The sequence below is a fragment of the Acinetobacter lwoffii genome (assembly GCF_015602705.1).
Lineage (GTDB): Bacteria > Pseudomonadota > Gammaproteobacteria > Pseudomonadales > Moraxellaceae > Acinetobacter > Acinetobacter lwoffii_E.
The window spans coordinates 2,475,314-2,590,656 of record NZ_CP059081.1 but is presented as its reverse complement, the minus strand read 5'-3'; the positions used below and the strand labels follow the sequence as shown (position 1 = coordinate 2,590,656).

The window sequence follows — 115,343 nt, the reverse complement described above, 5'->3', positions numbered from 1 at the left end:
CATGATAATCCCGACCACGGCCAGTACATGTAAAGGCTGTTCCAGCAAAATGCGCGGATCAAACAGCATGCCGACGGAAACAAAGAATAAAATCGAGAAAATTTCACGCAGTGGCAAGGTTTCTTCTTCGGCACGATGACTAAAATCGGACTCTTTCACCACCATTCCGGCAAAGAAAGCACCCAGTGCCATCGACACGCCAAAGACTTTATAGGCACCAAAGGCAATCGAAACAGCAGCAGCCACCACGGTTAAGGTAAACAGCTCACGTGAACCAAGACGTGCCACGACCTGTATGATCATCGGAATCAATCGTTTACCGATAATCAGCATGAAGGCAATAAAGCCTGCGACTTTGAGCAGAGTAATACCTAAGGTGAGCCAGATATTCTCATCGCTTGCGCCTTCCAGCGCCTGCCCCCCTAAAAGCACCGCAGTGGCAGGTAACAGTACCAGCGCCAAGACCATAACCAGATCTTCGACCAGTAACCAGCCAACAGCAATCCGGCCATTGATCGAATCGAGCAGGCCACGATCACCGAGTGCTTTGAGTAGAACCACAGTACTGGCACAAGACAGGCTTAGGCCGAAGACCAGTGCTGAGCCAAAGCTCCAGCCCCACAGCATCGAAACTCCAACCCCGAGCAAGGTGGCAACTGCAATCTGTAAAATCGCACCAGGCAGGGCAATCCGGCGTACCTGCATCAGATCGTTCAGGGAAAAATGCATTCCGACGCCAAACATCAGGAACATGACGCCTAATTCTGCCAACTGGTTGGCCAGATGAATATCACCGACCACACCGGGCGTGTGGGGACTAATCAGAATGCCGGCAATGAGATAGCCGATCAAAGGGGGGAGACGTAGCCGTGCAGCGAGATAGCCAAAGACCAAAGCTAAGCCAAAACCAACAGCCAGTAATATAATGAGCTCTACGTCATGTGGCACTAAATACTCCTTTAGCTAGGTTTGCTGGGAAATAAGCACAAAAAGTGCCAAAACATGCAGAAAGTTTATCAAGCCGGATAAAAAAAGTGCAAAAAAAAACGACCCGCGAAGGTCGTTTTTTTAAAGAAACTAAAATTATTTGATTTTAGCTTCTTTGAAGATTACGTGTTGACGGATTTTTGGATCAAATTTTTTGATTTCCATTTTTTCCGGCATAGTACGTTTGTTCTTAGTCGTGGTATAGAAATAACCTGTACCAGCTGAAGAAACTAAGCGAATTTTATCACGCATGGTTCAGACTCCTTAGATCTTTTGACCTTGAGCACGTAGGTCAGCAACAACCTTTTCAATGCCCAATTTGTCGATAATACGCATACCTTTAGTGGTTAAACGAAGACGTACAAAACGTTTTTCGCTTTCTAACCAGAAACGGTGGTGGTGCAGGTTCGGCTCGAACCGGCGCTTAGTTTTGTTGTTGGCGTGTGAGACGTTGTTACCAACGACTGGACGCTTGCCGGTAACTTGGCAAACCTTAGACATGGTGTAACTCCATTGATTTAGCCAACAGCAAATCTGTATGGCCAGTCAAAAATAAACGGATTGAAATCATTCAAGGGGCGTTTTATATCAAAAATGCGCTTAAAAGACAAGCGATTTTCGTCAAAACGCGGCACGAACTATATCGATAGCTCATGCCTTGATCATTTAGCGGAGAAGTGTCTTCGAAATCAGCTTGTGAATCGGTTTATTGAACGGTGGCAGAATGTATTTCAAGCTGTACAGCTTTGGATTCGACATTACTGAGCGTTCATGCGACAAACTGAAGAAGCCTTCTGGGCCATGGTATTTACCCATACCTGATGCACCGACACCCCCAAATGGTAGATCGTCCTGCGCAACATGGGTCAGTACCGTATTTTGCCCGAAATGCCCTGAATGGGTACGCTGTGCGACATAATCGGCACGCGCCTGATCAAAGTCGAAGTAGTATAAAGCAAGTGGACGTGGACGGCTATTAATAAAGTCGATGACATCGTCAATTTGATCATATTCCATGATCGGTAACAGTGGGCCAAAGATTTCATGCTGCATGATCTGCATCATCGGGGTGACATTGGTCACGATGGTCGGTGCAATCTTGCGCAGATCAGCCGAGTTTTCACTACGCGGATTAATTTCAATGACTTGCGCACCCTGTTCACGCGCATCATCCAGATAGCCTTGCAGACGGTTATATTGTTTGACATTAATAATCGAGGTGTAATCCTGATTATGGGTGATATCCGGATACATGCTTTCGACACAGGCTTTAAAGTGATCAATGAACTCGGCAGTTTTTCCGAGAGGCAGGAACATATAGTCTGGCGCTACACAGGTCTGACCGGCATTCCAGAGTTTGCCCACCGCAATCCGCTGCGCGACATCACGCAGATCAATCGATGGATGTACCAGTACCGGCGATTTACCGCCCAGTTCCAGAATCACCGGAACCAGATTTTCGGCAGCGGCTGCCATGACGGTTTTACCGACTGCAGTTGAGCCAGTGAAAATCAGTTTATCGAAAGGCAAACGACAGAAAGCATCTGAAATCACACCACCACCATTCACCACAGCGACCAATTCTTTAGGGAAGGCTTCAGCCAGGGCTTTTTCCAGAACTTCACCAAAAGCAGCAGATGCACTAGAAATTTTGATCATGGCATGGTTGCCAGCCGCCAGTGCGCAAATCAGGGGGCCAATCGACAACAACAGCGGATAATTCCACGGTGCGATAATCCCGACCACACCCAAAGGCTGATATTGCACCCAGGCTTTGGCCGGCTGATGAATAATGCCTACATGACGCTTGGAAGGTTTCATCCACCGGGTCAGGTTTTTGCTGTAATATTTGATATGTTCCAGACAGGTGAGCAGTTCACCAATCTTGGTTTCCCCGATTGAGCGGTTACCATAGTCCTGATTAATTGCATCAGCAAATTGATCTTGATACTTAACTAAGATACGCTTAAGTCGAGCTAAACGATCGATACGTTCCTTTGCAGTCGGCAGAGGGTAGTGTAAGTAAGCGTGTTTTTGTTGCGCCAAGACTTCATTCAGATATTGGCTATCAAAAAAATGTGGTGTCATTGATGTTGTTTTTGTGTGACTGTTCATGCCGCACTACCATTATTCAAAAATCGATTAATTAATTTTTAGAGCAAATACTCTAATTAGTCAAGTGACTTTGTGTGTTAGCCTGCTAATGCATGAACTGAATGGTTATTTTAGGATGTCCCAAACCAAAACCTTAAAAACTAAAGAGCGTATCTTGCAGCTCAGTTTGCAGCTGTTTAACGAGCGTGGCGAACGATCGGTAACCACCAATCATATTGCGGCAGAACTCGGTATGAGCCCGGGTAACCTGTATTATCATTTCCGCAATAAAAATGAAATTATTAAAGAATTGATGGAACAGTACCAGCACCAGACGCTAGAAATGCTGGCGCTGCCGGATGACCGCGCGCTGGATGCCAATGACAAGGTGCATTATTTTCAGGTGCTGAGCAGCCAGTTATGGGCTTATCGTTTCCTGCATCGTGATGTCTATCATCTGGTAGAAAATAACGAAGATTTTCGCAAGATGTATCCACGCTTTGCCGGGCAGGTCATGCAGCAGGGCCAGAAAATCTATAAGGGCTTTGTCAATGCAGGCCTGATGGACATGACCGATTCAGAAATTGAAGCACTGATTATTAACCTGTGGATTGTGCTGACCAACTGGACCAACTTCCTGTATATGTCGGGTCATCTGACCGATTCCAATACGCTGGAAGAAAAATGGGTCTGGCAGGCACTGCGTCAAATGGTATTCCTGGAAGGGGCTTATTTACGTGGTGAAAGTCGTCAAACCTATGAAGGTTTATTGAATAGTTTGGGCTCTTCGGAACTTTTTGCCAGCCTGTCGTCCTCTAAAGATTCTGAATCTGAACAAACTATTCAGAATATCCAAGAAACGCGCTAGAATACTCGGCTTATTTTTTAATTTAACTGATTAGTGACTTAAACCAACATGAATATGACGACTGCTAACACCGCACGTTTATTGATTACTTGTGAAGACAAGCCGGGCATCGTGCAGGCTGTTTCGAGCTTCTTGTATCATCAAGGTGCCAACATTACTGCGCTTGACCAATATGCGACAGCAGCGCAGGGCGGACGTTACTTCATGCGCGTTGAATTTGAATTAGATAATCTTCAAAGTCGCAAAGAAAGTATTACCCAGACTTTTGCAGCGAATGTGGCGGAACGCTATGGCATGCAATGGCGTCTGGCTCTGGTCAGTGACGTGAAAAAAGTCGGTATTTTGGTGTCTAAAGTCGATCATGCCTTGCTTGAGCTGTTATGGCGTCATGCGCGTGGTGGTTTGCCTTGTGAAATTACCAAAGTGGTATCGAATCACGAGACTTTACGCGAAGCAGTTGAAAACTTTGGCATTCCATTCGAAGTCGTGCCGGTGACCAAAGACAACAAACCTGAAGCTTATGCAGAAATCGACCAGTTGATGCAAGGCAATGACCTGTTGGTGCTGGCGCGTTATATGCAGATTCTGGATGAAGAATTTGTCAGCAAGTGGGAAATGAAAGTGATCAACATTCACCATTCTTTCCTGCCAGCTTTCGTAGGTGCTAATCCGTACAAGCAGGCCTATGAAAAAGGCGTGAAGCTGATTGGTGCAACTGCGCACTATGTGACTGCTGATCTGGATCAAGGTCCGATCATCGAGCAGGATGTGGAGCGCGTGAACCATGACTTTACCGTTGAGCAGTTACGTGAACTGGGTCAGGATGTGGAACGTAATGTATTGGCCCGCGCGGTGAAATGGCATTTGGAAGACCGTATTATTGTCGATGGCAACAAGACTGTCGTGTTCCAATAAGACTTGCATTGAATTTTAAAAAGGCATACTTTTAGTGTGCCTTTTTTGTTTTGATGCAAAAAAAGTCAGTTAAAGGTAGGATTAGCGGTTGCAAATGAAAACACTTCTCATTTATTATTGGCATACTTTAATTGTGCTAACCGATGAGCTTGATAGTTTGTTCCACATCATCTCCTCAAGGTAATAGATTTAATGAGTCAAGTTGCTGCGCCCCAAATGCCTACACCGCCGAATCAGATGAAAAAGAAAGTCATCTCTATCGTGGCGGCTGTACTGGTTGGGCATGTGGGTGTGTTATATGCGATCAGCCAGATGAAAGCACCTGAGCTGACACCCATTGATAAGCAACCCTTAAAAGTGCGCTTTGTAAAACTCCAGGAAGCGCCAAAACCTTTACCGCCAAAGCCGAAGGCCGAGCCACAAAAAGAGCCGCCTAAGCCAAAAGAAGTCAAAATTCTCGATAAACCACTGCCACCACCACCGAAAAAAGTAGAAAAAATCGAGCAGGTGAAAAAGGTTGAAGCGCCAAAAGTGGTTAAAGCACCGCCAGTTGAAGCAAAACCAACCCCAAGTCCGGTTGTACCGACAGTGGTCACTGAAACTAAAGTGAAATCGGCACCCGCTCCAGTCGCGCCACCTGCGCCTGTGGCACCGCCAGCACCTGCTGCGCCGCCATCCCCGAAAAGTGTATTGATTGGTGGGGGCGTGTCCTGGCAGCGTTCACCAAAAGTCTCACTCTCTGCAGGTGAATTAAAATCAGCCTGTTCACTGGTAGTAGACGTTTCAGCGAATGAGCAGGGTAAAGTGGTTTCTGCAACTGCACGAAATTCAAGTTGTAGCCCGGCAGTAACGCGCAAAGTAGAAGCCGCGGTACGTCGTGCACAACTCACCAAATATGTTGAAAATGGTGTGGCTTATCCAACACGCGTGGAACAGCCTTTCGATTTTCAGGTTAAATAACGGCTCACCCATTAGGAGTTCGAATATGAACTTTTCAGTTTATTGGCAACACGCTGATGCAGTCAGTAAAACGCTGTATTTCGTGTTATTGGCAATGTCGATTGCGACATGGACCATTTTTGTGCTGCGTTTGATGGGCACTCGCCAACTGAAACAGATTGCCTATGCGCAGTTATCTAAAGCATTAGAACAACTGAAAACCAAACTGGCTCCTTTGGGCTTTGAACAGCGTAAGGCAGTGGCAGAACAGGCGCTGTTACGCCAGATTTCAGCAGAAAAAGCCAATGCCGAAAAAGGTGTATCAGTTCTGGGTACCATCGCATCGATCTCTCCATTTGTCGGTTTGTTCGGTACGGTATGGGGCATCTTCCATGCGCTGGTTGCTGTTGGTAAAAGTGGTCAGGCTGGTCTGGCACAAGTGGCAACCCCAGTCGGTGAAGCCTTGATTATGACCGGCTTAGGTCTGGCAGTCGCAATTCCCGCGGTACTGGCTTATAACATCTGTGTCCGTGCTAATCGTGGCTTGGCACACGAGTTACAGGATCAGGCACACGGTCTGTTAATTGATACCATGCTGCAACAGGAATCTGCTGCAAAAAAGTCTGATGAGAAAGTAACACAACAGAGTCTCGTGGGAGGTCAAGCTTAATGGCTTTTCAACTGGGTGAAGACAACGATGTAGGCATGAATGAGATGAACCTCATTCCCCTCATCGACATTATGTTGGTATTGATGATCATCTTTCTGGTGACAGCGACCGTTGCGAACCCATCAATTCCATTAACCTTGCCACAAACCACTGCGGAGATTATCGATCTGCCGCCTGAAAATGTCACGATCAGCATCAATGCCGAAGGTGACATTGCCTGGAATGGCGATGTACTGACGCTGGAACAGCTTGAAACCCGTTTTAATGAAGCGGGCCAAGCTGAACGTCAGCCGACCATTGTGTTGAAAGCGGATAAAGAATCACGTTATGACTCGGTGGCGCAAGTCATGTCGCGTGCGAGTGGAGCCGGACTCAGCGATATTGCTTTTGCAACCGATAACTAAGATTCTGAGAGTAAAAAGCGACTGCAATCAGTCGCTTTTTTTTATACCCATTTTTCATGAATCTTAATGGGTTTTTAATAGGGTCGTAAATTTGCTGCGTAATTTATTCAATTTTGGCGGAATGGCAAAATTGCAATAGCCCTGGGTCGGGTTCTTGGCAAAGAAGTTTTGATGATAGTCTTCCGCCGGATAGAAAGTCGGCGCAGGGCTCAGTTCAGTCACCACATTGATGCCATCGGCTTTCAGAGCATCGATCGCCTGCTGCGCCTGTTGCTGCTGTTCATCATTCAGATAATAAATCACAGAACGATACTGGGTACCTACGTCATTACCCTGACGGTTTAGCGTGGTTGGATCATGGGTCCCAAAAAATACATCGAGCAACTGGGTATAATTAATCTGGTTTTCATCGAAATCGATCAGAATGACTTCAGCATGGCCGGTAGTACCTCCGCAGACATCATCGTAGTTTGGCTCAGTTGTGTGCCCACCTGCGTAACCGCTGACGACTTGCTGAACTCCCTGAATCTGTAAAAATACGGCTTCAGTACACCAAAAGCATCCCCCACCGAAAAGTGCCTGTTGCATGGTTGATTCCTCATTCAATTAAATAACTCAATCGGGCTGATGGTTAAATTCCAGCTCATCAGTATGAAAGATAAAAAAGCCTGTCCATACAGGCTTTTTGTAGGGAAGTATTAACGTGGCTGAACAGCACTTTCCAGCTGGATCAAGAGATTCCCATGGCGATCCAGTAATTTTAAGGTTTTACCAAATACCTGATAATGCGTCACTTTGGCTAAAGCTTCATTAAATTTCTGATCAAGCTGATCGTTGTTCATACAGGCCATACGGGTAGTGGCCATTTGGTTCAGGGTCAGCGTGTCTTTCGCTGCTGTGTAACTGCCCATAATCCGGTTACAGCTATCTGAACCTGAAACGCGCTGGGTACTGGCATCAAATTGCAGACTCGGAACATTGCGTGCGGTTGGCGCAGTCTTGATTTCAGTATTACCAATCTGGGTCGCAATCCAAGTACGATTTTGCAAAAGTTGTAAATGATTCGCGGTTTGTGTCGTGGCTGTATTGGGCACAGTTTCGCAGCCCATGACCGTTAGAACCGAGCCTAAAATCGCGATTGCAGTTAATTTTTTTAGCATGAGAGATACTCTGATCATTGACTAGCTATTTGTATATAAACAAAAAAATGATCAAGGTTCCAGTTGATTTTGTATCTTTATTGAAGTGGATTTGCTACACAGTTATCGCATGTCGGGTTTTGGTAGGCCCTGCCGGATCAGGCGTGAATAGTCCTGACTGGAGAGATTAGCGGTGCGTTCTACCCGTGGATTGACATGTGCCCGTTGATACCAAGTGTGCATATCCCAAGACTGTTCCAGTACTTTAAGATCATAGAGATAATTCGGTAAATAGCCGGAGGCCAGCAACCGGTAATCTGAGGGTAGCTGTTGTTGCGATATCGCCTGAACCATATCAAAGACTAGTGTGGTGCAATTACTGGTCAGGGTATTGTACCATTTTGGCTTTTGGGCCAGCTCATCGGCCTGACGCAGATATTCCTTGAATAGCGCTTTAGCCTGAGCTTGCGGCATTTTGACTGGGAAAAAATAGACCTGTTCACCACGGACATTGCTACGGGTATAGACAATATCCTTTTCATCCGATGCGACCAGACTCAGTTCATATTTTCGGAAAAAGCCACCAATCGCTGAAAACTCTTCATTCTTTTCCTTGCGGATTTCAATCGAGAAGGTGAGTGGCTTTTGATTGGCAAAATCGAAGCTGACCAGGGTATGGGCAATTTTAGGCCCCATCCAGTAGGAAGTAATGATGTTCACGCCAGTAATCTGATTCAGGTCAAAACTACGGCTTTCCCAGCGTTCGATATAGCGACCATCGGCCTGCCAGTCAAAGTTGCGGATATTGTACAAAGTGACCTGATCGCCTTGCTGCTCATAATGCAAGAGCTGGGCAACTTCAGGATTCCATTCCCGATCCTGACGCGCTTCCAGACTAAAATATCCAAGCAGACAAAACAAAAAGGCCAGAAGATAAAGAACGCTATCAACTTGGCGGGAGACCAGATGCCGGGTGAAATAAATTCCGAGAACGACCAGCGCAAAGGTCAGCCAGAGTCCAATCAGCATCAAGCTACCGATTTTGCCGATGGGCAGATGAACCCAGAGCAACAGGCTGAACCACAAACTCGACAGAATGACGAATAAAGTAAACAGGCTGCCCAGCAACCACAGACTCCAATGCCTGGAGATATATTCGCGTCCCTGCATCATCACTTTTTCATGAGAAATAGGTTTTATTTTCTGTAGGTTGCGAACTCAAAAGCAATGCCGGTTTTGTCGTCGATATGTTGCTCGGCAGCGACCTTTTCAAATTCTGCCGGAATCGCTGGATAATAGGCATCGCCCTGTACATCCAGTTCAACATGCGTTAGTTCCAGACGGTCTGTGATATCCATGGTCTGTTTAAAGATTTCACCACCACCAATGATGAAAATGGTGTCAGGTTTTTCTGAAGCCTTCACATCTGTCACGGCCTGACTTAGTGCATCCTCAATGCTATAAGCGACTTTGGTACCTGCAAATGCCCAGTCTGGATCACGGGTAATCACCCAGTTCACCCGTTTAGGTAATGTACGTCCCATTGATTCTAGCGTCTTGCGACCCATTACCACCACACCGCCTTGGGTGATTTCCTTGAAGTGCTTCAGATCTGCTGAAATATGCCAAGGCAGATCATTGCCCTTGCCGATACAACGCTGCTGATCCATGGCAACGACGTGTACAACTTCTAAATCTTGAAATGACATGTATTGAATCCTTCTTATCAAGCCCAAAGTCCTTCGTGTAATTTTTTACTGGTACGAAGGAGAGGTTAACAATTTATATTGATTGCCTTCACGCTTTAGGGCCGGAAATATATTTTGAAAGGAGTTGGCGATTCACGTGTGGTAAAAGACCTCTCCCTAGCCCTCTCCTAGGAGGAGAGGGAACTTTATAATAAAGAAAATTAAACAGCGACAGGGGCTTTAATTCCTGGATGAGATTCATAACCGACAATTTCGATATCTTCAAATTTGAAATCGAACAGGTCTTTGATCTCAGGATTTAGTTTTAATTGACAAAGGTCTAGTGGCTCACGGCTAAGCTGCAACTGTGCCTGTTCAAAATGGTTGCTGTACAAATGGGTATCGCCACCAGTCCAGACAAAGTCACCAACCTCCAGATCACAGACTTGCGCGATCATATGCGTTAATAAAGCATAGCTGGCAATATTAAATGGCACACCTAAAAAAACATCGGCACTGCGCTGGTACAACTGACAAGATAATTTGCCATTATGTACAAAGAACTGGAACAGGGTATGGCAAGGTGGTAAGGCGACCTGACCCGCTTCATTTGGGTTCCAGCCAGATACAATCAGACGGCGCGAATTTGGATTGGTTTTAATTTCATTGATCAACCATTTGATCTGGTCAAAACCATCCTGATTATAGCTGTTGTCTGCATTTTTGCTGGCACCAAAATTACGCCATTGGTGGCCGTAAACTGGACCCAGTTCGCCTTCAGGACGGCCAAAACGCGCAGTCTGTTCTGCGGTCGCCCATTCGTCCCAAATCGAGACTTTATTGTCTTTTAAATATTGAACATTGGTATCGCCTTTCAGGAACCACAACAATTCAATCACGATAGAACGGAAATGAACTTTTTTGGTGGTGAGTAAAGGAAAACCTTGGGAAAGATCAAAGCGCATCTGATGACCAAATACCGAACGTGTACCTGTACCGGTACGGTCGCCTTTATCGCCGCCGTTGTCGAGGATATGTTGTAAAAGGTCAAGATATTGGCGCATAGTTCTCTCTATTTGAATCTGTTGAAAATCGCCGTTTTAACAGTAGAATGGATTATTTTATAATCAATTTTCTGTCGAAAGGGACAATTTAAATTGCGCACATCATAGCATTTTTTGATGAGCTTTCATCGCCCAAATTGAGAATAAAAAAGACCTCCTGATGGAGGTCTTCTGATTGCAGCTTAAGCGGTTTTATTGCCCGTATGGACTGTATGAATCAGATCAGACAGATCATAACCTAAGGGCGCTGCATAACTTAAATATTCGCGTTGAGTCGCTTCGTCCAGACTGGTGTCGCGATGTAATCACCATAAATATTCTTTATTCGGCTCGCCCACGAGTGCCGTCTGATAATCCGGATCGATTTTTAAGACCCAATAATCGCCCTTGGTAAACGGGATCCCATGCAAGCCTTCAGGTAAAAATCTGATTTCAAGCTTGGCATGTTCTGCATCGACAATGATCGCCTCAGCAATGGCTTCATCCACCTTGCCATTTTCATTCAAGCTCTATACCGCAGAAATATCGGTGCTGTCTTCAGGTTGGCGCTTCATCGGCAAGTGTGCAATGTCATACCAGGTACTTAAATATTGTTCTAAATTAAAATTTGAAACGGTACTTAAAGTCTGACTCATTTTTCTTCTCTGTTTAGTTCAATATTTAAAGTTTAGTTCAAGGTTTAAAAATGCCGCATCAGTGTAATACAGGCGATAAAGCTCAAAATGATGTAATCATGTGGTGAAATGTTATCTGAAAATGGCCGAGCTACAGATTAAATCCACACGTTTGAGTAGAAAAAGATAAGGACTCATTTTGCGTATTTCAGGCTGAAAAAGCTTTGCAAGGCATTGGAATTGGCTTTGCTTTACATTTTTTTTGCAAAGATGATGGGTTTTGTAACTGTATGAGAAAGAACGGCTTAATTTGAATGCCGGAAAAATAGACAAATTTATTTACATTTTTAATGTGAAAGATAACATTTAAACGACTAGTATTCTCGGCTTGTTAACAATATGAAAGCCTAAATTACAGGCGAGGAGCGGTTGGTAAGGCATGATCTATGATCATCAAGTAAACATGAGCGAAGTATATGCTCCTGTCCAAGCGAATATCATGGTGCGTTCCCAATCGGAGCAAAGACCTAAAAAGTCATCCCAAAAAGCCACTGTCCGTAACGCTTCAGGCGTAAGCAATGGCCATCGTATCAATATCGAGAAATTTACCAGTTATCTGCAAGGCATTACCCGAAATACCAGTACACAGAAATGTGCGCGCAGTATTCGTGTCGGTCTGCAATCTTCTGGTGCGAAAATTGTGAATCATCCGGTCGCAGCGGCAGATTGGGGAAGTACCCTGATGCAGCTGGGTTATAAGAAAATTAATGCTTCTTTTGATCGGCCGAAAAAAGGCGATATCTATATTATTGACCGTACTCAGGGACATAAATATGGACATATCGCGGCTTATTCAGGTAGTGCCTGGGTATCAGATTTTAAACAGCGAGATCATGCGGTTTATCGCAATAAAAACGTGACTTATAGTTACTATCGTCTGGAAACTTACTTCTAAGAAAATACTGCGAAGTGATCAGTCCTCAAAACGCTTCGCACGGCTTTCATAGATTGAAACAATAAATAATCCAATCGCGGCAAAGCACAGACATTGCAGACCCAAAGCAAATTTTGCCCATTGTTCATGTTGCTCGGGTAAATAGCCAAACAGGGTAATTAAGGCAATGATGGGAATCACCCGGCTCAAGGCGCTAAAGCCATTTGCATAGGGATTGGATTTTGAGATTTTCAGGCGGAAATGGTGCAGTAAATGCACGACAATTCCAATGGCTAAACTCACCCCTACAAATACCGGATCTAACTGGGCCACAGTCGATGCTGCATAAATCAAAATACAGGTCGCGATGACAACGATGAGTTTGATTTGACGACTACAGCGTTCCGAATACCAAAATTCAAGCATGGGGTGAACCCGAATCTGATTTGTTCTGATTGAGCAGGGATAGTGGAGAAAACAGGCAAATCGCCAGTGCCATAAATGCAATGCCTTGTGCACCCGGAATCAGGATTTCACCCTGTTGCATATTCATAAAAACTAAAGCAATCAATAAGGCAATTGGAATCCAGGTCAGTAATCTATACAGCAAACCGGTCGGGTTTTTGCTGGCAAAGTGGATTTTGCAGTAACGGCAGATCAGAAAAATGATGCCGGTACCGACAAACATCAAAATCGAATCTAAGGGCAGTGGTTCCATCCAGTACAAGCCTGCAGCTGTCGCTGCAATCACAATAAAGATCAACAGTTTTTTGAGAACAGATACCTGCGGATTAAACCAGAACTCAAGCATAATGATGAAAGAATAGAAGAGATAATCAGCACTTTAGCATATTTTGACTATAAAAAAGCGAGGCTGTTGCCCCGCTAAATTACGCAATTTTTTCAGCTATTTTTGTTTGGACCCCAGTCATATATTTTCTTCTGATAGGCATACCACATCATCCACAAGCCAATCAGGATCATTGGCAGGCTCAGGAATTGTCCTTTGCTCATCCAGCCAATAAATAGCTGGCCATTGTCCGGCTCACGGAAGAATTCAACCACAAAACGTGCCAGGCCATAACCGATCAGGAACAGCGCAGAAACTGCCATACGTGGACGTGGCTTCGAGCTGAACCACCACAGTACAATAAACAGGATTAGGCCTTCACATAGTGCCTGATAGAGTTGAGATGGATGACGAACCAGTTGCAGCGGATCGGTCGGAAAGATCATGCCCCAGGCAAAGTTTGGGTCGGTGACCTGACGGCCATACAGTTCGCCGCCAATAAAGTTACCAATTCGGCCAAACATCAAGCCTGTCGGTACGCAAGGTGCGATAAAATCTAAGGTCTGGAACCAGGTCATCTTATATTTCTTGCACCACCACAACATGGCCAGAATGACCCCGAGGAAACCGCCATGGAAGCTCATACCGCCGGTCCAGATCTGGAACAGCCATAAAGGATCGGCCAGGAACTGGGAAAAACCGTAGAAGAAGACATAACCGACACGGCCACCGATGATCACACCGAGTGCACCGAAGAAGATCAGGTCAGACACCATATCCGGTGTCCAGCCACGTTGTTTGGCGCGAAACGTCGCCAATCCCCAGGCAAATAAAAATGCCAGTAAGTACATCAGTCCATACCAGTGGACTTGTAAGGGCCCGAGCGAAATTGCGACGGGATCAATATTGGGATAGGTGAGCATTCCTGTTCCTTGTGATTCTGTTTTGCACAGATTTTAGCTTAAAGCAAAGAAAAATGTTGTACATTCAATGTGTAAAGATCGAGAGCGTAAATTATGTGTATCGTGGCATTGGCTTGGCGGGTTCTGGATCAGAGCTCATTATGTCTGATTTCAAATCGGGATGAGTTCTATCAGCGTCCTACGCAGGAGCTGCATGAATGGGAGAATAGTCCGATTATTGCCGGGCAGGATTTACAGTCGGGCGGTACCTGGATGGGGATTACGGCTTCCGGTCGCTGGGCGGTGATTACCAATTTTCGTGATGGACAGGACAAAGGGCATTATCCGACTTCACGTGGACATATCATCCAGAACTTTTTAGATTCTGACTTAACACCGATCCGATTTGCCCAAGATCTGGAACAACGCCAGTGTGACTATGCCGGCTTTAATCTTTTTATGGGGGATCAGGATCAGGCGGTGTATATGAGCAATCGCGGTGAAGCACCACAAGTACTGGCGCATGGCGTCTATGTGGTTTCGAATGGCCTGATGAGCGAAGACTGGTACAAGACCCGCCATTTACGTAAACGCTTTACCCAGGAATTTTTACCGATGCTGCAATACCAGGAGATCGCAGAAGCAGATTTGTGTCATGCAGTCTGGGATATTCTGGAAGATGAACGCAAGGTGATTCCGGAGCTGCTGCCAGACACAGGTATCTCCGTGGAAATGGAACAGCTGCTGTCTTCGACTTTTATCCAGAGTCCGGCCTATGGCACCCGCTGCTCAAATTTTTTGAGAATGCAGCAGGGACAATGGCACTGGATCGAGAAGTCACAACAAGGTACAACCGCAGGTCAAACTATTGAGAAAATAATTAGCCTAAAATAATCACCGGATATAAAAAATGCCGACAGATGTCGGCATTTTTGAATAACAGCTTTTTATACGGTCGCTTGTTCCAAAGCTTCACCCGCAATGGCACCGCCATCTTTACGGGTAATGACCACAGTCGCAGAGCGAGGTACTTTGCCTAAACGGCTATAACGCTCGCTTTGGTTGGCTGGCCATGCACCCCCTGGATGCTGAACGTTGACAAAGATCGCTTTGTAGTCCGGGGTAATAGTCACGCCGGTAATTTCACAACCCGATGGACCAGTCAAAAAGCGACGAACACGATCATTACTGAGTTTGGCACCAACAAAGGTTTCCTGTCCTTCTGCCTTGGTACTGGCGGCAATCACTTTAGCACCATCACCCACAGTACCCGGAAGTGCTGCCAGCATCATACAGTTGGTTTCATCGGTGTACTGACCATCATCGGTCTGAATCCACAGAATCCCGCGCGGATCGAACCACATGCCGTCCGGGCTGGAGAAGTCATTTAAATCATCCAGACCTGACAGGTTGATGTTAGAAGCAGCACGTGCTTCTGCACCGAACAGGAAAATATCCCAAGCAAAACTTGTCGCTGTCACTGTATTTTTAGCTTCACTGAAACGAATGATATGACCATTCATATTGCCTGAATTGCTGGCGCTTGAACCTTTAAAGTCGATGTAACTACGTGGGTTGGCAGCATCAGTTTCATATGCACGACCACGGTTGCTGTTGTTGGTTAAGGTTACATACACTTCGCCATTTTCAGGATTCACGGCAACCCATTCTGGACGGTCCATTTTGGTCGCACCTACATGGTCAGCAGCAAGACGGGCATTGATGACGATGTCATCTTGGCCTGCAAACGGATAGATTTCATTGGCAGCAGTTAAACCATTTTTGCCATGAGTCAGTTCTAGCCATTCACCTGTACCGTCATCATTGAATTTAGCGACATATAATGTCCCTTTATCCATGTATTTATCACCAGCAGTATAACCACCATTGACGTCTTTTGGATCCCAGACGGCTTCAGAAACAAATTTATAGATATATTCGCCGGTCGCGTCATCACCCATATAGAAAGCTAATGGCTGACCCGGAATAGGGTTACTACATCGGCAGTCCTCGTGTGCAAAACGACCCAGTGCAGTACGTTTAACTGGACGTGTAGTCGCGTTAAATGGATCAATCTCTACAATGAAGCCACACGTATTCATGACATTACGATAATCTGCTAAAGCATTTGCGCCTTTAACTGAAATATCCCAACGATCATAAAGTCCTTTATCACCGGTTAATTCAGCAACAGGAGTATTCCAGCGGTATTGAGATGAACGGGCATCAGTACCACCACGACCATAACGTGATAATGAAATTTCTTCTTTTGCAATAGCGCGGGTGTCATTGGCTTGACGAGCGAAATAACCACTCCAGTTTTCTTCAGCCGTTAAGTAAGTTCCCCATGGCGTATAACCATTACCACAATTGGCAAAGGTACCGCGAGTTAACGTCCCATCTGGTGAGAAAATAGTTTTGACTAAGTCAGAACCACGCGCTGGCCCATTAATTTCCATCTCGGTTGCTGCAGTGATACGACGGTTAAAATTAGAATTTAAGTTGATTTTAACGTCTTGTGTATTTGCATCTTTGCTGATCTCAATAACAGAAACACCATGCGCATTCACTTCACGGAGTACCTGATCTTCTGGACGTACACCATCGATGGTAATTGTACCTTCTGGTGTATGGAGCTGAGATTGTTGTAGGTATTCGTGGTTTAGAACAAGTAAACCTTGTGTTGATTCTTTGGCAGCATAATTTTTGTTGGTTGGATGCATACCGAAGAAGCTCATACCATCATGGTTATCGCCTGAACGGAACTGGTAAGAAGCACCAGAAGCTAAGGTCGTATCGGTCTTTTCTGGATAAGCAGGGTTGATTGGATCACCTACTGCATACAATACTTTAAGCTCATAACCTTCAGGAACACTGAAGAAGTTTTGGGTATTCTTGCGAACCGGCTCAAAGGCTAATTTATTCGGACGTGCTTTTAGATCACTCCATGCATGTTGATCTGGGCTAGTGGTGTCTGGTGGTGTAGTTGGATTACCGTCAGGAGTACCAGAATCATTATCATCATCTGAACAACCACTGACTGTTGCTGCAAATGCTAATGCCATTGCCCCACTTGTAGTTTTTGCAATAAAGCTGCGGCGACTAGTATATTGATCCAGAATCGTTTGGAAGTGCGTGTTGTTTGAATTGTTACTGTCTTCAACCAGATCCTGGCAAGGTATCATGTCTTCATTTTTCATTTTAAAGTCCCAATTAAAAAATAAGTGCTTGGTGGTGTAGAAGTTTTCAATACCTTAAGCTTGGGATATGACAGTAATCTTAAGAAAATATTTCATTAAAGTTAAATAAATCAGTATTTTATTTAAATTTAAAAAACAAAAAGACAGCCAGAGCTGCCTGAGTAAATCGATATTTTTTTTGTTTTGGCTGGTTATTGTTATTCAGTCTTTAAACGACGTTTCTCAATCAGTTTTCCTGCCAGTAAACCCAGTTCAAACAGCAGCCACATCGGGACAGCCAGCATGATCATTGACAGGGCATCCGGAGGGGTGACAAACATCGCCACAAAGAAGCAACCCACAATAATAAAGCGCCGTTTCTCGATCAGAGTCTGTGTCGAAACTGCGCCAATCAAGATCAGAACCAGGGTAATAATAGGAATTTCAAAGGTAAAACCAAAGACCAGAAACAGTTTTAAACAGAAGCTGAGATAACTGTTGATATCAGTCATCGGCGCCACAGTTTCCGGCGAAACACTGATAAAAAAATGCAGAATCGAGGGCAATGCCACAAAGTAGGCAAAACTGATACCGGTATAAAACAGCACGATACTGCCGATCAAAAGTGGCACGACCAGGCTCTTTTCCTTGGCATACAGCGCAGGCTTAATAAAGGTCCAGAGCTGATACAGGATAAACGGCATCGCGATCATCAGCGCGACAAAGAAGTTCAGCTTAAACGGTGCCATGAACGTTGCAGTGACATCCGTAGCAATCATGGTCGAGCTGGCAGGTAGCTGTGCACGCAAGGGTTCAGACAACCATTGGTAAGTCTGATTGGCAAAGGGTAATAAGCAGAAAAACAGGCCAATCAGGACAGCAACCACTTTAAACAGATGCTTTCTTAAGATGATCAAATGCTGGGTAATCGGCATCTGTTCGAGGTTCAGCGCTGCAGCATCATTGGAGGCTGGTGTGGTCGGCAAGGATGTCATACGGCCACCTTCATTTCTGTATAGCGTTGTTCGGAAATCATGGTTTGAATTGCTGTAGGCTTGGGTAAATACACGGAGGATATAGGCTGTCGCACCGGCTGATAGCTGAGCAAGGGCTGAGCAGACTGAGGTTTTATTTTTAATTGATCAGCTGCAATCGGTTGCTGCAAATCAGCCACTTGTGCCTGCATCTTGGCCTCCAGTTCCTGAATCCGCTGCATTTCAGCCTGCATCTGTTCACGTAGCTCAGACAGGCGCAATTCACGATCAAGATCATTCTGAACATTGCTCACCATACGCTTGATCTTGCCGTACCATGTTCCGACAAAACGGACTGCTTCCGGAAGCTTATCTGGCCCAAGAACCAAAAGCGCAATAATCCCGAAAATCAGCAGCTCGGTCATTCCAATATTGAGCATAGCGAACTCTTAACTTTTAACCGAATGTTCAGGCGTTTTGACCTGGGCATCAATGGTGCGTGGCTCTGCAAGCTTGGCCTGTTCAGCCTCTTCATCCTTTACTGATTTTTTAAAGTCTTTAATCGCACCGCCGACGTCTTTACCCAAATTTTTAAGTTTCGATGTACCGAACAATAAAATCACCACAATTGCGAAAATCAGCACATGCCAAATTGATAATCCTGCCATTATTTTATCCTCTATATTTCATGCACCTATCTCAGCAGGCTTGTATGACAGCGCGGTGACGCTTTGATGACAGTTTGCCGACACGGCAACAGGGGAATGAATCACTCATATAAAAAATTTCATAATTCAATGAAAAGTATGCTGTGTTAGCATACAGCCTGATATGGAAATCTCAGCAGCATTGTCATGGCCTTGATTCTTCCCCTCCTGTCTTTTCTAATTGGTTATTGGGGGGTGCAATTTTTAAAACCGATTCGACCTTTTTTGGCTGCTTTACTGGCACGGATCCTGATTCCGGTACTCATTATCTACAATATGGTATTTTACCAAGAGGGCAGTTTGTGGTTAATTGCCTTTAGCTTTTTCTGTTCCTGTGTGTTCTTTGCCTTATTTTATTTCACCCTGAAAAATAAACTGCGTGCCTTATGCCTGAGCTATTTAAATGGGGCATGGCTGGGAATTCCTTTTGCACTGGCAGTTTTTGGCCCGCAAGCGACCAGTACTGTGGTGGCGCTGTACATCGGTGGTTCTTTGTTTGGCAATGTCTGTGCGGTGATGGCAGTCAGTGAAGCCAGACAAGATAGCAGCTATATTTTAAAAAATGTACTGCTCTCACCACCAGTGGTGGCACTGTCAGTGGCAGCCTTATTGTCATTTTGGGATTTGAGTCAGTGGCAGCAAGTCGCTTGGATAGAGATACTGTATCAGGCCAATAAAGTACTGGTCACTTTTAGCGGCATGTGTGTGCTGGGAATGTGGCTGAGCAATGTGCGGATCAGCCGCTTCGATTTAATGCGCAGTCTGCAACTGATTTTTTATAGAGGGCTGGTTGCGGTTTTGCTGTGTGTTGCCGCTTATTATTATTTACCTATTCCGCAGCAGACGCTGACTTATGCAGTGATGCTGATGTTCTTTTTATTGCCGCCTGCAGCCAATATTGTGGCGCTGGAAACCCATTATCAGGGAACAGGCCATTCCGCCAAATATATTGCTTCGGGAACTTTGGCCAGCGCAATCTTGATTGCCTTATATGGGGTAATCGTGCATGCGTTGATGCCTACACTATAGATTCCCTCTCCTTTTAGGAGATGAGAAACGCTGTTTCGCAAGGGGGGAGGTGTATTTTAAAAATCCCTCACCCCAGCCCTCTCCCAAAGGGAGAGGGAAAAAATATGAAAAACTTACTTCGCCAAACTCGCTTTAAACAACTGCATCGCCTGACCGCGATGACTGATTTTATTCTTTTCTTCCTTGCTCATTTCTGCACTGGAAATTCCTAATTCCGGTAACCAGAACAAGGGGTCATAGCCAAAACCATTTTCACCACGTGCAGCTTCCATAATTTCCCCGTGCCAGATACCCTGAAAGACTTGCGGTAAGGGATCTTCGGCATGTTGAACCAGTGCCAGTACGCAAACAAACATGCCCTCAATCACTTCACCATCTTGGCGTAAGGGTTTGAGATCGGCCAGCAGTTTTTCATTATTGGCGGCATCGTTGCCATGCTCACCGGAATAACGAGCCGAGTAAATGCCGGGAGCGCCGCCAAGAACTGGCACACAAATGCCTGAATCATCTGCAATAGCAGGTTTTCCGGAAATTTTAGAAGCATGGCGAGCCTTAATAATCGCATTTTCTACAAAGCTTAGACCATCTTCGATCGCATCTTCGATATTCAACTTGCCCTGGGCCACGACTTCAACCGGCAGTTGTAGCTCGGCAAACAGTTTTTCAAACTCGGCAATTTTACCTTTGTTATTACTTGCCAATACCAGTGTGCCTTGGGATAACCAGTCAGTTGCAGCCATGTCAAAAACTCATTATTAGATAAAGAATGGGTGTTATTTTAGCAACGGATGAAGAATTTGCGGCAATAAAAAAGCACCCGAAGGTGCTATTTATACCATTCAGCTTATTGTGCCTGAATCCATCTGTCGGCACGATCACGCGCCTGACGGATCTGCTCTTGGGTTAAATTCGCCGCCAAGGCAGTTTTTCTGCCTTCCGACAGCGTAATCACCTTATTGTCGAGCATGCCATCACGGGTAGAAAGTTCATACCACTGGTACGCACCCATGTAGTTTTTCTTTTTCTCTTCCATCATTGCCAGGTTAAAGCTGGCACGGTTATCGCCACGGCTGGCCGCTTTTTCAAAATACTGACGCGCCAGCGCTTCATCTTTTCTGGTACCAATGCCATCGGCCAGCATACGGCCGACATTCAGCTGGGCAACTGCCAGACCTTGATCCGCAGCAGCTTTATACCAGGCAAAGGCCTGACGTTCATCTTTCTGGATGTCTTTACCATACTGGTATTTGGTGGCCAGATAAAACTGTGCACCAGCCTGACCGGCTTTCGCCGCTTTGGTCAGACTATTGATATCCATGATGGAATACTGAGCCGCTTGACTGGCAACAGATGGACTCGGTGCAACATAATCTGCATGGGCTTGCATGCCAAAAAGTCCCGCCAGTAGCGTCGTACTTAATAATAATTTTTTCATAGTGCGCTCACTCGATAAATTGCGACTTCACCAAATAGATTAGGGAGATGCTTGCTCAGCAAACTATCTTCTTGATTCCCGTTCACAGCGAGTCGATTAATAATTTTGATGTTATTTTCCGCACAAAGTGCTTCAAAATCACGAAATGTACATAAGTGGATATTCGGGGTGTTATACCACATATACGGCAAGGCTTCAGAAACCGGCATTCTCCCTTTGATTGCCAAGAAAGACCGGGTCTTCCAGTGCGCAAAGTTCGGGAAGGTAATAATGGCCTGTTTCCCCACACGCACCATATCACGTAATAATACGTCAGGCGCATCTACAGCTTGCAAAGCTTGTGCCATGACCACATTGTCAAAAGACTGGTCAGCAAAGCGGCTTAAGCCGAGGTTTAAGTCCTGCTGGATGATATTTAACCCGCGACTGACCGCAATTGCAATCTTTTCCTGATCAATTTCTAATCCGTATGCACGAATATCGTGCTTTTTACTCATTTGTGCCAGCAGTTCACCATCGCCACAACCGAGGTCAAGTACGCTAGAACCGGGCTTAATCCACTTTTCAGCGAGTTGTTGATCGATACGCATTATATGGTCTCCTTCGGTGTTGCTTTCAGGTGTTCTTCACCCCCGAGAAATGCACGCAAAGATTTTACATAGAGCGGAATCGGGAACAGGAAGGAGTCATGGCCTTGTTCCGCATCAATATCCAGATAGCTGACAGGTTTATGGTTACTAATTAAGGCATCCACGATTTCTTGCGAGCGGGCAGGGGTAAAACGCCAGTCAGTGGTGAATGACACCACCAGGAATTTGCACTGGGTATTGGCCATGGCTTTTTTGAGCGACTGTTCATATTCACGCGACGGATCAAAGTAATCCAGTGCCTTGGTCATGATCAGATAGGTATTGGCATCAAAGTTACGGCTGAACTGCTCACCCTGATAACGTAAATAGCTTTCGACTTGAAATTCGACATCGAAACCATACATAAATTTGCCTGATTTTAAATCACGGCCAAACTTCTGCTTCATGGCTTCTTCGGACAGGTAGGTAATATGACCGACCATACGCGCCAAAATCAGGCCACGTTTTGGATAGCTGTCATTTTCCAGATAACGACCATTATGGAAATCCGGGTCTGACAAAATCGACTGACGTGCCACTTCGTTAAAAGCAATATTCTGTGCAGAAAGCTTTGGAGCGCTGGCAATGATCACGCATTTTCTTAAACGGTTTGGATAATCCACTGACCATTGCAATGCCTGCATGCCACCCAGTGAACCGCCAATGATGGCATCCCAAGTATCAATTCCTAAACGATCAGAGAGCAGGGCTTGGGTTTTGACCCAGTCGCGAACTGTAACTAGTGGAAAATCAGGACCATACGGACGATTATCATTTTCAGGATTGGGTGAGGTTGGGCCGGTAGAGCCGCTACAGCCACCAATATTATTCAGTGAAACCACAAAGAATTTTGACGTATCAATAGCTTTGCCGGGACCAATACATGAATCCCACCAGCCGGCTTTTTTATCATCTTCATGATGATAGCCAGCAGCATGGTGATGACCGGAAAGGGCATGACAAATCAGAATGGCATTGGACTTATCGGCATTGAGTTCGCCATAAGTTTCAACCATCAGTTCAAAACGTGGGAGGATGCGACCGCATTCAAGCTCTAACGGCTCTTCAAATTGGAACTTTTGTGGGACAATAATGCCCACTGAGTCAGCTGGAAAAGACACGGGGAGGATTCGCCTTAAATCTTTAGTATGAATAATAAAAGGATACCATTTGCCGGTATCCTTCTAAAGTCATTTTAGTGCTATGAATTATCGCAAATTCTAATACCGCCGTTTAGACCGCAGCAGCAATCACCTGATCAGTGCTTAAAACACCCTGATCAATCAGACGGTTGGTCGAGGCAATAATTGCTTCGATAGAAGAGGTCACGATGTTGTCATGTACCCCGGCACCAAAGGCAGATTTACCAGTACCTTTCACTTGAAGTTCGATCAAGGCCAAGGCTTTGGCATGAGCACCTGAACTGATGCTGCGCTCTTCATAGTTCACCACGTCAATCGGCAACTGAAGTGCATCCAAAATCGCAGAAATTGGACCATTGCCTTCACCACGAACACGACGTGACTGGCCATCAATTTCAAGATCAAGCTCAATCACCTGATTGCCATTGTCATCCGACAATTTGTAGTTTTTCGCAGAATAGTGAACGTTTTTAGCATCCACATAGGTTTCTTTGAACAACTTCCAGATTTCAGTCGCACTGATTTCAGTGCCTTGCTCATCGGTACGTTTTTGTACGATCTGAGAGAATTCAATCTGTAAACGACGTGGCAAAATCACATTGTAGTTAGATTCTAACAAGTAGGCGATACCACCTTTACCTGACTGAGAGTTGACACGAATTACGGCATCATAGTCACGGCCTAAATCTTTCGGGTCGATTGGCAAGTACGGCATATCCCAGATTTCTTCGTTCTTCTGGAACTCGAAACCTTTTTTGATGGCATCCTGATGCGAACCCGAGAATGCAGTAAACACCAAATCACCGGCATATGGATGACGCGGGTGCACAGGTAAACCGGTACATTCTTCCACAGTCGCAATGATTTCATTGATGTTGGAGAAATCTAAATTCGGTGCCACGCCTTGGGTATACATGTTCAAGGCAATCGCAGCCACGTCGACGTTACCGGTACGTTCGCCATTACCAAATACACAACCTTCGACCCGGTCAGCACCAGCCATAATTGCCAATTCAGAAGCAGCAATGCCACAGCCACGGTCATTATGACAGTGAACTGAAATGATTACGCCGTCACGACGCTGAATGTTACGGTGCATCCATTCGATTTGATCGGCATAGATGTGTGGTCCTGAAACTTCTACGGTTGCAGGCAAGTTCAAAATGACTTTATTGGTCGGTGATGCTTCCCAGATTTCAGTGACGGCATCGCAGACATCTTTTGCAACTTCTAATTCGGTTGCAGTAAAACATTCCGGGCTGTACTGAAATACAAATTCAGTTTCCGGCTGTTTTGCGGCATATTCTTTTACTTTCTGTGCAGCATTAATGGCTAACTGTTTTGCACCTTCTACATCAACATTTAAGACTTTGTTGCGGAATGTCGGCGAGTTGGAATTATAGATATGTACAATGGCACGTTTTGCGCCTTGTAAAGATTCAAAGGTACGTTGAATCAAATGATCACGTGCCTGAACCAATACCTCGATATAAACGTCATCTGGAATATGACCTTCTTCAATCAATTTACGGGTGAAATCGAAGTCAATTTGCGATGCTGAGGGGAAGCCGATTTCAATATGCTTGAAACCGATTTTGACCAGCATCTGGAACATCTTGAATTTCTGCTCCATGTTCATTGGCTCAAAGATCGCTTGGTTACCGTCACGCAGGTCAGTACTCATCCAGATTGGCGCTTTGTTGATTTCATTGTTCGGCCATTGACGGTCTGGTAAGTCCACACGTTGATACATGCGACGGTATTTTTTACTTGGATCAGCCAACATCATGAGAGAGCTCCTTATGCTAACTTGGGTACCGTAATCTTGGTTAAAGCGGTGCGTGGGTCAGCGGCATAGATTTTGTCTATTCATTGGGTTTTAGTGACAGTCTGGTTCAAACCTGAAATATGGTCTAAATATTGATGGTTTAGCTTCGCCAAATGCACTAAATGCCTTACTTATAATGTAAAGTTTAATCCACTTATCCCGAAAAGTTTTTGCTATTTTTATGGATTTTAGTCGTATGGTAATAAAGATTTTCTTATAAAGTTTAAGTGGTGAAAAATATTTTCACTTATTCTAAATATTGTATTTTATATTTTCTCTATTTTGACATAATTCGTTATTTATTACGTTCAATAGTGCCATAACGCAGTATATTTTAATAAAAAATAAATCCAATTATTTTCAAAGATCATTGACGTCAGGGCATGTTTTAAAGTTCAGCCCATTTACGCATTAAATTATGATACAGGTTGGTCAGTTTCATAACTTCTGCATGCTGATCACCCAGCTGCATTCTCAGGTTTTGAATACTCTGATCCAGATTAAACAGCATATGCCGTTCTGCATCATCCCTGATCATGCTTTGTACCCAAAAAAATGAAGCAATTCGACAACCGGCAGTGATTGGCGTGACTTCATGCAAGCTGGTCGATGGATACAAAATCATATCGCCGGCAGGCAATTTTACTTCGTGATAACCGTAAGTGTCTTCGACTACCAGTTCACCACCGACATATTCGTCCGGCTCACTTAAAAAAACCGTACAGGATAAATCCGTTCTGAGACGTTCATTGCTGCCGCGAATACGACGAATCGAATTGTCGACATGAAAGCCGAAAGATTCATTATTTTCATAGCGGTTAAAAAGCGGGGGAATAATATCCAGTGGAATCGCCGCCGATAAAAACAGAGCATGCTGTCCCAGAGATTCTAGAATAATATTGCTGAGATGATGAGTAAGTGGATGATCTTCAGGCAATTGCTGATTCTGTTTCACGGCGGCAGAGAGTGTACCCGCGGTAACCTTGCCGTTGACCCACTCAATCTTATTCATCTCCTCACGGAAATATTGTACCTGTTCTTTGCTCAGTACATTTGGAATATGATGCAGCACTGGAAACCCCTGAATAATCGTATTTTAAAAATAACATAGCCCCCATCAGGAGGCTATGCGGTTGCATTGAATTAATATTTAAAGTTGACTGCCAGCACTGCGCTACGGCCTTCTGCTTCAGTAGCATAGTGAGATGAATAGGCTTTAGTGAAGTAACGTTCATCAGACAGGTTGTTAAGATTTAATTGCAAATCAACGTTTTCATTCACGTTATAACGTGCCATGGCATCATAGCGAACATAGCCCGGTACAAACTTGGTATTAGTAGCATTACCATAGACTTTGTCCATTGCGACGGCACCAGCACCTAGAGTTAAAGCAGGAGTTACTGCATAAGTAGTCCAAAGGGTTGCACTGTTTTTCGCGACGTTTTGAACTTGGTTCCCATTGCTAGGATTTGGCGCATATACAGCAGGTTGACCTGTAGCGGCAGTATTTACAAATCCACCATCAATCATTTCACTGTCTAAATAAGTATAACCCGCAGATATAGCCCATTTATCCGTGATGTTGCCATTTACACCAAGCTCAATACCATCGACACGAGTTTCACCAATATTACTTGTGGTGCCATCATCTCCGGTCGCACGAGTATTGGTTTTTTCCGTGCGGAAAATAGCTGCAGTCAGGTTGAGCTTATCATTCAAGACATCCCATTTAGTTCCTAACTCCATGGTCCGGACTTCTTCAGGTTTAAGATTATTTATTGCAGCAGTAATCCCTTCAGAACCATCGCCACCATCTACGCCGACTGGATTTGCAGATGTTGCATAACTTGCATAGATACTGCCATTTTCAACAGGTTTAAAGGTCAGGCCAGCTTGATAGTTGATAAAGTCTTTATCATTTTCAAGTTTAACAATTGTTCCTGCTGGAGTCGTAGTATTAAAACGACCTGCAAGCATGGTTTGCTCAGTTGAGTAGTCATCCCAACGTACGCCTAAATCTAAAAGCCACTGAGGGGTGAATTCAATACTATCCAGGAAATAAACAGACTTTGATTTGCTTTGAATATTGTACTGGTCGGCACCATTGGTACTTAATGTACCTGTCCATGGCCCACGGTTTGGGTTTTGTACCGAAGTACACCAGCCCGAAGTAATATCACCAGCGTTACAGGCATTGTGTACATTACCTGTAGCGTTAACACCATCGATAATGTATTGGGTACGGTCAGTTTCTTGGTCTGAATATTCGGCACCTAGATTAAAACTATGTTTAAGCATACCGGTATTAAATTTACCGGTTAAAGCAAGTTGGTCGGTAAAAGCATCAGTATCTGCCACACGTGAGTTGGCACGTGCCCAGACATTTCCATTCAGTAAGAAGTTGCCTCTTGAGTCATCCGGGTTAGTCCACAGGTAATCATTTTTAGACGTGTTATACACTGCGGTATTGCTAATGGTTAAGTTGTCCGTCAGATCATGTTCTAATTTAAGCGTTCCTGACTGATTTTCCTGTTTCTGGAAGTCACGATCTTTCCAGCCATAGTATTGACCTTGTTTAATATCAATTGGCTTGCCGTTGCCATTCAATCCTACATTTGCATTTGTGAGCGCAAATGGATTGTTATAAGGAATACCTGAATCAGGTGTGTCATCGGTTTTTAAGTAGTAATAACTTAGAGTCCCACGGGTAGGGGTGTCCAGCCCAAAACTAATACTCGGTGCAATACCGGCACGCTTATATTCAGCACCGTCTTTCTGGCCTGCTTTTTCGTTTTGATGCCCCATGACTGCCACACGTGCCGCAATACCATTACCAAAGTCTTTGTTACCATCCAAAGTTATACGTTGGTAATTGTCTGTGCCGCCAGCGACCGAACCTTCTAGAAAATCGCCTGCTTTAGCGACTTTAGAAATCATGTTAATGCTACCGCCAGTGGTGCCTGCACCGCCCATGGCAGAAGCAGAACCTTTGGTCACTTCAACTTGTTCTACCGCAAACATTTCACGGTTTTGTGAGGTGGCATTACGAACGCCGTCTACATACATCGAACTTTCAGAGTTATAACCGCGAATAAATGGGCGGTCACCGTTCGGGTTGCCACCTTCACCTGCACCCAAGGTAATCCCCGGAACTGTACGTAGTGCATCAGCTAAAGTCGTCACTTGTGTATCTGCAATCAGCTGTTTTGAAATTACTGAAACTGACTTGGGGGTGTCGAGTAAAGGCGCAACAAATTTGCTATTCGCAGATTGATCTACTTTTAAGCTGGGTGCTTGTTCAGCTTTGACTTCTTGATGAATCGTCTCTAACTGGATCACCTGTTCTTCCGCCATCGCAGATGCAGCTACCATTGATAAAGATGAAACAATTGCAGAGGAAACGATTTTTTTACGTGTTTTAATGAAGGTCATGTTAAACCTAATAAATGAATGCTAAAAATGTATGCGAATAATAATGATTCTTGTTTTTATTTTTATCTTTTTATCATGGGAATTCATGATCTTTAAGAAAATATTAAATGAGTTTATAAATGTAATATCATAACAATCAATATATAAACATATGATTTTAATAAATATTGATAAATTAATCTGATTGTTAAATTTTTATTGAGAATAATGATGTCTATAGAGGGGCATAAATTAGGGATTTTTCATAGAGCACTAATTTAGCGATAAGAAAAAACCCTGCCAGGGCAGGGTTTAATTTAATAGTTTAATTAGAATTTAAAAGTAGTGCTGAGTTGAACACGGCGGCCTTCTTGGGTGTTGCTATACTTATTACGATATTTGCTACCGCGCCCAGTTAATGTTGGTAAATAAACATAATCAGTAAAGTCTTTATCAAATACATTATAGAGACCTATACCAAGATCCCAATTATTTGTAATATTAAAGTTAGCACCTAGATGGAATAAACCATAACTTTTATAATCACCTAAAGCATCTTGAATAGTTTTGTCATTCCCACTCAAATTACTTTTACCTAAGTAACGACTCTTCTCAGAACGATATTCTCCACGTGCCCATAAATTCGTATTGTCCGCCACTTGCCAGTTTGCACTTGCATTTACAATGTGCTCAGGTGTGTCATTAAGTTGTAGTCCTTTATCTTCACCTTTGGTGATTTCAGACTGAGTCCATGTATAGTTTGCTGCTAATTTTACAGCATCGCTAACTTGCCACTGAGAACCCAACTCTAAGCCATAAAGTTCAACTTCTTCAGCATTAACATTACGGCTAACCTCCCAACTGTCACCCGGCTGAATTGCCCAAGGTGTACCACGATCACTCAAGTATGAGTTACATTCTGCATTAGAAAGTAAAGGTGCATCACTGGTTGATGCGCCACATCCAAATTCATCTGCTCCACTGACAATTTTGTCATCAATAGTACTGTAGAAGCCTGTTAAATTGGCTTTAAACCCGTTAAGTGCATCAAAGTAGAAACCAAGTTCCAGATTCTGACTAGTTTCAGGTTTTAAATTTGGGTTACCAAAACTTGGGGTAGCACCTTGGCCACTGACATTATAAATGCCATCAACAAGCTGTTCTAAGCGAGGAGCTTTATAGCCTTCAGCATATCCACCTTTAACTGTCCATTGATCATTAGCATTCCATACCAAATATGCACGAGGTGTAAAGAAGTCACCGAACGTACTATGATCGTCGTATCGAGCACCTAATGTAAGAGCTAGAGATGGAGTAAATTGCCATGTGTCTTCAACGAATAAACCTACTTGATCAAAAGAAACATCTTTATTGGTTCTTAGACCATCAGTAATGGTCGCATCCCACCATTGACCACCAAAGACTAAATTATGGTTCTCAAAATGTTGAGTTGAAAATTTAGTATCGAATACAAGATCTTCACTTTCCAGTAACCGTGGCAACGTTTGGGTTGTAAGGTTGTCATTTTCAAGAGGAAGTAGGCGTGCAGGCAAGAGACGTCCTACAGTCTCTGTCTTGTTTTGACTGATACTTGAATCTAACTGACCTAAACTATTTTGCCATTCATGAATCAAAGCTAGCTTTTCACGATTATATTCTTGAGCTTGCCCATAACCACCGGCTGCTCCAAGAGTTCCAAGCTGACCTTTACTATTGTCATACCATTGTTCAGTTTGCTCATATTCAAATGAAATCGCATGATCATCATTTGGAGTATAAGTTAAACGTGTTCCAATAGTTTCTAAATCTGACTTTGTAGGATTATTTCCTTGAGTTAACTCAGCTGCTTCTTCTTCGTTCGTAAGATGAGATTGATCACGTTCAGCTTTGCGTGCACGTAATTGAATGCCTAATTTATCTTGAATAAGTGGGCCGGAAATAAAAGCGTCCACTGAGCGTTGGTTACCAAATTCGGAATAGTTCGGAAGAATAGTACCTTCTAAGGTAACTGCACCAGTCCATTCAGGTGAAACTTTTTTGGTAATAATGTTTACTACACCACCCATAGCATCTGAGCCATATAGTGTAGAAGCAGGACCCTTAATCACTTCGATGCGTTCAATTGCAGAAATTGGTGGAATAAAACTATTATTTGACTCTCCAAAACCATTTGGGGTAATGCTACCCACAGTATTTTGGCGACGTCCGTCAACAAGAACTAAAGTGTATTCGGAATCCATACCACGCATACGAATATTTAAGCCGCCGGTTTTACCTGCTGAAGGAGATATATCAACTCCTTCTACATCAATCAAAGCATCCGCAATAGAATTAACGCGTTTATTTTTTAAATCTTCTGCTGTTAAAACGGTAATAGAAGCAGGTGCATTTTTAAGTTCTTGTTCAAAACCCGCCGCTGAAACCACAATCGTAGACATTTGATGTGTTGTTGTAGGAGTCGCTGTCTCGTTCACAGTCTCTGCAAAAGCAGATGTTGCTGTAACCCCAAGAATTGCCAATGTAAGTGGACGAAGACTAAAACTATGCATGACCAAATTCCCGAACCGAAGAATAAATTAGTATTGTTGCTCAAATAAGAAACTGGATATTAATGATAGTATTTATCATTTGCAATAAAAATATACATTTTCTCCATTTAAATTGGGTTGACTGGGCATCTGGAAAGATGGCAATTCAAATAAAAAAAGGGCTTAAAAACTGGAACTCGCGCGTATTTTTTGTATATCCTTAAATGTTGTCATATAATGTGGCACATTTTTATAAACCTGTTATAACCTAATATATAGAGGAAGCCATGCAAGTAACTTCTGAAGCGGTTTCGGGCGTTGCCCGTCGTTTAAATGTTTCTGTACCGACGAGCCGTATTAATGAGCAATTTGAAGCTCGTTTAAAACGCACTGCTAAAACTGCGAAGATCAACGGCTTCCGTCCAGGTAAAGTACCTGTAAACGTAGTTCGTCGTGAATACGGCGCGGGTATCTACCAAGAAGTAGTAAACGATATTATTCGTGACACAGTTTTCGAAGCGATCCAGCAAGAAAAAATCAATGCTGTGGGCATGCCAAACATCGAAAAAACTGAAATGAAAGACGACGCGCTGGTATATACAGCGACTGTTGAAGTTTATCCAGAAATCGAAGTGAAATTCGACGGCTTGGAAGTTGAGCGTAAAGCAGCTGAAGTAAATGACAAAGACGTTGAGAAGATGATTGAAAATCTTCAAAAACAACGTGCTGCTTGGGCTGAAACAAAAGGCATGGCTAAAAAAGACATGCAAGTAACTTTTGATTTCGAAGGTTCAATCGACGGCGAAAAATTTGAAGGCGGTTCTGCAGAAGACTTCAAACTTGTTCTAGGTTCTGGTCGTATGATCCCTGGCTTCGAAGACGGTATCGTTGGTATGAAGAAAGGCGAAGAGAAAGTTATCGATGTAACTTTCCCTGAAGACTACCAAGCTGAAAACCTTGCTGGTAAACAAGCTCAATTCAAAATCACTGTGAAGCTTGTTGAAAAACAAAAACTTCCAGAAATCGATACTGAATTCCTGAAAATCTTCGGTGTATCTGAAGAAGAAGGCGTTGAGAAGTTAAAAGCTGACGTTCGTAAAAACATGGAACGTGAAGTGAAGAACGGCCTTCGCAATCAGGTTAAAGGCGCGACTTTCGATGCATTAGTTGCTGCAAACGAAGTTGAACTTCCAGCTGCTATGCTTGCTCAAGAAATTGACCGTCAACGTCAACAAATGATCCAGCAGTTCACACAGCAGTTTGGTGCTCAAGGTGCGAAAGCATTTGATTCAAGCATGCTTCCAGACGAATTGTTTAAAGAACAAGCTGAAAAATCTGTAAAACTTGGCGTACTTGTAAGCCGTGTTTTAGCTGATGCGAAAATCGAAGTAGATGCTGCACGTGTTGAAGCGTACATCGAAGACATGGCTTCTTCTTATGAAGATCCAAACGAAGTGATCGAATACTTCAAAAACGATGCGCAACAGCGTGCTCAAATCGAAGCAGTTGTGCTAGAAGATCAAGTTGTTGATTACATTTTGGCTTCTGCTAAAGTAACTGATGCGACTGTAAGCTATGAAGACTTATTGAAAGAGCAGCAAGCTCGTCAACAAGGCTAATTTAGCTTTCGATAAAAAAGGCGCTTAATGCGCCTTTTTTTCATATTGATGCCTGAAAAAAGTATTTCTGTTTTTCACAAAACTAATGCAAAAAATATAATGGATTTGTTGGCGAATTTTTTGCAATTTCAGTGATTATCCCTCATATTGTGATTATGGGTTAGGTCACAAAAAATTTAGGAATAAATAAACGTATGTATGTTCCAGCGATTGAAAACGCTTTAGTGCCAATGGTGGTAGAACAATCCTCTCGTGGTGAGCGTTCTTTTGATATTTATTCACGCCTTTTGCGTGAACGTGTAATTTTTATGACGGGCGAAGTTGAAGACAACATGGCGAACCTGATCGTTGCGCAAATGTTGTTTTTAGAGGCGGAAAATCCAGATAAAGATATTCATCTATATATCAATTCACCAGGCGGTTCGGTAACTGCGGGTATGGCGATTTATGACACCATGCAGTTTATCAAACCTGATGTCGTAACGTACTGCATGGGTCAGGCAGCATCAATGGGTGCGTTCCTGCTGAATGCCGGTACCAAAGGCAAGCGTTATTGCCTTGAAAACGCCCGTGTCATGATTCACCAGCCATTGGGTGGTTTCCGTGGTCAGGCTTCAGATATTGAAATTCATGCACGTGAAATCCTGTTTATTAAAGAACGTTTAAACCGTTTAATGGCTGAACACAGCGGTCAGGATTACGAGAAAGTTGCACGTGATACAGACCGTGACAACTTTATGACTGCTCAGCAAGCGAAAGAATACGGTCTTGTGGACGAAGTTTTAACTAAACGTCCATAAGTTTTAAAGATTGAGATAGTGGAGTAAATATGTCCGAACATCCTCAAGGACAAAAGCATTGTTCATTTTGCGGTAAAACGCAGTCTGAAGTCGGGAAGCTGATTGCAGGCGAGGACGCATACATTTGTAACGAATGTGTGGACGTATGCTTAGATTTGGTTCAAACCAGTCAGCAAGTGGAAACCAATGACTGGGCCAATCGTCCTTTGCCGAAACCGCATGAAATTCGTGCGGCCTTGGATCAATATGTGATTGGTCAGGACGTCGCGAAAAAAACCTTGTCAGTTGCGGTTTATAACCATTACAAGCGCTTGAAAGTGCAAAATAATGGCAAGAAAGCTGATGATTCAGTCGAGCTTTCAAAAAGTAATATTATGTTGGTTGGTCCGACAGGATCGGGCAAAACCTTGCTTGCACAAACGCTGGCACGTCTTCTGGATGTTCCATTTGCCATGGCAGATGCAACGACACTGACCGAAGCCGGTTATGTGGGTGAAGATGTAGAAAATATCGTACAGAAGCTTTTACAAAAAGCAGATTACGATGTCGAAAAAGCGCAAAAGGGGATTATCTATATCGATGAGATCGACAAGATTACCCGCAAGTCTGAAAACCCATCCATCACGCGTGATGTATCGGGTGAAGGCGTTCAGCAAGCATTATTGAAAATGATTGAAGGCACGGTTGCATCAATTCCGCCACAAGGTGGACGTAAGCATCCGCAGCAGGAATTCATTCAGATTGATACCTCGAATATCCTGTTTATTTGTGGCGGTGCATTCTCAGGACTTGAGAAAATTGTACAGCAACGTCAGGAAAAAGGTGGCATCGGCTTTACTGCAGAAGTGCGTAAAAAAGATGAAACCAAGAAGCTGTCTGACTTGTTCCGTCAAGTTGAAGCAACTGACCTGGTAAAATTTGGTTTGATTCCAGAATTTATTGGTCGTTTGCCAGTAATTGCCACTTTGGACGAGTTGGATGAAGAAGCATTGATGCAGATTCTGACTGAGCCGAAGAATGCGTTAACCCGTCAGTATCAACATCTGTTTGATATGGAAGATGTGGATCTGGTTTTTGAAGAATCTGCTCTACGTGCAGTGGCTAAGAAAGCAGTTGAGCGTAATACAGGTGCACGTGGTCTACGTTCGATCCTAGAAAATTCATTGCTGGAAACCATGTATGACTTGCCAAGCCGTAGCGATGTCGGCACTGTCGTCATCAATGAAGCCGTGATTAAAGGTGAAGCAGAGCCGGAATACCGTGCCGAGCGTCAGCCACATGATCAGCAAGAGACTGCGACAAAAATAGATTTAAAGGTCGTGAATAGCAAATCCGCTTAATTGCTATTCGTCCGAAACGTGCGAAAACTCCGTGTTTTCGCACGTTTTTTATTTCCAAAAATAAAGCTCGGTGTTAATCTGATTCACTAGGCGTGGATGCCTAAAACTTATAAAAAACAAATTGCAAAGCACTTGCATACAAAAGAATAAAGACGCAGTGAGGGATAAGCATGCGTGGAGTCGCAATTGTACTCATCAGCAGTTTGGCATTGCTGGGGTGTCATGGTAAGAAAGCCGTCGTTGAGCCTACACAGCCACTCAGCACTTTAAAAAATATCGATCTTGAAAAAAAACCGGGCTTTGTCGAGCAGCATCGTATTGGCATGTTCACCATTGGCGGTTGGGTCAATCAAAAGCATGGAAACCAGTTTCAGACGGTGAAACCACAGCATGATGAAGCCGCTATTGTGTATTTATACCGGCCCGATTCTAGATGGAACCGTCAGGAAATTGTCGCTGCCAGCCTGTTTATCAATCAAGAGCATATTCCAAGTTTACTGCACAACCATTATTACTGGATTGAAGTGCCTGCAGGGACCTATCGTTTGAGTACCAGCCGGCCATTAGGTGCATTGCATTTCCAGAAGCCTAAATATCTGGATTTTACTGTCGAAGCGGGACAGTCTTATTTTATTAAATATGATGAAGAGAATATCAGTACACGCCGGAGTGTTTCCGGACCGCTCATGCTGATGCCGGAAAAAGTTGGCCTGAATGAAATTGCTTTTACTCAGCTAAAATCAGACAGCTTTAACTTCGTGGCACAAGATCAAGAAACTGGCCAGATTCGTAAAAAAGCCCAAAAAATTGAACCGACTGCTTATGATCCATCATTAGATGTACAGCTGAAAGCACCTTTTAAACTTTGGGGTCCACGTACCTGGTAGTTTGGACATTTTTTTGAGCAAACATCATAAAAAAGCACCCATTCAGGGTGCTTTTTTATTGTAGTAAAAATTAGCCCGCAGCAGCGTCAACTACTGGAATCTTGCCAATTTTTGCTTGCCAGATTTTAGGTGCAGTCGCGTGAATAGAAGTACCATTCACATCAACCGCTACAGATACCGGCATATCTTTTACCACAAACTTGTAAATTGCTTCCATACCCAGGTCAGCAAAGGCAACCACTTCAGCTTCGCGAATAGCTTTAGACACGAGGTAAGCAGCACCACCGACAGCCATCAGGTAAGTTGCCTGGTTGTCTTTAATGGCTTCAACGGCAGCAGGACCACGGTCTGCTTTACCGATCATGCCAAACATGCCAGTCGCTTCAAGAACTTGACGTGTGAATTTGTCCATACGCGTTGCAGTTGTAGGACCTGCAGGACCAACTACTTCATCGCCGACTGGATCAACAGGGCCAACGTAGTAGATAAACTTGCCTTTCAGATCAACAGGAAGTTCTTCACCGTTGTTCAGCATGTCGACCATACGTTTGTGTGCAGCATCACGACCTGTATAGATTGTACCGTTAAGAAGAAGTGTATCGCCTGGTTTCCAGCTATTCATTTCTTCTTGGGTAATCGTGTCAAGGTCAACACGTTTAGAAGATGAAGAATCCCAAGTCACAGCAGGGTAGTCTTCAAGTTTAGGTGCTTGAATATGTGCAACACCTGTACCATCTAACTGGAAGTGTGCATGACGAGTCGCAGCACAGTTCGGGATCATACCAACTGGTTTACCTGCAGCATGACATGGATAATCTTTGATTTTAATATCAAGTACAGTGGTTAAACCGCCAAGACCTTGTGCACCAATACCCAAAGCATTTACTTTTTCGAAGATTTCGATACGAAGCTCTTCCATTTTGCTTTGTGGACCACGACGAAGCAATTCGTCCATGTTGATCTCTTCCATCAATGCTTCTTTGGCAAGCATCATGGCTTTTTCAGCAGTACCACCGATCCCGATTCCCAGCATACCTGGTGGACACCAGCCTGCACCCATGGTTGGAACAGTTTTCAGTACCCAATCCACGATTGAATCAGATGGGTTTAACATTGCTAGTTTAGATTTGTTTTCTGAACCGCCACCTTTGGCTGCCACAGTGATATCTACTTTATTACCAGGCACAAGCTTGTGGTAAATCACGGCAGGAGTGTTGTCTTTGGTGTTCTTACGACCAAATGCAGGATCAGCCAGAACTGATGCGCGAAGCACGTTCGAGTTTTCTAAATAACCCTGACGTACGCCTTCATTGATTGCATCATCCAAACTCATGGTTAAATCGAATTTAACGTCCATGCCCACTTCAACAAATACGTTGACGATACCGGTATCTTGACAGATTGGGCGGTGGCCTTCTGCACACATGCGTGAGTTAATTAAGATTTGTGCGATCGCATCTTTAGCAGCTTTGTTCTCTTCACGATCATACGCACGGCTCATCGCTTGGATAAAGTCTTGTGGGTGATAGTAAGAAATGAACTGAAGCGCATCTTTAACCGATGTGATCAAGTCATCTTGCTTGATAATAGTTGTCATACAAATATCTCTTGAGCGGGCTGATAGCTAGCGGGCTAAATTATAAGACAAAAGAATCGGGTTGTGGGCATTTTGGGCGAGCATTGGCCGAAAGTTTATAGTTTAAGCAATCTGAGCAAGCACTTTAGCTATTCAATGGGTCAAATATGATAGCCAGTTGTCATATTCAGTGTCATATTTCAGATAAAAAATATGCATAATTTTGATGATTTTTTCTCAAGTAATTGAATTTTATTGTTTATTTAAAATTTAATAAAAAATCAGATTGTCATATAACTGTCATAAAACTTTTACATAATGCAGCTATTGAAACGGGAGATCCTAACAATGGTTACAGGTATTTTGATGGCAGCTGGTTTTTGTGTATATATCGCTGCAACTTGGATGTACGGTCAGAAAGAAGATCAAGCCTAAGCTTTATCTTCTTTTTTATTTTAAGACATAAAAAATTAACCTATCTTCAAATCTTCAAATCTTCAAATCTTCAAATCTTCAAATCTTCAAATCTTCAAATCTTCAAATCTTCAAATCTTCAAATCTTCAAATCTTCAAATCTTCAAATCTTCAAATCTTCAAATCCAGTTATAAAAATATTTGAAAACTCAAATTTAAAAAGCATCTCTCCTATAGCTTACTCAAGCCATGTTGACCATTTACATTTTTAACCCAGAAAAACTCAAAGCCTGAAAACCCTTACACATGCGGCATTTTTTATTGCTTAGACTGTTTCTCTCAACTTCTAGAAACAGGCAAGTAGAATGAACAATTTTAATGCAAGTGATATTAAAGAACATGCTTCAGTCATTGCTTCATGTGGTACTCAAGTCGGGAAGGTGGACCATTTAGAAGGTCAGGATTCAATTAAATTAACAAGAAGTGATGATGAAAATAATGAGCATCATCTGATTCCCTTGAGTTGGGTAAGTGAAATCAAAGACGATAGCGTCGTGCTCAATAAAACTGCGGAAGAGGTACGTAAAGAGTGGACTACCTTATAAGAAATTAAAGTTAGTGGACTGAAAAGCAGGGCTGCTTCAGCTTAATTTTTTATGTCACAGACTTTATGAATAACCGTTGAAAATGCCAGTTCGAAAGACTGGCATTTTTATTGTTTATTAAAACGAGATAATGATCGCGTGCTGAATTTATTGAAGCTATGAGTGTTTTTTTATAAAAAAACCACCTGATTTTTCAATCAGATGGTTTGGAAAACTTAAATTCAAGAAGTATTAAGCTTCTTGCTGCTCGGCCTGAATCGCGGTTAAGGCAATGGTAAACACGATGTCATCGACCAAGGCACCACGCGACAGGTCATTGACCGGCTTATTCAAGCCTTGCAGCATTGGTCCAACACTGACTACATTGGCAGCGCGTTGAACCGCTTTATAAGTAGTGTTACCGGTGTTCAGATCCGGGAAAATAAATACATTGGCACGTCCAGCCACTTGTGAATCAGGTGCCTTTTGGCGACCTACACTTTCTACAGATGCTGCATCATATTGTAATGGACCATCAATCAGCAGGTCAGGGCGGCGTTCTTTGGCAATCCGTGTGGCTTCAGCGACTTTTTCCACATCTGCGCCGGTACCGGAAGTTCCCGTCGAATAGGAAATCATGGCAATGCGTGGATCTATACCAAAGGCTTTGGCAGAATCGGCGGACTGGATTGCAATTTCGGCCAGCTGTTCTGCATCAGGGTCCGGATTGATCGCACAGTCACCATACACATAGACTTCATCTGGCAACAGCATAAAGAATACGGAAGATACCAGAGAATAATCTGGAGCAGTCTTGATCAGCTGAAAAGCAGGACGTACCGTATTTGCTGTGGTATGTACTGCACCAGAAACCAGGCCATCGACTTGATCCAGTGCCAGCATCATGGTGCCAAGTACTACTGTATCTTGCAGTTGTTCACGGGCCTGTAGTTCGTTGAGCTTGCCTTTACGCAGCTCCACCATCTTGTCGATGTAGTTTTCACGCACCAGATCCGGATCAAGAATTTCCAGATCTTCAGGCAATTCAATACCGCGAGCTTTGGCTACTTCTAGCACAGCTTCAGGCTTGGCCAGCAAAATACACTGTGCAATACCACGCGCCTGACAAATGGCCGCAGCCTGTACGGTACGCGGTTCATCACCCTCTGGCAGTACAATACGTTTTTTCGCAGCAATCGATTTCTGTACCAGTTCATGACGGAAAGCGGAAGGTGACAGACGTGGCTTATAAGAACCATTCAACATTTGATTCAGCCATTCCGGATTGATATGGCTTGAAACAAAACGTGTCACCTGATCTGCACGTTCGGTATCATCCACTGGAATTTCATTGCTGAGATTTGCCAGTTTTTGTGCGGTTTCAAAAGTGCTAAGTGGCGTATGTAAAATCGGTAAACCTTGCTTGATGGCAGCTTGACAGAATTCCAGTACATGATCATTTGGCTGTTGATGTTCAGTCAGCACCAGACCGGCCAAAGGAATCCCATTACTGCTGGCCAGACTACTTGCCAGTAATACGTCAATCCGGTCAGAGGCACTAATAATTAATTCGCCAGCCACAAATTTATGCAATTCATGTTCAATATTGGCTGAAATCAGGCTGCTATGTTGTACACGGCGCTGTTTGGCTTCGCCTTCGTTAATCCAGTAGGCAGAAATATGTGCAGCCAGATCAGACATGCGCGGCACACTTAAGGTTTTACTGAAAGGCACCAAGCCAATCACTGGTAATTTTTCAGAGCCAATATGCGGATGCGTCTGCTGAATGGCGGTGATAAATTCGGCGGTTTCAGCTTTAAGGCGTAAATCCGGATTCAGCGTGACAGGAATCTGCGCAGATTCTTCAGGCAGGCCTTTGGTGCGCATCAACATGATGCCCGCAAGGCGGGTAGAGCTAGCGCCACCAAAATTACGCAGCTGATGTTCAACTTTATCTGCGGTTTGGCTTGGCTGCTGAATATTGGCATTGCTGACGACAATAACTTTGGCATCCAGTGCTTGTGCCAGTGAAGCATTCAAATCATCGGCAAAACTGTCCTGAGTATTTGGCAACAGCCCTTCGACAATAATTAGGTCATGCTGTTTAGCAATTTGACGATGCAGACGCACCGCTTCTTCAAGCAATTCATCCTGTTCATCCAGATTGATCTGCTGCAAGACTTTGCTATAACGGATAGGTTCAACCGTTTCACTTTGAGAAATATGACGATACAAAGCCGTGGTGCGGTCTTCGATTTCATTCAATTCCTGGGCAAAAGGTTTCAGGAAACCAGCTTTTACCCCTTGGCATTCCAGTGCATAAATCAGGCCCAAACATGCAGAAGTTAAGCCTACGCCTTCCCCCGTGGGAACCAATAAAATTGTTTTCATAAATTATGTCAGTCGCAGAATAATAAAAATCAGTGAAAAAGAAGCTAAAGCCTGCTTATGCAGGCATTACCTCAGCTTGAGACTTTTTTGCAGTATTGCGCTCCACTTCAAGTTCAACCACACTTTGAACTTCCCGGGCAATACGGCCTTCTTCATCTGTTGGCACTACCCAGATTTGTGGGCCTGTACCTGAATCAATTCGGCCTTCGGTACCGCGTTTCAGCTCATTATTGGCATTTTTATCCAGACTGAAACCGAAATGAGGCAGGTAAGTCATGGTTTTTTCGCGGATATACGCTGAGTTTTCGCCAATGCCGCCAGTGAAGAACAGACCATCAAGACGTGGCAGACCACAGCTCAACGCTGCCAGAGACTTAGCTAAACGGTAGCAGAATACTTCAATCGCCAGTGTGGCATCTTCATTGCCTTGTTCTGAAGCTTCAATCAGCGTACGCATGTCATTGGACAGATCAGACAAGCCCAAAAGACCACTTTGGCTATTCAGCATCTTGTCAATTTTATAAATGTCCCAACCTAGGTTTTTCGCCAGGAAGCTGTGCAGACTTGGATCAACATCGCCACTGCGTGTGCCCATAACAATGCCTTCAAGCGGGGTTAAGCCCATTGAGGTATCTACACTTTTCCCATTCCACACGGCACAGGTCGAGCTACCATTACCCAGATGCGCGGTTAACCAGCCACCTTGTTTGAAACTGCCTGCCAGTTCAGAACCGCGCTCTGAAACATAGGCATGACTCGTCCCGTGGAAACCATAGCGACGTACACCATGGGCGGTATATAGGAATTTCGGTAGGGCATAACGATAAGCATGCGCTGGCATGGTTTGGTGGAAGGCAGTATCAAATACCGCAACCTGTGGTAATTCCGGGAATAAACGTTTGGTAGCTTCAATACCAATCAGGTGTGCCGGATTGTGTAATGGTGCAAGCGGCGTTGCTTCACGAATTTTTTCAATAATTTCGTCATTGATCAATTCAGCCTTGGTCAGGCTGCCACCATGTACGACACGGTGACCGATCGCATCCGGACGGTAGTTGGCCAGACGTTCCAGACCCACTTCGAGTGCTTTTTTGTGGTCAGCAAATGGAATGTGGATATCGACCGGCTCATTGCCAACCGTCACGCCTTTAATGCGAGCATTCTCTGTGCCTAAGTTCTCAGCTAAACCATGAATACGGAAATTCTGCTCCTCAAGAAGTAATGCAAACTTGATTGAAGAAGAGCCACAATTAATAACTAATACTGATTTAGACACGATTGATTACCCAATTTTTAATTAAAATTCTCGTCCATTTGCTTGACCCAATTGCGGACAATGAAGCAGCAATCCAGATCAATGAATATGTTTTAACATTTGTTTTTTTTCTGTCCTAGATAGACTTTAGCAGATTAGACTTAAGCATTATCGACCGATTTAACAATAATAACTAAAATTTATCAGTTCATAGTTTTCATTTATAAATAAAATGATGCTGAAAATATAATCAATAAAATACTAAATTCTGCTTAAATTTAATTTTAGAACAAATTGGTTTTTAGTTTAGCGTCCGAAAAGGCAAATATTGTTTCTAAATACAATTCTATAAAGAGATTTATCAATAAAATGACCCGAAGGTTCTAATCCATCTATTTCAGTGTCAATTTTTCTGTCCATAAAAAAACCGCATCATAAATGAGGCGGTTTTAAATGAGCGATCTGAATACTTACTGGCGAATCTGACCATCACCAAAGACAATCCATTTCTGCGAAGTCAGGCCTTCAAGACCGACTGGGCCACGAGCATGGATTTTATCGGTCGAAATCCCGATTTCTGCGCCTAAGCCATATTCAAAACCATCTGCAAAACGAGTAGAGGCATTGATCATGACCGAACTTGAATCTACACCCGCCAGAAATTCGCGTGCCAGACTGTAGTTTTCCGTAATAATAGAATCAGTATGATGCGAGCCATATTTGTTAATGTGCTCAATGGCTTCTTCTATACCAGAAACAACTTTGATCGCCAGAATCGGGCCCAGATACTCGGTATACCAGTCTTCTTCGGTTGCTGTAATGACTGCATCTCCAAGAATACGCTGGGTTTCCCGGCAACCACGCAGTTCGACTTTTTTCTCTTGGTATAGCTCTGCGATGCGTGGCAAGAATTCTTCAGCGACTTTTTCATCGACCAGCAGGGTTTCCATGGCATTACATACGCCATAGCGATGGGTTTTGGCATTGAGCGCAATCGGCAAGGCTTTTAACAAGTCTGCTTGAGCTTCCACATAGACATGACAGTTGCCATCTAAATGTTTAATGACCGGCACACGTGCTTCCTCGGTAATCCGTTCGATCAGACTCTTGCCGCCACGAGGCACAATCACATCCACATATTCGGTCATGGTAATCAACTGGCCAACAGCAGCGCGGTCAGTCGTGTTTACCACTTGTACGGCAGCCTCAGGCAAGCCTGCGACTTTCAGGCCATGCTGAATCGCGACAGCAATGGCCTGATTTGATTCCAGAGCTTCTGAGCCACCCCGTAAAATAATGGCATTGCCTGATTTGAGTGCGAGTGATGCAGCTTCCAACGTGACGTTAGGACGTGACTCGTAGATCATGCCGACCACACCCAAAGGCACACGCATCTTGCCCAGTTGAATCCCGGATGGGCGATAAGCCATATCACTAATTTCACCAATCGGATCTTTCAGGCCAATGACATCTTTAAGGCCCTGTAACATACCTTTAAAGCGTGCGGGGTTGAGTTCTAAGCGATCAAGCAGGGCTGAGTCCAGATTGTTGTTATGCGCCTTGGTCATATCTTTCTGGTTGGCAGCCAAAATAGCAGCCTGGCTATTTTCCAAAGCCGTATAAATAGCGGATAACGCATTATTTTTAGTTTGGGTGGACGCGCGAGCCAAAATGCGAGAAGCCTGGCGTGCCTGCTGTCCTACCGTTTGCATGTATTGTTTAATAGACTCTTGCATAGCGGTTTGATCACTTAGAAATTTCATTTCGATATTAACAGCCTGCTGCTGCACAATGAAGCCCATCTATTAAAAATCATCCGTTTTCGCAGACTTCTAAACATTTTGAAATTGTTTTCTGTTTAAAAGTAGATAAGTGGTCACTGAAGCGGTTGCTTGTGAAAAGCAGCTCTGTATAGAATGAAACACGCGGCATTGATGTCATTTATAATTATTAAAGAGCAGGATGCGTGTTCAGGCACACCGGAATGCGCCTGAAATATAAGATCTGTTAAGCATGACTTGCACAATAAAAATAAGGCAAGGACGGAGGAAAAGGAATATGAATTCCATTATCCACATGGACACCCATGTATTGGAACAACATAGCCACGATGGTTTTTTTGATCTTTATGATAAGCACAGTTTTAAGCAGCCGCCACGTACTACCTGGATGGACGGCTGGAAAATCGAATATATGGCGATCGCCCGTCCGGATACCTTACATTTAAGACCCATGGTGATTATTGGGGGAGCTTTCCAGAATTTTAATTCCTACAAATACTGTGTAGAACAGCTTTTTGATGCAGGTCCCATCATTCTGATTGACCTACCGTCCATGGGGGCCAACCAGCAGATTAGTAATGTCGATACGGGGCTGTCTGCCGGAACACTGGAGCTTGAAGACCTTGCTGCGATGCTGGGGCGCTGGCTGGAACAGATGCAGCTGCCGCAAGTGGCAATTCTAGGTATGTCCTTGGGTTCAGTGGTGGCTTCCTATTTGGCAGATCAGCGTCCTGAACTGGTCGATCGGATGATCCTGATGGGTGTGATGCAGAAAACCCGTAAAAGCTGGCGGATGCTGCTGGAAGAGTCTTTGCATCTAATGAAAGAACAGCGTATGGATGAATTTGGTCAGGCCGTCATTTTGTACCTGGTGAATCATGCACGTTTAACAGAAACCCGGATGTCACCGACTGCAAAGCGTTTGTTCTTTAAACAGATGGCGGAATTTACGGCCACCGAACAGGATCGTTATGATATCAATTGCAACCGTTTATTGCGTCTGACCAATGTGCCGATTCCACAGTGCAAAGTGCTGGTGGCATGTGGGCAATATGACAGTTTTACCTTGCCACATGAGAATGCCAATTTTGCCCTGCAATGTCCGAATATGCAGTATGTACAAATTGCAGGCGCCGATCATGTACCGCAGTTACAACGTCGTAAAGAAACCATGCATCTGTTTGCAACCTTCTTACGTGATGAACCGGTCGATCAGTTGCCGGGAATTATTCCGTTTAGCCCTGAGCAGATACAGCAGCTTGAACGTCGCGGTGAAGAGCGGATTCAGGTGCAAGATTCACAGCGTTTCCTCAGTCATCGTCATTCTGATCTCATTTTAAAAGCAGAGATCGTGGACATGAATTTCTTTGGGGTATTGCTGGAGTTAGATGTAGAACAGGCAGTATGCGCAACAGCTTATCCACGTGATCTGGCCTTGCATCTGGAAGATGAAGTTGGGGAATTTCAGATTGAGTGCCTGATCTTTGAACAGGATGATACTCAGCTGCGTGCTTTATTCAAACATGGCAGTTTTGAAGTCGCAGAACGCTTATTACGCTTTGTACAAATGCAAAAAGTACTGTCACAAACTGAAGTATTTGATGCAGCAATTTAAAAAACAGCAGCATTAAAAAACAGCGTACTTAAACGCTGTTTTTTTTCACGGCATGAATCATCCAGACCAGATCACCTAAATGTTCATCCTGTTCATGAGTCGGGTTTGGCTGATGAGGCTCGGCAAAATAACGTTGTGGTTGTTGTACCTCAACCTGGTCAAATCCTGCATCTTGAAAAAAGTGCTGCAGTTCTTGGGGGGATTTAAAATGAAAGGTAAACGCACTGCGAGACATGAATTTAAGTAGACGGCTACTGCTCCAGATAAAGTTCGCCAGTTTATTTTTCACCGGTTCAGGATAAATATCGCTGAGATAGTGAACTGCCGGGAAATACTGCGCATTTTCTGTAATCCCCTGCATCAGAATACCTAACATCTGCTGATCAAAATAATTAATCAGTCCTTCGCTAATGACCACTAAGGGCTGGTTGCAGTCAAACATCTGAAAAATACAGTCCAGTTCTTCACTAAAAATATCGGCAGTCAGGACTTCAGGGGCATACTGATCGATCTGCTGTAAAGCCTGCGTCTTGATCTTGGCCATATCCGGCAGGTCCAGTTCACGATAATTAATCTCGGGGAATTTCTGTCTGAAATTCCAGCTGCGTGGAGATAGTCCGCAGGCAATTTCAAGAACCTGAAGTTGTGGATGTTGCTCAATTAGTTGACACAAATGCTCATCAATCATCTGATGGCGCTGCTTAAGTGTAGTCCGCATGCTACCGCCGACATGGCGTTCCGCCCAGGATTCAAGTGGATGAAGCAGTTTGGCCAGAAACTTGCCTTTGGATGTAGCAAAGGCTGGATGTGAGATTCCCATTTGATACCAGATATAGCCGGTATAGTGCGCCGTAAAAGAAATATGGCGATGTTGCGAAAGTGAGTCTGTCATATTTGTTCTGACCTTATTGTTATTTTTAAGTTGATTGAATAATAGTGTAACCTTTTCATTACTATAATTAAAAAGGAACACCTTGTCGTGTCCCTTTTTCATATTGATTGGATTTAAAAAGTTTTAGCTGGATTGCTGTTTAAATGCCAGTATTTCATCACGGATCTCGCGCCATTCTTCACCCAGATCCAGTTCATCACCAATCTGGATGTTCGGGATGTTGCCGCGCATGCGTTCCAGGCGTTGCTGGTTCGGGAGGGGCAGATCTTCAATTCCTTCCAGTGCGATACATTGTGCCGCACGATCATTACAGACCAGACCCATATCACAACCAGCTTTGAGTGCGGCCTGAATTCGGGCATCGGCACCGCCTGCGACACATGCGGCCTGCATGCTTAAATCATCCGAGAACAAGACGCCGTCAAAGCCCAGCTCCTGACGTAAAACCTTCTGAATCCAGAATTCCGAGAAGCCTGCCGGATTAGGATCAACCTGGCTATAGATGACATGAGCCGGCATTAGCGCATCCAGTTGTGGTTGTAACTGGATAAATGTTTGCATATCTTTTTGCTGAATCTCTGCATAGGAGCGCGTATCAATTGCTGCAGCAACATGCGAGTCTGCTTTAACAGAGCCATGACCGGGGAAATGTTTACCAGTTGAAGCCATACCGGCACGTTTCATACCTTTTAGAAATGCGCTGGCGAGTGGAATAATGTCCTGAATATTTTGGGCAAAGCTACGATCACCGATCACATCACTGATGTCATTCAGGTCCAGTACCGGTGCAAAGCTGAAATCAATTCCGACAGCCAGTACTTCAGTCGCCATCAGCCAGCCGCATTTTTCAGCCAGTTCAAGGGCACGCTGTGGATCGCTCGTATAAAGTTCGCCAAATTTCCCCATGGCAGGCAGCAGGGTAAAGCCTTGTCTTAAACGCTGTACACGACCGCCTTCCTGATCCACTGCAATTAAAATATCAGGACGCACCTGACGCATATGATCGGTCAAAGCACGGACTTGGGCGGGAGATTCGATATTGCGACCAAATAAAATCACTCCACCGACTTGCGGCGCACTTAATAGTTCAATATCTTCTTGAGTGAGGGTTGTGCCTGCGATGTCGAGCATCAATGCGCCAATCATATGCGGAATCCGTTTTAGAGTTTTTCGGAGAAAACAATACCTGAATTCTGCAATGATTTGCTACACTTTGTCAGCACAGAATATGATAAAACTACACGACATAAACATATTAAGTTGTTTAAGATGCTGAATACGTTAAATTCTGGTCGAAAAGCAACACGGTCACATTGGTCTCTAGGCCAAGGAAGTACGAATTATTTATGAAATTTCAAACTATAGCTTGCGCAGTTGCGATTGCGACAGGTGGATTCTTTTTTACCCATGTAGTGAATGATGCGATTGCGGCCAATAGTAATGAAGTGGTCAGTAAAGCAATTCAGCCATCTCAAGAGCAGGCGCTGGTGTCACGTCAGCTGGCAACCCTGGTTGACCGTCAGCACTATTTAAATATGCGTCTGGATGCCCAAACTTCGCAGCGTATTTTTGATTTCTATATTGATAGTCTTGATCCGGAGCACAGTCTGTTTCTGGCTCCAGAAGTTGAAAACTATAAGAAACGCTATGGTGCCAATTTTGGTGCCAATCTGAAAGCCGGCAATTTGTCTGGTCCTTATGAAATGCATGCGCAATATCAACAGCGATTGCACCAGTTCTACACCTACATGTTGAATGAGCTGAAAAAACCGCAGAATCTGAATCAGCCAAATGTTTATATCGAAACGGATCGTGAAAAAGCACCGTTCTTTAAAACTGAAGCTGAACAGCGCGCGCACTGGTCAAAAATGCTGGTGTCTCAGCTGATCAATCTGACCATCAGTAAAGAAGAGGAATTGGCCAAGCAGAAAGCTCTGAAAGCCAATCCGGAATTGGCCAATGGACAAGACCTCACGGGTCCTGAAGATCTGACGCCTGCGCAAACCTTAACCAAGCGTTATACCCGTCAACTGGAACGTCTCAGCCGCGTCAAAAGTGATGATGTGCTCGACAAGACACTGAACGCGATGATGCTGACTTATGATCCCCACAGTAATTACTTCCCGCCTGTGGATGCGATGGAGCTGAATCGTCAGACCACTTTACAGCTGGAAGGCGTCGGCGTATCGATTCGTCCGGAGCGTGGCAATGAAGATTATACCAAGATTGAAACCATCGTTGAAGGTGGTCCGGCCAGCAAATCCGGTCAAGTTAAATCAGGTGATCGTATCATTGGTGTGGCGCAAGACGGCGAACAGATGATTGATGTCATTGGCTGGCCAAGTAATGAAATTGTCGGTCTGATTCGTGGTAAACGTGGCACGAAAGTCACTTTACGCTTACTCGGTGCGGGTGCTGCCATGGGGCAGGCACGTAATGTGACCATTACCCGTGACGTGATTCAGGAAGAAGATGCTGGTGTACGTACACGTGTAGTCGACATTCAACGTGACGGTAAAAAATATCAATATGGTGTGATCGAAATTCCGTCGTTCTATCTGAACTATCGTGCACGCCGTGCCGGTACGGATTATCGCTCGGTATCTGAAGATACCAACAAAGCCTTGAAAGAACTCGCGGCGAAGAATGTTGCTGGGATTATTGTTGATTTGCGGAATAACCCAGGTGGTTCACTGGAAGAAGTGGCACGTATGTTGGGGCAGGTGATCAAGTCTGGTCCAGTGGTACAGATCCGTGATGGCAATGGCAATGTCAGCGTCTTTGAGGATGATGATGGCGGCGCACAAACCTATGCAGGTCCACTGGCAGTGATGGTGAATCTTGCCTCTGCATCGGCCAGTGAAATTTACTCTGCTGCGATTCAGGATTATGAACGCGGGATTGTGATTGGCAGTACTACCACCGGTAAAGGTACAGCACAAGTACAATTGGATAGTCTGGCGCATGGTCAGGCGACATTGACGCAGCGTAAATTCTACCGTGTGACCGGTGGCAGTACCCAGAATAAAGGGGTCGTTCCGGACATTAAACTGGTCGATATTTATAACGAGGAGTTTGGTGAGCGTAAGGCCAAAAATGCCCTGCAGTGGGATACTATTCCAACGGCACCATTTAAACGCGAAGGTGCAGTACAGAAATACGTTCCTGAATTGGCTAAACTTTCTCAGCAACGGGTCACACTGGATTCTCAGTTCAAGTATTTAGAACAGCGTAAAGCCGTGATGAAGAAAGCTGAAGAAGAGAAACGTCAGGTACTGGACTTGCAACAGCGTAAAGCTGAGTTGATTGCCATGGAGCAAAAAACGCTGGACGCAGAAAACACTCGTCGTGCTGCAACAGGTCTGAAACCTTATCCAAACTGGGAAAGTTATCAGGCTTCACTGGATGCCTTGATTGAAACACGTGCCAAGATGAAGGCCAAAGAACGTCCGGCTCTGCCTGAAGAAGAAGCATTTGTGATTGAAGCGGCAAATGTGTTACTGGACTATGCCAAATTACAGGCAAAACCCTAAGTTTTAGCCTCATTGGTCGTTGATAAAAGTAGCCTGTTTCGACAGGCTATTTTTTTATTTTGCAAATCTGCACGAAAGAACAAATAAAATTTTGCTATGAAGTGCCATCTGTCTAAATAAAAAGAAAAAAATTGTGATGGTGATCGAATAAATGAGCTAAAAAAATGAAGCTAAATATTTGCTTAAATTTGAAACACTTCTAATATATAAGTTGTATTTTATTTTTCTGTTGAGTCTTATTTTTGAGGCAATTCTCAACTTCAAAAGAAAGAAATATAAATTCTAAATTTTAGTTAAGACTGATGTTGTTGCAGACCAATTGGCTTGCATAGATGGTCAGTCTTGAGATTTTACTGAGCTCAAATTTGACCGGGTGAAAATGGAAATATCAGTGCAGAGCATAATAAAAATGATCACCGCTGGGGAACATTTTATATGATTGACATTCAGCATGATATTGGTCTGCTCATCGGGTCCGTTCTTTCTGCATTGGTCGCTTGCTATCTCATCGCACGGATTAAAAAATTTGCTTCAGGCGCTTCACAGCCAAACTTTAAAACCTTCAATTTAATGCTAACCGCCATACTATTGGGCCTACTCATCTGGTTGATCCATTTTATCGGGCTGACAGCAGGTTTTGTGCTGAATAAATACGAGCTGGATTGGGGGGCGCTGCTTCTATCTGTTCTGGTGATATGTATTGCCGCTATGTTTACCCTCTGGTTAAGTACCAGAAGTACCTGGTCATTTTTCCGGGCAGTTCTCGTAGCAGGTGTGATCGCACTCGGCATCTTTGGCATGCACTCTATTAGCATGATGTCATTCAATTTTACTGCTGCCCATGTGCAACAGTCACCGGAATTAGTTCAGGCACATGATCAGCTATTTCTGGCCATGATACTGATGAGTGGATTGCTGCTGGTGACGCTGATGTGTATCGTCGTATCCGAACTGCGTGTGGGATTACGCAACCGTCAGCTTGCATGGGCCAATCAACAAATTGAAAATCAGACCATTCAGGACAATCTGACCAAATTACCTAACCGTTTGTATCTGGCTGAATATGCAAATCTGCTGTTTTCAGGTCAGTCCGAACAGCAGCATGAAATTGCTTTTTTATATATCGATCTGGATCGTTTTAAAGCAGTCAATGATGTGTTTGGCCATCTGGTCGGTGATCAGTTGCTGATTCAATTGACCACGCGGATTCATCTGTTATTAGGCCATCATTCCAAGCTGCTCAGAGTTGGTGGGGATGAATTTCTGCTGGTACTGGAAAACACATCTGTCGCCAAAGCTGCAAAAATGTCAGAACAGATTCTTGAACTGATTCAGGAAAGTTTCCTGATTGAAGGCAAGAGTATTCATATCTCGGGCAGTATTGGCATTGCCATGTATCCGGAACACGGCAAGAATTTACAGGATCTGCTGGTCAATGCTGATGCCGCCATGCTGAGTTCCAAGTATTAGGGGCGCAATACCTATTCAGTCTTTAATTATTCTACCGACCAGGATGAAAGCAAGAGCCAGAGTACCCTGATTAATGACCTATATAAAGCCGTGGAAGAGCAGCAGTTTGTGCTGTTTTATCAGCCCAAGTTTCGGACCAAAGACCGTAGCTTGTGTGGGGTAGAGGCATTAATTCGCTGGAACCATCCCCAGTTTGGTTTGCTCGGCCCGAATCTGTTTATCAATGCGGCTGAAAAAACCGGACTGATTATTCAAATGGGCTATTGTGCATTGGAGCTGGCCTGTCAGCAGATTCAAAAATGGCAACAGACACATACTGAATTTTTCCCTATCGCGGTCAATTTGTCTGCAGTACAATTTGAGCATAAGCATTTGTTTAGTACTTTAGAAAAGTTATTTGCACAATATAAAATCAGTCCTCAGCATTTAATGATCGAGATTACTGAATCGACTGCCATGCATCATATTGATGTGAGTATGCGCAGCTTTAAGCGCTTAAGACAAATGGGCATCCGTCTAGCCATTGATGATTTTGGTACAGGGCATTCCAGTTTTCTCTATTTAAAGAATTTCGCCGTAGATGAGTTAAAAATTGACCGGGAATTTATCAAAAATCTGGCAGTCGGCTCCAAAGAGGAAATGATTCTGGAAAGCATTATTCAGCTGGCCATAAAACTGGGCTTGGTGGTGACCGCCGAAGGTGTTGAAACAGAAGCGCAAGCAGAAATTTTAACCCGGCTCGGTTGTGAACAGTTACAAGGCTTTTTGCTGGGCTTGCCGGTAGATGAACAACGACTAGAAAACTTACAATTCCATGAATAGCGCTCTAATTCATTGAGCGTCAGGATAGACAACATGGCTAACGGAACTCCACCCTGAAACTCTGCTACAATATCGCCAATTTTTTTCATATTGATCGAATTTGATCTCGAATGCTGTGCATTGAGCAGTAGGTGTATTTCATGAGCTTTAAGCAAGAACTGGCGGCACAAGTCGCCCAGCGACGTACGTTCGCTATTATTTCCCACCCCGATGCCGGTAAAACCACCATGACAGAAAAATTGCTGTTATGGGGTCAGGCCATTCAGGTGGCCGGGATGGTAAAAAGCCGTAAATCTGACCGGGCCGCAACATCGGACTGGATGGAAATGGAAAAAGAGCGTGGTATCTCGATCACGACTTCGGTGATGCAATTTCCTTTTAAAGACAAGATGATCAATCTTCTGGATACCCCGGGACATGAGGACTTCTCGGAAGATACTTATCGTACTTTGACCGCAGTAGACTCTGCGCTGATGGTGATTGATGGTGCAAAAGGTGTCGAAGACCGTACCATTAAACTGATGGAAGTGTGTCGGATGCGCGATACTCCGATCATCTCATTCGTCAACAAAATGGACCGTGAAATCCGTGAACCGCTTGAGCTTCTGGATGAAATCGAAAACGTTCTGAAAATTAAATGTGTCCCGATCACCTGGCCGCTCGGTACAGGCCGTGATTTTGCAGGTGTATTTAATTTAATCGAAGAAAAATTCTACGTGTATAAAGCTGGTTTCGGTTCAGTGATTACCGAGATCGAAGTGCGTGATGGTTATGACTATCCTGATCTTCGTGAGAAAGTCGGTGAGCTGGCTTGGGCGGCATTTGAAGAATCGCTTGAACTGGTACAAATGGCCAACGAACCTTTAGATCGTGAAGAATTCCTGGCGGGTCGTCAAACGCCTGTTCTGTTCGGTACAGCCTTGGGTAACTTTGGTGTCGACCATGTTCTGGATGCCTTCAGTCAATATGCGCCATCTCCTAAAGCCCATCCGACCCAAGATCGTGTTGTAGAAGCTGATGAAGAAGGCTTCACCGGTTTTGTCTTTAAAATTCAGGCCAATATGGATCCGAAACACCGTGACCGTATTGCCTTCATGCGGATCTGTTCAGGCAAGTATGAAAAAGGCTTGAAGATGAAGCATGTACGTTTGGATAAAGATGTGCGCATCAGCGATGCCTTAACTTTCTTGGCCGGTGATCGTCAGCATCTGGAAGAAGCTTGGCCGGGTGATATTATTGGTCTGCATAACCATGGCACCATCCAGATTGGTGATACATTTACCTCGGGTGAGAAACTTCAGTTCACCGGTATCCCGCACTTTGCGCCGGAAATGTTCCGTCGTGTCCGCTTGAAGGATCCATTAAAATCCAAGCAGTTGCAAAAAGGTCTGAAAGAACTTTCAGAAGAAGGCGCGACCCAGGTATTCATGCCGCAGAATAACAACGACCTGATCGTGGGTGCGGTGGGTGTGCTACAGTTTGAAGTAGTGGCTTACCGTCTGAAAGAAGAATACAAGGTGGATTGTGTTTACGAACCGGTCAGTATCAACACAGTGCGTTGGGTATCTTGTGATGACGAGAAGAAATTCAACGAATTCAAGAAAAAAGCCCATGACCAGTTGTCTGTCGATGGCGGTGGTCATTTAACTTATCTTGCGCCAAGCCGGGTGAATTTACAGCTCATGCAAGAACGTTATCCGGACATCGTGTTCCACAATACGCGTGAACACTAAAATTTCAGGCTTCGCAGCTAAAGTTTAAAAATATCAAACAGCTTCTCCGGAAGCTGTTTTATTTTATGCTACATTTAAGCAATTAATAACTCGATAGATATAGCAAAGAGAATGAAGCTCAGCAAGGAAGTCGTCCTCGGTTCTGTGATTGGTTTAAGTCTTGTCCTGAGTGGCTGTGATCAAAGCGAAAAAGAGCCTGTTAATACTCCGCAAAATGAGAAAATGACCGCAGCTCAGCAGACCGCAGATGTTTTGCCTTATCTGAATATTCAAGAGCAGCCGGCTAAAATTGCCTTGCCATTTTGTGAAAATAAAAACTGTATCAATCTGGATATTCAGACCTTGCATACGGTTGATCCATGGATGAACCAGTGGATTGAAAAGCAGCAGGCCAAAGTGATCCAGGATCAAATCGGTTTGAAACAGGACATGAATTTACAGCAGGCCATCAATGCCTATGTAAAAAAATCGGATGCCTGGCAGGCGCAGATCAATTTGAACAAGGCTTATGAATTATCGCTATATACCCGCATTCCTTACCAGCGCAATCAATATGTATTGATGCAGATCGGGGTCGATACCAAACAGGAAAATGTCAGCGTGCATGAGCGCTATTATTTTTTTGTGGCTGATCGTCGCCAGCAGAAAATGCTGACTCCACTGGATATTATCGATCCTAAGCAACAGTTAGTAATGGATCAGATTATTCAGCAAGCCTATGAGACATGGCTCAAAGAAAATGATCCGCAAGTTCAGCAGAAGGCACCGAAAAAACTGTATTGGGGACAGGCTGACTGGTTCTTTGATCAGGAAGGTATTGGGCTGCATTTTCGCAGTCATGAAATCAGCAAAGATGCCAAACAACTGGATATTTATTTAACAAAACAACAAACACAACAGGTCTTGAAAGCTGATATCTATCAGCATATGTTTTAAAGCTCATGATCCTGCAAACGTACAGGTTCCAAAAAGGTGAATGAATGCCAAAATACAAGAATATCTTTTATTTATCCATCCTGGCATCAGCGATCTTGCTGAGTGCCTGCCAGCCGAAGAGTAATGAGCCGGAAGACTCAAGTGCTTCCGAGGTGCTACAAGCCGAAGCTGAAGCACTTAAACTCAGCGGCGATACCGAAAAGCTCAAGCTGGCGATTCCAGAATGTGAAGACAAAAGCTGTCCAGAAATCTCGATCGAACGTCTGAATAGTAATCAGAGCTTTATTGATGAATGGATCGACCAGCAGATTCTGCAACAGTTGAAAAATATCCTGTCTGTTGATGCAATTGAACCGGCAAAAGTGAGCGCTGCCAGCGAAGCAGACGTTGCCGCCTCTGAACCTAAAGCGGCTTTGGCCACAGTGACCACACCGAAACAGCAGCTTGAACAGCAAACCCAGCCTTATATGCAGACTTTCTTGAATCTGGATAAGGAGCTTAAGGCCCTGAGTGCCAGTCATAGTATTAGCCTGATGATTAAGCCCAAGATTCTGAATTCAGGAGATCCTTTGGCGACCGTGGTTCTGAACAGCAGTTATTATCTGGGGGGAGCACACGGCGCATCTGCACAGACTTATTATAATTTTGATCTAGAGCAGAAGAAACTGGTCAAGCTGGATGACATTATTGCAGCCAAACAGAAAGCTCAACTGGAAGCGCGTGCTTATGACGCGTTTAAAAACTGGGTGGTAGAGTCCAAACTGGCCAAAGATGTGGCGGAATATGAACAGGCCTGGAAGTTTAAACTCACCGATAATTTTTATCTGGCCCAGCAAGGTCTGGTCTTGCAATATGCCGAATATGAAATTGGGCCATATGTAGTTGGCTTGCCACGTTTAATGATTCCTTATGAGCAGCTACAAGGTGTACTGAAACCTGAATATCTGCCTCAAACTGAAAAAGCTGCCTCTGAGGCACAGCCAGCACCTACTGCAAAAACCAAATGACCTTGAAACTGTTTGATACGCATACCCATTTTGATGTTCCCGATTTTGATTCTGATCGGGAACAGTTGGCGTATGCGGCCAAAGCGGTAGGTGTCGAGCATCTGGTTTTAATTGGTTTTTTGCAAAACCGTTTTGCTGATCTGTTACGAACTCATGACTTTATTAATGACCTGGAAAATGCACCGCAAAGTCATTTAGCACCGGGCTTGCATCCATTTTATATTGAACAGCATCAGACTGATCATTTACAGGAGCTGGAGCAACTGCTTAAAAATGAGCACTGTATTGCCATTGGTGAAATCGGTCTGGATACCTTTTTAAAACAGCATAAACAAGCGGAAATTTTTCAAAAGCAAAAAGATTTTTTTGCTGAACAGCTTGAATTGGCACAACAATTCAATAAGCCAGTTTTGCTGCATATCCGTAAATCACATGCGGAGGTTTTGCAGATGTTAAAACAGCAGCAGTTTAAGCAGGGCGGCATTGCACATGCCTTTGGTGGTGGAATTGAGGAAGCCAAGGCTTTTATCAAGCTGGGATTCAAACTGGGTATCACGGGGCAAATCACCAATCCAAATGCCAAAAAACTTCATCAAGTGGTGCAGTATGTCGGACCAGAACATCTGGTGCTGGAAACCGACTGTCCAGATATGACGCCGCTCTGTTGTCAAAGTTCGAGCGAACATCGTACTAGAAATACGCCTGCAAATTTGCCTTATGTGTTGCAAGGACTGGCAAAGAGTCTACATATGCACAAAGAGGAACTGGCTGAACAGCTCTGGCAAAATACTCATCAGGCCCTGCATCTGGCCATTTAAGTTAACGCTCTTAACTCGGTCTTAAATTCCCAGTTCATCATAAGTCGAAAAAAAGGTGCATTATGCAATTTCTAAAATGCTCCAGACTTGGCATCATGCCATATACATTCTTTTAGGTGAGATTCACATGGCACAAGGACTTTTGGCGGGTAAGCGCTTCTTGATCGCGGGCATTGCGAGTAAATTATCGATTGCTTTTGGTATTGCTCAGGCATTGCATCGTGAAGGTGCTGAATTGGCTTTTACTTATCCAAATGAAAAGCTGAAAAAGCGGGTAGATGACTTCGCTGAACAGTTTGGTTCAAAACTGGTTTTTCCTTGTGATGTGGCAGTCGATGCTGAAATTGACCAGGCATTTGCTGAACTGGCTAAACACTGGGATGGTATGGACGGCGTAGTGCATTCTATCGGTTTTGCACCGGCACATACGCTGGATGGTGACTTCACCGAGATCACGGATCGTGAAGGTTTTAATATTGCGCATGACATCAGTGCTTATAGCTTTATTGCGATGGCGCGTGCGGCAAAACCTTTGCTGCAAGTCCGTCAAGGCTGTTTGCTGACGCTGACCTATCAAGGTTCTGAGCGTGTAATGCCAAACTATAACGTGATGGGTATGGCTAAAGCCTCTTTAGAAGCAGGCGTACGTTATTTGGCGTCTAGCTTGGGTCAGGAAGGTATTCGCGTGAATGCGATCTCTGCGGGTCCAATCCGTACTTTGGCAGCTTCAGGTATTAAATCATTCCGTAAAATGCTTGACCTGAATGAGAAAGTTGCTCCATTAAAACGTAATGTGACGATTGAAGATGTCGGTAATGCTGCATTGTTCCTGTGCTCGCCATGGGCTAACGGAATTACCGGTGAAATCCTGTATGTCGATGCCGGTTTCAATACGGTAGGTATGAGCGCTGATTTGATGGCGGATGCGGAATAAGTCCTATAAATCCTCTCTCCCTCAGGGAGAGAGTTAGAGAGAGGGGAATGACTTCTTTCTCTGAGTGAGGAAATGATTAAAATCCCCCTCATTCCCCCTTTGATAAAGGGGGAGGCCACTCAAGGCAATAAAAAAGACCGCACAAGCGGTCTTTTTTAGATTTGAATGACAGCGATTAAGCTTGACCATCCACAGCAGCGGCTTGGGCACGTTGCATATTGGCTTCAAATTCAGCATCGAAGTTGATTGGTGTAAGTAGCAACTGTGGGAAGCTGCCTTTAGTCACCATATCATTCACTGCTTCACGTAGGAACGGGAACAGAATGTTCGGACAGTATGCACCCAGGATATATGGAAGACGCTCTTCTTCAACGCCATCCACCAGGAAAATACCAGCTTGAGTCACATCAACGATAAACGCGGTATCACCTTCGTTGGTCGCTTGAACCACGACTTTCAAAGCTACTTCAAAATGAGTTTCATCAATTTTTTCTGCAGAAGAAGAAAGATTGATGTTTAACTCAGGTTGCCATTGCTTGGTAAAAACTTGCGCCCCAGGAACTTCAAAAGAAATATCTTTGGTGTAAATACGCTCTAATGCCAATTGTGGTTGAGCTTGTTGTTCTTCACTCATTTTTTGATCCTTAATATGAAGTGATAATTTTAGTAAGGTTAAGCCAGCAATTCATCAAGTTTGCCTTCACGCTCTAAAGCATAAAGTTGGTCAAAACCACCGATGAACTGATCATTAATAAAAATTTGTGGCACGGTACGGTGATTGGTACGCTGCATCAATTCAAGACGTACTTCAGGCGCTTCTTGAGACAAGTTAATCTCTTTATATGCCACACCCTTACGTTCCAGTAGCTGTTTTGCACGCACGCAATAAGGACATACTGTCGTCGAGTAAATAGTAACTTCAGCCATGATCAATCTCCTGTTCGTGGATTATTTGCTTTTCACCAAAGGTAAACCTTGAGCTTTCCAGTTGCTGACGCCGCCATCAAGACGGTATGCATCAGCATGACCGACCTGCTGTAATGCAGTACCAGCCACCTGTCCAAGGTTACAAATGAACACCAAAGGGCGATCAGATGCTTTCAGCTCTTCAACATGTTTTGTAATCTGGCTATATGGAATATTACGGCTGCCGCTGATATGACCTTCACGGAAGTCTTTTGCATCACGTAAATCAATCAGCATGGCATTTTTTGCTTTGACTAAAATTCCCAGCGATTGCGGAGAAATTTTGCGACCGTTACGTTGACCTTCGATAATGAAGAACAAAACCACTAATACCGCGAGTGTTCCAAATAAGAAGGGGTGATTCCCCATAAACTCGAACCAACGTTCCACAATTCACCTAATTACAATTTTAAAATTGCCAAGAGTATAGCTCATAAATATGGTGATCAAAATCACCGCTTCAAGGGCCAAGGGTTAAGAAAATTAATTTTTTTGCTGTGCTTCAGTGATTTCGTCGATTAAACGTAAATAGCTGTCCAGTCGGCGCGGTAAAATTTCACCTGCTGCGGCGGCCTGGCGTAAAGCACATTGTTTTTCATGCTTATGGGTACAGTTACGGAACTGACAATGTCCGAGCAGATTTTCAATTTCAGGAAAGCCGCTTTGTACCTTATCTAAAGTCAGATGCCACAGGCCAAATTCACGAATTCCCGGAGAGTCAATCAGGGCGGCACCTTCACCAAAACCGATCAAGCGCGTTGATGTCGTAGTGTGCTGACCAAGTGCCGAGTTTTCCGAAATAATATTGGTTTTCTGTGCGGCATCCGGCACGATCGCATTAATCAGCGTGCTTTTACCCACACCAGATTGACCGACGAAAGCCACCGTTTCATTTTCCAGACGATTAGACAGTGCAGTCAGGTCGCCATCGGATTGGGTCTGCATCACTTCATAACCGAGATCTTGATATTCTTGCAGCAGAGTCAGAATCGGATCGTTTTCTTTTAACAAATCGGCTTTATTCATCACCAGCAATGCAGGAATATCGGCATCGGCACAGGCCACCAGATAACGGTCGATCAGGCCCGGCGCTGGCTCAGGCAATGGTGCAAACACGATCACAATCAGTGAAATGTTGGCCGCTACCGGTTTAACCTTGTGATAGCGGTCGGGGCGTGTCAATAAGGATTTTCGGGGATGAATCGCGGTGATAATTCCTAAACCGGTATTCGGATCGGCTTGCCATTTGACCCGGTCACCCGTGACCAATAAATCCAGATTGGTCCGGGTATGACAGCGCCAGACGCTGTCCAGTTCAATCTCTTTCCAGAAAGGTTCAGGCTCACCATCGGCGACCACAGGTTTTTCAGGGTGAATGTCAGGGCGAGACAAAGCTTGCACTTCAAGTTGGCGGCCATAATGTTGCACCACTAAACCTTCAAGATCACTGGAGGTATCGAGATCTTCTTGACGTGTTTTCTGTTGTTTCTGAATGCGGCGCTGTTGTTGCTCTGTCAGACGACGCTTACGTATTAAGGCCATTCATATCCTAAAAAAACCGGGTAAATCAGATGGCAAAAATAGCATGAAGCAGCCCCCGAATGACACCCAAGATGTAATTAATTTGCTACTATAGTTGTTTTTAAACCCAATAAGATTGCACATTTATGAGCAGCACCGCTGATACCCGCCTGATTTGGATTGACCTTGAAATGACAGGTCTAGACACAGACAATGATCAAATTATTGAAATTGCAACAATTGTAACCGATGACAATTTGAATATTCTGGCAGAAGGTCCTGTGCTCGCGGTGCATCAGCCTGCACGTCTGTTAAATGCCATGGATGAGTGGAACACTCGTCAACATGGTCAATCGGGTCTGATTGAACGGGTGCGTCGCAGTAAACTGACGGCTCAGGATGCAGAACAGCAAACCATTGAATTCCTGAAAAAATGGGTCAATCCAAAGTCATCCCCGATGTGTGGCAACTCGATCTGTCAGGATCGCCGTTTCTTGCACCGCCTGATGCCTGAGCTGGAACAATATTTCCACTACCGTAATCTGGATGTATCTTCAGTGAAAGAGCTGGCAAAACGCTGGCGTCCTGAAATCATGAGTGGTCTCAAGAAAAATGCTTCGCATCTGGCGATGGATGACATTCGTGATTCAATTGCCGAACTGAAATACTATCGTCAATATTTCTTTATCATGAATAAAGACTAAGTTTAGATGGATTGAAAGAGGCGCAAGCCTCTTTTTTTATGAGATTGATGCTTTTTTCTTTTGATATAAACTCTCAATCAGTTCAAATATCACCCAGGATATCAGTACCAAAATCAGATGGGTCTGGGTTTCATGGCGATCTAGGATCACATATCCGAATAGGCCTAAAATCAGCAAACGAATAAAAATACTCAGCGCATAGTTTTTCTGTTTTTGGCTACTGTGAAAATAAAAATGTAGAGTGATCAGGATAAAATTGAGAGCCAAAAGAGCATTGATCAGCACAGTGTTTGACTCCCATATTTAAAGTTTTATGTATGAATTTTATCCAATTATAAATGTTCCTGAATTTATCTTTCTGATTTTGCTGATAGATTTTGTATCAAAATTTTAGAAGCAGTAAAAAAATGCTGACTTTGCTAAAATAAGCCGTGATTTAACAGCTATTGATGACTTATGACTGAACTGCTTCAAGACGATGAATATGAGCGCCGCTTTGCGGGTGTTGCCAAAATTTATGGAGAAGACAGCTTCAGTCATTATGAAAAAAGTCATGTGACGGTGATTGGCATCGGTGGTGTCGGTTCTTGGGCAGTAGAAGCGCTGGCACGTAGCGGTGTGGGCGAGCTGAGTTTGGTCGATATGGATGTGGTGGCGGCATCCAATATTAATCGTCAATTGCCTGCCATGAGCACGACCTTGGGCCATGAAAAAATTGCAGTGATGGCCGAGCGTTGTCATGCCATTAATCCACGGATCAAGATTAATCTGATTGATGACTATCTGACGCCGGAAAATATCAAAGAAATTTTAGCAGGTAATCCTGATTTAATTCTCGACTGTATTGATGATGTGAAGGCCAAATTTGCCTTGATGCTGCATTGTCGCTTTAACAAGATTCCCTTGATTGTGTCAGGCGGAGCAGGCGGTAAACTGGATCCCCTGAAAATTCGTGTCGCAGACTTATCTAAAACCGAACAGGACCCGATGCTGGCCAAATTGCGTGCCCAGTTACGCGGCAAAGGTATTTGTAAAAAACCTAAAGAAAAATTCGGCATTACCTGTGTCTATTCAATCGATAATCCGTTCTCGAGTGCCGATGTCTGTGCCAGTGCCGGCTTGCGCTGTGGTGGTTATGGCTCTGCCGTGGTGGTGACTTCAAGCTTTGCCATGGTCGCTGTGGCAGAAGGCTTGAAGAAGCTGGATAGTAAAAGAGCAAAAGCCTGATTTACAAAATAAAAAGCACAAGATATGTGCTTTTTTTGAGACGGCGTTTAGAATGAAAGGATTCATTTGCAGAACAAAAATAATGTTTTGGAGCAGTTATGTGGTTCTTGCTGGTATTGATTTTGGGGATAGGGGCGTTGGCGATCTGGATGTGGAAACGTCCGGATCCGGTGAAACGTGATCAGGCGAAGGCTGTACAACATGATTTATGGATTGAGCAGATTGATGCTCAACTGAAACATGCAGCACGTTTGAGTTCAGATCCGGAATATCCGAATTATGAACGTGCCTATCAGATTTATCAGGGGCTGGCCCAGCAACAGGAAATCCCACAAGCCTATGTAGGCATGGGTCTGATGCATCTGCAAGGTCTGGGACATGAGCAAAATACTGAAAAAGCCATTAGCTACCTAGACAAAGCCTTTCGCTTGGGCAGTGATGAAGCGGCTTATCATTTGGGGCGGATTCATGAAGGGGAGGCATATCAACAGGCTGACCCGGAAAAAGCTTTGTATTGGTACCGACATGCGGTAGCACGTGGCAATCTGGATGCCCAATATCGTATTACTGAACTTTCTTCTACCGAAGGCCAGCCTCAAAATGAGATGACTGCAGAAAAACAGCGTCTGGCATTATTAATTCAAAATGCCGGGCAGGGTCATGCCAATTCGCAGTATCAGTTGGCTCAGTATTATTTGGCAGATTCAACAACCCAAGATTTAGTGCAAGGAATTCATTATCTGTTTCTGGCGGCACAACAAGATCATTTGGCCGCTAATCAGCAGATCGCCGATGATTATGGGCATGGACAGATTCTCCCCCAAGACCTGATGCAATCGCTGCAATTTATTAAACGCTGTATCAGTCTCGGTGACCAGAAAGGTCTCTATGATTATTATGCCGGTGTGTTACAAGGCCGTATCGATACCGACCAGCGTCAACGCGTGTTCCAGCATTTATTGCAGCAGTCCAAAGAGCATGCCGATGCACAAGCCAAGACTTTAATCGGGCTGGCTTATTTTCATGGCTGGTATGTTGATAAAAATGAAACCATGGCATTTCGTTACTGGTCGGAAGCGGCCAACAGTCAGCATGCGCCTGCATTATGCATGATTGCTGCGCTGTATTTTGAGCAGCACCTGGTGGCCAACGAACCGCAAAAAGCATTTGAGTTATATCAGGCTGCCTATCAGCTTAGTCCTGAAGATGTGTCTGCGCAGATGGGGCTAGCGCTGTGTTATTTAAACGGTATAGGCACAGTTAAAGATACGGATAAAGCCACACAAATGATTCAGAAGGCTGCACAACAGTATTGGCAGATTGAAGCTCGGTCTGAGGCGGATCTGATTTATAGCGTCGGCTGGTTTTATAGTCTGGCTGAATATCCATTGCCGACACGTGATAAAGCTGTCCAGTACCTGAATCAGGCCGTTACCAAAGGTTCGAAAGAGGCAGCCTGGTTCCTGTACCAAGCCCTGTCAGGCATTTATCCTGTCTTTGTGAACAATTTAGAGTTGGCAAATCGCTATCTGCATCAAGCTGCGCAATTGGGTCATGCCCAGGCACAAGCAGAATTGGGCTTGAAGTATCTTGAAGGGCAACAGATTGCGCAGGATATTGCCTTAGGCTTGAGCTATCTGCAAAAAGCAGCCGCTCAGCAGAATGGTGTGGCGCTAAATGCTCTGGGTGAAGCCTATGAGCAAGGTCAAGGTGTTGAGAGTAATATTGAGCAAGCCGTACAGTATTATCAGCAGGCGGCAGCGCAGGTGAATGCAGATGCCTATAGTCATCTTGGGCGTTTATATACCAAAGGCATTGGCGTGGAGCGTGATATTGGGATTGCACGGGACTGGCTGGAAAAGGGCAGTTTGCTCGGACATGAACGATCAATTGAATTATTGAAAAATGTGAATGCGTATTTGCAAATGAAATAAACTGGCTCAAATCATACGAGCTAAAAAAACCGCTGTCTAACAGCGGTTTTTTTATGAATCAAGCTTTGTTAAGGCAATTGTTTAATCGGGCTACCACCCAATGCCTGCATCAAGGTGACATAGGCATTATATTGATTCTGTCGGGTTTGCACCAAAGACAGCCGCGCATTGCGCGTAGTTTCCTGTGCATCCAGCAGGTTCTTTAACGCCACCGCGCCATTACGATAACGTACTTCAGTCAGGCGTTCGGTACGTTCAGCCAGTTCGACATTACGTTGCTGTAATGCAACCTGCTTAGTGAGCTCAGTACGATTCGACAAGGCATTTTCCACATCGGAAAAGGCCTCATACATGGTCTGGCGATATTGCATAATCGCTTTTTCGTATTCCAGCTCATTGACTTGCAGATCACGTTTCATGTCATTCCATTGCAGGAATGGCAAAGTCAGGCCAGCACCTAAAGTTGCAACCGGATTTTTCAGTGCATTGGAGAGGGACGTACTGCTGCCAATACCGGTGGTCAGATTACCGGTCAAACTAATGGATGGATAGTAGCTGGCTTTGTTGGCATCTTTATTGGCCAGTGCCTTACGCAAGCGCAGTTCAGTCGCTCGAAGGTCAGGACGACGTGACAATAAACTTGCCGGTAAGTCGGCCTGAATACTCGGCAATTGAATATTCGGTAAACGACTTGGCTCTTGAATCGCGAGCTGTTGAACCGGCATGTGCAGCAATACCGCGAGTCCGGTACGTGTTTCCACACGTTGTTGTTCAATCTGGCTTAAGGTTGCCTGTTGGCTTTGAATCGCCTGTTCCGCCTGGGTTAAATCCAGACCGGATACTGCGCCGGCACGATATTGCACTCGCACCAGATCATAGGTTTTTTGCGCGGTCGCCAGATTTTGCTGTACCACGCTATAACGTTCATTCAGATAAGCCAGTTGCCAATAGAGTTGCGCTGTGGTGCCGATCAGGCTCTGAGCAGTTGCCTGCAAGTCTTCTTCAGAGGCTAAGGCCTCCCAGCGAGCGGCTTCGGTTTGATTGGCCAGTTTGCCAAACAGATCCAGTTCATAGCTTAAGCCCGGATAACCCAGAGAAATACCGGTCGAAGAATCGCCACCACCATCTAGGCTAAAACGATGGCCCGTTGAAATTCTTGCATCACCGACACGAACGCCTTGCTGGCTTTGAGCCTGTCTGGCTTGAATGCGGGCCTGTTGTAAACTAATGCCAGCCACTGCCAGGTCGGTATTCTGCGCCAATACTTCATTCACCAAATTATTTAATTGCGGATCTTTAAATAAAGTCCACCATTGATCTGCCAGAATATCGGCATGAATCTGCTGACTAAGCACCTTATTGTTTTGAAAGCTGCCCGGCATATTAAGCGCAGGCTGTTCATACGGTGTTTTTACCACTGCGGCACAACCGACCAGCGAGCTTCCCAGCAAAAGGGCACTGGCAAGCTTGGTTAAATTCATTTGCATATCAGGTTCCTTATTCGCGAGAGAGCGCATCGACTGGATTCAGACGAGCAGCGTTACGTGCCGGGATAAAGCCAAACACAATCCCGATCAGGCTTGAGCAGACAAAGGCCGCTACAATCGAAGTGGTTGAATACGCCATCTGGAAAGTACCGCCGGCAAAATGGGTAATTAATTGGCCAATCCCGAGGGAAAGCAGCACACCCAAAATACCACCCAAGATACAGACCAGAACGGCTTCAATCAGGAATTGCTGCAAAATATCACTTTGACGGGCACCCACCGCCATACGCACACCAATTTCCTGAGTACGTTCGGTTACCGATACCAGCATGATATTCATTACGCCAATCCCGCCGACCACCAGTGAAATTACCGCAATTGCTGAAATCAGCAGAGTCATGGTCGCCGTGGTTTGCTGAATGGTTTCACGAATACTGTCGGCATTCTGGGTAAACACATCCTGCGCGCCATGTCGCTGTACCAGCAGATTCAGAATCGCATTTTCAGCCGCCGCACTTGGGTATTCATCCTTAATCCGCACAATGATGCTACGCACATTGGATTGCCCCAGCATACGGCTCATGACGGTGGAATACGGCAGATAGACATTCAGGCTGTCATTATTGCCCATCATGCCTTTTTGCGCGTCAATCACCCCGATAATCCGGCTCGGTACGCTCCCGAGTAAAATCACCTGACCCACCGGATTGGTGCCATCCTTAAAGAAGGTGTTTTTGGTATTGGTGTCAATGACGACATCTTGCGCCTGTTGCATGACGCTACTGCGGTCAAAAGGCTGACCGGACTGGAAAGTCATGCCACGCACGTAGAAGAAATCTTCACTGACGCCGTTGACCGTAGCTGAAGCTTCGATTTCTTTATAACGGCCGGTGACACTGCTATTCACCGATGGGCTGACGCCATCGACATACGGTTGTTCAGCTAGCGCATCGGCATCGGCCGGAATCAGGGTTTTGGACTGTGAAGATCTGGAATTATCCCCAAAGCCTCGACCCTGAAATACGGTAATGGTATTGGTCCCCAGACTGCTGATATTTTCCAGAATCTGCTTTTGTGAGCCATTACCGAGTGCCACCACCGAGACCACCGAAGCAATACCGATAATGATTCCGAGCATGGTGAGGAAAGTCCGCATGCGATGTGCATTCATGGCCAGCAAGGCCATCCGGAAGGCTTCACCCAGACGGTCAACTGCAGAACGCCATGAAGAAATCTTCTTTTGTTCACTGCGGATCAGCGGCTGTTTTTCCAGATGCTCTTCGACTTCAGGAACATTGGGCTGGTCGGAAATGATATTACCGTCTGAAATCTCGATAATCCGGGTCGCATTTTTCGCTACATTATGATCATGCGTGACCAGAATGATGGTATGACCTTTGGCATTCAGTTCACGCAAAATACGCATCACTTCAATACCGCTGTTCTTGTCCAATGCACCTGTCGGTTCATCGGCCAGAATCACGTCACCGCCATTCATTAGCGCACGGGCAATCGAAACCCGTTGCTGCTGACCACCAGAGAGCTGGCTCGGACGGTTCTGGGTTTTTTCACCCAGACCGAGATCAGTCAGAATCTTGACGGCTCGCGCATGCCGTTCAGATGAATCCGCACCGGCATAAATCGCAGGGACTTCGACATTGCCTGCTGCATTTAAATCGCCCAGCAGATGATAACGCTGAAAAATAAAGCCGAAATATTCACGGCGTAATTGCGCCAGTTCATCCGCTTCAAGTTCCCGGGTTTCACGGCCTTTGACCTTGTAGCTACCCGTGGTCGGTTTGTCCAGACAACCCAGAATGTTCATCAGGGTCGATTTACCGGAACCGGACTGACCGACAATCGCCACCAGTTCACCCGGATAAATCTCTAGATTCACCCCTTTTAAAATCTGGACCGTGCTTTCACCCGCAGGGAATTCACGAACCAGATTTTTCACCTCGAGGAGAGGCTGTTGTTGTGAATTCATGCTTACATTCTCATTGGGCCACGGCTATTGCCACCGCGTTTTGCTGCATCATTGGAGGTATCAGAACCATCGGCAATCACCACCTGATCACCACGTTTTAAACCTTTCAGCACTTGCGCAGTCGCGCGGTTATTCAAACCGATTAATACAGGGGTTGGTTTTGCAGTACCATCGGCTTGCAAGACACGAACCATGCCACGCTGTGCTTTACCTTGCTCAATCAGCGCAAGTTCTGCTTCAGACAGGTTTAGACGCGCTGGACGTTCACCGGCAGGGCGGTTGCCTTGAGCCGATTCAGCTTCAGAACGTGATGCCGGGCCGCCTTCACCGCGAGAACCCTCACCACGCGCTTCACCACGATTGGCACGTGGCGGACGGTTTGAACCTTGAATGGCTGCAGCAGGAATGGTCAGTACATTTTTGGCTTCATCCAGCACGATATAAACTTGCGCCGTCATATCAATACGCAATTTTCCATCTTCATTCGGGACATCGAACAATGCGTTGTAATACACCGCAGAACTTGACGATGAGCTTGATGTATTGCTATCGGTATTAATTGAATTGGGTGCAGGCTCAACTTGACGCAGTTTGGCGTAAATCTTTTTCTCGTTATTGCCTAAGGTAGTGAAATAAACCGTTTGACCTTCTTCAACTTTCATGACATCTGCTTCAGAAATTTCAGCTTTAATCGTCATGGTGTCGAGTTTGGCCAGTTTCACAATAGTCGGCGCACTCTGGTTGGCGTTTACAGTCTGACCTTCTTCGGTCACAATCGCCACAATCGTGCCATCCATCGGCGCCACAATCTGGGTGTAACCAAGATCTTCTTTGGCAGTCGCCAGCGTCAAACGCGACTGTTCAATCTGTGCATTGATAGCGGTGATATCCGCTTGCGCCGTTTTATAGTTCGCAAATGCCGATTCCAGCTCTGAGCGAGAAGTGGCATCCTGTGCATACATGGCTTTCTGACGGTTGTATTCAGCTTCAACTTTGGCCAAATTCGCCTGTCTTACTGCAAGTTGTGCCATCTGATTTTTAATGCTGGCTTCAGCGGTTTTTAAATCATTTTCCTGACGAACGGAGTCAATCCGCGCAATCAGCTGACCTTGCTTGACCTGATCGCCCAGTTCTACATACATTTTTCTGACCTGACCCGAAACCTGCGCCCCCACGCTGACCATCTTGGTCGCTTCCAGAATACCAGTCGCCAGTACAGAGCTTTCGATATCGCCTTGGGTGACTTCAGCCGTAATATATTGCGGAGGCTGTTCTTTGGGTTTGAGGAAGTACCACCCCGCAGCGATGAGCGCAATGGCAATCACGGTGGCCATAATCAATTTCGTCGGTTTTATTTTTGGCATGATCAATATCGGTTCAAAATCAGAGAATTGTGAACGATTATAAAAGCGAAATTAGGATAAATCGTGTATTTTTTTAAACTAATAGGAATGATTATTATTTTATTTTTCGAATTTTGACAAAGACTTAGTGAAATAGGGGCTTGCCACAGATACTGGAAATCGCCTGTAGTACCAAATGCTCCGGATTTTCATGTCCGAGTCCTTTAATTGAGGCATCAATTCTTAATAATAACCCCGGCCAGGCCAGAAAAGTCTGTGGGCTGAGACGGCGCAAGGCTTGTTGATATAACCCGACTTTGGTTTTCCAGATCCCGATTTGCAAGGCATTTTGCGGTTGTTCAAACAGCTGCATCAACAGACGCATTTCCTTGCTGAGACTCCATAAAATCAGGCTCATCGGTTCACCTGAAACGACTAGATACTGAAAAATTTTGATCGACTGGGAAAGATTACCTTGTAGCAGGGCATCGCTCAAATCATAGGTGCTATAACGTGACTGATCTTGTAAACATGCATATAAATGATCAACCTGAATGATATCGACTTCAGCAAAGGTATCGCTAACCCGCATCAGGCTGTTCTTTGCTGCAAGCAGGTTGTGCTCATGATGTTGTTCCAGCCATTGCCAGGCATCATTGGCTAAACGAATGCCGAGTTTTTCAGCTTCAATACCCAGAATCTGCTGCCGGTCTTTTGGATAATTGGCCACCAGCGAAACATTCACACCATTGGCATCAATCAGCTGAAAGAAACTGGATTTCAGGCTATTACTATCCTGTTTGGGCATCACCACCAACAGCAGGTTTTGTTCATTATGCTGCAAATAGTTTTTCAGTAACTTGATTGCGCTGGCATCCGGTTTGATATTGCCATGTACTTCAATCGCCAACTGGGTTGAAAACAGCGACAAGCTGTTCAAGGCATTAAAGACGGTTTTCCAGTCGGCGACCGAACTAATGTCATAGCGTTGACGTTCAATGTCCTGCTTTTGCCAGCTGGCCCGAAAGGCATCAATTAAATTCTGTTCCAGCAAAGGCTCTTGACCATGCAAGACCCAAGCACCGCGAGCTTCATCGACACGTTTCAGGGCTTGCAGATAATCAAGTTTCATAAAGAGGTCTTATTGAGCAGGTTGCGCTGAGGTATTTTGTTTGGCTAAGGGTAAGCGGTTCGATGAAATCTGACGCGCGATCTGCTGCGCCACATCATCAATAATGACCTGATTCAGATATTTTTGTTCCTGGTCATCGGTGTTGACCGTTTCAATATCATATTGATACGTACGTGTTGCCACGACAGTGCGTGGTTCAGTGATCGGATTGCCTTGTGCATCTTCAATCCGGAAAGTCACGTTTAAACGTAACAAGGTTTCAACTAGTTTACCGTTCAGTTCCAGACGGCGAGGGGTGTAATCCAGGACACGTAACACATAAGCATTGGGTGCATTACTCAGCTGTACGCCTGCAGCACCGAGGTAAACTGCCAGTTTCTCTTGCAGTTCTTCAGTATTGGGCGGTAAAGACAGGCTCATGACAGAGTAAGCAACAGGGGCGGAGCTCGGATTGGTTCCTTTCAGATGAAAGCCACAGCCGACTAAGCCTGCACTCAGACCACAAGTTAAAACAATTGCTGCTAAATGTTTGCCCAAATGCATGTGTTGCCCTCTATGCTTCCCGAAGGGGAATATTTGAAATCCTGAACTGGATTGTAAAGTCAAAGCCCGTTGGCTGGCAACGGGCTTTGTTTGGGAATTGTGAAATCCTTCAGAAAGTTCCTTCTCCCTCTGGGAGAAGGTTAGGATGAGGGGTTATATATTTACCTCTCCCTAGCCCTCTCCTGAGAGGAGAGGGAACTTAAGGATTTAAACCACCAAATTCACTAATTTATTCGGTACCACAATTTCTTTCTTGGTTGGACCCGTCAAGAATTGCTGAACTTCAGGCAATGCTTTGGCTTGAGCCAAGATGTCATCTTTAGAGGCATCTACAGATACTTCTAACTTGCCACGGAGTTTACCGTTGACTTGAACCACGATGGTTTGCGTATTACGTGTCAGCGCAGACTCATCTACCGCAGGGAACAAAGTTGAATTCAATTCAATCCCAAATTCAGCCAATAAAGTCTGGCTTAAATGCGGTGCAAATGGTGCAAGTAAAGTTAACAGCGTGGTAATTGATTCACGTGCGACAGCAACGTCATTGTCATCTTGGGCTTCAAACTTGTTGTTGGCGTTTAGAAGTTCCATCAATGCAGCAATGGCAGTGTTAAATGCATGACGACGTTCGATGTCATCACCGACTTTTTGGATGGTTTCGTGTGTCTTACGACGTAGGTCTTGCGCAGCCGTAGACAGTGCCGATTTGTCGATGTTTGCAGCAGTATTCGCTTTTTCAAGGAAACCTGTTGCTAAACGCCATACACGTTTCAGGAAGCGGTTTGCACCTTCAACACCGGCATCAGACCATTCCAGTGATTGATCAGGTGGTGCAGCAAACATCATGAATACACGTGCCGTATCTGCGCCGTACTGGTCAATAATCGATTGTGGGTCGATACCGTTATTTTTCGATTTCGACATTTTTTCCTGACCACCAACCACAACTTCCTGGCCATCTTCTTTATATTTTGCAGAAAGCACACGGCCTTTTTCGTCTTTTTCAAGTTCGATATCTGCCGGGTTAAACCAGGTTTTCTTGCCAGATTCAGCTTCACGATAGAAGGTATCTGCAAGCACCATCCCTTGCGTTAACAAGTTAGTGAATGGTTCATTGCCTTGTACCACGCCTTCATCACGCATCAATTTGTGGAAGAAGCGTGCATAAAGCAAATGCAGAATCGCGTGTTCAACACCACCGATGTATTGGTTGACAGGTAACCAAGTTTGACCCGCTTCAGGTTTTACCATGCCATCAGTAAAGTCTGGAGATGCATAACGTGCATAGTACCAAGATGATTCCACGAAGGTATCTAGCGTATCTGTTTCACGACGAGCATCGCCACCACAGCTTGGGCATGACGTTTCGTAGAATTCAGGCATTTTGTTCAACGGGTTACCTGAACCATCTGGAACAACGTCAGTCGGAAGAACCACAGGAAGCTGCTCTTCAGGTACTGGCACTTGACCACATGATGGACAGTTAATCATTGGAATTGGACAACCCCAATAACGCTGACGGGAAACACCCCAGTCACGTAAACGGAATTGAACCTTAGAACTTGCCAGGCCTGTTGGTTCTAATTTGGCAAGGAATGCATCGTATGCACCCTGGAAATCTAGACCGTCAAATTCGCCTGAATTAACCAGTTTACCTTCTTTAGAGCCATACCATTCTTGCCACTCTGTCTCAGAGAACTCAGCATCATCTGCGCCTTTGGCATCAATCACTTGCTTGATGGTCAAACTATATTTATTGGCAAATTCGAAGTCACGTTCATCGTGTGATGGAACTGCCATCACCGCACCTGAACCGTAAGACATCAATACATAGTTGGCGATCCAGACCGGAACTTCTTCACCTGTGACAGGGTGTTTTACAGAAAGACCGGTTGCCATGCCTTTCTTCTCGGCAGTCGCAAGATCCGCTTCTGCCACAGAACCCATACGGCATTCTTCAATGAATGCACCCAATTCTGGGTTTGTTTCAGCCGCTTTCAGCGCCATCGGGTGTTCTGCTGCAACTGCAACATACGTTACGCCCATCAGCGTGTCGGCACGTGTGGTGAAGACTGTTAAACCATCTGCATAAACTTCTGGATTCGCTGAAGGGAAGGTGATTTCCATCCCTTGTGAGCGGCCAATCCAGTTACGTTGCATGGTCAATACTTGTTGTGGCCAACCGTCTTTAAGCGTGTCTAAATCGTCCAGTAACTCTTGCGCATAATCAGTGATGCGGAAGTAGTACATTGGAATATCACGTTTTTCTACCAATGCACCTGAACGCCAGCCACGACCATTTTCAACCTGTTCGTTGGCAAGAACAGTCTGATCGACCGGATCCCAATTCACGGTTGAAAGCTTACGGTAGATCAAGCCTTTTTTATAAAGCTGAACAAATAGCCATTGTTCCCAACGATAGTATTCAGGGGTACAGGTCGCAAATTCACGATCCCAATCTACGGCTAGACCGAGTTTTTTCAACTGGTCACGCATGTAAGCAATATTTTCAAATGTCCATTTTGCCGGTGCAACCTGGTGTGCAATCGCTGCGTTTTCAGCAGGCAGACCGAAAGCATCCCAACCCATCGGTTGCAGGACAGTTTCACCTTTTAAGCGATGGAAACGGCTGATCACGTCACCAATCGTATAGTTACGCACATGACCCATATGTAGCTTGCCACTTGGGTAAGGGAACATCGAGAGAATATAACGACGTGGACCTTCTACTTTGTCGGCAACTTTAAAGGCTTTGCGAGATTCCCAATCCTGTTGGACTTGAGGCTCAATCGCACTGGCTTGATATTCGGAATCAATGTGAGTAGTCATAAACGTATCAGTGAATTACGGTGAAAAAAGTCTGTTGCACAGCATAGCGCAAAATGTACCTAAAAGTGAATTTTGCGCCGGCATTTCCCGAAGAAAAAACACGCTGTTCTATATAGAGGTGTCTTATAAAGCAACTGCACGATTTTTAGATTGCTGCAAGGCTTCGTTGGCTTCACGTTGTTGCTGGTCCTGATTCGCAGGAACTTGAGGGGCTTGTTGCTGTTGTTCTTGAGGTGTGTTCTCGGTTTGAACTTCAGTTTCAGTCGTTCTAGATGATGCTGGTGCTGAATTTTTCCAGCCATAGGTATCCACTGTGGTGGCTTTTTTCGCAGATTTCGGTGGTGGCGTCTTGGTATAATGCGTGACACCTTTCGCATCGACCCATTTATGATACTGGATCGCGGAAGCGCTGGTGCTACAGATGCTCAAAACAACTGCGCAACTCAAACTGAAGGCGGTTAAAAAAGATATTTTCATTGTTCTTGGGCCTCGGCTTGCTAGGCATGGAATACTGCAATTATTGTAGTGATATTTTCAGTAAAAATGATGGATTTTTATCTGCTTTATTCAAAGCTAACTGCTTAAATAAGCTCAATCTAGCATATAAGAAATCAGAGAAAAATCTTCGTATACAAAATTTATTGATAAACAATTTCCTTTCATTTAATAAAAATTCATTCATTTTTTTTATATAAGACATATTAAAAATTTATAAAATTAAACCATTAACTCTATGAATTTTATTGGATTAGATGAATAGACAAGACAGTAAATGCATGGCTATGAGCTGATATTGCTGTTAAAAACAGCAGATCTAGGCACTATAAGTATGGATTGTCTGTTTTTTAAACTTGACTTTAAAGCCTGAAAACACAAGAATGCTGCAATAGTTTTATATGCCTTAGATCGATCACCCTTCGACTAAGTGTCATTTCATGCAGTGGGCGATTTTTCTAGCCGAGAAATTGAACAAAGCTAAGCAAAATATGTTTATCCCAACATGTTTTAGATCCCGTATTGCTCGAACAGCGAAGAGATCAGATTTTTTTCCTATTGCTTTGAAAACTATGAAATTTGTGTGCTATAACAGTGCAGACAGTTAACAAACGAAACACTGCAAATGCCTCCCATTTGTGCAGTGAATAATATTAGGGTGAATCACGTTGGAACTTCTATCTGGTGGTGAAATGCTTGTTCGCGCATTAGCGGACGAAGGCGTTGAACATGTTTTTGGATACCCAGGCGGCGCAGTTCTTCATATTTATGATGCGCTATTTCAACAAGACAGAATCAATCATTATCTCGTACGTCACGAACAGGCTGCTGGTCACATGGCCGATGCTTACTCACGCGTGACAGGCAAGACCGGTGTTGTGCTGGTGACTTCCGGTCCGGGCGCAACCAACACGGTGACCCCAATTGCAACGGCCTATATGGACTCAATCCCGATGGTGATTTTGTCAGGTCAGGTTGCGAGTCATCTGATTGGTGAAGATGCATTTCAGGAAACCGATATGGTCGGTATTTCACGTCCTATCGTGAAACATAGCTTCCAGGTGCGTCATGCCAGCGAAATTCCTGCGATTATCAAGAAAGCCTTCTATATTGCGTCTTCAGGTCGTCCAGGTCCTGTAGTGATTGATATTCCAAAGGATGCGACCAATCCTGCAGAGAAATTTGCTTACGAATACCCAGAAAAAGTGAAGATGCGTTCGTATCAGCCACCGTTCCGTGGTCACTCAGGTCAAATTCGTAAAGCGATTGAAGAACTGATCCATGCTAAACGCCCAGTTATTTACTCAGGTGGTGGTGTGGTTCAAGGCAATGCTTCAGCACAATTGACAGAGCTTGCGCATCTATTGGGTTATCCAGTGACCAATACCTTGATGGGTCTTGGCGCATTCCCGGGTGATGATGAACAGTTCATCGGTATGTTGGGTATGCACGGTACTTATGAAGCTAACATGACCATGCACAATGCAGATGTAATTCTGTGTGTGGGTGCGCGTTTCGATGACCGTGTGACCAACAATCCTGCAAAATTCTGTCCAAATGCTAAAGTCATTCATATAGATATCGACCCAGCGACAATCTCAAAAACCATTATGGCGCACATTCCAATTGTCGGTGCTGTAGAGCCTGTACTGAATGAGATGTTGAACCAGTTGAAACAGCTTAATGTTTCTAAGCCAAATCCTGAAGCGATTGCGGCATGGTGGAAACAGATCAATGAATGGCGCAAGGTTCATGGCGGTCGTTTTGAAGCGGGTGTTGATGGCGTGATGAAGCCACAACAAGTGGTTCAGGCATTGGATAAAGTGACCAATGGCGAAGCGATCATTACTTCTGATGTCGGTCAGCATCAGATGTTTGGTGCGATGTATTACAAATACAAACGTCCACGTCAATGGATCAACTCAGGTGGTCTAGGCACCATGGGTGTAGGCTTGCCGTATGCAATGGCTGCGAAGCTTGCATACCCGGAACAGCAAGTGGTGTGTATCACCGGTGAAGCATCGATTCAGATGTGTATCCAGGAACTGTCGACCTGTAAGCAATATGGCCTGAATGTAAAAATCCTGTGCCTGAATAACCAGTCTTTAGGCATGGTAAAACAATGGCAAGATATGAACTATGAAGGACGTCATTCAAGTTCTTATGTAGATTCATTGCCTGATTTTGCCAAACTGATGGAAGCCTATGGTCATGTCGGTATTCAGATTAATCATGCCGATGAGCTAGAGTCGAAGCTTGCAGAAGCGATGGCGATTAACGACAAGTGCGTATTTATTAACGTTATGGTAGATCGTACCGAGCACGTTTATCCGATGTTGATTGCGGGTCAGTCGATGCAGGATATGTGGTTGGCTAAAGGGGAGCGCACGAAATGAGACATATTATCTCTGTACTCGTAGAAAACGAATCAGGCGCGCTTTCCCGTTTAGTGGGTTTGTTCTCACAGCGTGGCTACAATATCGAAACATTGAATGTTGCTCCGACTGAAGATCCAACGCTTTCACGTTTGACATTGACCACTTATGGTGATGATCACAAGATTGAGCAAATTACCAAACAGCTTAACAAGTTGGTTGAAGTGGTGAAAGTGGTTGACCTGTCTGAAGGTGCACATATTGAGCGTGAATTGATGCTGATTAAAGTTAAAGCATTGGGTTCATCGCGTGACGAAATCAAACGTACGGCGGATATTTTCCGTGGTCAGATTGTTGATGTCACACCGACCACCTATACCATTCAAATTGCGGGTACGACTGAAAAAGTGGATGCATTTATCGATGCACTAGCAGAACACACCATTTTAGAAGTCGTGCGTTCAGGGGTTTCTGGTATCGCACGCGGTGAAAAAGTACTCACCATCTAAATTTTAAAGTATTTCCTCATCCTAATAAGAAGGGGGTATCAGGCAGTGTAAATACAAAGGTCACTGCCTGATTTAAACAGACAAACAAGCATTAAGCGGAGACAGCAATGCAAATTTTTTACGATAAAGACTGCGACTTATCTATCATCCAATCGAAGAAAGTAGCGATCATTGGTTACGGTTCACAAGGTCACGCACATGCGCTTAACCTTAAAGATTCTGGTGTTGACGTAACTGTTGGTCTGCGTGCGAACTCTACTTCTTGGAAAAAAGCTGAGAATTCTGGTCTTAAAGTTGCTGAAGTTGCTGCTGCTGTAGCGCAAGCTGACGTAGTCATGATCTTGACGCCAGACGAATTCCAATCTCAACTTTATCGTGACGAGATTGAGCCAAACATCAAGCAAGGTGCTACTTTAGCGTTTGCTCACGGTTTCTCGATTCTTTACAACCAAGTTGTTCCACGTGCTGACCTTGACGTAATCATGGTTGCGCCTAAAGCACCTGGTCACACAGTACGTTCTGAATACCAGCGTGGTTCAGGTGTTCCTGACTTAATCGCAATTCACCAGGATGCATCTGGTAACGCGCGTAACGTTGCACTTTCTTATGCTTCAGGCGTAGGTGGCGGCCGTACTGGTATTATCGAAACTTCATTCCGTGAAGAAACTGAAACTGACCTATTCGGTGAGCAAGCAGTTCTTTGTGGTGGTGCGGTTGAACTGGTTAAAATGGGCTTCGAAACTCTGGTTGAAGCTGGTTATGCTCCAGAAATGGCGTACTTTGAATGTCTACACGAACTTAAATTGATCGTTGACTTAATGTTCGAAGGCGGTATTGCGGACATGAACTACTCAGTATCGAACAACGCTGAATACGGCGAATATGTAACGGGTACTGAAGTAATTAACGAACAGTCTCGTGAAGCAATGCGTAATGCACTGAAACGTATTCAATCTGGCGAATACGCGAAGATGTTCATTCAAGAAGGTGCGTTGAACTATCCTTCTATGACTGCTCGTCGTCGTCAAAACGCTGCTCACGGTATCGAAGTAACAGGTAACAAACTTCGTTCTATGATGCCTTGGATTCAAGCGAACAAGATCGTTGATAAAGAAAAGAACTAAGTTCTGATTTCTAAGTCAAAAAGCCCTTGCTTTTAACAGGGGCTTTTTTATGTCTTGTAAAAATAAAATGACTTATTTGAGTTGAACTGCGTGCCTCAAATAGAAGAAAGCAGTGTTTTCACTTCTTGCGTTTCATTCAAAGTAGTGCTTGCCTCCTTGCACTTCGTACAAAACAGTATTTTGTACTTGTTCATACCTTAGATTCAAGCGAACAAGATTGTAGACAAAGAAAAGAACTAAGTTCTTGATCAATTGATTTGATGCTAAAACCTACTCAATTTGAGTGGATTTTTTATTGCAAGTTTTTAGTTAAATCTGAGAGATAATGTCAAATTTTTTTCAGACTTTTATGAGAAGAAGATCAGATAGTGTATTAAAAAAATAATATAATATTGTGGGAAACGAAAGATGAGCCAAATTTTTATATAAGTTGATCGCTAGTTTTTATTTAAAATAGATTATTTTTAATAATAGGGATAAATATTCTTTAAATAGTTGATTGAATCTATCAGAAGTATAGTTATTTAATTGATTTAAATGGGATAAAGAATATAAAGTATAGTTTTAATGAGAATTTTCATTCAATAAGATATTAAATTAATTAATTGAATTGTAAGATGATTCAAAGAGTGTAAATTTTATAAAAATATAGGTGTTGATTAGGATGTTATGAAATCAAAAGATTTAAATGAATGTATTAATTTAACAATAAGTTTTCAGAGTGAGATTAATAGTAAGTATAGGAGGGGGATTTTTACTAAAGGCGATGATGTGTGAAAAATAACAAAAAAAACAAAACGGAATCACACTTTTTTTACCTATCCGAGGGTAAGTTGTAAATCTTTGTAAATAATGCAAATAGTTTGGGGTTATTATTATTTAAAAAATATGAAAATCATATAGTTAAATTTTATTTGATTATCTTCAATTTTTTAAGTTCTTTTTTAGCTTTATGGGGAGTTTCGTAGGAATTACATGTAATAATTATTATTTTTAAATAATTGTATATAAAATAATGACATACAAAAAAATACTAATCCCGGGAAATAGGAAAATATATTGTGAATAATAAAGTATCTGTATGTTTTTTTATTAATGATAGTAAGATAACTACACGCTGTATAGCCTTACTCATAATAAGAAAGAGTTTTTATATCAGCGCGACCCAAACAAATAAATATATTCTTTTTTTTAAAGAATGGAGAAGATCATGAATAAAATGACTCAAACAGTATTAGCAGCATTAGCACTAAGCTTTGGTTTTGGCTCAACAGTTGTTTATGCAGAAGATATGGGAGCTGCAGGACGCCCAGGTCATAATCCTAAACCACCAATTGACTGGAGTAAATGTAATACTTTAGGTTGTGAAAAAGAAATTCCAATTTCACTTAAAATTAATAAGAAATGTATTTTAACTGGTGGAAATGCAATAGTATTATCTGCTGCTGGTGGAACCCAAACTACAAATTATTCAATTACAACAAATACCCCTTATGTTCTGAATTTGCAAACTGCAAATGCTAGCGCTAGTAATAATACGTTTGTTAGACATGAAACAGATGCATCTAAAACAATTGCTACAACAATTGTGACAACTAAACAAGGTGCAGGCGCTGTTCCGTTTGGTAATTCAAATCATAACGGTCAAGCAGTTGATAATTATACACTTGCAGTTACTAATGCTGCAGTTAATGCTACACAGTTAGCAGGTAATTATACCGATCGCTATCTAATTAAAGCTTACTACTAATTTATTTACTCAACCTAGCCTGATATTTATGTTGGGTTAGGTTGCCTCATTATATTTTTAAATGGAAATTATAATATGAGAAGAACAACTATATTATTATTTTTATCTTTTTTTTCTTTTACTGGGGGGAAGGCTGATGTTGCAATTGATCCAGTACAAATGTATATATTAAATGATACAAAACAAAAAACAACAACACTTACTTTAGAGTCTATAAATGAAGTAGAAAAAAAGATATTTGAGGTAAAAGCATTTAAATGGGATCAAAATGATAAAGGTGAAGATGTGTTGGAGAAAGATGATACTCTTATAATTAATCCAAGAAATTTTATTTTAAAACCTAATGGGAAACAAGTTATACGTGTTGGTTTTAATCGTCCAATAGCATCTGTATTAAATGGTCTGGAAGAGGGTGCCTGGCGCATTGTAATTGAGGAATTACCTCAGCCTGTAAAAGAATCATCTATTACTTTCTTGATGAATTTTAACCTGCCATTATTTATTGGAAAGCAAGATAACCTAAAATTAAATTTCAATATTGAGAATGATAAGCTTATTGTTAAAAACAAAGCAGAATCTCATATTCAAATTTCAAAGTTACAAATTTTAGATTCTAATAAGAAAGAAGTTTTTACTAGTAATAATATGAAATATGCCCTTAAAGACAAGAATATTTTCTATGAGTTAGAAGGGGTTAAGATAAATAATCCTCGTAATTATTTTGTTAAAGTAATGACAGATAAGTCGCATGAGGAAATAGAGTTAAAGCTTATGGATTAAAATTATAATTAAGGATTATATTATGCAGTTAAATAGAAAAATAATTATTCTAGTTAATATTTTATTCTTGTGTAATGCTAATGCTAACCAGAATCCTGATGATGAATTTTTTGCTAATCTCTGGATAAACGAGCTTGATCATAATATAGATATTATTTTAATAAAAAGTAATGATAATTTTTATATAGAGTGCAATATATTGTCGGAACGAGATATTGATATATCTAAATTATCAAAAATGGCTTCTCGGGATGAGTTTTGTCTTATTTCGGATCAGAATATTCAATCTAATTTTGATGCCTCTAAGCAAACAATTAATCTCACGATACCTACCCAACTGTTTAAATCAAGTACACAGATCTCCCAGTTGCAGACTATGCCAGAGAGAGCCAGCTTTGGAGGTTTCGTAAATTATGATTTTACCTATTTAAATGCAAAAATAGACAGAGAGACGAATTCTTTATATAACGGCCTGACAGAGCTGGGTATTTTTAAAGATTATTGGATTTTTAAGAACTCAATAGCATATTATAATCATCCTTTGAATGAATATTTTACTCGACTCAGTACTAGTATTGACTTTGAATTTCCTAAAAGTATGACTCAGCTTACTTTAGGAGATACAACTACAGTATATAATCCATTAATTAATTCTTTACGTTTTGCCGGTTTAAACTGGGGAACTAATTTTACTGAGCGACCAAATTTTATTTATTGGAATACTCCAACCTTACAGGGGAGTGCGCGTGTTCCTTCTACAGTTGATTTGTATATTAATGGGGTAAGTATATATAGCCAAAGAGTCAGTCCTGGTGATTTTAATCTTCAAACTGGTGCACAAATTCAACAGGCAGGAAATGCACAAATTGTTGTTGAAGATGTGTTAGGGAATAGGAGTGTACAAAGTTTTCCTATTCTGGTGACGAATCGGTTATTAAGACCTGATCTTAGTGAATATAATGTTTCATTAGGAAAGTTGCGTTATAATTATAATATAGAAAGTGATGACTATCGTGATTTTTTCTCTAACTTTTATTATCGTTATGGGGTATCTAATTGGACAACCCTTGGTTCTAATTTTGCTTATAGCGAAGACTTGCAAAATTTAGGCTTTCTATGGACTCAAGCGATTAGTCATTATTTGGTTTTGGATAGTGTAGTTCAAGCTTCACATGATGAACTTAATAATTTTAATTATTCATATGGATTATCTGCTGCAAAGGATTTCGGAAGAGTTTCACTTGGTGCCAGTGCAAAATATACAGAAAGAGATTTTAAATATTTAGGTGATGAACTGGATAATTTTTATAGTTATCCTAAGTATGAATATTTAATTTATGCAGGAATGAGCAATGTCCCTCTCTTGCATAATATTTATTTGAATTATGCTGCCCAGAGTTTTCATCAGCAAGAAATACGCGTGGAAGATGAGATTCCTTTATTTTTTCAAAATGATCGTAAAACTTTAAATTTAGGGTTTAATCGTCGGCTAGGTAGGAAGGGAAGCCTAGGTTTAAGTTATTTTAGCTCATTCGGTGATGATCGGGATTCTGGAGTTGTCTTATCACTTAGCTATAGTTTTGATGATGATAAAGCAGTTTATTTTAGTCATTCAACAGATGAAAGAACTAAATTGCAATTTGTTAAAAGTAATCCTAATCAGGTTGGATTTGACTATGAAACAGGTGTAAATAGACTCGAAGATGAAACACTATATAATTTCAATGGGCGATTGAAAACAGATGTTGGGGATTTAAGTTTTTATCATATAGAGGGAGATAATGAGTCTGAATCACAATTAAACTATCGTGGTGCGGTTGTTTTTCTTAATAATAAATTTAATTTTACCAAGTTAGTTGATAATGCATTTTCTGTTGTTAGTGTGGGAGATTATCAGGATGTCGATGTTTTAAGGTCTTTATCTGTAGTGGATAAAACGAATAAGAAAGGCTATACCTTTGTTCATGATATTATTCCTTATGTAAATTATGATATTGGTTTTGATCAGAATCAGTTACCAGTTGAAGATAAGATTCCTTATGCAACCAAGAGGCTTACTGCTTTAGATCAGCGGGGCTATATTATTAATTTTCCTATATATAATACAAAACAGGTCACGATTTTACCTGTAGATAGTAATAATAATAAATTTACAGCCGGTTCAGAGTTATATATCGATAATGATGGTGGGGAGGTTTATCCTATCTCATCGGACGGTACGGTCACTCTATATGGGCTTATTCCAAATACTTACAATATTAAAATCATCAGCACCGAATCTAAAACTTGCTTTGCACAATTGACGGTTACAGAAAATCAAAAAGAAGAAAGCGGACTATCTACGCTTATCTGTAAATAAAGGATGAAAAATAATGAAACTTAAATTTACTGTACTTGTGTTCTCTCTATTATTAACCAGTCTAAGTCATGCCCAACGTTGTCAGATTGATCGATCGACAGCATCAGAACTCAAATTGAACTCCTCTTATCTGAGCCAAGCTGCGACTTCTTTTATCGTAAGGTGTGATAGTAGTTATGCTATTCAATTTAATTCTAGAAACTTAACCAGCACTAATGGCAGTAGTTATTTGGTTAATGAGCACAATCATAAAATAAGAACACAAATGTATATTTCTGGGGCGACCTCATCCCGTTGGAATATGCCGATATCCCAACCGGCAACTAGCCTAAGTAAATTTATTGTATTGGTACAACTAGCTGAACAACCTTCTGCTTTGACCCCAGCTGGAGTTTATAAAGACAGTTTATATGTGGATCTTATCTACTGAATTCTTTTAGTTGGCTCTTAAAAGAGAATTGGATTTTGGTCTATTTAAGTCCTTTAACCAGATTTTGAAGCTTTCTGACTGGATTTTTTAGGCATGAGCTATGGTTATGAATAGGTGAGTTAATTTACTCTTAATTGTTAGTCAAGTTAATTAGATATCTCTATAAGTACATCAACTTCCGAATAAAATGAGAGAAGGGGGGTAATATCATTAAAATGCAATAAATAAGCATTAGACTTTAGCTTAAAATATAATCACATAGGTGTGATATGGAACAGCCCTGCACCTCAGCGTTATCGAAAAAAATGTCTGCACTTCAAAATATTAGCTTTGACTTAAAACAGTTGCGACAGCAAAAAACAAAAATGACCCTGCCTTTGGAAGAGTTGACTCGTCCTCGTCTCAAAATAGCCATTGTGACTGAAACCTGGTCTCCTGAAATCAATGGGGTTGCCCATGCTTTATTGCAACTGTGTAAAGGATTACAAAAACAGGGGCATAAGATTTTATTAATTCGTCCGGAACAACGACAAGCCTATAACGATTTTAAGCCGCATAGCGAATGTCTAGTTAAAGCGCATTGCATTCCTAAATATAGTAATTTGCAGTTTGGTAGGCCGCAATTTTTAAAAATCCATCAAGCTGTTGAAACTTTTACACCCGATATTATCCATGTCGTGACCGAAGGTCCTTTGGGTTTGGTAGCTCAACAGCTTGCAAAATTCCATAAAATTCCGGTTTCTAGCGGTTTTCACTCGTCATTTCAGGAATTTAGTCGATTTTTTGATTTGGCTTTTTTACTGAAGCCAATTCAAGGCTATTTAAAGTGGTTTCATAATAATACTGATTTGACCTGTGTTCCGAGTCGAGGCACGGCTCAAGCCTTAAATCAGTTTGGTGTGACTTGTCCCTTGGCAGTTGTGGGCAGAGGCGTCGATCCAGATACATTTTCACCAAAGTGGCGATCACCAGATTTGCGCTATGCTTGGGGAGTTTCAAACGAGACCCGGGTGATGTTGTATGTCGGACGGCTTTCCCCTGAAAAGGAAATTGACGTGCTGATCAAAACCTATTTTGTGCTGCGCCAAGTTCGTCAGCAAGATATACGTTTGGTGGTGGTTGGAGATGGGCCGGATCGCACTCGACTGCAACAACTGAATCAGGATGGCAGTATTGTTTTTACCGGTAGCTTGACAGGAGAAAAACTGTCGGCGGCGTATGCCAGTGCAGATGTCTTCTGTTTTGCCAGTCAGGTTGAAACCTTTGGAAATGTGGTATTGGAAGCGATGGCCAGTGGCTTGCCAGTGATTGCTTATGATTATGCTTGTGCAAACTTGCATGTGCAGCATGGTGAAACGGGATGGTTGAGTAGACTTGGACATCAGCAGGGGTTGATCCAGCAGATGCTCGGATTGCCTGATCAGCAAAAATTGCAGCAGATGGGTGCGCAAGCACGTAAAAAAGCCGAAAAAGTAGGCTGGCAATATCCGGTCCGGCAATTTGAACAGGCACTGTATTCACTGATACAGCATCAGGAATACAGGATATAAAACAAGAAAGGAGCACCAGTGTGAAACTCCAGAATGTAAAGATTAAATTTTTAGAAATCGATTTGAAAGGCTGTGTTTATCTGAATCATTTTTCGCATTCAGTCCGTATTGCCACTTTTTTTAAAATGATTAGCCGCTTAGGAAATGGTGCATTTTGGTATTTCATGCTGATACTGGTTTGGATCATGCAAGGCTTGATCTATACCGTGCAGATTGTTTATCTGATTTTGGGAAGTACTATAGGTACTATGATTTACAAGGTGCTTAAAATCAAAACTGTACGACCACGTCCTTATCAGGTACATCAAGTGATCCGTTTGGGTGAGCATCCACTGGATCATTTCAGTTTTCCTTCCGGGCATACCTTGCATGCCGTGATGGCAACCACCGTTTTAGGTTATGTCGCACCTTTATTACTGATGCTGATGTTGCCTTTTACGGTTCTGGTCGCAGTGTCCCGAATGGTGCTGGGATTGCATTATCCAAGTGATGTGGCAGTTGGCGCAATTCTGGGTGGCATGATGGCAATTGCCATTGTCCTGACCGCGCCTTATCTGAATATTGTGCTGTAAAAATAAGTGAAAGCCGGAGCAAAGGCTCGCAGATTTTCACAGATTTGTTAAAGTACAGCATCAAAGCAATTATAGTGAGAAATAGAGATGGGTTTACGTTGGACTGACACGCTCGATATCGCGATTGAACTCTATGAAGCGCATCCAGATGTGGACCCGCAGTGGATTCGTTTTACTGATTTACATGCCTGGGTGTGTGCTTTGCCTGAGTTTGAAGATGATCCAACCAAGTCGACTGAAGGTTTGCTTGAAGCCATTCAAATGGCATGGATTGACGAGGCACGCTAAGGCCTCATCTTAAAAAAGCATTTTTTTACAGATGAAAAGCAGAAAAATGCGCATTATCTCGGTATAATGCGCCAAATTTTCATGTCAACAATTGACTTAAGGAGCCTATCATGGCTATCGAACGTACTTTATCTATCGTTAAACCAGACGCAGTTGCTAAAAACCACATCGGCGACATCTTTGCTCGTTTCGAGAAAGCTGGTCTTCAAATTGTTGCAACTAAAATGAAACATTTGACTCAAGCTGAAGCTGAAGGCTTCTATGCTGAGCACAAAGAACGTGGTTTCTTTGCTGACCTAGTTGCATTTATGACTTCTGGTCCAGTTGTTGTTTCAGTTCTTGAAGGCGAAAACGCTGTTCTTGCTCACCGTGACATCCTTGGTGCGACGAATCCTAAAGAAGCTGCTCCTGGTACTATCCGTGCAGATTTCGCTGTAAGCATCGATGAAAACGCTGCTCACGGTTCTGACTCTGTAGCATCTGCTGATCGTGAAGTTAACTACTTCTTCGCTCAAACTGAGATTGCTCCACGTACTCGTTAATTCGCAGTATTCAAGCCAGATAAGTGTTATTATACTTATCTGGTTTTTTTATTCTCTGAATAATTCTTTGCTCACATATTGAGCTTCTCCTTTCATCTTTAGACATGGTTTAGGTAATACACATGAGTACTGAAGCAGTCGCTGTATCAGCAGTTTCTGAGCCACAGCAACACACTCCATCCGCTCCAGCACAGGCAAATACTGTCGAGAAAGTGAATTTACTTGGCATGTCACGTCCGCAAATGGAAAAATTCTTTGAGGACATGGGTGAGAAGAAGTTTCGTGCCGGGCAGGTGATGAAATGGATTCACCAATTTTTTGTGACTGATTTTGCTGAAATGACCAATATTTCAGGGAAGCTGCGTGAAAAACTGGAAAAAATTTGTGAAATTAAAGCACCGGAAGTGGTGCATAAAAACTATTCCAAAGATGGAACTCGTAAATGGGTATTCCGTGTTGGCGACGGTGAAGGTTCCCTCGTCGAAACGGTACTGATTCCGGCAGAACATCGTAGTGGTTTACGCCGTACCTTATGTATTTCTTCTCAAGTGGGCTGTGCACTGGACTGTTCATTCTGTTCGACAGGTAAACAGGGTTTTCAGCGCGATTTGACCCAGGCAGAAATTATCGGTCAGCTCTGGATGGCGAACTATTCCTATATGGAAGACGTGCCTGTACTTGAGCGTGAACGTTCAGTCACGAACGTGGTGATGATGGGCATGGGCGAGCCATTGCTCAACTACGATGCAGTATTGAATTCAATGCGCATTATGCTGGATGACTTTGCATACGGCATGTCAAAACGTCGTGTGACTTTATCGACTTCTGGTGTAGTGCCGAAAATCGATCAGATGGTCAAAGATATTGACGTGGCGCTAGCTATTTCATTGCATGCGCCAAATGATGAACTGCGTAACGAGCTGGTGCCGATCAATAAAAAATATCCGCTTGAGCAGCTGATTGCTGCATGTCAGCGTTACATTGCCAAAGACGGGAATGAAAGTTCACGTAAACATGTGACGATTGAATATGTGATGTTAGATGGCGTGAATGACCATCCTGAACATGCTCAGCAAATGATTAAGCTGTTGAAGAATTTGCCAAGCAAGATTAATTTGATTCCTTTTAATCCGTTCCCGCATGCGCCATATGGCCGCTCAAGCCGCAACCGGATTATTTCTTTCCAAAAAACTTTGTCTGATGCCGGTTTTGTGTGTACGATTCGTCAGACACGCGGTGATGACATTGATGCCGCGTGCGGACAGTTAGTCGGACAAGTTGCTGACCGTACCCGTCGTGCGGAACAGTGGAAAAAGAAAATTGCGCAATCGAATGAGATCATGCGCTCACAAGGATAATAAGAGGTCGCCAGTTGAGAAATCTAACATCAAAGTTTACTTTGATTTCAACAGTATGTGTGTCTTTGGTTTTAGTCGCGTGTCAGACGCCAGATCTGGGTCAGAAAGACCCTGAAAAGGCCACCAAAGTCCGTACCCAATTGGCGGTAGAATATCTGAGAACAGGTGACCTGGATGCAGCTAAACGTGCGCTGGATCAGGCACTTGAAAGCAGTCCGCGTGATTCTCAAGCGAATATGATGATGGGCGTGCTACTGCAACAGGAAGGTAGTAAGCTTAATCTCGAAAAAGCAGATCATTATTTCAAGCGTGCGATTTCGGCAGATCCGAAAAATGCACAGGCGCGAAATAATTACGGCACTTATTTATATCAGCTTGAACGCTATAATGATGCGATCGAGCAGTTTCAAATTGCTGGTGCCACGTTGGGTTATGATCAGCGATTCCGTGCATTGGAAAATATGGGGCGGATTTACCTGAAACTGGGTGATACAGCAAATGCTGAAAAATCATTCAAACAGGCGCTGCAAGCCAATCGCGATTCTTATATTTCAATGTTAGAGTTGGCAGAAATATTTTATTTGAACCAGCAGTTCCCGGCGGCGACACAAATGTATCAACAGTTTGTGCGTGGTGTGGGACAGAAAAATCAGGGTGCCCGTGCGCTCTGGGTCGGCATTCGCACTGCGCGTGCCGGGGGTGATCAGTTGGGTATGCAGGTATTGGTCAACCAGTTACGTGCACTTTTTCCTGAAAGCCAGGAATACCAACGTTATTTGCAATTACAGTACAGTACTGAGGCCGTATGGAAGTAAATCCTAATTCACCATCGAATCATTCGAGCGTAGCTCCAAATGCGTTAGGAAATATTCAACGTCCGGGCGAGTACTTGCGCCAGATTCGTATCAATCAGCAGCGCAATCTGGAAGATGTAGCGAAAGAGCTGAACATCCCGGTCAAAACCCTGACTGCACTGGAACAGGACGAATATAAGTCTTTACCTGAAGCAACCTTTATCAAAGGTTATTACCGGACTTATGCCAAATTTCTGGGTGTAGATGCGTCTAGTATTATTCAGCGTTTTGATGAAATTTATACCAATGATACCGGGCTGCTGCCGAACCATGCCCTGAACAATTCTCCTATTAAAATTATGGGGAAATTGCCAGGGTCTAAGCGGGACCGCAATCGTAAGTGGTTAAAGCGCATTTTTATTACGCTGGTATTACTGCTGATTTTGGGTGCACTGTTTGCCATGATTCAGAACTGGTCAAGTAGTAATTCACAAAATAGCAGTGAAGTCTCTGGAGTAGGCGCTTCTAATGTCGAGATTCTGAATCTGGATACAGGTGCCGCACTTTCCGGTGATCAGCTGAAACTTGATTTTAACCGTCCGACTTCGGTGCATATTGTCGACTCGGCGGGTAATGTTCTGGCAACTGGCCGTCAGGCATCGAGCTTGCAGCTGAATGGTGAAGCGCCATTCCAGATTCGTCTGGATGATGCATCGGCTGTATCACTCAGTTTAAATAATGAAAATATTTCATTGTCACCCTACACTGTGAACGGAAAAGCAGAATTCCGTTTATCACCTTAACAGATCAAGAGTAGAGCAGAACGATGATCGTAAATCCAATTAAACGTCGTCCAACACGTAAAATTCGTGTGGGTTCAGTTTATGTGGGTGGTGATGCACCAATCAGTATCCAGTCGATGACTAATACTGAAACCTGTGATGTAGCAGCTACGGTTGCACAGATTCAGCGCTGTGTAGATGCCGGTGCAGACATCATGCGGGTTTCTGTGCCTACCATGGAAGCCGCGGCGGCATTTGGTGAAATTCGCAAGCAGGTCAATGTACCTTTGGTCGCCGATATTCACTTCGATTATAAAATTGCTTTGGCAGTTGCGGATTTGGGTGCAGACTGCCTGCGGATTAACCCGGGAAATATCGGTTCGGAAGCGAAAATCCGTGAAGTGGTGGCCGCGGCACGTCATAACGACATTTCCATGCGGATCGGTGTCAATGCCGGCTCACTGGAAAAAGATATTCAAAAGAAATATGGCGAGCCAACGGGTCAGGCACTGCTTGAATCTGCGATGCGTCATATCGATATTTTAGACCGTCTGGATTTCCAGGAATTCAAAATTTCAGTCAAAGCCTCGAATGTGTTCCTGACCATGGATGCGTATCGTTTGCTGTCACAGCAAATTGATAATCCGCTCCATCTGGGTGTCACAGAAGCGGGTATTTACCGTACCGGTTCGGTTAAATCTGCGATCGCTTTGGGTGGTCTGCTGATGGAAGGCATTGGGGATACCATGCGTATTTCACTAGCTGCCGAGCCTGAAGAAGAAATTAAAATTGGTTTTGATATTCTGAAATCGTTGGGTCTGCGCTCAAACGGGATTAACTTCATTGCCTGCCCAAGCTGTTCACGTCAGGAATTTAATGTGATTTCCGTGATGCAGCAACTTGAAGAGCGTTTAGAAGATATTCGTACCCCAATGGATGTGTCTGTCATTGGCTGTAAGGTCAATGGGCCGGGCGAAGCCAAAGAAGCGGATATCGGTGTAGTGGGTGCAGCACCACGTTCACTAGTGTACCGTAATGGTGAGAAGAGCCATTTAATTGACACGAATCAATTGGTTGATGAAATCGAAACTATGGTTCGTCAACGTGTTACCGAGCTTGAAGAAGCTAAATCTAAAGAAATTATTCGTACAAGTTTTCCTGAGTAGATCATGAGTTCAATCGTCGCAATCAAAGGTTTTAATGACATTCTCCCAACGCAAACCCCAGCTTGGAGACGTCTTGAACAGCATCTATCCGGTTTGATGGATGCCTATGGCTATCAACAAATTCGTTTGCCTATCGTAGAACAGACCAATCTGTTTAAACGTTCGATCGGTGATGCAACCGATATCGTTGAAAAAGAAATGTATACCTTCCTCGACAAGGGCAATCCGCCTGAGTCATTGACGCTGCGTCCTGAAGGGACGGCGGGTTGTGTACGTGCCATGCTGGAGCATAACCTGCTGCGCGGTGCGACGCCTCGCGTCTGGTATATCGGCCCAATGTTCCGTTATGAAAAACCGCAAAAAGGCCGTTACCGTCAGTTCCACCAGTTTGGTGTAGAAACTTTTGGTGTGGCGACTCCGGACATGGATGCAGAACTGATCCTGATGACAGCACGTTTATGGAAACGTATGGGTGTGGCAGACAAGGTTCAGCTTGAGTTGAACACTTTAGGTGAGTCGGATGAGCGTGCAGCATATCGTGCGGCACTGGTTGAATTTTTAGAGTCACATAAAGCCGATCTGGATGAAGATTCTCAGCGCCGTCTGACCACGAATCCACTGCGTATTCTGGATTCTAAAGATGCCAAAACACAAAGCATCTTGGAAAATGCACCGAAACTGCATGATTTTATGGGTGAAGAAACGCTGGCGCACTTTGCTCAGTTACAGCAGTATTTGACTGATGCAGGCATGAGCTTCGTGATCAATCAAAAACTGGTACGCGGTCTGGACTATTACAACAAAACTGTTTTTGAATGGACTACAACTCACTTGGGTTCACAAGGTACAGTGTGTGCCGGTGGCCGTTATGACGGTCTAGTGGGGCAACTTAAAGGTAAGCCTGATCAATCTGTCCCTGCGGTTGGTTTTGCGATGGGTATCGAGCGTTTATTGCTTCTGCTTGAACAGCTTGAAGACAATACCCCGACACGTGATTGTGAAGTATTCCTGGTGGCTGAACCGGTTTCTCAAGGTAAAGCTTTGGTCATTGCGGAGCAGATTCGTGATCAGCTTGAAGCAGCAGGCAGTCAGGTTCGTCTGAAAGTGGGCTCACAGGGTTCAATGAAATCGCAAATGAAAAAGGCCGATCAAGCCGGTGCTTTGTATGCGGCGATTTTGGGTGAGCGTGAACTGGAAGCTCAGGCGTTTACTGTGAAAGAGCTGGCAACCGCAGAGCAATCGAATGTACCATTTACGGACTTCGTTGCATTTTTTAGTACTAAAATTTCTTCAAAATAATCGATAAAACATTAGGAAAAGGGTAATCTCATGAGCGCAATGAGTGGTGATGAACAGTTTGAAAGCTTAAAATCCTTTACGAAGAAATATGGTTCTTCGATGATTACCGGGATTTTAATTGCGCTGATTGCCTTTTTTGGATGGGAATATTGGCAGAAGAAAAACCTGGCAGAGTCGCAAATGCACACTGCCAAGGTTCAGCAGTTGATGGATGATGCGCAGGCATCGAAAGGTGATGGTTTTGCTAAGTTATCTGAAGCTGCGGACAAAATTGTCAAGGAAGCACCGGATTCAGCACAGGCGATTCAGACCCAGCTGATGATGGCTAAATTGGCTTATGACAAAGAAGATTATGCTGCGGCCGAGAAAGCGCTACAGAAAGTTGAAAACTCGAAGGTAGATGATAAAGGGCTAGTTCAGGTAGTCAAACTTCGTCTGGCCTATGCACAACTGGCACAGAAAAAATATGATGCTGCATTGAAAACTTTAGAAGCAGTCACTGAGCCTGCATTTAAAGCAACTGCTGATGAAGCACGTGGCGATATTTATGTTGCCAAAAATGATATTGAAAATGCGAAAAAAGTATATCAAAGTGCATGGGATGCTTTGATTGAACGTAAAGAAGAACGTCAGATTTTACAAATTAAGCTCGAAAGCGTAGGCGTATTGGTCGATGATCCGGAAATCGAACGCCCAATTATAGAAACACAAGCGGAAGAAGCTGAATGAATAGAAAATACAAAATTACCTGTGCCTTGACTGTTTTAACGCTTGCATTGGCTGGCTGTGCGGGTAAAACCAATAAAGTTCCAGAAGTAAAACCGAATCCACTTCCAAAACTGACTCAAGCCAAAACACTGGTCCCTGTATTTTCCACCAGTGTGGCTTCGACAGATGCTGCTGATCCGTTGCGTTTGCGTCTGGATGCAGACAATGGTGTGGTCTTTGCGATTGACCCGAAAGGCGAAGTGTCTGCATTTAAAGGCAAACAGCGTCTGTGGCAGAAAAAAGTCAGCAAAGACAATTTAAGTTCTGGTGTTGAAGCTGCTGAAGGTCTTGTTGTCGTTGGCAACCAGAAAGGCCAACTGTTTGCGCTGGATCAACAAACCGGCGAGCAGAAATGGACTGCGCAATTGACGGGTGCTTTACTGGCGCCTTCACTGATTCATGCAGGGCGGGTCATTAGTGTCAGCAATGACGGCACCGTATATGCGCATGAAATTGCGACGGGTGCGCAAGTTTGGACTTATAACTTACCTAATGTACAATTCAGCCTGCGTGGCATGGCTGCACCTGTTGCATTAGATGCTCGTAATGTACTGATTGCATCTTCCAATGCTTATATCTATGCACTGGATGCCTTAAGCGGTGTGCCAAAATTACAGCGTCGTGTCGCAGTGTCGGATGGGCGTTCTGATATCCAGCGTCTGGTTGATATTGACGGGGAACCGGTCGTTGCAGGCCAGTTTGTGGTGACCACCAGTTATCAAGGTCAGGTGACTGTGCTGGATTTAGCTTCACAACAGGTGGTCTGGAGTGAAGATGCCAGCAGTATCCAGCGTCCAGAAGTTGTGGGCAATGGTGTATTTGTGGCGCAAACCGATGGCAAAATCAAAGCCTTTGAGATTACTTCGGGTCAACCGCTTTGGGAAAATGACCAGTTGCTGAATCGCAAGTTAAGTAATCCGGTGATGCTGGGTACTGACCTTGTAGTCGGTGATCTGGATGGTGTCTTGCACCTGATTGATCCGCGTACCGGACAGATTACTGGTCGTTCGAAAACCTCTGGGGAAGTGCGTAGCTTACGCGTCATCGACAACCAGCTTTATGTTTCTACACGCAAGGGCGCATTAAGCATTTGGCAGAACCGTTAATTTTAACGAGCCTTATGCTAAACTAGCCACAACCGTATTTTTGTGAACGCGGGGTGATTGAAAAATCAATGCCCCGTGTTTTTATTTAGGGTATTTACCCCTTATATCTTCCTATGCTTTCTGATGTTCAGGCCACTTTGACGCCTGATATTAAATAAAGGTTACTCTATGAAACCCGTAATTGCGCTCATTGGTCGTCCGAACGTCGGAAAATCGACGCTGTTCAACCAGATTACCAAGAGCCGTGACGCATTGGTGGCAGACTTTGCAGGTCTGACACGCGACCGTAAATATGGCGATGCTACCTATCAAAATAAATCCTTTATTGTGGTCGATACCGGCGGTATTGGTGAAAATGAAGGTGGTATTGATTCATATATGGCAGAGCAATCCAAAACTGCCATTCATGAAGCTGACATCATCATTTTTGTGGTTGATGCGCGTGCCGGACTGCTGGCTTCTGATGAACAGATTGCCCGTGAATTGCGTACTTTAGGCAAAAAAGTCTTTCTGGTTGCCAACAAAGTTGATGGCGTACATGCTGAAGCTGCCCTGGTTGAATTCTACAAACTGGGTATGGGCGAGCCGCTACAAGTGGCAGCCAGCCATGGTCGTGGTGTTCAGCAGATGCTGGAAGATGTACTTGCTGATGTACCGGAAGATGAAAATCCGGAAGAGCATGACAAAAACACGGGTCTGCGTTTAGCGATTATTGGTCGTCCAAACGTAGGTAAATCAACGTTGGTGAACCGCTTGCTCGGTGAAGAACGTGTGGTGGCATTTGACCAGCCGGGTACAACACGTGACTCGATTTATATTCCATTCGAGCGTGATGGCCGTCAATACACCCTGATTGATACTGCCGGGGTGCGTCGTAAAGGTAAAGTCGATGAAATGATTGAGAAATTCTCGATTGTTAAAACTTTACAGGCGATGAAAGATGCCAACGTAATTGTTGTTGTGGTTGATGCGCGTGATGGTATTGTTGAGCAAGATTTGCATTTGATTGGCTATGCGCTTGAAGCGGGTCGTGCCATGGTCATTGCAGTCAACAAATGGGATAACATGACTGAATATGATCGTAAGCAATGTAAGCTCGATGTAGAGCGTCGCTTCGATTTTATTCCATGGGCCAAAGTACATTTGATTTCTGCATTGCATGGAACGGGTGTGGGCGATCTTTATCCATCGATTCACCGTGCTTATGATTCATCTCGTTTGAAAGTGTCACCAGCAAAAATCACCCAGATTTTAAATGATGCGACAGATGCCCACCAACCGCCGATGGTTCAAGGTCGTCGTATTAAAATGCGTTATGCGCATATGGGTGGACAAAATCCGCCAACGATCGTGATTCATGGTAACAAGGTGGATAAAACTCCTGCGGATTATCGCCGTTACCTGGAAAATGTGTTCCGTAAAGTGTACAAGCTTGAAGGTACGCCGATTAAAATCGAATTTAAAACTTCTGAAAACCCGTTTGAAGGCCGTAAGTCTCAAGTGGATGAGCGTGCAGCTGCGCGTAAACGTCGTTATGTACAGAAGTTCAAGAAAGCCGAGAAGAAATTTAAACGTTAATTCTATAGTTTAAATTTTTCGGATAAAAAGCCTGCGTAAAGCGGGCTTTTTGTTTTGAGAAAATAATGAATTTCTCTCCCAATAAAAGTGTGAATTCTTTTACACTCAAATCAATTGATATCTTTTCAATGGATTCACGTGGCTCGGCTGATTCAAATTCATCTGCATCAACTTTCTGATCTGACTTGTCATTCGTTGTCAGACCGCAAAACCCAGGTTGCCGAACGGAAACGCGAAGTGGCGTGTTTGCGTAATCAGCTTTTATCCCAATCTTTTGAATTGCCAGTTAGCGATCAACAGGTGGTGCGGACGAATTTCGGCAAGCCTTATTTAAATGACTATCCGGATTTCAGTTTTAATCATAGTCATAGTCAAAATTTCTACGCCTTGGCCACGAGCAAGCAAGTTCAGAATTTAGGAATTGATATTGAAGAACTGAATCGTAAAGTCCGTTTTGAAGCCTTGGCACAACATGCCTTTCATCCCGAAGAATTAAAATATTGGAAAATGCTGGCTTATGATCCCGAATACTGGTTTAAAGTCTGGACCACCAAAGAGGCGGTGTTAAAGGCATCAGGCTTGGGAATCCGGATCAACCTGAATGAACTGAATACTAATCTTCATCCTGAGCAAAATGGCGGGCGCTGCGAACACCCAGAGATTGGCGTCTATGCCTATCAAAATTATACGCTTACTGGCTGCATGCTCACCGTGGCCTGGCAAAGTGAGGATTCCTGCAAGGGATTGAGATTTCCTGTGATCCAGATTCATCACACTGTCTAAAACAGAATCAACCCAAATATTTTTTATTTTCTAGAAATGATCAGATTACTCAGCCGATTCACAAATTGTGGACTCATCCGCGATAAATGAAATAAAAACTGGCTTTTGAATCCGACCGGATGATGCGTTGCCTGCCATATTGAATCTTTGAGCTGTGCCAGTTTCAGAATATCTCGTGCAACATCTTCTGCTTTTAAATGCACGCCCATTTTTTTAATACTTTCTGACTGCATATCTTTGACCATGGCGGTACTGACGAAAAGCGGCATAACATCCAAGACTCGAATCCCATAGGGTTGCCACTCAATATCCAGACTTTCAGTCAGGCCACGCACTGCAAACTTGCTGGTGGAATAACTGCTTAAATCGGCTTGGCCATAAATCGCCGAAGCTGAAGATAGATTGATGATGCGGGCAAATGAAGATTCTTTTAAATAAGGGAAAGCGGCATGACAGCCGTTCATGACTCCTTTAACATTAATATCCAGAGTCCGATGATGCGCCATAATATCAGTTTCTTCAAAAGGGCCTGAATATAAGACTCCGGCATTATTCACCAGAATATTGATTTCACCTGCCCAAGCTGAAAATTCGGCTAAAGCTGTTTCCCAGGAAGCGTAGTCAGTTACATCCAGAAAACCGGCTTTGGCATGTTCGCCCAGTTGCTGGGCCAGCTGTTCTGCCTGCTCCACCTGAACATCATAAATGCCCACCTTATAGCCGTGCTGGTAAAATAGCTGGGCGGTTGCTGCCCCAATTCCTTGTGCTGCCCCACTAATCAATATACTGTGCATGTGCCTGATCTCCTTATTGTCTTTTTTTTGAGCATAACAAGAAGCCGGCAGATTGACGCGACTATTTGGTAAAAAAAAAGAGGTTTTGAACATGGAACAACTACTCCAGGTCATGCGCGAATTACGTGAAAAATGTCCATGGGATCAGCAACAGACCCCCGAATCTCTGACCAAATATGCCATTGAGGAAGCTTACGAAGTCGAAGCAGCAGTCCGCTCTGGAAAAGTCGATGATGTCCGCGATGAGCTGGGTGATTTGCTGTTACAGGTGGTGTTCCAGTCGCAGATGTACAGTGAGCAGGGCGCTTTCGATTTTCAGGATGTGGTGCAGGCCATTACCGATAAACTGATTCGCCGTCATCCGCATGTATTTCAAGCTGAACAGTTTGCAAAATTGAGCCCGGAAGATGTCTCTCAGCTCTGGCAAGAAATTAAACAGCAAGAAAAGCAGGGCAAGCCACGTTCCCGTTTAGATGAGGTCAAGCATGCACCGGCCTTGGTACAGGCAGATGAAATCCAGAAAAATGTTGCAAAAATCGGCTTTGATTTTCCCGATGTCACTGGGGCATATGACAAAGTAGAAGAAGAGCTGGCCGAGTTAAAAGAAGCTTTGGCAAGCCAGAATTCCGATGAAATACAGGAAGAATTTGGTGACTGCTTATTTTCTCTGGTCAATGTTGGCCGTAAACTTGGAATCTCGAGTGAAATGGCATTATTAGGCACGATCCATAAGTTTCGTACTCGATTTGCCTTGATGGAACATCAGGCGGAAAAACAACAACTCAATATAGACCGCTTGTCACTGGCTGAATTGGATCAGCTCTGGGAACAGGCCAAATTAGAATTAAAACAAAGAGCGGCGCATGAACAAACAACAACATCGAACAAGTCCGGCGTGGATTAATCTTCTTCTGGGTTTATGGCTAGGCTATATTGCTATTGGAACTGCACATGCAACTGCGACCGATTATATGGAATGGAAGACCAGACAACAGCAACATGATGCGCGGCTCAAACAACAGAATGCATCGACTAAAGCAGATCACTATCTGGCAAAACCGGCACTTTCGGTACAAGCGACAGGTGATAGAATTAGTTTAAATAGTGCAAATATTGAACAATTGCAACAGTTGCATGGTGTGGGACAAAAGAAAGCCCAAGCCATTGTCGAGTACCGGCAGAAAAATGGGAAATTTAAAAGCATTGAAGATATTCAGCTGGTCAAAGGCATTGGGCCGGCATTATTTGCCAAAAACAAGGCCAGACTCGCGTTGTGAATAGACGGAATTGATGCTGAATACAGAATCAATCTGAGCGGCAGGATTGACATAATCAAATTGCCCTTTAGGCGTGTAAGCGATATGATTAGCGTCATCTTAGAATTTTACGTTCAGACGTAGGAGACAGCGTCTTTTGCAAACTTTGCGCGCGTCAAAATGTGGTTTATCAACCGCTCAATTACCTTCTTATATTCTCGATGTGATTGATGCCTTAAACAAGGCAGGCTATGAAGCTTATATCGTGGGTGGTGGTGTTCGAGATCTGATGTTAGGTTTGAATCCTAAAGATTTCGATGCAGTTACCAATGCAACCCCGGCTCAGGTCAAGGAAGTTTTCGGACGACGTTGTCGAATTATCGGACGACGTTTCGAACTGGCGCATGTCTATTCAGGGCGGGAACTGGTTGAAGTGGCAACCTTCCGTGCACCACCAAAAAAAGCAGTGACCTCGGCCGCGGGAATGATTCTGCGTGATAACAACTGGGGCAGCATCGAGCAGGATTTTGCCCGTCGTGATTTCTCCATCAATGCAATGTATTACCAGCCACGTAAAGGCATTGTGCTGGATTTCTGCAATGCAGTGGATGATATCCATAGCAAAACCTTACGCTTACTCGGTGATCCGACTTTAAGATTTGAAGAAGATCCAGTGCGGATGCTGCGAACCCTACGTTTTGCCGCCAAGCTGAACTTTAATATTGATGAAGCGATTCTGGATGTCTTTACGCCGGAAATGACCCAGTTGCTGCGTGATGTTTCTCCACATCGACTTTATGATGAATCACAGAAACTGTTTACCATGGGACACCTGAATCGTGTCTTGCCAATGCTGATCGATTTTGGGATCTGGCAGCAGTTATTTGCAGATATCAAGCCTGAAATTACGCCATTTATGGAACGCGCTGCGAAAAATACCGATCAGCGTATTTCTATCGGCAAGACCATCAACCCGGCCTTTTTCTATGCGGTATTGTTGTGGCAGCCATTCCTCGAGCGTTGTGAATTCTATCTAAATAAAGGCGTGGTAGCCGCCGAAGCTCGTGCCCAAGCTGGTCTGGACGTGTTAAAACGTCAGGCGACTCGTACCATTATTCCACGTTTTGCGGAAACCTTTATTCGTGAAGTTTGGGAAATGCAGACCCGTTTGCTGAACCCAAAACCACAGCAAATCGAGGCCTTGTCCAGCCATGCGCGTTTCCGTGCCGGCTTTGACTTTTTGCTGCTGCGTGAAAAATCAGGCGATGCAACTGCACAAGGCATGGGCAGCTGGTGGGATGCTTACCAGCAAATGAGCGGTGACGAGAAAGAACGGGCCATTAGCCAGTATAACCGTCAGCGTGCCAAGAGCCGTCGCAAGGCGAGTCAAGAAGAACATCTGGAACAGAAATTGACCCAGCAGCAAGATCTCACCGAGATCGAACCGTTGGTAAATGAACCTGAACCACGCAATCGTCGAGTGCGCAAAGCCAAGTTTGAAGACAAGGTGAAACCTCTGTCGCATGTAGCAGCCAGTGCCAGCGGTGAAATTGGCGCAGATCATCCGATTATGAAACGTAAGCGGGTGAAACGTGATCTGAGTCAGGTGGTATTTGGGCCAACACAATGATCGTGACGTATATTGGCCTGGGCAGTAACCTGGGTGATTCACGCCAGATTCTGGCAGAAGCTGTACAGAAACTGGCGACCTTGGGGCAGGTGAAAACTTCGCATCTGTATCAAAGTCCACCGATGGGACCACAGGATCAGCCAAACTATCTGAATGCAGTGGTGCAGTTAAATACCGATCTGGCCGCTTTAAGCTTGCTAGATCGTCTGCAAGCCTTTGAGCACGACGCCGGTCGGGTACGTTTACGTCATTGGGGCGAACGTACGCTGGATCTGGACTTGCTGCTCTACGGCAATGAGCAGATTCAAAATGAACGCTTAACTGTGCCGCATGTTGGTGTATTAGAACGTGATTTTGTCCTGCTTCCACTTCTGGATATTGATCCTGAAATACAGGTTCATGGACACAGATTAAAAGACCTAGACATCGTCACACAGTCGACCCTCGCGGTACTCGATGACAGCAACTGGGCAAATATTTAATTTTTAAGTGATGGTAGCTTCGTCAGAACTTTCAAGCATAGAGGAACATTTTCATGGTCAGTCTGAGTGATTTAAGACGCTTTAAAGCAGATGGACGCAAATTTTCATGTCTGACTTGCTATGATGCCAGTATGGCCAAAGCCATGGAAATTGCCGAAGTGGACAGCATTTTAATTGGCGATTCTCTGGGAATGTCAATTCAGGGGCGTGATTCGACTTTGCCGGTCACGGTTGCAGATATGGCCTATCATACGGCTGCGGTACGCCGTGGTAACCAGCATGCCTTTATCATGACTGACTTGCCATTTATGAGCTATGCTACCTTGAATGATGCCTTGCAAAGTTCGAAAACCGTGATGCAGGCTGGCGCGCAAATGGTCAAGATGGAAGGCGGTGCATGGTTGGCAGAAACCGTGCAAGTGCTGACCCGTAACGGTATTCCGGTGTGTGTGCATTTGGGTCTTACTCCGCAGTCGGTACATGTCTTTGGCGGTTATAAACTGCAAGCCCGTACCCGTGAAGCGGCCGATCAGCTCATTGCGGACTGTAAGGCAGTGGTCGAGGCGGGTGCTGCACTATTGCTACTTGAATGCGTACCAGCACAGCTTGGCCAGGAAATCACCGAACTGTTTCCGCAGATTCCGGTCATTGGCATTGGTGCAGGTGCAGCTACAGATGGTCAGGTATTGGTGGTTCAGGACATGCTCGGTTTGACTTTTGGACATACCGCAAAATTTGTACGTAATTTTATGCAAGAACAATCGGGTGCGACAGCCATTCTGGATGCTTTTAAAGCCTACCATGCTGCAGTTTTAGATGGATCTTTCCCGGCACCAGAACAAACTTTTCAGGTTGAATTGTAAGATGAAAACAGAAACCACCATTCAGGGCTTAGCGGCATCATTAAATCCGGCGCGTACCAGTCGCAAGATTATCGGTTTTGTACCGACCATGGGCAATCTGCATCAGGGACATTTAAATCTGGTGCGTGAAGCACGTAAGTTGTGTGATGTGGTGGTGGTCAGTATCTTTGTCAATCCGATTCAGTTTGGGCCCAATGAAGATTTTGACAGCTATCCGCGCACGCTTGAACAGGATCAACAACTATTGGCTGAAGTTGGTTGTGACATCGTGTTTGCGCCGACGGTTGAGCAAATGTATGGCAAAAAACCGCGTCTGACCAATATCAGTGTCTCTGACATTACCAATGATTTATGCGGTTTGCAGCGTCCCGGCCATTTTGATGGTGTGGCGGTGGTGGTCACTAAATTGTTTAATATCGTACAGCCGAATTACGCCTTCTTTGGCCAGAAAGATTATCAGCAATTGGCGGTGATTCGTCAGTTTGTACAAGACCTGAATATTCCACTGGAAGTGATTGGTGTACCGATTGCCCGTGCAGAAGATGGCCTGGCTTTAAGTTCGCGCAATGGTTATTTAAGCGAAGAGCATCGTGCAATCGCACCGGTCATTTATCGAAGCTTGCAATGGGCTGAACAGCAATTACATGCAGGTGTGGAACTGGAAACGGTATTGGCAGAGATTCGCCAGACTTTAACCGATGCCGGGTTTGTGGTGGATTATGTTGAAGCCCGCACTCCAGAATTACAAAAAATTCATACGTTTAATCAAGATCTTGTGTTATTTATAGCTGCAAAGCTGGGGAATACACGTCTGATCGATAACCTGCAGGTTAAATACACTGCCGGCTAAGATGAAAGGGTAGCATGCATGAAGCGCATTTTAATTGTCACAGGACAATCTGGTTCGGGTAAATCATCTGCATTACAGGTGCTTGAAGATCTGGGTTATTACTGTATTGATAATTTGCCTTTGGCATTGCTTCCCGAAATCGTGGCCAAACTGGACAGTGAAAATAATCTGGAACAGTTGGCGCTGGGCGTCGATGTGCGCAGTACCCGGGCAGATTTACAAGAATTTGATCATGTATTTGAGCAGCTGCAACAGCATGGTTCGGTCGATATTATCTATCTGACCACGCAGGATCAGGAGCTGATTGCCCGCTTTAGTGCTTCGCGTCGGCCGCATCCTCTGGCGTCACGCTTTAAAAGTCTGAATCAATGCATTCAGGAAGAAAAAATCCTGTTGATGCCGATTCAGTTGCGTTCTACAGTTCATATCGATACTACCGATAAAAGCGTACATGACCTGAAACATACCTTATTGTCCAAGCTCGGACAGGCCGATAACCTGATCCTGATTCTGCAATCCTTTGGTTATAAGCATGGCATTCCACTGGATGCCGATTATGTCTTTGATGTCCGGCATTTGCCAAATCCGCATTGGGAACTGGAACTGCGCAAATTTTCAGGGCTAGATCAGCCGGTGCAGGCGTTTTTACAAAAGAGCGATCAGGTCGAGGACATGTTCAATGATCTGTATCATTTTCTGGACAAGTGGTTGCCGACCTTTGCCGAAGGGCATCGTCATTATATGACCGTGTCGATAGGTTGTACCGGTGGTCAGCATCGTTCTGTTTATATTGTGGATAGACTAAAAAAAGCCCTTGAGGCAAAATGGTCTATTCAAGTCCTCCATCGAGAAATGAAGCACTGGTCATGATTGATACGACAGTTGACGTAATTAATAAACTGGGTTTACATGCACGCGCATCTGGTAAACTGATAGAAGTTACCACCAAATTTCGTTCCAGTATCCAGATTGGCAAGGCTGACAAATTGGTAGATGCCAAAAATATCATGTCATTGCTCATGCTTGGTGCAGGCAAGGGAACAACTTTACGCTTAGTGATTGAAGGAGCAGATGAGGAAAAAGCCTTATCTGAAATTCAGGCACTATTTGCAGCAAAATTTTATGAGGCAGATTAATCGTGGCACGTCGACCGAACAGTTTAACTGAAGAAGATTTTGATTCTTTAGAGGGACGCGCAAGTAAGACCGAACAGAAAAAAGCAGTCCAGCGTATGGCTGCTTTAGGTGCGCAGCTTGCAGAGCTGAGCGCTAAACAAATTAAAAACCTACCCGTAGATGAGCGTTTGATTGACGCCTTACTTGATGTGCAGGCAATTAGTTCGCATGAAGCACGTCGTCGTCAATTTTCACGGATTGGTAAATTATTACGCAATGAAAATGAAACAGTGATTTTGTCTTATTTAACACCCAAACAAGGTCTTAAAAAGACAGCCCAATTACAGCGTTGGGTGGATCGAATTGTCAAAGATGGAGATCCAGCCATCAATGAATTTACCAAAACCTATAATGCGACAGAGCGTCATACCTTACGTCAACATTATCTTCGGGTACACCGTGATTTAAAGAATCAAGCACCTGAAGAAGAAGTGAATGCTTCTAAATTAAAGCTGTTTAACTATGTACAGCAAGTGGCGTTGATTTCTGACAATTAAGCAACCATGTAAAAAGGCGGTCTTTTAGGCCGCTTTTTTTATAGCTGTTTTGAGCCGATGAGTTTGGCTTGGACATGCATAGTCTCTAAGTGATCTATCTTAATATTACTATTCCAGTTTCTAAAACTGCATTGAGGATAAAAAACACGAAATTTCTGCAAATAATTTGTTAATGAATGTAAAATCTTTACAATTCTCAGTGGCTTTTTTGGCCTGTTTTTAGTCAATATCCTGATATTTAAATATTTTGTAGACTGAAATTGTTAAGATATTTTTAAAAATTAAAAAATAATTCTGAGTGTTATTAGATAGATGAAACCTGACATAAAATTTCTTTTTAATCATAAGGTCAAGCTATATAATTGAAAAATCATTAGCTTTTACTCCAAATAGAATAAAAAGTGATAGTGGGTATTTTTTAGTCAGTAGTGTGTTACAGTAAATACAAATAAACATGCTTATTTTAGGTGAGATATATTAATTTCAAATACTTATGTAGGTTTTTTTCGAATAGTAAATTTTCAAGTTATTCTTAATCAATTAAATATCAGTGCTTTGCGGTTAAGAATGTATCTGAATAGAAACAGATTAACAAATCCTTTAACCTATAGGTGAGTTTTCATCGTTGAGTAAATATAGAATCTTTGTTATTGATTGTATGAATTTGGTCGGCAGTGTTTTCTATATTCCATAAACATTCAGAGAGGCAGACATGGAACTAAAACTGCTAGAGGTCGGTCAGAATACGGAGCAATTAAGCTCGTGCCGTATATCTCTCATTTTAGGTGTCTATACCTCCAACAACCTATTAGACACCTTTTGTAAGATCGCCCGTAAAGTTTTAAACGTTAAAACCAGTATTATCGGCTTCCACACGGAACCCTATATCTGGTACAGCTGTCCACGCGGTTTTCGGGCCTTGCACGCCCCACAGGAAGTGAATCTGCCTGCGTATCTGCAACAGTCAGATGTCATTGACCAGACGCATCCTGCTTATACAGAATTGTCAAATTATGTGAAAGATCTCGGTGTAGCGCATCAGAGATTAGTCGCCTTTAATTTAAAATCCAGTAGCGGTGTGTCTTTTGGACAGGTCATTTTCTTTGATGATCAGACCGAACTGTTTGATCAGGACGATATTGCCACTATTAAACAATTTGCTGAAAGTTTAGTGATTCGAATTCAGCTCAATCAAGAACATACTGAACTGAAAGAATTATACGAGCAGCAATGCGCACAAAATTTCAGTAAAACTAAATTTTTCCAGATTATTGCGCATGATCTGCGTGCACCGTTTCACGGCTTGCTCGGCTTTTCCGAAGTACTAGCGCAGGAACGTGACACACTGGATGAATCCAGTATTCAGAGCATCGCGGATTATTTATATGATAATGCACAATCGACCTATAACCTGCTGGAAAGCCTTTTGACTTGGGCGATGGCAGAGGGTGGACGCTTTGTTTATCATCCGATCAATTATGAATTGAAACAGTCCAGTAAAATTGTCTGCAGTGTACTGAAAAGTTTGGCCTTAAATAAAAAGATCGAACTGGTCGATAATATCCCTGAAGACATCAAGGTACATGCGGATATCAACATGATTACCTCTGTCTTGCAAAACCTGGTGTCGAATGCGCTTAAATTTACCCCGGTGAATCAAGGCGGTAAAGTGATTTTAGCTGCAGAGATGGAAGGCGAGCAGGTCAAGATTACGATTCAGGATACTGGCCTGGGCATGACCGAAGAACAGATGCAGAATCTGTTTAAACCGACTTTGGGTGTGAGTGTCAGAGGCACAGCTGAAGAGAAAGGGGTAGGTTTGGGTCTGGTACTCTGCAAGCGCTTTATTGACCTGAACCATGGTCAAATTGCTGTAGATTCCAAAGAGGGCCGTGGTACGACCTTTACTGTGCATTTGCCGATGGTTACCAATGATCATCAGGCGCTAGTGCTTGAAGATGTACATGCCGAGCAATCTTAAAAGGTAAATTTCAAACTAAAACATTCCCACTGAGACAAAACTCCTGCTATCTTTAGTGTGAAAGAGGACTCCACCCAACATTAGGGTGGAGGTGAATTTCACGACTTTTTTTTAGTGCAATATGATAGAATAATTTGCATTAAGTTTCTGTATCTAAATAGATTTAAGGCGAAATGAAGATCAACAAAGCGTACAAATTTAGGCTTGAGCCTAATGCGGAACAGGAGCTTGTTTTAAACAAGTTGCTTGGCTCTGCACGTTTTGTTTGGAATCAAATTTTAGCTGTTTCGTTCGAGATGCTTGCTAATAATGAGCGAATCAACAAAGTTAATTTAGTCAATAAAATTCCTGAATTACGCAAAAAACCTGAATGTGCTTTTCTAGAAAACAGCTCAAATGGCGTTTCACTCCAACAAAAAGTTCGTGATCTTGGTGATGCTTGGGGGAAGTTTTTTAACAAAAAGGAACAAGCTAAGTTAAAGCAAAAACCATTTAGAGCTAAGAAGCCACGATTTTTTAAATTATCCGATGGTGGTGAAGTTCAACTTAGACCACTTATGCCACGATTCAAAAAGAAATCTGATGGTTATGATTCCATTCGTATTGTTCAATTTGGCAGATATTGTTGGGTTAAAGGCAACCAAGTTAAGTTACCTAATGACATTGGCGTTGTGAAATTCAGAAAATCACAAAATATTGTGGGTGAGATTAAGAACGTCACAATCTCAAAGCATGTCGGGAAATGGTATGTGTCATTTGGTGCTGAAAACACAGTAGAAGCACCAGTCCACCCATCAAAATCAGCCGTTGGCATTGATTTAGGTGTTAAAAAGTTAATTACAACGTCTAGTGGTCAAGTATTCGACCCGATCAATAGTTTCAAGGCCAATCAAGTAAAGTTGGCTAGGCTTCAGCGCAAGCTGAGAAAGAAAAACAAGTTCAGTCAAAATTGGAAAAAGCTGAATCTCAAGATCAATACATTACACCATCATATTGCCAATATTCGGCATGACTACTTGCACAAAGTCACCACAACGCTCAGCAAAAACCACGCAATGATCGTAGTTGAGGACTTAAAAGTAGCCAATATGTCGAAGTCAGCGAAAGGCTCAATCGAGAAAAAAGGAAAGAATGTTAAAGCCAAGTCCGGCTTAAATAAATCAATCCTGGATCAAGGTTGGTCAATGCTTGTTAATATGTTGGTGTACAAACAGCAATGGCGAGGTGGTTTACTCGTTAAAGTTGACCCTAAATAACAAGTCAGACTTGTAGTTCATGTGGTCACGTTGCAAAAGAAAATAGGCTTACTCAAGCAAACTTTAGTTGTGTCGAGTGTAGCTTTGGCGAGAATGCAGATATTAATGCTTCTCGCAATATTTTGGCGGTAGGACATACCGTTTTGTCTGTGGAGGGTGGATGCGGTAAAGGTCGCCTTGCGAAGCAGAAAGCAAGTGAAATCCGTGAGGAAGTCACCTAAGAGCTTTTACTTTTAGAATCCCCCACTTGAACATCGTGAAAGTGGTGGGAGTATGTCAAAACTAAGCAGAATGTTTCAGGGGAAGAGTTGAGTGATGAATGCGGCACAATTGCAGAAAACCTTAAGAGCTAGCCAATATACCGAACAGGTATTGGCCAATCACCAGAGTTTACTGGAACAGGATTATGCAATTGATCAGTTTCAAGGCTCACTCAGTCGGGAATATATTGATCAGCTGGTGCAGCACTGCATCCTGAATATAAGCGATGAAGCAACGTGGATGCGCGCAATGCGTATTCTGCGGGCTCGTTTGATGTTTCGCTGGATCTGGCAGGATGCCAATCAACTCACCGATGTTATTACCCTCACTCAAGAACTCTCCGATTTTGCCGATGCCTGCATCTGTGCGGCGAAAGATTTTGCCCGTATTCCGGTCGCTGCCAAGTATGGCCAGCCGATTGGCTATAACGGAAAAGTCCAGGATCTGATTGTCATCGCGATGGGCAAACTCGGCGCCCAAGAACTCAATCTTTCCAGTGATATCGACTTGATTTTTGCCTTCGATGAGCAGGGTGAAACCGATGGGCGCAAATGTATTGATGTGCAGCAGTTTTGCATCCTGTGGGGACAGAAACTGATTCATTTGCTGGATCAGATCACGGCGGATGGTTTTGTATTCCGGGTGGATATGCGCCTCCGTCCCTGGGGCGATGGTTCGGCGCTGGCCATTAGCCACGCGGCCTTGGAAAAATATCTGAGCCAGCATGGGCGTGAATGGGAGCGTTATGCCTGGATTAAAGCGCGTATTGTCAATCCAAGTCCGGAAGGCGATGAGCTGCTGGAGATGACCCGTCCATTTGTATTTCGCAAGTACGTCGATTACAGCGCTTTTGAAGCCATGCGCGAAATGAAAGCTATGATCGAGCGCGAAGTACAGCGCCGTAATATTGAAGATGATATCAAGCTCGGAGCCGGTGGCATTCGCGAAGTCGAGTTTATCGTGCAGGTGTTTCAGTTGATTTACGGCGGCGCCAAACTTGAATTGCAGGATCGGCAGTGTCTGGTGAATCTGAATCATCTGGATGATACCGAGTTACTGGATGAACAGGCGGTGCAGGATCTGGAAGATGCCTATCTGTTCCTGCGCCGGGTCGAACACGCGATTCAGGCACTGAATGATCAGCAAACGCAATTACTACCGACAGAGCCAGAGTTAAGGGCACGGATGACGGACACACTTGGTTTTGCTGATTGGGAAAGCTTTATGGCATATCTCAATGAAAAGCGTGACAAAGTGATGTATCAGTTTGATCATTTAATCAAGGAAAATGGTCCAGATACCCTGGTTGAAAGTTTTTCACAGCTGGAAAAAAAACTCAAAGAAGTGTTGGATGAGAATGCGAAAAATCTCGTTTATGAGTTCTGGAATGGGCATGCCTTAAAAAAATTACCAGCCAAAGCAGTGCAGCGTTTAAAAACCTTCTGGCCGCATTTAATCGAAGCAGTTTTACAGTCAGATGATCCTCAGGTGGCGTTGGTGCGCTTAATGCCCTTAGTCGAATCAGTGATGCGCCGTACGGTATATCTGGTGATGTTAATCGAGAGTAAAGGGGCGTTACAGCGACTGGTGAAGATGGCCACGGTCAGCCCATGGATTTGTGAAGAACTGACCCATTATCCGGTGCTACTGGACGAATTCCTGTCGATGGATTTTGAATTGCCAAAACGTAAGGATCTGGAAGATTCCTTGCGCCAGCAACTTTTACGGATTGAAATTGATCAGGTTGAAGACCAGATGCGGGTTTTGCGCCTGTTTAAAAAATCCAATGTACTTGCTGTAGCCGCCAGTGATGTGCTGGCTGAAAGTCCTTTAATGAAAGTTTCCGATGCCTTGACCGATATTGCTGAAGTATCGGTGAATGCAGCGCTGCATCTGGCCTATCAGATTGTGGCAAAAAAGCATGGTTTTCCACTGGATGCAGAAGGGCAGCGCTGTTCAGTCGAGCATACGGCTTTTGCAGTCATTGGTTATGGTAAAGTCGGTGGAATTGAATTGGGTTATGGCTCGGATCTGGATCTGGTGTTTATTCACTATATGGGTGAACAGGCCGATACCGATGGACTTAAGCCGATCAGTGGCTTTGAATTTGCCATGCGGGTTGCACAAAAGTTTATGTCACTGATGACCACGCAAACCTTGGATGGACGTGTATATGAAGTCGATACCCGATTGCGTCCATCGGGCGAAGCTGGGCTTTTGGTGACCAGTTTAAAAGCCTTTGAACAATACCAGTTCAAAAGTGCCTGGCTATGGGAGCATCAGGCACTGGTGCGAGCCCGTCCGATTGCGGGTGAAATGAGCTTGCGAAAAAAGTTCGAAGTCTTACGCCGGGATATTTTGATTCAGCCTCGCGATGAAAATTATGTACGGGCAGAAGTACTGAAAATGCGTCAGAAAATGAAGGAGCATCTCGGTTCTTCTAAAGAGCAAAAAAAAGATGGTATTTTTCATTTAAAACAAGATGCAGGTGGTATCGTAGACATCGAATTTATGGCACAGTATGCTGTGTTGGCTTGGAGTGGGACGAATAAAGATCTCGCCCATTTCTCCGACAATGTACGAATTCTTGAGGATGCCGCAAAATCAGGTTGCTTATCCAGCGACGATGCGACTGCTCTGATTCAAGCTTATCTCCGTGAACGCGCCGAGAGCCATCGCTTAGCCCTTGCAAATCAATCCATGCAAGTGTCTGCAAGCGACTGGCACGATACCCGAATGACCGTTTGCAAGTTATGGCAAAGACTGATTGATCCAAGTGCAGACTTTGCACTGGATAGTGAATAATTGTGAGAAATTGGAGTTTGTGGCATGAATTTGGCTGATCGTGATGGTTTTATTTGGCAAGATGGACAACTAGTTGACTGGCGTGAGGCAAAAACTCACGTATTAACACATACTTTGCATTACAGCATGGGTGTGTTTGAAGGCGTCCGAGCTTATGAAACCCCGAATGGAACGGCTATTTTCCGTCTTAAAGAACATACGAAGCGCTTGTTGAATTCTGCAAAAATTTATCAAATGAAAGTTCCATTTGATCAAGCAGCATTAGAACAGGCTCAAATTGATGTTGTTCGTGAAAACAAATTAGCGTCTTGCTATTTACGTCCAATTATTTTTATTGGTTCTGAAAAACTCGGTATCGCTGCAACTGACAATACCATTCATGCCGTAGTTGCGGCATGGAGCTGGGGTGCTTACCTCGGTGAAGAGGCGATGGCGAAGGGAATTCGCGTAAAAACGTCTTCATTTACCCACCATCATCCGAACGTGACCATGTGTAAGGCTAAAGCATCAGGTAACTACACCTTGTCGATTCTTGCGCATCAGGAAGTGGCGCATTCAGGTTATGATGAAGCAATGCTGCTCGACCCACAAGGCTATGTATGCCAGGGTTCAGGCGAAAACGTATTCCTGGTGCGTGATGGCGTGATTCATACGCCTGATATCGCAGGTGGTGCGCTGGATGGTATTACCCGTCAAACGATTATTACGATTGCTAAAGACTTGGGTTATGACGTAATTGAACGCCGTATTACCCGTGATGAGTTCTACATCGCAGATGAAGCATTCTTTACCGGCACTGCTGCAGAAGTAACACCAATCCGTGAATACGATGACCGTCAGATTGGTGAAGGTGTACGTGGTCCAATCACCACACAAATCCAGAAAGCTTATTTTGATGCAGTTCAGGGTAAAGATCCTAAATATGCACACTGGTTAACGTATGTGAAGTAATTAAGAATTTACTGATTGAAAAAACCTCTCATTTGAGAGGTTTTTTTTAACTGATGTACTTATTTTAGCGAACTTATGTCATCATATTCAGCATCAAGAAGATTTTAAGATGAGCTTAGGCATACGCAATGAGTAACATCGTTATTTGTATGAAATGGGGAACCAAATACGGTTCGGAATACGTCAATCGTTTATACAATATGGTTAAACGACATACGACAGTCGACTTTAAGATGGTCTGTCTGACGGATCGTACTGAAGGCATTGATCCTGCAGTACAATGTTTCCCTATTCCACCTTTGGCATTGCCTGAAGGTGCGCCTGAGCGTGGCTGGAACAAGCTATCTACTTTTGAGCCTGATCTGTATGGTTTGGAAGGCAATGCACTGTTCCTCGATCTTGATGTAGTGATTGTCGATAATATCGATGAGTTCTTTACCTATCCGGGCGACTTTCTGATTATCCATGACTGGAAACGGCCGTGGCGTATTACCGGTAACAGTTCGGTTTACCGGTTTAAACTGGGTGCTTTCCCGGGGCTTTTGCCTTATTTTCGTGAAAACTTTGATGAAATCCGTAAAAAATTCCGTAATGAGCAAGCCTATTTGTCTTGGTACGTAGACCGTGAAGGTAAACAGACCTATTGGCCAGAAAGCTGGTGCAAGAGCTATAAATATCATTGCCTGCAAAAAATTCCGATGGCTTACTTTAAACCTCCTATGAAGCCTGAAGGTGCTAAAATTATTGTATTCCATGGTGAAATTAATCCACCTGATGCAGTGAATGGTGGGGGGGGGAAATGGTATCGTTATGTGTTGCCATCGCAGTGGATTAAGGATGCTTGGCAGTAAGCTGGAATTTAAAATATGAAATTAGGCGTTTATTTAATTAATTTAGATTCAAGTACCCATCGTTTAGCCCAAGCTTCTGCTGAGTTAAAAAAACAGAATATTGAATTTGAAAGAATTTCAGCATTTGATGGTCGTAAGTTAGATGTTCAAACTTATGAGTCTTATAATAGCCAACAAGCCAATGTGCTTATGGGGCGTGATTTATTAGGTGCTGAAATTGGATGTTACTTAAGTCACAAGCGATGCGTAACCGAATTTTTAGCTTCTAATTATGACTATATCATTGTAGTTGAGGATGATTTAGAGGTTATTTCAGATCTAGTGACTACAGTTCAAAAAACTGTGCAATGGTTAGAACAAAACCAGAAAGGTTGGTACTTAATCAATATTGGTAGTACTAAACGTAAATTGAGTAAAAAGTTGCATCAGATTGGGAGTCATCATCTTTTAAAAGCATATTATTTTCCTGTACTCACCTTAGGTTTGGTTTGGTCGCGTGAGGGTGCAGAAGCTTTTCAAAATGATCTAGCTCAGATTAATACACCCATTGATGTCGCTCTTCAAAGTTGGTTAACACATTCAAGTCGAGGATTCTCTATTTATCCGCCATTGGTTCAACCGAATGGTGCTGAAAGCGATATTGATGCTGTAAAAGTCAATCCAACAGTCGCACGTCAGCGTGTGGGTAAACGTTGGCCACGTCAAAAAAGAATGTGGGGCAATAAGTTGAAAGCTCTAAAAAATAAAATCTGCTCGGCTTAAAGATTGAGTAAATAATGAAAGTTTTATTAATTAATTTAGATCAGTCTAAAGATCGTTTGGCGCAACAACAAGCTCAATTTAAAGACCTTGAATTAGAGTTTGAGCGTTTATCAGCTGTATCAATTCATGATTTTTCAGAAGATGACTACAAACGTATGGCATTTGGTGGTCAGCGTCTAATGAAGCAATCAGAACTCGCATGTTTCTTAAGTCATAAAAAAGCATGGGATTATATTGTTGAACACAATGAACCCTGTGTTGTTTTAGAAGATGATGCGATTTTAGTTAAAGACTTTAAAAAAATATTAAATGATTTAAAAAAATTCACTGATATTGACTATATAAATTTTGAGGTACATGGCAGAAAGAAAACTGTTGCCAAGCAATCGACATGTTCTATAGCAGACAATGATTACAATCTTTTTGAAATTTACATTGATCGAAGTGGCACGGGCGGATATGCGCTATATCCAACTGGCGCTAAAATTTTATTAGACTTTATGAATAAACGAGCGATTGGTTTATCTGATGAATTTATTCATAGTTGTTATGAGTTAAAAGCATATCAAATTGAGCCTGCTGCATTATTACAAAGTGATAAGTGCCCTGAATATTCCGTTCCATGTAAATATATACATGAATCTGTAATTGCACAGGTAAAGAATAAATTAAATTTTGATTTAACTGCGAGTGAAAAATCGAAGTTTAAAATGAGAAGAATAAAGACCCAAATTAATTTAGGTCTTCGTCAATTGAAATATTTAGGTATTAGTGTAAAAAGAGAGATTGTCGTAGATTCGTCACGGTTTTAATTAACCACGCTTCCCCATTTTTATTTTTTAAATAAAGTTCTCCTAGAATTTTTTTAAGTATTGTTCGCGTTGGTTATAGGGTTATTAGGGAAAATAGTATTTTATATCTTATTGTATGTGGTTATTAAGAATGTTGACTCTCCAGGTTTTGGGATTTTCAAAATTAATATTATTAATAACTCTGTTAAATATATTTTTAAAGTAAATTTAAGTGGCTAAGGTTTTTTGTTATGTCTGTTAATTTTGTGAAAATCATTGAAGTATCTCCTTGTATATTGCCCACTAACAGCATATTGAAAAGACAATCTCCAAGAAGTGATAGTTGTAAATCAAGTGATTATAATGAAAAATTTGATTTTTATACTTTAGCTTTTGATGTTTTTATGTCGGATGATAAGCTTGTTTTTTCAGGTCCTCCTTCATATGGATTAGAAAATTTATACAATAAAAAAAATTTCATTTTAGATGGGAGATGTACACAATCTGACCTACATATTACTATGCTTGATCGTACACAAAGAAATTGGTTTTATAGTGATAGTAAAATTAAATTATTTCAATGGGGGGGAGCTGGGCTAGAGTTTGATATTGTAGTTAATGAAAATTTTCATCATGTTTTTAAAAATAAAAAAGTTCTGTTTACATTATCTAAGAATAATAAATTAGAATGGATTTCTGATTGGATAAAATTTTATAAAAAAATTCATTTAATTGATGCAGTATTATTTTATGACAATAACTCTGATTATTATAGTGTGGAAGAATTAAAAGAGTATTTGATTAAAGAAAAACTGGAAGTAGATATTATTATCGTTCCTTGGAATTTTAAATATGGTCCACAAGGTGGTACATCAGCAGAGGTTAAAAATGCACCATGGGATTCTGATTTTTGTCAATATGGTATGATGGAACATGCTAAGGAACGTTTTTTAAAATATGCTTCAGGTGTAATTAACGTAGATGTAGATGAGCTAATTCTCAATGAGAATAAAAAATCCGTTTTTGAGGAATTAGAAAAAGTACCAGGAGTACAAATTTCGGGAAGATGGATAGAATCTATCCCTTTATATAAAACAGATTTAAGAAGATTTAATAATTTTTTTTACTATGACAAGACTCAATGGGAAAGTGACTATAAATGGTGTATAAATCCTCAAAAAATTGAAAATGATGTACAGTGGAAAGTACACACTGTGAAATCAAAAAAACTTCAATTAAGTAAAAATTTTTATTATGCACATTATAAAGGTATTAATTATAACTGGAAATTAAATCGGGCTGATTTTATTGAATTTGATCCCAAAAAACATAGGCTGGATGAATGTTTGTATGATGTTATCAAAAGGGTCTTTGAAGTAAAAGATCTTCCACGGCTAAATCTGGATTTGAGTTTCTGGGAAAAATTAATCAAATTAAATAAGGTAATGAAATGAAGTTTGATAAAGAAAGTGATGTAACTATTGTTTTAACAAGTTGTAAGCGCTTTAAATTACTAAAAAAAACTTTAGAATCAATCGATAGATTTAATACTTATTCAGTTAGAGAGGTAATTATAACTGAAGATTCTGGTGATGAAAGAGTCTGGGAGGTAATACCTCAACACTGGAAAGATTTTACTAGGGTGATTATTAATAAGCCTAAATTAGGACAAATAAAGTCTATTGATTTAGCTTATAGTTTTGTAAATACACCTTATATTTTCCATTGTGAAGATGATTGGAATTTTTATCGTATTAATTTTATCGAAGAGTCTAAAAGAGTGTTGGAAAATAACTCTAAAATCTTACAAGTTTGGTTAAGAAACTTTCAGAATGATGTACATAAACGTTACCCATTTCATTACTTAGGAGATAAATATTCCCTTGATGATTTTTCTTACTTTATATTGGGAAGCAATGATGATACATGGAAAGGTTTTAGTTTTAATCCTGGGCTTAGAAGAAAGAAAGACTATATGATAATACAACCTTATTATCGGAATATTGATTCTTCGATTACAGAGGCAAATATTTCAAAACAGTATCATCAAATGGGAATGTCTGCTGCTATCTTAGAAAAAAGTGCAGTTGAACATATGGGTTGGGGGCACCATATTAAAACATCTGAAGATTTTAAATTATTAAAAATTAAGAATAAAATAAAAATAAGGTATAGCTTATATGGTTTTTTATTGGGAATTATATCATTTGGAATATTCGAATATTTTTTGAATTGGATTAACTGATAATTCAAATCAATCTCATAATAAATTTGAAATAAGAATATTATATAGATCTGCTTTTTAAATTTTAATAATTTTTCATAAAGGTTTAAAAAGCAGATTGTTAAACTAGGTAAGTTGTATATAAATGTTAGACCTTTTTGGTTGGTCAAAATTTAAATAGCCGCAAGCTATATTTTATAAGGTTTTAGCTGATTCAAAAATTAGGTAAAAGCATACTTTCGCAAGAGGTCTATTTTTTTATTTTTTTACCTTCCTAAACCGTTTATATCCCCATAAATACTGTTCTGGAGCGACATTAATCATGCGCTCCATTTCTTTATTTAAGGTATCAACCGACAGTTGTAAATCTTTAGATAAAATATCGGAGGATAATTCGGTGACATGAATATCATAGCCGGACAAATCTTCACGTCTTAAACAACTAAGCCCAACTACAGAACATTGTGTTTTAGCTGCCAGTTTGGAAAGTAAGGTAGAAGATAGCGCATTCTGATTGTAGAAAAGTGAGTAGATACCACCACTTTCTTTAGGAACA

At 43.3% G+C, this 115,343-nt stretch carries 104 protein-coding genes and 2 pseudogenes (2 of these 106 running past the window's edge); 61 read left to right on the top strand and 45 right to left on the bottom strand.

Annotated features, from left to right (window positions below):
* The 4 genes from H0S56_RS12355 to H0S56_RS12340 form a co-directional block, all read right to left on the bottom strand.
* A protein-coding gene (locus tag H0S56_RS12355) for a cation:proton antiporter (protein WP_180180908.1) crosses the window boundary here: on the bottom strand, positions 1 to 948 show its 5' portion. It extends 768 nt beyond the left edge of the window; only the first 948 of its 1,716 coding nucleotides appear in the window; its start codon is at positions 946 to 948; its stop codon lies off the left edge, out of view.
* A 135-nt stretch (positions 949 to 1,083) separates the two neighbouring features.
* Positions 1,084 to 1,239 (bottom strand): 50S ribosomal protein L33, encoded by a 156-nt coding sequence (gene rpmG, locus H0S56_RS12350; protein ID WP_001205031.1) that lies wholly within the window; start codon positions 1,237 to 1,239, stop codon positions 1,084 to 1,086.
* A gap of 12 nt (positions 1,240 to 1,251) precedes the next feature.
* Positions 1,252 to 1,488 (bottom strand): 50S ribosomal protein L28, encoded by a 237-nt coding sequence (rpmB, locus tag H0S56_RS12345; protein WP_000048256.1) that lies wholly within the window; start codon positions 1,486 to 1,488, stop codon positions 1,252 to 1,254.
* 165 nt (positions 1,489 to 1,653) lie between these two features.
* Entirely contained in the window at positions 1,654 to 3,102 is a 1,449-nt protein-coding gene (locus H0S56_RS12340) for a coniferyl aldehyde dehydrogenase (RefSeq protein WP_004278439.1), read from the bottom strand.
* 115 nt (positions 3,103 to 3,217) lie between these two features.
* On the opposite strand from H0S56_RS12340, the gene H0S56_RS12335 reads away from it, so the two are divergent.
* From H0S56_RS12335 to H0S56_RS12315, 5 genes are all read left to right on the top strand, one after another.
* On the top strand, positions 3,218 to 3,949 hold the full coding sequence (locus tag H0S56_RS12335; protein WP_180082934.1) for a TetR/AcrR family transcriptional regulator: 732 nt from the start codon (positions 3,218 to 3,220) through the stop codon (positions 3,947 to 3,949).
* Positions 3,950 to 3,997: 48 nt separating this feature from the next.
* A complete protein-coding gene (gene purU / locus H0S56_RS12330; RefSeq protein ID WP_004278437.1) occupies positions 3,998 to 4,864 on the top strand; it encodes a formyltetrahydrofolate deformylase in 867 nt (288 codons plus the stop codon).
* Positions 4,865 to 5,056: 192 nt separating this feature from the next.
* Entirely contained in the window at positions 5,057 to 5,824 is a 768-nt protein-coding gene (locus H0S56_RS12325; RefSeq protein ID WP_184412669.1) for an energy transducer TonB, read from the top strand.
* 25 nt (positions 5,825 to 5,849) lie between these two features.
* Complete coding sequence (locus H0S56_RS12320; protein ID WP_195725181.1) at positions 5,850 to 6,473, top strand: MotA/TolQ/ExbB proton channel family protein; 624 nt, start codon at positions 5,850 to 5,852, stop codon at positions 6,471 to 6,473.
* Positions 6,473 to 6,877, top strand: coding sequence for an ExbD/TolR family protein (locus H0S56_RS12315; RefSeq protein WP_004278434.1), 405 nt, complete (start codon positions 6,473 to 6,475; stop codon positions 6,875 to 6,877). Before H0S56_RS12320 ends, H0S56_RS12315 begins: the two co-directional genes overlap by 1 nt.
* A gap of 63 nt (positions 6,878 to 6,940) precedes the next feature.
* Here the strand turns inward: H0S56_RS12315 and msrA are convergent, their stop codons facing one another.
* The 7 genes from msrA to H0S56_RS14450 form a co-directional block, all read right to left on the bottom strand.
* Positions 6,941 to 7,465, bottom strand: a complete 525-nt coding sequence (gene msrA, locus H0S56_RS12310) for a peptide-methionine (S)-S-oxide reductase MsrA (protein WP_086044130.1) — start codon at positions 7,463 to 7,465, stop codon at positions 6,941 to 6,943.
* A gap of 110 nt (positions 7,466 to 7,575) precedes the next feature.
* The gene (locus tag H0S56_RS12305; protein ID WP_004278432.1) at positions 7,576 to 8,037 is read right to left on the bottom strand and encodes an META domain-containing protein; all 462 of its coding nucleotides are present in this window, start codon (positions 8,035 to 8,037) and stop codon (positions 7,576 to 7,578) included.
* 102 nt (positions 8,038 to 8,139) lie between these two features.
* Entirely contained in the window at positions 8,140 to 9,189 is a 1,050-nt protein-coding gene (locus H0S56_RS12300) for an Lnb N-terminal periplasmic domain-containing protein (protein WP_195725180.1), read from the bottom strand.
* A 23-nt stretch (positions 9,190 to 9,212) separates the two neighbouring features.
* Entirely contained in the window at positions 9,213 to 9,725 is a 513-nt protein-coding gene (locus tag H0S56_RS12295; protein WP_195725179.1) for a dihydrofolate reductase, read from the bottom strand.
* Positions 9,726 to 9,925: 200 nt separating this feature from the next.
* Positions 9,926 to 10,768: a thymidylate synthase gene (gene thyA, locus H0S56_RS12290; protein WP_071852253.1), complete on the bottom strand. Its 843-nt coding sequence runs from the start codon at positions 10,766 to 10,768 to the stop codon at positions 9,926 to 9,928.
* 305 nt (positions 10,769 to 11,073) lie between these two features.
* Positions 11,074 to 11,274: a lipocalin family protein gene (locus tag H0S56_RS14455; protein ID WP_005250658.1), complete on the bottom strand. Its 201-nt coding sequence runs from the start codon at positions 11,272 to 11,274 to the stop codon at positions 11,074 to 11,076.
* A gap of 3 nt (positions 11,275 to 11,277) precedes the next feature.
* The gene (locus H0S56_RS14450) at positions 11,278 to 11,403 is read right to left on the bottom strand and encodes a lipocalin/fatty acid-binding family protein (RefSeq protein ID WP_005245940.1); all 126 of its coding nucleotides are present in this window, start codon (positions 11,401 to 11,403) and stop codon (positions 11,278 to 11,280) included.
* A gap of 418 nt (positions 11,404 to 11,821) precedes the next feature.
* Between H0S56_RS14450 and H0S56_RS12275 the strand changes: the two genes are divergently transcribed.
* Positions 11,822 to 12,337 carry a hypothetical protein gene (locus tag H0S56_RS12275; RefSeq protein WP_005107935.1) on the top strand — a complete coding sequence of 172 codons (516 nt, stop codon included), beginning with the start codon at positions 11,822 to 11,824 and terminating at the stop codon, positions 12,335 to 12,337.
* Between the two features lie 18 nt (positions 12,338 to 12,355).
* On the opposite strand, the gene H0S56_RS12270 is transcribed toward H0S56_RS12275, so the two are convergent.
* The 3 genes from H0S56_RS12270 to lgt form a co-directional block, all read right to left on the bottom strand.
* A complete protein-coding gene (locus H0S56_RS12270; protein WP_195725178.1) occupies positions 12,356 to 12,742 on the bottom strand; it encodes a hypothetical protein in 387 nt (128 codons plus the stop codon).
* Positions 12,735 to 13,127, bottom strand: coding sequence for a hypothetical protein (locus H0S56_RS12265; protein WP_005250664.1), 393 nt, complete (start codon positions 13,125 to 13,127; stop codon positions 12,735 to 12,737). The genes H0S56_RS12270 and H0S56_RS12265 overlap by 8 nt, the downstream gene beginning before the upstream one ends.
* Before the next feature lie 92 nt (positions 13,128 to 13,219).
* A complete protein-coding gene (lgt, locus tag H0S56_RS12260; protein ID WP_004278424.1) occupies positions 13,220 to 14,029 on the bottom strand; it encodes a prolipoprotein diacylglyceryl transferase in 810 nt (269 codons plus the stop codon).
* Between the two features lie 93 nt (positions 14,030 to 14,122).
* Between lgt and H0S56_RS12255 the strand changes: the two genes are divergently transcribed.
* A complete protein-coding gene (locus H0S56_RS12255; RefSeq protein WP_195725177.1) occupies positions 14,123 to 14,902 on the top strand; it encodes an NRDE family protein in 780 nt (259 codons plus the stop codon).
* A 53-nt stretch (positions 14,903 to 14,955) separates the two neighbouring features.
* Here H0S56_RS12255 and H0S56_RS12250 read toward each other — a convergent pair whose 3' ends face one another.
* The 4 genes from H0S56_RS12250 to tatA all read right to left on the bottom strand — a co-directional run bounded on the left by H0S56_RS12250 (position 14,956) and on the right by tatA (position 18,829).
* The gene (locus H0S56_RS12250; protein ID WP_195725176.1) at positions 14,956 to 17,208 is read right to left on the bottom strand and encodes a PhoX family protein; all 2,253 of its coding nucleotides are present in this window, start codon (positions 17,206 to 17,208) and stop codon (positions 14,956 to 14,958) included.
* A 197-nt stretch (positions 17,209 to 17,405) separates the two neighbouring features.
* Positions 17,406 to 18,182, bottom strand: a complete 777-nt coding sequence (tatC, locus tag H0S56_RS12245; protein ID WP_195725175.1) for a twin-arginine translocase subunit TatC — start codon at positions 18,180 to 18,182, stop codon at positions 17,406 to 17,408.
* Positions 18,179 to 18,601: a Sec-independent protein translocase protein TatB gene (gene tatB, locus H0S56_RS12240; protein WP_195725174.1), complete on the bottom strand. Its 423-nt coding sequence runs from the start codon at positions 18,599 to 18,601 to the stop codon at positions 18,179 to 18,181. The genes tatC and tatB overlap by 4 nt, the downstream gene beginning before the upstream one ends.
* A 9-nt stretch (positions 18,602 to 18,610) precedes the next feature.
* Positions 18,611 to 18,829: a Sec-independent protein translocase subunit TatA gene (tatA, locus tag H0S56_RS12235; protein WP_004729524.1), complete on the bottom strand. Its 219-nt coding sequence runs from the start codon at positions 18,827 to 18,829 to the stop codon at positions 18,611 to 18,613.
* Between the two features lie 186 nt (positions 18,830 to 19,015).
* Here tatA and H0S56_RS12230 point away from each other — a divergent pair, with 186 nt between their 5' ends.
* Entirely contained in the window at positions 19,016 to 19,897 is an 882-nt protein-coding gene (locus tag H0S56_RS12230; RefSeq protein ID WP_195725173.1) for an AEC family transporter, read from the top strand.
* 113 nt (positions 19,898 to 20,010) lie between these two features.
* Here H0S56_RS12230 and rdgB read toward each other — a convergent pair whose 3' ends face one another.
* The 8 genes from rdgB to H0S56_RS12190 form a co-directional block, all read right to left on the bottom strand.
* Positions 20,011 to 20,637: an RdgB/HAM1 family non-canonical purine NTP pyrophosphatase gene (rdgB, locus tag H0S56_RS12225; protein ID WP_195725172.1), complete on the bottom strand. Its 627-nt coding sequence runs from the start codon at positions 20,635 to 20,637 to the stop codon at positions 20,011 to 20,013.
* Positions 20,638 to 20,741: 104 nt separating this feature from the next.
* Complete coding sequence (locus H0S56_RS12220) at positions 20,742 to 21,332, bottom strand: tetratricopeptide repeat protein (protein ID WP_004647420.1); 591 nt, start codon at positions 21,330 to 21,332, stop codon at positions 20,742 to 20,744.
* The gene (gene metW / locus H0S56_RS12215) at positions 21,329 to 21,922 is read right to left on the bottom strand and encodes a methionine biosynthesis protein MetW (RefSeq protein ID WP_004278415.1); all 594 of its coding nucleotides are present in this window, start codon (positions 21,920 to 21,922) and stop codon (positions 21,329 to 21,331) included. Before metW ends, H0S56_RS12220 begins: the two co-directional genes overlap by 4 nt.
* Entirely contained in the window at positions 21,922 to 23,082 is a 1,161-nt protein-coding gene (gene metX / locus H0S56_RS12210; protein ID WP_195725171.1) for a homoserine O-succinyltransferase MetX, read from the bottom strand. Before metX ends, metW begins: the two co-directional genes overlap by 1 nt.
* Positions 23,083 to 23,194: 112 nt before the next feature.
* Positions 23,195 to 24,892 (bottom strand): 2-isopropylmalate synthase, encoded by a 1,698-nt coding sequence (gene leuA, locus H0S56_RS12205; RefSeq protein ID WP_005250679.1) that lies wholly within the window; start codon positions 24,890 to 24,892, stop codon positions 23,195 to 23,197.
* Positions 24,893 to 25,319: 427 nt separating this feature from the next.
* Positions 25,320 to 26,003 carry a Fe2+-dependent dioxygenase gene (locus H0S56_RS12200; protein WP_195725170.1) on the bottom strand — a complete coding sequence of 228 codons (684 nt, stop codon included), beginning with the start codon at positions 26,001 to 26,003 and terminating at the stop codon, positions 25,320 to 25,322.
* 71 nt (positions 26,004 to 26,074) lie between these two features.
* Positions 26,075 to 28,363 (bottom strand): TonB-dependent receptor, encoded by a 2,289-nt coding sequence (locus tag H0S56_RS12195; protein WP_195725169.1) that lies wholly within the window; start codon positions 28,361 to 28,363, stop codon positions 26,075 to 26,077.
* Between the two features lie 308 nt (positions 28,364 to 28,671).
* Positions 28,672 to 30,891 carry a TonB-dependent receptor domain-containing protein gene (locus H0S56_RS12190; RefSeq protein WP_195725168.1) on the bottom strand — a complete coding sequence of 740 codons (2,220 nt, stop codon included), beginning with the start codon at positions 30,889 to 30,891 and terminating at the stop codon, positions 28,672 to 28,674.
* 266 nt (positions 30,892 to 31,157) lie between these two features.
* On the opposite strand from H0S56_RS12190, the gene tig reads away from it, so the two are divergent.
* The 4 genes from tig (at position 31,158) to H0S56_RS12170 (ending at position 35,516) form a co-directional block, all read left to right on the top strand.
* Complete coding sequence (tig, locus tag H0S56_RS12185; RefSeq protein WP_004278409.1) at positions 31,158 to 32,489, top strand: trigger factor; 1,332 nt, start codon at positions 31,158 to 31,160, stop codon at positions 32,487 to 32,489.
* Positions 32,490 to 32,683: 194 nt separating this feature from the next.
* Positions 32,684 to 33,289 carry an ATP-dependent Clp endopeptidase proteolytic subunit ClpP gene (gene clpP / locus H0S56_RS12180; RefSeq protein WP_004278408.1) on the top strand — a complete coding sequence of 202 codons (606 nt, stop codon included), beginning with the start codon at positions 32,684 to 32,686 and terminating at the stop codon, positions 33,287 to 33,289.
* Between the two features lie 29 nt (positions 33,290 to 33,318).
* Entirely contained in the window at positions 33,319 to 34,629 is a 1,311-nt protein-coding gene (clpX, locus tag H0S56_RS12175) for an ATP-dependent protease ATP-binding subunit ClpX (RefSeq protein WP_004278407.1), read from the top strand.
* 170 nt (positions 34,630 to 34,799) lie between these two features.
* Entirely contained in the window at positions 34,800 to 35,516 is a 717-nt protein-coding gene (locus H0S56_RS12170; protein WP_195725167.1) for a DUF2846 domain-containing protein, read from the top strand.
* Positions 35,517 to 35,586: 70 nt separating this feature from the next.
* Here H0S56_RS12170 and H0S56_RS12165 read toward each other — a convergent pair whose 3' ends face one another.
* Positions 35,587 to 37,113 (bottom strand): fumarate hydratase, encoded by a 1,527-nt coding sequence (locus H0S56_RS12165; RefSeq protein WP_004278405.1) that lies wholly within the window; start codon positions 37,111 to 37,113, stop codon positions 35,587 to 35,589.
* Positions 37,114 to 37,871: 758 nt separating this feature from the next.
* Between H0S56_RS12165 and H0S56_RS12160 the strand changes: the two genes are divergently transcribed.
* Positions 37,872 to 38,111, top strand: coding sequence for a DUF2171 domain-containing protein (locus H0S56_RS12160; RefSeq protein WP_004729548.1), 240 nt, complete (start codon positions 37,872 to 37,874; stop codon positions 38,109 to 38,111).
* Positions 38,112 to 38,342: 231 nt separating this feature from the next.
* Here H0S56_RS12160 and pta read toward each other — a convergent pair whose 3' ends face one another.
* From pta to H0S56_RS12145, 3 genes are all read right to left on the bottom strand, one after another.
* The gene (gene pta / locus H0S56_RS12155; protein ID WP_195725166.1) at positions 38,343 to 40,481 is read right to left on the bottom strand and encodes a phosphate acetyltransferase; all 2,139 of its coding nucleotides are present in this window, start codon (positions 40,479 to 40,481) and stop codon (positions 38,343 to 38,345) included.
* Positions 40,482 to 40,536: 55 nt separating this feature from the next.
* Positions 40,537 to 41,757 (bottom strand): acetate/propionate family kinase, encoded by a 1,221-nt coding sequence (locus tag H0S56_RS12150; RefSeq protein WP_005103172.1) that lies wholly within the window; start codon positions 41,755 to 41,757, stop codon positions 40,537 to 40,539.
* 449 nt (positions 41,758 to 42,206) lie between these two features.
* Complete coding sequence (locus H0S56_RS12145) at positions 42,207 to 43,472, bottom strand: glutamate-5-semialdehyde dehydrogenase (protein WP_195726089.1); 1,266 nt, start codon at positions 43,470 to 43,472, stop codon at positions 42,207 to 42,209.
* A 322-nt stretch (positions 43,473 to 43,794) separates the two neighbouring features.
* Here H0S56_RS12145 and H0S56_RS12140 point away from each other — a divergent pair, with 322 nt between their 5' ends.
* Positions 43,795 to 45,132 (top strand): alpha/beta fold hydrolase, encoded by a 1,338-nt coding sequence (locus H0S56_RS12140; RefSeq protein WP_195725165.1) that lies wholly within the window; start codon positions 43,795 to 43,797, stop codon positions 45,130 to 45,132.
* Positions 45,133 to 45,160: 28 nt separating this feature from the next.
* Here H0S56_RS12140 and H0S56_RS12135 read toward each other — a convergent pair whose 3' ends face one another.
* Positions 45,161 to 46,024, bottom strand: a complete 864-nt coding sequence (locus H0S56_RS12135) for a class I SAM-dependent methyltransferase (protein WP_195725164.1) — start codon at positions 46,022 to 46,024, stop codon at positions 45,161 to 45,163.
* Positions 46,025 to 46,147: 123 nt separating this feature from the next.
* Complete coding sequence (gene nagZ, locus H0S56_RS12130; RefSeq protein ID WP_138743103.1) at positions 46,148 to 47,170, bottom strand: beta-N-acetylhexosaminidase; 1,023 nt, start codon at positions 47,168 to 47,170, stop codon at positions 46,148 to 46,150.
* A gap of 200 nt (positions 47,171 to 47,370) precedes the next feature.
* On the opposite strand from nagZ, the gene H0S56_RS12125 reads away from it, so the two are divergent.
* From H0S56_RS12125 to H0S56_RS12095, 7 genes and pseudogenes are all read left to right on the top strand, one after another.
* Complete coding sequence (locus H0S56_RS12125; protein ID WP_195725163.1) at positions 47,371 to 49,557, top strand: carboxy terminal-processing peptidase; 2,187 nt, start codon at positions 47,371 to 47,373, stop codon at positions 49,555 to 49,557.
* Positions 49,558 to 49,992: 435 nt separating this feature from the next.
* Positions 49,993 to 51,849, top strand: a pseudogene (locus H0S56_RS12120) (putative bifunctional diguanylate cyclase/phosphodiesterase).
* Between the two features lie 140 nt (positions 51,850 to 51,989).
* Positions 51,990 to 53,582: a peptide chain release factor 3 gene (locus H0S56_RS12115; protein WP_004647433.1), complete on the top strand. Its 1,593-nt coding sequence runs from the start codon at positions 51,990 to 51,992 to the stop codon at positions 53,580 to 53,582.
* A gap of 111 nt (positions 53,583 to 53,693) precedes the next feature.
* The gene (locus H0S56_RS12110) at positions 53,694 to 54,518 is read left to right on the top strand and encodes a hypothetical protein (protein ID WP_195725162.1); all 825 of its coding nucleotides are present in this window, start codon (positions 53,694 to 53,696) and stop codon (positions 54,516 to 54,518) included.
* A 44-nt stretch (positions 54,519 to 54,562) separates the two neighbouring features.
* The gene (locus tag H0S56_RS12105; protein WP_195725161.1) at positions 54,563 to 55,525 is read left to right on the top strand and encodes an RsiV family protein; all 963 of its coding nucleotides are present in this window, start codon (positions 54,563 to 54,565) and stop codon (positions 55,523 to 55,525) included.
* A complete protein-coding gene (locus tag H0S56_RS12100; protein WP_195725160.1) occupies positions 55,522 to 56,343 on the top strand; it encodes a TatD family hydrolase in 822 nt (273 codons plus the stop codon). Before H0S56_RS12105 ends, H0S56_RS12100 begins: the two co-directional genes overlap by 4 nt.
* Positions 56,344 to 56,470: 127 nt before the next feature.
* Positions 56,471 to 57,277, top strand: a complete 807-nt coding sequence (locus H0S56_RS12095) for an enoyl-ACP reductase FabI (protein ID WP_195725159.1) — start codon at positions 56,471 to 56,473, stop codon at positions 57,275 to 57,277.
* A 175-nt stretch (positions 57,278 to 57,452) separates the two neighbouring features.
* Here the strand turns inward: H0S56_RS12095 and secB are convergent, their stop codons facing one another.
* The 4 genes from secB to rsgA all read right to left on the bottom strand — a co-directional run bounded on the left by secB (position 57,453) and on the right by rsgA (position 59,785).
* Positions 57,453 to 57,911 (bottom strand): protein-export chaperone SecB, encoded by a 459-nt coding sequence (gene secB, locus H0S56_RS12090; protein ID WP_004647439.1) that lies wholly within the window; start codon positions 57,909 to 57,911, stop codon positions 57,453 to 57,455.
* A 38-nt stretch (positions 57,912 to 57,949) separates the two neighbouring features.
* A complete protein-coding gene (gene grxC, locus H0S56_RS12085; RefSeq protein ID WP_004278388.1) occupies positions 57,950 to 58,204 on the bottom strand; it encodes a glutaredoxin 3 in 255 nt (84 codons plus the stop codon).
* 21 nt (positions 58,205 to 58,225) lie between these two features.
* Complete coding sequence (locus tag H0S56_RS12080) at positions 58,226 to 58,633, bottom strand: rhodanese-like domain-containing protein (protein ID WP_004278386.1); 408 nt, start codon at positions 58,631 to 58,633, stop codon at positions 58,226 to 58,228.
* Between the two features lie 93 nt (positions 58,634 to 58,726).
* A complete protein-coding gene (gene rsgA, locus H0S56_RS12075) occupies positions 58,727 to 59,785 on the bottom strand; it encodes a ribosome small subunit-dependent GTPase A (RefSeq protein ID WP_005103207.1) in 1,059 nt (352 codons plus the stop codon).
* Between the two features lie 125 nt (positions 59,786 to 59,910).
* Between rsgA and orn the strand changes: the two genes are divergently transcribed.
* The 3 genes from orn to H0S56_RS12060 all read left to right on the top strand — a co-directional run bounded on the left by orn (position 59,911) and on the right by H0S56_RS12060 (position 63,629).
* Positions 59,911 to 60,468 carry an oligoribonuclease gene (orn, locus tag H0S56_RS12070; protein WP_004278381.1) on the top strand — a complete coding sequence of 186 codons (558 nt, stop codon included), beginning with the start codon at positions 59,911 to 59,913 and terminating at the stop codon, positions 60,466 to 60,468.
* A 456-nt stretch (positions 60,469 to 60,924) separates the two neighbouring features.
* Positions 60,925 to 61,695 carry a tRNA threonylcarbamoyladenosine dehydratase gene (locus tag H0S56_RS12065; RefSeq protein ID WP_195725158.1) on the top strand — a complete coding sequence of 257 codons (771 nt, stop codon included), beginning with the start codon at positions 60,925 to 60,927 and terminating at the stop codon, positions 61,693 to 61,695.
* 98 nt (positions 61,696 to 61,793) lie between these two features.
* On the top strand, positions 61,794 to 63,629 hold the full coding sequence (locus H0S56_RS12060; RefSeq protein WP_195725157.1) for a tetratricopeptide repeat protein: 1,836 nt from the start codon (positions 61,794 to 61,796) through the stop codon (positions 63,627 to 63,629).
* A gap of 68 nt (positions 63,630 to 63,697) precedes the next feature.
* On the opposite strand, the gene H0S56_RS12055 is transcribed toward H0S56_RS12060, so the two are convergent.
* The 7 genes from H0S56_RS12055 to H0S56_RS12025 form a co-directional block, all read right to left on the bottom strand.
* On the bottom strand, positions 63,698 to 65,116 hold the full coding sequence (locus H0S56_RS12055; protein ID WP_195725156.1) for an efflux transporter outer membrane subunit: 1,419 nt from the start codon (positions 65,114 to 65,116) through the stop codon (positions 63,698 to 63,700).
* A 10-nt stretch (positions 65,117 to 65,126) separates the two neighbouring features.
* Positions 65,127 to 67,103: a MacB family efflux pump subunit gene (locus H0S56_RS12050; RefSeq protein WP_005245974.1), complete on the bottom strand. Its 1,977-nt coding sequence runs from the start codon at positions 67,101 to 67,103 to the stop codon at positions 65,127 to 65,129.
* A gap of 2 nt (positions 67,104 to 67,105) precedes the next feature.
* Positions 67,106 to 68,467 carry a MacA family efflux pump subunit gene (locus H0S56_RS12045; protein WP_195725155.1) on the bottom strand — a complete coding sequence of 454 codons (1,362 nt, stop codon included), beginning with the start codon at positions 68,465 to 68,467 and terminating at the stop codon, positions 67,106 to 67,108.
* A 124-nt stretch (positions 68,468 to 68,591) separates the two neighbouring features.
* The gene (gene holA, locus H0S56_RS12040; protein ID WP_004733070.1) at positions 68,592 to 69,578 is read right to left on the bottom strand and encodes a DNA polymerase III subunit delta; all 987 of its coding nucleotides are present in this window, start codon (positions 69,576 to 69,578) and stop codon (positions 68,592 to 68,594) included.
* 9 nt (positions 69,579 to 69,587) lie between these two features.
* Positions 69,588 to 70,121 carry an LPS-assembly lipoprotein LptE gene (locus tag H0S56_RS12035; protein ID WP_005103222.1) on the bottom strand — a complete coding sequence of 178 codons (534 nt, stop codon included), beginning with the start codon at positions 70,119 to 70,121 and terminating at the stop codon, positions 69,588 to 69,590.
* A 207-nt stretch (positions 70,122 to 70,328) separates the two neighbouring features.
* Positions 70,329 to 72,950: a leucine--tRNA ligase gene (gene leuS / locus H0S56_RS12030; protein WP_005250745.1), complete on the bottom strand. Its 2,622-nt coding sequence runs from the start codon at positions 72,948 to 72,950 to the stop codon at positions 70,329 to 70,331.
* A gap of 123 nt (positions 72,951 to 73,073) precedes the next feature.
* Positions 73,074 to 73,427, bottom strand: a complete 354-nt coding sequence (locus H0S56_RS12025; protein WP_005250747.1) for a DUF4124 domain-containing protein — start codon at positions 73,425 to 73,427, stop codon at positions 73,074 to 73,076.
* A 686-nt stretch (positions 73,428 to 74,113) separates the two neighbouring features.
* Here H0S56_RS12025 and H0S56_RS12020 point away from each other — a divergent pair.
* The 19 genes from H0S56_RS12020 (at position 74,114) to H0S56_RS11930 (ending at position 95,358) form a co-directional block, all read left to right on the top strand.
* Positions 74,114 to 75,841 (top strand): acetolactate synthase 3 large subunit, encoded by a 1,728-nt coding sequence (locus H0S56_RS12020; RefSeq protein ID WP_004278370.1) that lies wholly within the window; start codon positions 74,114 to 74,116, stop codon positions 75,839 to 75,841.
* The gene (gene ilvN / locus H0S56_RS12015) at positions 75,838 to 76,329 is read left to right on the top strand and encodes an acetolactate synthase small subunit (protein ID WP_004278369.1); all 492 of its coding nucleotides are present in this window, start codon (positions 75,838 to 75,840) and stop codon (positions 76,327 to 76,329) included. Before H0S56_RS12020 ends, ilvN begins: the two co-directional genes overlap by 4 nt.
* Positions 76,330 to 76,436: 107 nt before the next feature.
* Positions 76,437 to 77,453, top strand: coding sequence for a ketol-acid reductoisomerase (gene ilvC / locus H0S56_RS12010; protein ID WP_195725154.1), 1,017 nt, complete (start codon positions 76,437 to 76,439; stop codon positions 77,451 to 77,453).
* 1,210 nt (positions 77,454 to 78,663) lie between these two features.
* Entirely contained in the window at positions 78,664 to 79,203 is a 540-nt protein-coding gene (locus tag H0S56_RS12005) for a hypothetical protein (RefSeq protein WP_195725153.1), read from the top strand.
* 75 nt (positions 79,204 to 79,278) lie between these two features.
* Positions 79,279 to 79,983: a fimbrial biogenesis chaperone gene (locus tag H0S56_RS12000; protein WP_180186664.1), complete on the top strand. Its 705-nt coding sequence runs from the start codon at positions 79,279 to 79,281 to the stop codon at positions 79,981 to 79,983.
* A 22-nt stretch (positions 79,984 to 80,005) separates the two neighbouring features.
* Complete coding sequence (locus H0S56_RS11995; protein WP_195725152.1) at positions 80,006 to 82,342, top strand: fimbria/pilus outer membrane usher protein; 2,337 nt, start codon at positions 80,006 to 80,008, stop codon at positions 82,340 to 82,342.
* Positions 82,343 to 83,041: 699 nt separating this feature from the next.
* On the top strand, positions 83,042 to 84,322 hold the full coding sequence (locus H0S56_RS11990) for a glycosyltransferase family 4 protein (RefSeq protein ID WP_004647459.1): 1,281 nt from the start codon (positions 83,042 to 83,044) through the stop codon (positions 84,320 to 84,322).
* A gap of 20 nt (positions 84,323 to 84,342) precedes the next feature.
* A complete protein-coding gene (locus H0S56_RS11985) occupies positions 84,343 to 84,894 on the top strand; it encodes a phosphatase PAP2 family protein (protein WP_004278361.1) in 552 nt (183 codons plus the stop codon).
* 87 nt (positions 84,895 to 84,981) lie between these two features.
* Entirely contained in the window at positions 84,982 to 85,182 is a 201-nt protein-coding gene (gene iscX, locus H0S56_RS11980) for a Fe-S cluster assembly protein IscX (RefSeq protein WP_004278360.1), read from the top strand.
* Between the two features lie 110 nt (positions 85,183 to 85,292).
* Positions 85,293 to 85,724: a nucleoside-diphosphate kinase gene (gene ndk / locus H0S56_RS11975; RefSeq protein ID WP_004647460.1), complete on the top strand. Its 432-nt coding sequence runs from the start codon at positions 85,293 to 85,295 to the stop codon at positions 85,722 to 85,724.
* A 122-nt stretch (positions 85,725 to 85,846) separates the two neighbouring features.
* Positions 85,847 to 87,082 carry a 23S rRNA (adenine(2503)-C(2))-methyltransferase RlmN gene (gene rlmN / locus H0S56_RS11970; RefSeq protein WP_004278358.1) on the top strand — a complete coding sequence of 412 codons (1,236 nt, stop codon included), beginning with the start codon at positions 85,847 to 85,849 and terminating at the stop codon, positions 87,080 to 87,082.
* Positions 87,083 to 87,096: 14 nt separating this feature from the next.
* Positions 87,097 to 87,897 carry a type IV pilus biogenesis/stability protein PilW gene (gene pilW / locus H0S56_RS11965; protein WP_044109965.1) on the top strand — a complete coding sequence of 267 codons (801 nt, stop codon included), beginning with the start codon at positions 87,097 to 87,099 and terminating at the stop codon, positions 87,895 to 87,897.
* The gene (locus tag H0S56_RS11960) at positions 87,888 to 88,679 is read left to right on the top strand and encodes a helix-turn-helix domain-containing protein (protein WP_004647463.1); all 792 of its coding nucleotides are present in this window, start codon (positions 87,888 to 87,890) and stop codon (positions 88,677 to 88,679) included. Before pilW ends, H0S56_RS11960 begins: the two co-directional genes overlap by 10 nt.
* A gap of 23 nt (positions 88,680 to 88,702) precedes the next feature.
* Positions 88,703 to 89,824: a flavodoxin-dependent (E)-4-hydroxy-3-methylbut-2-enyl-diphosphate synthase gene (ispG, locus tag H0S56_RS11955; RefSeq protein WP_004278355.1), complete on the top strand. Its 1,122-nt coding sequence runs from the start codon at positions 88,703 to 88,705 to the stop codon at positions 89,822 to 89,824.
* Positions 89,825 to 89,827: 3 nt separating this feature from the next.
* On the top strand, positions 89,828 to 91,123 hold the full coding sequence (gene hisS / locus H0S56_RS11950; protein WP_044109970.1) for a histidine--tRNA ligase: 1,296 nt from the start codon (positions 89,828 to 89,830) through the stop codon (positions 91,121 to 91,123).
* Positions 91,124 to 91,153: 30 nt separating this feature from the next.
* Entirely contained in the window at positions 91,154 to 91,852 is a 699-nt protein-coding gene (locus tag H0S56_RS11945; RefSeq protein WP_044109972.1) for a YfgM family protein, read from the top strand.
* A complete protein-coding gene (gene bamB / locus H0S56_RS11940) occupies positions 91,849 to 92,997 on the top strand; it encodes an outer membrane protein assembly factor BamB (RefSeq protein ID WP_004733039.1) in 1,149 nt (382 codons plus the stop codon). The genes H0S56_RS11945 and bamB overlap by 4 nt, the downstream gene beginning before the upstream one ends.
* Before the next feature lie 168 nt (positions 92,998 to 93,165).
* Positions 93,166 to 94,575, top strand: a complete 1,410-nt coding sequence (gene der / locus H0S56_RS11935) for a ribosome biogenesis GTPase Der (protein ID WP_004278348.1) — start codon at positions 93,166 to 93,168, stop codon at positions 94,573 to 94,575.
* A 138-nt stretch (positions 94,576 to 94,713) separates the two neighbouring features.
* Positions 94,714 to 95,358 (top strand): 4'-phosphopantetheinyl transferase family protein, encoded by a 645-nt coding sequence (locus H0S56_RS11930; RefSeq protein WP_044109975.1) that lies wholly within the window; start codon positions 94,714 to 94,716, stop codon positions 95,356 to 95,358.
* 23 nt (positions 95,359 to 95,381) lie between these two features.
* Here H0S56_RS11930 and H0S56_RS11925 read toward each other — a convergent pair whose 3' ends face one another.
* Positions 95,382 to 96,152, bottom strand: a complete 771-nt coding sequence (locus H0S56_RS11925) for an SDR family oxidoreductase (RefSeq protein ID WP_044109992.1) — start codon at positions 96,150 to 96,152, stop codon at positions 95,382 to 95,384.
* Positions 96,153 to 96,243: 91 nt separating this feature from the next.
* On the opposite strand from H0S56_RS11925, the gene mazG reads away from it, so the two are divergent.
* The 18 genes and pseudogenes from mazG (at position 96,244) to H0S56_RS11835 (ending at position 114,808) form a co-directional block, all read left to right on the top strand.
* A complete protein-coding gene (mazG, locus tag H0S56_RS11920) occupies positions 96,244 to 97,056 on the top strand; it encodes a nucleoside triphosphate pyrophosphohydrolase (protein ID WP_044109976.1) in 813 nt (270 codons plus the stop codon).
* Positions 97,016 to 97,429: a ComEA family DNA-binding protein gene (locus H0S56_RS11915; protein ID WP_005172659.1), complete on the top strand. Its 414-nt coding sequence runs from the start codon at positions 97,016 to 97,018 to the stop codon at positions 97,427 to 97,429. Before mazG ends, H0S56_RS11915 begins: the two co-directional genes overlap by 41 nt.
* Positions 97,430 to 97,565: 136 nt before the next feature.
* Positions 97,566 to 99,038: a polynucleotide adenylyltransferase PcnB gene (gene pcnB / locus H0S56_RS11910; protein ID WP_044109978.1), complete on the top strand. Its 1,473-nt coding sequence runs from the start codon at positions 97,566 to 97,568 to the stop codon at positions 99,036 to 99,038.
* Positions 99,035 to 99,520 carry a 2-amino-4-hydroxy-6-hydroxymethyldihydropteridine diphosphokinase gene (gene folK / locus H0S56_RS11905; protein WP_004647478.1) on the top strand — a complete coding sequence of 162 codons (486 nt, stop codon included), beginning with the start codon at positions 99,035 to 99,037 and terminating at the stop codon, positions 99,518 to 99,520. Before pcnB ends, folK begins: the two co-directional genes overlap by 4 nt.
* Positions 99,521 to 99,573: 53 nt before the next feature.
* On the top strand, positions 99,574 to 100,383 hold the full coding sequence (gene panB / locus H0S56_RS11900; RefSeq protein WP_004278337.1) for a 3-methyl-2-oxobutanoate hydroxymethyltransferase: 810 nt from the start codon (positions 99,574 to 99,576) through the stop codon (positions 100,381 to 100,383).
* Between the two features lies 1 nt (position 100,384).
* Positions 100,385 to 101,233, top strand: coding sequence for a pantoate--beta-alanine ligase (panC, locus tag H0S56_RS11895; protein WP_044109981.1), 849 nt, complete (start codon positions 100,385 to 100,387; stop codon positions 101,231 to 101,233).
* 18 nt (positions 101,234 to 101,251) lie between these two features.
* The gene (gene rapZ, locus H0S56_RS11890) at positions 101,252 to 102,103 is read left to right on the top strand and encodes an RNase adapter RapZ (RefSeq protein WP_004278335.1); all 852 of its coding nucleotides are present in this window, start codon (positions 101,252 to 101,254) and stop codon (positions 102,101 to 102,103) included.
* Entirely contained in the window at positions 102,100 to 102,369 is a 270-nt protein-coding gene (locus H0S56_RS11885) for an HPr family phosphocarrier protein (RefSeq protein WP_044109984.1), read from the top strand. The genes rapZ and H0S56_RS11885 overlap by 4 nt, the downstream gene beginning before the upstream one ends.
* A gap of 2 nt (positions 102,370 to 102,371) precedes the next feature.
* The gene (gene yjgA, locus H0S56_RS11880) at positions 102,372 to 102,905 is read left to right on the top strand and encodes a ribosome biogenesis factor YjgA (RefSeq protein ID WP_004278333.1); all 534 of its coding nucleotides are present in this window, start codon (positions 102,372 to 102,374) and stop codon (positions 102,903 to 102,905) included.
* Between the two features lie 712 nt (positions 102,906 to 103,617).
* Complete coding sequence (locus tag H0S56_RS11875; RefSeq protein ID WP_195725151.1) at positions 103,618 to 104,886, top strand: sensor histidine kinase; 1,269 nt, start codon at positions 103,618 to 103,620, stop codon at positions 104,884 to 104,886.
* Between the two features lie 173 nt (positions 104,887 to 105,059).
* A pseudogene (locus H0S56_RS11870) lies at positions 105,060 to 106,363 on the top strand (RNA-guided endonuclease InsQ/TnpB family protein).
* Between the two features lie 94 nt (positions 106,364 to 106,457).
* Positions 106,458 to 109,208: a bifunctional [glutamate--ammonia ligase]-adenylyl-L-tyrosine phosphorylase/[glutamate--ammonia-ligase] adenylyltransferase gene (glnE, locus tag H0S56_RS11865; RefSeq protein ID WP_195725150.1), complete on the top strand. Its 2,751-nt coding sequence runs from the start codon at positions 106,458 to 106,460 to the stop codon at positions 109,206 to 109,208.
* A gap of 24 nt (positions 109,209 to 109,232) precedes the next feature.
* Positions 109,233 to 110,159 (top strand): branched-chain amino acid transaminase, encoded by a 927-nt coding sequence (locus tag H0S56_RS11860; RefSeq protein WP_004278329.1) that lies wholly within the window; start codon positions 109,233 to 109,235, stop codon positions 110,157 to 110,159.
* Positions 110,160 to 110,287: 128 nt separating this feature from the next.
* Positions 110,288 to 111,010, top strand: a complete 723-nt coding sequence (locus H0S56_RS11855; RefSeq protein WP_195725149.1) for a glycosyltransferase — start codon at positions 110,288 to 110,290, stop codon at positions 111,008 to 111,010.
* 15 nt (positions 111,011 to 111,025) lie between these two features.
* Positions 111,026 to 111,772, top strand: coding sequence for a glycosyltransferase family 25 protein (locus H0S56_RS11850; protein ID WP_005107856.1), 747 nt, complete (start codon positions 111,026 to 111,028; stop codon positions 111,770 to 111,772).
* A 14-nt stretch (positions 111,773 to 111,786) separates the two neighbouring features.
* Entirely contained in the window at positions 111,787 to 112,584 is a 798-nt protein-coding gene (locus tag H0S56_RS11845; RefSeq protein ID WP_005107854.1) for a glycosyltransferase family 25 protein, read from the top strand.
* Between the two features lie 230 nt (positions 112,585 to 112,814).
* Positions 112,815 to 114,017, top strand: a complete 1,203-nt coding sequence (locus H0S56_RS11840; RefSeq protein ID WP_195725148.1) for a hypothetical protein — start codon at positions 112,815 to 112,817, stop codon at positions 114,015 to 114,017.
* The gene (locus H0S56_RS11835) at positions 114,014 to 114,808 is read left to right on the top strand and encodes a glycosyltransferase family 2 protein (RefSeq protein ID WP_195725147.1); all 795 of its coding nucleotides are present in this window, start codon (positions 114,014 to 114,016) and stop codon (positions 114,806 to 114,808) included. The genes H0S56_RS11840 and H0S56_RS11835 overlap by 4 nt, the downstream gene beginning before the upstream one ends.
* Positions 114,809 to 115,045: 237 nt before the next feature.
* On the opposite strand, the gene H0S56_RS11830 is transcribed toward H0S56_RS11835, so the two are convergent.
* On the bottom strand, positions 115,046 to 115,343 hold the 3' portion of the coding sequence (locus H0S56_RS11830) for a lysophospholipid acyltransferase family protein (protein WP_195725146.1). Its footprint extends 548 nt past the window's final position; only the last 298 of its 846 coding nucleotides appear in the window; its start codon lies off the right edge, out of view — the gene reads right to left on this strand; it ends in the stop codon at positions 115,046 to 115,048.

Coding starts and splice junctions, on each gene's coding strand:
- rpmG (WP_001205031.1), bottom strand. CDS start 1,239: ATGCGTGATAAAATTCGCTTAGTTTCTTCAGCTGGTACAGGTTATTTC.
- rpmB (WP_000048256.1), bottom strand. CDS start 1,488: ATGTCTAAGGTTTGCCAAGTTACCGGCAAGCGTCCAGTCGTTGGTAAC.
- H0S56_RS12340 (WP_004278439.1), bottom strand. CDS start 3,102: ATGAACAGTCACACAAAAACAACATCAATGACACCACATTTTTTTGAT.
- H0S56_RS12335 (WP_180082934.1), top strand. CDS start 3,218: ATGTCCCAAACCAAAACCTTAAAAACTAAAGAGCGTATCTTGCAGCTC.
- purU (WP_004278437.1), top strand. CDS start 3,998: ATGAATATGACGACTGCTAACACCGCACGTTTATTGATTACTTGTGAA.
- H0S56_RS12325 (WP_184412669.1), top strand. CDS start 5,057: ATGAGTCAAGTTGCTGCGCCCCAAATGCCTACACCGCCGAATCAGATG.
- H0S56_RS12320 (WP_195725181.1), top strand. CDS start 5,850: ATGAACTTTTCAGTTTATTGGCAACACGCTGATGCAGTCAGTAAAACG.
- H0S56_RS12315 (WP_004278434.1), top strand. CDS start 6,473: ATGGCTTTTCAACTGGGTGAAGACAACGATGTAGGCATGAATGAGATG.
- msrA (WP_086044130.1), bottom strand. CDS start 7,465: ATGCAACAGGCACTTTTCGGTGGGGGATGCTTTTGGTGTACTGAAGCC.
- H0S56_RS12305 (WP_004278432.1), bottom strand. CDS start 8,037: ATGCTAAAAAAATTAACTGCAATCGCGATTTTAGGCTCGGTTCTAACG.
- H0S56_RS12300 (WP_195725180.1), bottom strand. CDS start 9,189: ATGATGCAGGGACGCGAATATATCTCCAGGCATTGGAGTCTGTGGTTG.
- H0S56_RS12295 (WP_195725179.1), bottom strand. CDS start 9,725: ATGTCATTTCAAGATTTAGAAGTTGTACACGTCGTTGCCATGGATCAG.
- thyA (WP_071852253.1), bottom strand. CDS start 10,768: ATGCGCCAATATCTTGACCTTTTACAACATATCCTCGACAACGGCGGC.
- H0S56_RS14450 (WP_005245940.1), bottom strand. CDS start 11,403: ATGAGTCAGACTTTAAGTACCGTTTCAAATTTTAATTTAGAACAATAT.
- H0S56_RS12275 (WP_005107935.1), top strand. CDS start 11,822: ATGATCTATGATCATCAAGTAAACATGAGCGAAGTATATGCTCCTGTC.
- H0S56_RS12270 (WP_195725178.1), bottom strand. CDS start 12,742: ATGCTTGAATTTTGGTATTCGGAACGCTGTAGTCGTCAAATCAAACTC.
- H0S56_RS12265 (WP_005250664.1), bottom strand. CDS start 13,127: ATGCTTGAGTTCTGGTTTAATCCGCAGGTATCTGTTCTCAAAAAACTG.
- lgt (WP_004278424.1), bottom strand. CDS start 14,029: ATGCTCACCTATCCCAATATTGATCCCGTCGCAATTTCGCTCGGGCCC.
- H0S56_RS12255 (WP_195725177.1), top strand. CDS start 14,123: ATGTGTATCGTGGCATTGGCTTGGCGGGTTCTGGATCAGAGCTCATTA.
- H0S56_RS12250 (WP_195725176.1), bottom strand. CDS start 17,208: ATGAAAAATGAAGACATGATACCTTGCCAGGATCTGGTTGAAGACAGT.
- tatC (WP_195725175.1), bottom strand. CDS start 18,182: ATGACATCCTTGCCGACCACACCAGCCTCCAATGATGCTGCAGCGCTG.
- tatB (WP_195725174.1), bottom strand. CDS start 18,601: ATGCTCAATATTGGAATGACCGAGCTGCTGATTTTCGGGATTATTGCG.
- tatA (WP_004729524.1), bottom strand. CDS start 18,829: ATGGCAGGATTATCAATTTGGCATGTGCTGATTTTCGCAATTGTGGTG.
- H0S56_RS12230 (WP_195725173.1), top strand. CDS start 19,016: ATGGCCTTGATTCTTCCCCTCCTGTCTTTTCTAATTGGTTATTGGGGG.
- rdgB (WP_195725172.1), bottom strand. CDS start 20,637: ATGGCTGCAACTGACTGGTTATCCCAAGGCACACTGGTATTGGCAAGT.
- H0S56_RS12220 (WP_004647420.1), bottom strand. CDS start 21,332: ATGAAAAAATTATTATTAAGTACGACGCTACTGGCGGGACTTTTTGGC.
- metW (WP_004278415.1), bottom strand. CDS start 21,922: ATGCGTATCGATCAACAACTCGCTGAAAAGTGGATTAAGCCCGGTTCT.
- leuA (WP_005250679.1), bottom strand. CDS start 24,892: ATGATGTTGGCTGATCCAAGTAAAAAATACCGTCGCATGTATCAACGT.
- H0S56_RS12195 (WP_195725169.1), bottom strand. CDS start 28,363: ATGACCTTCATTAAAACACGTAAAAAAATCGTTTCCTCTGCAATTGTT.
- H0S56_RS12190 (WP_195725168.1), bottom strand. CDS start 30,891: ATGCATAGTTTTAGTCTTCGTCCACTTACATTGGCAATTCTTGGGGTT.
- tig (WP_004278409.1), top strand. CDS start 31,158: ATGCAAGTAACTTCTGAAGCGGTTTCGGGCGTTGCCCGTCGTTTAAAT.
- clpP (WP_004278408.1), top strand. CDS start 32,684: ATGTATGTTCCAGCGATTGAAAACGCTTTAGTGCCAATGGTGGTAGAA.
- clpX (WP_004278407.1), top strand. CDS start 33,319: ATGTCCGAACATCCTCAAGGACAAAAGCATTGTTCATTTTGCGGTAAA.
- H0S56_RS12170 (WP_195725167.1), top strand. CDS start 34,800: ATGCGTGGAGTCGCAATTGTACTCATCAGCAGTTTGGCATTGCTGGGG.
- H0S56_RS12165 (WP_004278405.1), bottom strand. CDS start 37,113: ATGACAACTATTATCAAGCAAGATGACTTGATCACATCGGTTAAAGAT.
- H0S56_RS12160 (WP_004729548.1), top strand. CDS start 37,872: ATGAACAATTTTAATGCAAGTGATATTAAAGAACATGCTTCAGTCATT.
- pta (WP_195725166.1), bottom strand. CDS start 40,481: ATGAAAACAATTTTATTGGTTCCCACGGGGGAAGGCGTAGGCTTAACT.
- H0S56_RS12145 (WP_195726089.1), bottom strand. CDS start 43,472: ATGCAAGAGTCTATTAAACAATACATGCAAACGGTAGGACAGCAGGCA.
- H0S56_RS12140 (WP_195725165.1), top strand. CDS start 43,795: ATGAATTCCATTATCCACATGGACACCCATGTATTGGAACAACATAGC.
- H0S56_RS12135 (WP_195725164.1), bottom strand. CDS start 46,024: ATGACAGACTCACTTTCGCAACATCGCCATATTTCTTTTACGGCGCAC.
- nagZ (WP_138743103.1), bottom strand. CDS start 47,170: ATGATTGGCGCATTGATGCTCGACATCGCAGGCACAACCCTCACTCAA.
- H0S56_RS12125 (WP_195725163.1), top strand. CDS start 47,371: ATGAAATTTCAAACTATAGCTTGCGCAGTTGCGATTGCGACAGGTGGA.
- H0S56_RS12115 (WP_004647433.1), top strand. CDS start 51,990: ATGAGCTTTAAGCAAGAACTGGCGGCACAAGTCGCCCAGCGACGTACG.
- H0S56_RS12110 (WP_195725162.1), top strand. CDS start 53,694: ATGAAGCTCAGCAAGGAAGTCGTCCTCGGTTCTGTGATTGGTTTAAGT.
- H0S56_RS12105 (WP_195725161.1), top strand. CDS start 54,563: ATGCCAAAATACAAGAATATCTTTTATTTATCCATCCTGGCATCAGCG.
- H0S56_RS12100 (WP_195725160.1), top strand. CDS start 55,522: ATGACCTTGAAACTGTTTGATACGCATACCCATTTTGATGTTCCCGAT.
- H0S56_RS12095 (WP_195725159.1), top strand. CDS start 56,471: ATGGCACAAGGACTTTTGGCGGGTAAGCGCTTCTTGATCGCGGGCATT.
- secB (WP_004647439.1), bottom strand. CDS start 57,911: ATGAGTGAAGAACAACAAGCTCAACCACAATTGGCATTAGAGCGTATT.
- grxC (WP_004278388.1), bottom strand. CDS start 58,204: ATGGCTGAAGTTACTATTTACTCGACGACAGTATGTCCTTATTGCGTG.
- rsgA (WP_005103207.1), bottom strand. CDS start 59,785: ATGGCCTTAATACGTAAGCGTCGTCTGACAGAGCAACAACAGCGCCGC.
- orn (WP_004278381.1), top strand. CDS start 59,911: ATGAGCAGCACCGCTGATACCCGCCTGATTTGGATTGACCTTGAAATG.
- H0S56_RS12065 (WP_195725158.1), top strand. CDS start 60,925: ATGACTGAACTGCTTCAAGACGATGAATATGAGCGCCGCTTTGCGGGT.
- H0S56_RS12060 (WP_195725157.1), top strand. CDS start 61,794: ATGTGGTTCTTGCTGGTATTGATTTTGGGGATAGGGGCGTTGGCGATC.
- H0S56_RS12055 (WP_195725156.1), bottom strand. CDS start 65,116: ATGCAAATGAATTTAACCAAGCTTGCCAGTGCCCTTTTGCTGGGAAGC.
- H0S56_RS12050 (WP_005245974.1), bottom strand. CDS start 67,103: ATGAATTCACAACAACAGCCTCTCCTCGAGGTGAAAAATCTGGTTCGT.
- H0S56_RS12045 (WP_195725155.1), bottom strand. CDS start 68,467: ATGCCAAAAATAAAACCGACGAAATTGATTATGGCCACCGTGATTGCC.
- holA (WP_004733070.1), bottom strand. CDS start 69,578: ATGAAACTTGATTATCTGCAAGCCCTGAAACGTGTCGATGAAGCTCGC.
- H0S56_RS12035 (WP_005103222.1), bottom strand. CDS start 70,121: ATGCATTTGGGCAAACATTTAGCAGCAATTGTTTTAACTTGTGGTCTG.
- leuS (WP_005250745.1), bottom strand. CDS start 72,950: ATGACTACTCACATTGATTCCGAATATCAAGCCAGTGCGATTGAGCCT.
- H0S56_RS12025 (WP_005250747.1), bottom strand. CDS start 73,427: ATGAAAATATCTTTTTTAACCGCCTTCAGTTTGAGTTGCGCAGTTGTT.
- ilvN (WP_004278369.1), top strand. CDS start 75,838: ATGAGACATATTATCTCTGTACTCGTAGAAAACGAATCAGGCGCGCTT.
- ilvC (WP_195725154.1), top strand. CDS start 76,437: ATGCAAATTTTTTACGATAAAGACTGCGACTTATCTATCATCCAATCG.
- H0S56_RS12005 (WP_195725153.1), top strand. CDS start 78,664: ATGAATAAAATGACTCAAACAGTATTAGCAGCATTAGCACTAAGCTTT.
- H0S56_RS12000 (WP_180186664.1), top strand. CDS start 79,279: ATGAGAAGAACAACTATATTATTATTTTTATCTTTTTTTTCTTTTACT.
- H0S56_RS11995 (WP_195725152.1), top strand. CDS start 80,006: ATGCAGTTAAATAGAAAAATAATTATTCTAGTTAATATTTTATTCTTG.
- H0S56_RS11990 (WP_004647459.1), top strand. CDS start 83,042: ATGGAACAGCCCTGCACCTCAGCGTTATCGAAAAAAATGTCTGCACTT.
- iscX (WP_004278360.1), top strand. CDS start 84,982: ATGGGTTTACGTTGGACTGACACGCTCGATATCGCGATTGAACTCTAT.
- ndk (WP_004647460.1), top strand. CDS start 85,293: ATGGCTATCGAACGTACTTTATCTATCGTTAAACCAGACGCAGTTGCT.
- rlmN (WP_004278358.1), top strand. CDS start 85,847: ATGAGTACTGAAGCAGTCGCTGTATCAGCAGTTTCTGAGCCACAGCAA.
- H0S56_RS11960 (WP_004647463.1), top strand. CDS start 87,888: ATGGAAGTAAATCCTAATTCACCATCGAATCATTCGAGCGTAGCTCCA.
- ispG (WP_004278355.1), top strand. CDS start 88,703: ATGATCGTAAATCCAATTAAACGTCGTCCAACACGTAAAATTCGTGTG.
- hisS (WP_044109970.1), top strand. CDS start 89,828: ATGAGTTCAATCGTCGCAATCAAAGGTTTTAATGACATTCTCCCAACG.
- H0S56_RS11945 (WP_044109972.1), top strand. CDS start 91,154: ATGAGCGCAATGAGTGGTGATGAACAGTTTGAAAGCTTAAAATCCTTT.
- bamB (WP_004733039.1), top strand. CDS start 91,849: ATGAATAGAAAATACAAAATTACCTGTGCCTTGACTGTTTTAACGCTT.
- der (WP_004278348.1), top strand. CDS start 93,166: ATGAAACCCGTAATTGCGCTCATTGGTCGTCCGAACGTCGGAAAATCG.
- H0S56_RS11925 (WP_044109992.1), bottom strand. CDS start 96,152: ATGCACAGTATATTGATTAGTGGGGCAGCACAAGGAATTGGGGCAGCA.
- mazG (WP_044109976.1), top strand. CDS start 96,244: ATGGAACAACTACTCCAGGTCATGCGCGAATTACGTGAAAAATGTCCA.
- H0S56_RS11915 (WP_005172659.1), top strand. CDS start 97,016: ATGAACAAACAACAACATCGAACAAGTCCGGCGTGGATTAATCTTCTT.
- folK (WP_004647478.1), top strand. CDS start 99,035: ATGATCGTGACGTATATTGGCCTGGGCAGTAACCTGGGTGATTCACGC.
- panB (WP_004278337.1), top strand. CDS start 99,574: ATGGTCAGTCTGAGTGATTTAAGACGCTTTAAAGCAGATGGACGCAAA.
- panC (WP_044109981.1), top strand. CDS start 100,385: ATGAAAACAGAAACCACCATTCAGGGCTTAGCGGCATCATTAAATCCG.
- rapZ (WP_004278335.1), top strand. CDS start 101,252: ATGAAGCGCATTTTAATTGTCACAGGACAATCTGGTTCGGGTAAATCA.
- H0S56_RS11885 (WP_044109984.1), top strand. CDS start 102,100: ATGATTGATACGACAGTTGACGTAATTAATAAACTGGGTTTACATGCA.
- H0S56_RS11875 (WP_195725151.1), top strand. CDS start 103,618: ATGGAACTAAAACTGCTAGAGGTCGGTCAGAATACGGAGCAATTAAGC.
- glnE (WP_195725150.1), top strand. CDS start 106,458: ATGAATGCGGCACAATTGCAGAAAACCTTAAGAGCTAGCCAATATACC.
- H0S56_RS11860 (WP_004278329.1), top strand. CDS start 109,233: ATGAATTTGGCTGATCGTGATGGTTTTATTTGGCAAGATGGACAACTA.
- H0S56_RS11855 (WP_195725149.1), top strand. CDS start 110,288: ATGAGTAACATCGTTATTTGTATGAAATGGGGAACCAAATACGGTTCG.
- H0S56_RS11850 (WP_005107856.1), top strand. CDS start 111,026: ATGAAATTAGGCGTTTATTTAATTAATTTAGATTCAAGTACCCATCGT.
- H0S56_RS11845 (WP_005107854.1), top strand. CDS start 111,787: ATGAAAGTTTTATTAATTAATTTAGATCAGTCTAAAGATCGTTTGGCG.
- H0S56_RS11840 (WP_195725148.1), top strand. CDS start 112,815: ATGTCTGTTAATTTTGTGAAAATCATTGAAGTATCTCCTTGTATATTG.
- H0S56_RS11835 (WP_195725147.1), top strand. CDS start 114,014: ATGAAGTTTGATAAAGAAAGTGATGTAACTATTGTTTTAACAAGTTGT.